The sequence below is a fragment of the Pseudomonas sp. GW822-FHT02E03 genome, assembly GCF_058802325.1.
In genome coordinates this window covers 113,242-222,857 of record NZ_JBXAOA010000001.1, presented here as the reverse complement: position 1 = coordinate 222,857, position 109,616 = coordinate 113,242, and the positions used below count along the sequence as shown (strand labels likewise).

Below are 109,616 nucleotides of genomic sequence, written 5' to 3'. Positions count from 1 at the left end.
TCGTCAAACGTTTTGTAGTGCTTTTTTTCAAGCACTACATCTTTGGTCTAATACGACTAATCAGTCAGTTTTCGGTGGTTTAGTCCAAAGTATCGACTTTCACCCGCAGGGTCATGTCATCCCGGCCCTGAGTCGAGTAACTGTGGGTCTGGCCCTGTTTGTCGGCCTGAGTCTGGCGGTTCACGCCGGCCAGGGTGATCCATTCACCCAGTCGACCCGTGACAGTTGTGTCGGTACTTTGCACATTCACTACATCAGGACGTTCCTGGCTCATCCGGTCACGGTTGGTACTGATTGCCAGATGAACGATGTCGCCGGTAACGCTGGCGGTGACGTAGAAACCTTGAGTGACATTGCGGTATTCGGTCTGGCTGCGCAGGTCGCCATAGGAATCGGTCTGCGTGCTGGTCAACGGTACGCTCTGGCCGACCTGGATCAGTGCCGGTGTGCCTTCGCTGGCCTGAACCTGCTGGATACCGCCGTCACGGCTGTCGGTGCTGCGGTTGATGATGCGAGTCTGGCTCGGCTTTGCACCGTTTACCGAATAACCCTGATCACTCTGGAAGTTATTTTCGTTGGTATCGACGGTGATCAGCAAGCGCTTGGCGGCCACATCGAGTTGGCTGATCAAGGCCTTGAGTTCGTCGATCTTGCGTTGTTCTGCGTTGACGATCAGCTGATTGCCATAGGCGCTGACCTGGCCGTCCTTGCCGATGAAATTCTGCGCCACCGACAGCAGGTCGGCGCTGGTGCGATAGTTCAGGGGCACGATCTCGGTGGCGGCCATGACCGAAAAACTGCAGGTCAGCAGCAGCGTGGTGAGCAGGGTGCGTAGGGACATATCCGTTATCTCCGGCCTTTAAAGTCTTGATATTGCCAGTTTGTCGGCCCGCGGTGGGGCAAGTTGAATCGTAGACAGCAAAACGCCCCGGCATCCGAGGATGGCGGGGCGTGATCGTTCCCACGCTCCGCGTGGGAATGCAGCCTGTGACGCTCCGCGTCACTGCCGCGAGGGGGGCGCGGAGCGTCCCAAGAGGCATTCCCACGCGGAGCGTGGGAACGATCAGTTACAGGGTCTCAGGCGGAGTGACGCACCATGTCCACGTGCGGAATCCCGGCTTCCAGGAATTCCTCACTGACCATGCTGAAGCCCAAGCGCTCATAGAACGCCGTGGCCTGCACTTGTGCGCTCAGCATCTGCTGCTTCAGTCCGCGCTCCTCGGCTTCACCGATCACTGCTTGCATCAGCGCATCGCCGACTTTCAAGCCGCGCCAGTCCTTCAGCACCGATACCCGACCGATGTGACCATCTGGCAGCAGCCGAGCGGTGCCGATCGGGAAGTCGCCTTCAAAGGCCAGGAAGTGGACTGCCGTTGCGTCATCAGCATCCCATTCCAGCTCAGGCGGAACGGATTGCTCGGCGATGAACACCGTCTCACGAATGCGCCGGATCTCGGCGTTATCCTTTTGCCAGTCTGCGACACGAACGTGAATTTTATTCATCAGCAAACCCCAGGCTGCCTTGCTTGACCAACTCACACAACAGGCCGCGGCCGTCTTCGTCGTTCAGCCACTCGCCAAGGTTGTCGACGTGCAGCGCATCGGCGGCGCAGATCATCTTCAGCAGCTCGCGCAGTTTGCCCGGCAGGTAACGGCTCTGGCCGCTGGCGAACAGCAGCAGGTCATCGTCGACTTCAGACCAGGCCAGGCGCGCGCTCGGGTTGCGGATCAGCACCGCGCCTTGTTCGAGGCTGGCGAGCAGGTCGTCTTCTTCGACCTCTTCCGGGCCCACCACCAGCTCCGGGTAACGCGGCTCGGTCATGAACTGGCCGAACCAGGTCAGCAGCAAGCGCTCGTCGCTCATGTGCTCGGCCAGCAGGCTTTTCAGGCGATCAAGGGCGTCGTGCTGGATCTGGTGAGGATCGACCGCCGGCAGGGCGTCGGCGTCGGTGTAACGCTCTTCGTCCGACAGGAACTGGCTGAGGAAATCGGTGAAGTGGGTCAGCACTTCAGAGGCGCTCGGTGCACGGAAACCGACCGAGTAAGTCATGCAGTCGTCAACGGCCACACCGCAGTGAGCCAAACGCGGCGGCAAGTAGAGCATGTCGCCTGGTTCCAGCACCCATTCGTCGGTGGCGTCGAAATCAGCGAGGATGCGCAAGTCGGCGTGTTGCAGCAGCTTGCTCTCGGAATCGCACATCTGGCCGATTTTCCAGTTGCGCTTGCCGTGACCCTGCAGCAGGAACACATCGTAGTTGTCGAAGTGCGGGCCAACACTGCCACCCGGGGCGGCGAAGCTGATCATCACATCATCGACGCGCCAGCTCGGCAGGAAGCGGAAGTTCTCCAGCAGCTCAGCGACTTCCGGCACGAACTGGTCGACCGCTTGAACCAGCAGGGTCCAGTCACGTTCCGGCAGTTTGCTGAATTCGTCTTCGGCAAACGGACCACGGCGCAATTCCCAAGGACGCTCGCCGTTCTCGATCACCAGGCGCGATTCGACTTCTTCTTCCAGCGCAAGGCCGGCCAGTTCGTCGGCGTCGATCGGGCTTTCGAAATCAGGGATCGCCTGACGGATCAGCAGGGGTTTTTTCTGCCAGTAGTCACGCAGGAATTCGCGCGCCGTGATGCCGCCCAGAAGTTGAAGAGGAATGTCAGGATTCATGTGTAACCTATTGAAAAAAAGCACTTTTCAGACGGGAATAAAAACGCCCGGCGCTGCCGGGCGTCTCAAACGGGTAAAGCGGTCGATCAGATGCGTTTGGCTTGCGCTACAGCGTTGCCGATGTAGTTGGCCGGGGTGAGCAGTTTCAGCTCGGCCTTGGCGGCGGCTGGCATGTCCAGGCCGTCGATGAAAGTCTGCAGCGCTTCAGGGCTGATGCCCTTGCCGCGAGTCAGCTCTTTCAGCTTTTCGTACGGGTTTTCGATGTTGTAGCGGCGCATCACGGTCTGGATCGGCTCGGCCAATACTTCCCAGCACGCGTCCAGGTCAGCGGCGATTTTCTGAGCGTTGAGCTCCAGTTTGCTGATGCCTTTGAGGCTGGCTTCGTACGCGATCACGCTGTGGGCGAAGCCGACACCGAGGTTGCGCAGTACGGTGGAGTCGGTCAGGTCACGCTGCCAGCGGGAGATCGGCAGCTTGCTCGCCAGGTGCTGGAACAGTGCGTTGGCGATCCCCAGGTTGCCTTCGGAGTTTTCGAAGTCGATCGGGTTGACCTTGTGCGGCATGGTCGAGGAACCGATTTCGCCAGCGATGGTGCGCTGTTTGAAATAACCCAGGGAGATGTAGCCCCAGATGTCGCGGTCGAAGTCGATCAGGATGGTGTTGAAGCGCGCGATCGCGTCGAACAGCTCGGCGATGTAGTCGTGCGGTTCGATCTGCGTGGTGTACGGGTTGAAGCCCAGGCCCAGCTCGTCTTCGATGAAGGCGCGGGCGTTGGCTTCCCAGTCGATCTCAGGGTAGGCCGACAGGTGAGCGTTGTAGTTGCCGACAGCGCCGTTGATCTTGCCCAGCAGCGGAACGGCGGCGACTTGAGCGATCTGACGCTCCAGACGGTAAACCACGTTCGCCAGCTCTTTGCCCAGGGTGGTCGGCGATGCCGGTTGACCGTGGGTGCGTGACAGCATCGGTACGTCAGCGAAACGGATCGCCAGTTCGCGAATGGCTTCGGCGGTCTGGCGCATCAGTGGCAGCATCACATCATCACGGCCTTCGCGCAGCATCAGAGCGTGGGACAGGTTGTTGATGTCCTCGCTGGTGCAGGCAAAGTGGATGAATTCGCTGACGGCAGCCAGTTCCGGCAGCTTGGCCGCTTGCTCTTTGAGCAGGTACTCAATGGCTTTGACGTCGTGGTTGGTGGTGCGCTCGATCTCTTTGACACGCTCGGCGTGCTCCAGGGAGAAGTTTTCCGCCAGGGTGTTCAGCACCGCGTTGGCTTCGGCGGAGAACGCCGGCACTTCGCTGATGGCAGGGTGAGCGGCCAGGCGCTGGAGCCAGCGCACTTCAACCAGAACGCGAGCACGGATCAGGCCGTATTCGCTGAAAATCGGGCGCAGGGCCTGGGTTTTGCCGGCGTAGCGGCCGTCAACAGGGGAAACCGCAGTGAGCGAAGAGAGCTGCATGGGGTGTTCTCGGACAGTCGGGCAACGAAATGGGGCGCGTATCATACATGAAAAAATCCGCCGGTCCGTTGCCAACTGACCGGCGTATTACGCGTTACTGACTACAAAACGGTATTGCGGGCGCGGTTCAGCTGCTGCGCATCAGCGGATAAAGCTCTTTAAGCAATTTGCGCCGGCTGATCACCAACTGCCAGCGATGACCGCCCAACTGCCGCCACAGGCGCGCCGATCGAATTCCGGCTAGTAACAGCGCGCGGATCTTCGAGGCATTGCTCGGTTGCTGCAGGTTGCGCATGTCACCATGCACTTGAATCCGTTGGCGCAGGGTGCTCAGGGTGTCCTGATACAACGCACCGCAGGCGGCGATCACGTTTTCGTGAGCCGGGCCAAAGTGTTCGACCTGAGACTGAATCTGCGGCAAACGCTTGCCGATCACTTCCAGCATGTCGTCGCGCTTGGCCAGCTGACGCTCCAGGCCGAGCATCGCCAGCGCATAGCGCAGCGGTTCGCGCTGAAGGGTGCTGGGGTCGCGTTCCAGGGCGCCAATCAATGCGCGGTAACCTTCACGCAGATTGATGTCGTCACCACCATAGACTTCCAGCGTGTCCTTGGGGTCGCGAATCAACAGGCTGCCGAGCATGCAGGTCAGCCCGGCTTCATTGGTCTGGCCGGTCTTGGCGATCTTGTCGACCAGTACGGCGGCGAGAAACACACCGCCCAGAGCCGTCAGTTGCTCCTGAGTCGGGCTCATGAGCGCTGACCCTTGCTGGTCCAGGGTTCGGCCACTTCGATCACGCCACCACCGAGGCAGATTTCACCGTCGTAGAACACCACGGATTGGCCTGGGGTGACTGCGCGTTGCGGGTCATCGAAGGTCGCGCGGTAGCCGCTGGCGGTCTTTTCCAGCGTGCAAGGCTGGTCGCTCTGGCGATAACGCACCTTGGCGGTCAGCTTGCGTGGCTCGGTCAAATCGATCGGGTTGACCCAATAGATGTCTGAAGCGAGCAGGGCGCGGGAGAACAGATAAGGGTGATCATTGCCCTGGCCCACGATCAGCTCGTTGTGTTCCAGGTCCTTGATCAGCACATACCACGGCTCGTCACCGGCGTCTTTCAAGCCGCCGATGCCCAGGCCCTGACGCTGGCCGATGGTGTGGTACATCAAGCCGTGGTGACGGCCGATGACTTCGCCTTCGGTGGTCTTGATCTCGCCTGGCTGGGCCGGCAGGTATTGCTTGAGGAAGTCGCTGAAGCGGCGTTCGCCGATAAAGCAGATTCCGGTGGAATCCTTTTTCTTCGCGGTGGCCAGGTCGTGTTTCTCGGCAATCGCGCGCACTTCGGGTTTTTCCAGCTCGCCGACCGGGAACAGGGTCTTGGCGATCTGTTCACCGCCGACGGCGTGCAGGAAGTAGCTCTGGTCCTTGTTCGGATCCAGGCCCTTGAGCAATTCGGTGCGGCCATCGATGTCGCGGCGACGCACGTAGTGGCCGGTGGCGATCAGATCGGCGCCGAGCATCATGGCGTAATCGAGGAACGCCTTGAACTTGATTTCGCGGTTGCAGAGGATGTCCGGGTTCGGCGTGCGACCGGCCTTGTACTCGGCCAGGAAATGTTCGAACACGTTGTCCCAGTATTCGGCGGCGAAGTTGGCGGTATGCAGCTTGATGCCAATCTTGTCGCACACGGCCTGAGCGTCCGCCAGGTCATCCATGGCGGTGCAGTATTCGGTTCCATCGTCTTCTTCCCAGTTCTTCATGAACAGGCCTTCCACCTCATAACCCTGCTCGATCAGCAGGAGAGCGGAAACGGAAGAGTCCACGCCGCCGGACATGCCGACAATGACGCGCTTCTTTTGTGTGTCAGAAGGGGCTGGATCACGCATAGGGATTCAATGAGTGTCTTGAAAAAGGACGCGATTCTAGCAGGCTGAAGCCCGCAAGGCTAAAGAGAAGGGCGGATCAGCTCGAGGCTGAAGTGTTTACCGTCCAGATAATCATCGATACAGCGGATGATCAGCTCACTGCGCCAGTTTGCGCGCTGTTGCAGCAGTTCGTCACGCGTCAGCCATTTTGCGCCGACGATACCGTCATCCAGCTGATAATCCGGGTGGTGTTTGAGCGGTTTTGCGGTGAAGCAGACCCGCTGATAAGTCACGCCGTTGCTCGGGGCGGTGTAGAGATAAATGCCCACCACGCCTGTCGGCTCGACGTCCCAGCCGGTTTCCTCGAGGGTTTCACGCACGGCGGCTTCGATCAGGGTTTCGTCCGGGTCCAGATGGCCGGCGGGCTGGTTGAGCACCGTTTGTCCGTGCTTGAGTTCTTCGACCATCAGGAAGCGACCATTGTCTTCGATGATGGTGGCGACGGTGATGTGGGGTAGCCAGTCCATAAGACTTCCTCAATTTGAATGTTGAAACCCGATCCTGTGGGAGCTGGCTTGCCTGCGATGGCGGTGGGTCAGTCGATATCAATCTTGAATGATAAACCGCCATCGCAGGCAAGCCAGCTCCCACAGGTTCGGGTTCTGACAGATAAATATGTATGAACGCCACAAACACAAACCCCGGCACGAGGCCGGGGTTTGTGATGTTCCCTTACAACCTTAAACCAACGCAGCGATCGCGGCGTTGAAGGTGTTGCTCGGGCGCATGGCCTTGCTGATCAGCTCGGCATTGGCGTGGTAGTAACCGCCGATGTCCACTGGCTTGCCCTGCACGGCGTTGAGCTCGGCAACGATGGTCGCTTCGTTCTCGGTCAGGGTCTTGGCCAGTTCGCCGAACTGCGCTTGCAGTGCAGCGTCTTCGGTCTGGGCGGCCAGGGCTTGAGCCCAGTACAGCGCCAGGTAGAAGTGGCTGCCGCGGTTGTCGATGTTGCCGACTTTGCGCGATGGCGATTTGTTGTTGTCCAGGAACTGGCCGGTGGCCTGATCCAGGGTCTTGGCCAGCACCAGCGCTTTAGGGTTGTTGTAGGTAACACCCAGGTGCTCGAGGGAAGCAGCCAGGGCCAGGAACTCGCCCAGGGAATCCCAGCGCAGGAAGTTTTCTTCCAGCAGCTGTTGAACGTGCTTCGGTGCCGAACCGCCGGCGCCGGTTTCGAACAGGCCACCGCCGTTCATCAGCGGAACGATCGACAGCATCTTGGCGCTGGTGCCCAGTTCCATGATCGGGAACAGGTCGGTCAGGTAGTCGCGCAATACGTTGCCGGTCACCGAGATGGTGTCCTTGCCTTCACGGGTGCGGTCCAGGGTGAACTTCATCGCGTCGACAGGCGACATGATGCGGATGTCCAGGCCAGAAGTATCGTGATCCTTCAGGTACGCCTGAACTTTCTCGATCACTACGCCGTCGTGGGCGCGCATTGGGTCCAGCCAGAAAATCGCCGGAGTTGCGCTTGCACGGGCACGGTTGACGGCCAGTTTGACCCAGTCCTGGATCGGCGCGTCTTTGGTCTGGCACATGCGGAAGATGTCGCCGGCTTCAACCGACTGTTCCAGCAGAGTGCGGCCAGCGCTGTCGGAAACCCGAACTACGCCGTTTGCCTTGATCTGGAAGGTCTTGTCGTGCGAGCCGTACTCTTCGGCTTTTTTCGCCATCAGGCCAACGTTTGGCACGCTGCCCATGGTGGTTGGATCAAAGGCGCCGTTAGCCTTGCAGTCTTCGATCACCGCCTGGTAGATGGTGGCGTAGCAGCGATCCGGGATCACAGCCTTGGTGTCGTGCAACTGACCGTCGGTGCCCCACATTTTGCCGGAGTCACGGATCATTGCCGGCATCGAAGCGTCGACGATGACGTCGCTCGGCACGTGCAGGTTGGTGATGCCTTTGTCGGAGTTGACCATGGCCAACGACGGACGAACGGCGTAGACCGCCTGGATGTCCGCTTCGATCTGCGCTTGCTGCTCGGCAGGCAAGGCCTTGATACGAGCGTACAGGTCGCCGATGCCGTTGTTCAGGTTAAAGCCGATCTGGGCCAGCACGTCAGCGTGCTTGGCCAGTGCGTCTTTATAGAACTCGGCAACGATCTGGCCGAACATGATCGGGTCGGAGACCTTCATCATGGTGGCTTTCAGGTGAACCGACAGCAACACGCCTTTGGCTTTGGCGTCTTCGATCTCGGCCGCGATGAAGCTGCGCAGCGCGTTTTTGCTCATGACTGCGCAATCGAGAATCTCACCGGCTTGTACGGTGGTTTTTTCTTTCAGGACGGTGGTGGTGCCGTCTTGAGCGATCAGTTCGATTTTGACGGCGTCAGCGGCGTCGATCAGGGCGGCTTTTTCGCTGCCGTAGAAATCGCCGGTGCTCATGTGAGCGACGTGGGACTTGGAGTCTTTGGCCCATGCGCCCATTTTGTGCGGGTGCTTGCGCGCGTAGTTCTTGACCGACAGCGGTGCACGACGATCGGAGTTGCCTTCGCGCAGAACCGGGTTCACGGCGCTGCCCTTGATCTTGTCGTAACGCGACTTGGCGAGCTTGTCGGCATCGCTGGTCACGGTTTCCGGGTAGTCCGGCAGTGCGAAGCCCTGGGCTTGCAGCTCTTTGATCGCGGCCTGCAGTTGCGGAACCGAAGCGCTGATGTTCGGCAGCTTGATGATGTTGGCTTCAGGTGTAACGGCCAGGTCGCCCAGTTCGGCGAGGTGGTCGGCTACGGCTTTGTCACCCAATTGCTCGGGGAAGCTGGCCAGAATGCGCCCTGCAAGAGAGATATCGCGGGTTTCAACGGCGATATCAGCCGAGGCGGTGAAAGCCTCTACGATAGGCAACAGTGAATAGGTGGCGAGGGCTGGGGCTTCGTCGGTGAAGGTATAGATGATCTTCGAGCGGGTGGGCATATTCGGATTAACTCTCTCTTCTTTGCTAAAGCGTGCGCAGAAACTCGAGGGGCGCCGGGTAAGCGCGTTCGTTCAAAGTCATCCGTGAACCGAATGTCGAGGTTTCTTCGCGGTGATGTTGGGTGCATCAGTCGAGCGTCAAGCGGGTGGACTGCGGTAACAATCCGGCTTATTCGGGCCCAACGTCGTGTGATAGAGCGGTCGGCCGTCGTGACTCTGTGGTCAGCGGCGGCATTATACATAGGTAGCTGGCAATCTGCCGATGGTTCATATGCAACGTTTTTCGTCCATTGGTCTAAAGGTCGCAGGTGAGTGCGGCGCGTAGAGTCGTTCGCCGTGCTTGAGTTTGGCGCTTTTCCCTTTGCTTTCAGGCTTGTACGTCGCGAACTGTGCAGCTTTGCGGCAGATGGGTGGAACATAGGGTTTGCGCGCCGATTTAACTGGGGTACGCTCGAACGCAGCCAGATGTTCAATCCAAACAATGGAGTACAGCATGGGATACAAGAAGATTCAGGTTCCAGCCGTCGGCGACAAAATCACCGTCAACGCAGACCATTCTCTCAATGTTCCTAACAACCCGATCATCCCCTTCATCGAAGGCGATGGTATTGGCGTTGATATCAGCCCGGTCATGATCAAGGTTGTCGATGCTGCTGTTAAGAAAGCTTACGGCGGCGAGCGCAAAATTTCCTGGATGGAAGTCTACGCCGGGGAGAAAGCGACTCAGGTTTACGATCAGGACACCTGGCTGCCTCAGGAAACCCTGGACGCGGTCAAGGATTATGTAGTTTCCATCAAAGGCCCTCTGACCACCCCGGTCGGCGGTGGCATCCGTTCGCTGAACGTGGCCCTGCGTCAGCAACTCGACCTGTATGTGTGCCTGCGCCCAGTGCGCTGGTTCGAAGGCGTACCGAGCCCGGTCAAGAAGCCAGGCGATGTCGACATGACCATCTTCCGTGAAAACTCGGAAGACATTTATGCCGGTATCGAGTGGAAAGCCGGCTCGCCGGAAGCGACCAAGGTCATCAAGTTCCTTAAAGAAGAAATGGGCGTCACCAAGATCCGTTTCGACGAAAACTGCGGTATCGGCGTCAAGCCGGTGTCCCTGGAAGGCACCAAGCGTCTGGCGCGCAAGGCCCTGCAGTATGTGGTCGACAACGACCGCGACTCGCTGACCATCGTGCACAAAGGCAACATCATGAAGTTCACCGAAGGTGCCTTCAAGGAATGGGCCTACGAAGTGGCCGCTGAAGAATTCGGCGCGACCCTGCTCGACGGCGGTCCGTGGATGCAGTTCAAGAACCCGAAAACCGGCAAGAACGTCATCGTCAAGGACGCCATCGCCGACGCCATGCTCCAGCAGATCCTGCTGCGCCCGGCCGAATACGATGTCATCGCGACCCTGAACCTCAACGGCGACTACCTCTCCGACGCCCTGGCGGCCGAAGTGGGTGGTATCGGTATCGCGCCGGGTGCCAACCTGTCCGACACCGTGGCCATGTTCGAAGCCACCCACGGTACTGCGCCGAAGTACGCCGGCAAGGACCAGGTCAACCCGGGTTCGTTGATCCTGTCCGCTGAGATGATGCTGCGTCACATGGGCTGGACCGAAGCGGCCGACCTGATCATCAAAGGCACCAACGGCGCGATTTCCGCGAAAACCGTGACCTATGACTTCGAACGTCTGATGGAGGGCGCGAAACTGCTGTCGTCTTCCGCGTTTGGTGATGCGTTGATCTCGCACATGTAAACCAGCTGACAAAAAAAACCGCCTTCGGGCGGTTTTTTTTATGACTGGATGACGAGCTGCGTCAGCTCGACACTGTTTCTTGCCGGGTGGCAGGGGTGCTCTGTTCGTTCGAGGGGGTGGCAGCCGCGATCTTTACTGCATGCAGCCCTTTGGGGCCCTGAATGATCTCAAAGCTAACGATTTGTCCGGCCTTGAGGGTCTTGTATCCGTCCATCACAATGGCCGAATAGTGGGCGAAGAAATCGATTTCCTTGCCATCCTCGTCGCGACCTACTGTGGCGTCGGTGTTAATGAAACCGAACCCCTTGGCATTGTTGAACCATTTCACCTTACCGACAGCCATACCCATATCCCTCTGCAACAGACTCCATCACTGGAGTATCATCCAGTTAATCCGCAGTCTAATCTTGCAAATAGATTGACTCCGCGGACCTTTTTTACCCACTGTGGGCTCTATTGTTTGTAACACCGATTTTCCGATAGTCAAGGTGACCGGGCAGTCGGAGTTGAAAACGTTCATAACCGCCCCCACCACTGTATTTGCACAACTGACGAACCTTTCTTTCCATGCATGCAATCAGCCAGATTCGACTAACATTCAATCAGGATCGCCCTGATTTACACGACGACGATTCCGCAGGCATTGCTGTTCAGGAGGCTAAGCCTGCTCTACAGGCGCCACCGATGTACAAGGTGGTTTTGTTCAACGATGACTACACACCGATGGATTTCGTCGTCGAAGTGCTCGAGGTGTTTTTTAACCTGAATCGCGAGCTGGCGACCAAGGTCATGCTGGCCGTCCACACAGAAGGACGGGCAGTATGTGGAGTGTTTACCCGCGACATCGCCGAGACCAAGGCCATGCAGGTCAACCAGTACGCCAGGGAAAGCCAGCATCCGCTACTCTGTGAAATCGAGAAGGACGGTTAATCGCCGACCACTTGGGTATGAGGTGAAGCTATGTTAAACCGCGAGCTCGAAGTCACCCTCAATCTTGCCTTCAAGGAGGCTCGTTCGAAGCGTCATGAATTCATGACCGTCGAACACCTGCTGTTGGCCCTATTGGATAATGAGGCTGCCGCTACCGTTTTGCGTGCCTGCGGCGCAAACCTCGACAAACTCAAGCATGATCTGCAGGAGTTCATCGACTCCACCACGCCATTGATCCCTCTTCATGACGAGGATCGTGAAACCCAGCCAACCCTGGGCTTCCAGCGTGTATTGCAGCGTGCTGTCTTTCACGTACAGAGCTCGGGCAAACGCGAGGTGACTGGTGCTAACGTGCTGGTCGCAATCTTCAGTGAGCAAGAGAGTCAGGCAGTGTTTCTGCTGAAACAGCAGAGCGTTGCGCGCATCGATGTCGTCAACTACATCGCCCATGGCATTTCCAAAGTGCCAGGGCATGGCGATCACTCTGAAGGTGAACAAGATATGCAGGACGACGAGGGCGGTGAGTCTTCTTCTTCAGGCAATCCTCTGGATGCTTATGCCAGCAACCTCAACGAACTCGCGCGCCAGGGGCGTATCGATCCGTTGGTAGGCCGTGAGCTGGAAGTCGAGCGAGTCGCGCAGATCCTCGCGCGTCGTCGCAAAAACAACCCGCTGTTGGTGGGCGAGGCAGGCGTGGGTAAAACCGCGATTGCCGAAGGCCTGGCCAAACGCATTGTCGACAACCAGGTACCGGATCTGCTGGCCAACAGCGTGGTGTATTCCCTCGATCTGGGAGCTTTGCTGGCCGGGACCAAATACCGCGGCGATTTCGAGAAGCGCTTCAAGGCGCTGCTCAATGAGCTGAAAAAACGTCCGCAGGCGATCCTGTTCATCGACGAGATCCACACCATCATTGGTGCGGGCGCTGCGTCCGGTGGCGTCATGGATGCCTCGAACCTGCTCAAGCCATTGCTGTCTTCGGGCGATATTCGCTGCATCGGTTCGACCACGTTCCAGGAATTCCGTGGGATCTTCGAGAAGGACCGTGCCCTGGCTCGGCGCTTCCAGAAGGTCGATGTGTCGGAACCTTCGGTGGAAGACACCATTGGCATTCTGCGTGGCCTGAAAGGCCGTTTTGAAGCGCACCACAACATCGAATACAGCGATGAAGCCCTGCGCGCCGCTGCTGAACTGGCCTCGCGTTACATCAATGACCGGCACATGCCGGACAAGGCCATCGACGTCATCGACGAGGCGGGCGCCTATCAGCGTCTGCAACCGATCGAGAAACGCGTGAAACGTATCGAAGTGCCTCAGGTCGAGGACATCGTTGCGAAAATCGCGCGAATTCCGCCAAAACACGTCACCAGTTCCGACAAAGAGCTGCTGCGTAACCTTGAGCGTGACCTGAAACTCACGGTATTTGGCCAGGATGCGGCGATCGACTCGCTGTCGACTGCGATCAAACTGTCCCGTGCCGGCCTCAAGTCACCTGACAAGCCAGTCGGTTCGTTCCTGTTCGCAGGGCCGACCGGTGTCGGTAAAACCGAAGCCGCGCGGCAACTGGCCAAGGCGTTGGGTGTCGAGCTGGTTCGCTTCGACATGTCCGAGTACATGGAGCGCCACACCGTATCGCGACTGATCGGTGCGCCTCCAGGCTATGTCGGATTCGATCAGGGCGGTCTGCTGACCGAAGCCATCACCAAGCAGCCTCACTGCGTGCTGTTGCTCGATGAAATCGAGAAGGCGCATCCGGAAGTCTTCAACCTGCTGTTGCAGGTCATGGACCACGGGACGCTGACCGATAACAACGGGCGCAAGGCGGACTTCCGTAACGTGATCGTTATCATGACGACCAACGCCGGTGCCGAAACTGCAGCGCGTGCTTCGATCGGTTTCACCTATCAGGACCACTCGTCCGATGCGATGGAAGTGATCAAGAAGAGCTTCACGCCGGAATTCCGTAACCGTCTGGACACCATTATCCAGTTTGGTCGCCTCAGCCATGAGGTCATCAAAAGCGTGGTGGACAAGTTCCTTACCGAACTTCAGGCGCAGCTGGAAGACAAGCGCGTGCAGCTGGAAGTGACGGACGCAGCGCGCGGCTGGCTGGCAGCGAGTGGCTATGACACGGCAATGGGCGCTCGTCCAATGGCGCGTTTGATCCAGGACAAGATCAAGCGTCCGCTGGCCGAAGAGATCCTCTTTGGCGAACTGGCCGACCATGGTGGTGTGGTACACATCGACCTCAAGGACGGCGAGCTGACCTTCGAGTTCGAGACCACGGCTGAAATGGCCTGACGTTAAACCGCAGCAAAGCAAAAAGGCGCCGATTGGCGCCTTTTTGCTGCCTGATCGATTTCAAGCAATAAACACAAAACCCTGTGGGAGCGGGCTTGCCCGCGAAGGCGGCGAAACATTCAGCATCCAGGCAAGCGGACCCACCGCTATCGCGGGCAAGCCCGCTCCCACAGGGTCTGTGCAGCGGCTCGAAATGTGGCAGCTAGTTCACGCACAAACAAAAACGCCCGGCATAGCCGGGCGTTTTGTATTGACTTGATTAGCGAGCGCGGTAGGTGATGCGCCCTTTGCTCAAGTCATAGGGCGTCAGCTCGACGCGCACTTTGTCGCCGGTAAGAATACGGATGTAGTTCTTGCGCATCTTGCCGGAGATATGCGCGGTTACGACGTGCCCATTTTCCAACTCCACACGAAACATGGTGTTGGGCAGGGTGTCGACGACAGTGCCTTCCATTTCGAAGCTGTCTTCTTTCGACATGCAGTAAAGCCCTCGGTGTCCAATGAATGGCCCGGTGCAACTGCGCCAGGCAAAAGCGGCGTGCATTGTGCCCGAAAAATGGGGTTTAAGCCAAGGGGTTAGTGTCCTGTCTCACAAATACGTTCCTCTTTTGGCGAGTGGCTGTTGTCGTCAGGCAAGGAGCGGCAACGCAGCATGATGACAACAGACGCCGTCAAAAAGGAACAGTATTTGCGAGACAGGGCACTAGCTCAGGATGACCCAACGTTGATTAATCAGCAGTTCGATAGGGCGATATTGGGTCTTGTAGCTCATTTTTTTGCAGTTTTTGATCCAGTAGCCGAGATAGACCGCTTCCAGCCCCAGGCGTCGGGCTTCGCCGATTTGCCAGAGAATCGCGTAACGTCCCAGGCTGCGACGCTCCTCGCCGGGCTCGTAGAAGGTGTAGACCGCCGACAAACCGTTGGGCAGCAAGTCAGTGACGGCCACTGCCAGCAGTCGGCCTTCGAGACGGAATTCATAGAAGCGCGAGAACGGCAGGTCGCGCACCAGGAAGGTCGAAAACTGGTCGCGGCTCGGCGGATACATATCGCCGTCGGCATGACGTTGTTCGATGTAGCGCTGATAAAGGTCGAAATACTCTTCGCTGAACTTTGGTCTGGCCGGACGCACCTGTAAGTCGGCATTGCGTTTGACGATGCGTTTCTGCTGACGGTTGGGGGTAAATTGCGCCACAGGAATGCGCGCCGGTACGCACGCATTGCAATGCTGGCAATGGGGCCGGTAGAGATGATCGCCACTGCGACGAAAACCCATTTCCGACAGGTCTGCATAGACATGCACATCCATGGGCTGGCTAGGGTCGAGGAACAGCGTGGTGGCCTGCTCCTCGGGCAGATAACTGCAAGAGTGGGGCTGAGTGGCATAGAACTTCAAACGCGCCAACTCGGTCATGATCAACCCTCGGGATAAGCTTTTGATTAGGGGGCGCTCTCAATTCGTTTCCCCGCATTAAGTGTAAGCCACGCGCGCAAAAGTCGCTCAGCAAACCCAGTTGGCGCGGCCCGGTTGATCCAGGTGTCGTGCAAGGTAGCCAGCAAATTCGCGGCGAGGAATCGCTCGGGCACCCAAACTGTGCAGATGATCGGTAGGCATCTGGCAGTCGATCAGCACAAAACCTGAGTCTTTCAGATGTCGCACCAAGGTGGCGAAGCCATATTTGGAGGCGTTGTCGGCGCGGCTGAACATCGACTCGCCGAAAAACAATTGCCCCATAGCCAGGCCGTAGAGCCCGCCGACCAGCACGCCATCGTCCCAGACCTCCACCGAGTGGGCATAGCCACGCCTGTGCAGTTCGACGTAGGCGTCCTGCATCTCTTGGGTGATCCAGGTGCCGTCAGCGTATTCGCGCGGTGCGGCGCAGGCGCGGATGACCGCGGCAAAATCCCGATCGAAGGTCACTTGATAGCGTTGTTGGCGCAGCAGTTTGTTCAAGCTACGGGAGACATGCAGTTCGTCGGGAAACAGAACCGTGCGCGGATCCGGCGACCACCAGAGAATCGGCTGGCCCTCCGAGAACCACGGAAAGCACCCGTGACGATAGGCTTGAATCAGACGATCGGCGGACAGATCGCCGCCCGCGGCCAGCAGCCCGTTGGGGTCGCGCATGGCTTTTTCCAGCGGCGGGAAGGTCAGGGTGTTGCGTTGTAACCAAGTCAGCATGGCATCCGGGCTTGCAGAAGGGGAGGGCGGTAGCGGGCCGTTGAGCCCGCCTTGAGGAGGTTAACCGTCAAACGGTGGGGATGTCATCGAGATACTTCTCGGCATCCAGCGCGGCCATGCAGCCGGCCCCGGCGGACGTCACCGCCTGGCGGTAAATATGATCGGCCACGTCACCGGCGGCGAACACGCCTGCAATGTCCGTGGCGGTGGCATCACCTTCGCTGCCGCCCTTGATCAGCAGATAACCGTCGCGCATTTTCAGCTGGCCCTGGAACAGGTCGGTATTGGGCTTGTGGCCGATGGCGATGAATACACCGGCCAAAGGCAATTCATTGGTTTCGCCCGTATGGCTGTGGCGCAGGCGGGCACCGGTCACGCCGCTGGCATCGCCCAATACTTCGTCCAGATTCTGGTTCCAGTGCAGGCGGATATTGCCGTTGGCGGCTTTTTCGAAGAGCTTGTCCTGGAGGATCTTCTCCGAGCGCAATTTGTCGCGACGGTGAATCAAATGAACTTCCTTGGCGATGTTCGACAGGTACAGCGCTTCTTCCACGGCCGTGTTACCTCCGCCGACCACCGCGACTACCTGGTTGCGGTAAAAGAAGCCATCGCAGGTGGCGCAGGCCGAAACTCCTTTGCCGGCAAAGGCTTCTTCCGATGGCAGCCCCAGGTATTGGGCCGAAGCGCCCGTGGCGATAATCAGCGCATCGCAGGTGTAGGTGCCGCTGTCGCCGATAAGCTCGAACGGGCGCTGTTGCAACTTGGCCGTATGGATGTGGTCGTAAACGATCTCTGTGTCGAAGCGTTCGGCGTGTTTTTGCATGCGTTCCATCAGTACCGGGCCGGTCAGGCCTTCGACGTCGCCGGGCCAGTTGTCGACTTCGACGGTGGTGGTCAGCTGGCCACCTGCCTGTATGCCGGTGATGACAACGGGTTTGAGGTTGGCGCGAGCGGCATAAACGGCTGCGCTGTAACCGGCGGGCCCGGAACCCAGAATGATCAGGCGGGAATGCTTCGCTTCAGTCATAAAAACACCTCATAAGCCTTTGTCACAAAAGAGAATGCATGCTCAAATTGGACCGCGCGTACTGTGCTGTTGGCTATGCTGCACCCAAGGGTCTCAAGCATGGCATCGGGTGAACAAACCCGTACAATGCTCGCTTGTAACAGTGTTTGTATCAAAAAAGCGGTGCGTGCCGTATTTCGAAAAACCGGGGCGCAGTGTTAAAAGTAGTCCCAGTTGCGCCTGTTAACTTTTTTACCTGCCTGGATTGGGCAGTTTTTATAGTCATTCAACAGATGGACGCGCCATGGGCGCAGGAAAAGAAGCGTTTTGAAGAAATCCACCGCAGCACCTAAAACAGTCGTCCCGCTCTGGCGCCAGCAATTGCACTACCGGCTCAAGGAAGGTGCATTGATCGCCATCGGCGCCTTGTGCCTGTTCCTGATGATGGCTTTGTTGACTTATGGCAAAGACGATCCGGGCTGGAGCCATAACAGCAAGATCGACGATGTGCAGAACTTCGGCGGGCCTGCCGGCTCTTACAGCGCCGACATCCTGTTCATGGTCCTGGGTTACTTCGCCTACATTTTCCCGTTGCTGCTGGCGATCAAGGCGTATCAGATCTTCCGCCAGCGCCATGAGCCGTGGCAGTGGAGCGGCTGGTTGTTCTCCTGGCGCCTGATCGGCCTGGTATTCCTGGTGCTGTCGGGTGCAGCGCTGGCCCACATCCATTTCCATGCGGCGACCGGTCTGCCGGCCGGCGCGGGCGGCGCTTTGGGCGAAAGCCTCGGCGATCTGGCCCGGAACGCGCTGAACATCCAGGGCAGCACGTTGTTGTTCATCGCGCTGTTCCTGTTCGGCCTGACGGTGTTCACCGACCTGTCGTGGTTCAAGGTGATGGACGTCACCGGCAAGATCACCCTTGATCTGTTCGAACTGTTTCAGGGCGCGGCCAATCGCTGGTGGGCGGCCCGTGTCGAACGCAAGCAACTGGTTGCCCAGCTGCGTGAGGTCGATGATCGCGTGCATGACGTGGTCGCGCCGACCGTCACCGACAAACGCGAGCAGGCCAAGGTCAAGGAGCGCCTGATCGAGCGTGAGCAAGCCCTGAGCAAGCACATGTTCGAACGCGAGAAGCAGGTACCGCCGGTGATTGCCCCGGCTCCGCCCAAACCGGCAGCTCCCAGCAAGCGCGTGGAAAAAGAGAAACAGGCGCCGTTGTTCGTCGACAGCGCCGTGGAAGGCACCTTGCCGCCGATTTCGATTCTCGACCCCGCAGAAAAGAAACAACTCAATTATTCGCCCGAATCCCTGGCGGCCGTCGGCCACTTGCTGGAAATCAAGCTCAAGGAATTCGGCGTCGAAGTTTCGGTGGATTCGATTCACCCGGGCCCGGTGATTACCCGTTACGAAATCCAGCCAGCGGCCGGCGTCAAAGTCAGCCGCATCTCCAACCTGGCGAAAGACCTGGCCCGTTCCCTGGCTGTGACCAGCGTGCGTGTCGTGGAAGTGATTCCGGGCAAGACCACGGTCGGTATCGAGATCCCTAACGAAGACCGGCAGATCGTGCGGTTCTCCGAGGTCTTGTCGACCCCCGAGTACGATAACTTCAAGTCCCCGGTCACCCTGGCCCTGGGTCATGATATCGGCGGCAAGCCGGTCATCACCGACCTGGCGAAAATGCCGCACTTGCTGGTGGCCGGTACGACCGGTTCCGGTAAGTCGGTGGGCGTGAACGCGATGATCCTGTCGATTCTGTTCAAGTCTGGCCCGGAAGACGCCAAGCTGATTATGATCGACCCGAAAATGCTTGAGCTGTCGATCTACGAAGGCATTCCGCACCTGCTGTGCCCGGTGGTCACCGACATGAAGGACGCCGCCAACGCCTTGCGCTGGAGCGTCGCCGAGATGGAACGGCGCTACAAGCTGATGGCGAAAATGGGCGTGCGTAACCTGTCGGGCTTCAACGCCAAGGTCAAGGAAGCCCAGGACGCCGGCGAGCCGTTGAGCGATCCGCTGTACAAGCGCGAAAGCATCCACGACGAGGCCCCGTTGCTGCAAAAGTTGCCGACCATCGTCGTGGTCGTGGACGAATTCGCCGACATGATGATGATCGTCGGCAAGAAGGTTGAAGAGCTGATCGCCCGTATTGCCCAGAAGGCCCGTGCGGCGGGTATCCACTTGATTCTTGCGACCCAGCGTCCGTCGGTGGACGTGATCACCGGTCTGATCAAGGCGAACATTCCGACCCGTATGGCGTTCCAGGTATCGAGCAAGATCGATTCGCGGACCATCATCGACCAGGGTGGCGCCGAACAACTGCTGGGCCACGGTGATATGTTGTACATGCCACCGGGCACCAGTCTGCCGATTCGTGTTCACGGCGCGTTCGTGTCCGATGATGAGGTTCACCGGGTGGTTGAAGCCTGGAAACTGCGCGGCGCACCGGAATACAACGACGACATTCTCGCCGGTGTCGAAGAGCCCGGTAGCGGCTTTGAAAACGGCGGCGGTGGCGGTGACGATGATGCCGAAACCGATGCGCTCTACGACGAAGCGGTGCAGTTCGTACTGGAAAGCCGTCGTGCGTCCATCTCCGCGGTTCAGCGCAAGCTGAAAATCGGCTACAACCGCGCGGCGCGCATGATCGAAGCCATGGAAATGGCCGGGGTCGTGACGTCCATGAACACCAACGGTTCGCGTGAAGTCCTGGCCCCTGGCCCGGTGCGCGACTGATCCGGTTTTGAAAGGGGCGGTGTCTTGAGGCGCCGCCCGCACTCCCACGAATGTTTATGAGGACTCCCATGCGTCTTATCCGCATGTTGCTGCTGCCGGTACTGGCTTTGACCACGCTCTCGGCCCACGCCGATGACAAGGACGTGGCGCGTCTGACTCAACTGCTGGAAAAATCCCAGACCCTGACCGCGCGTTTCTCCCAGCTGACTCTTGATGGCAGCGGCACCCAGTTGCAGGAAACCGCCGGTCAAATGTCCTTGCAGCGCCCGGGCCTGTTCTACTGGCACACCGATGCGCCGCAAGAGCAACTGATGGTGTCCGACGGCAAGAAGGTTTCCCTGTGGGACCCGGACCTGGAGCAGGTCACCATCAAGACCCTCGACCAGCGCCTGACACAGACTCCGGCCCTGTTGTTGTCCGGTGACGTGTCCAAGATCAGCCAGAGCTTCGACATCAGCGCCAAGGAAGCTGGCGGCGTGATCGACTTCACCCTGAAGCCGAAAACCAAAGACACCCTGTTCGACAGCCTGCGTCTGTCGTTCCGCAACGGTCTGGTCAATGACATGCAACTGATTGATAGCGTCGGTCAGCGCACTAATATCCTGTTCACCGGCGTGAAGGCCAACGAGCCGATTCCGGCGTCCAAGTTCAAGTTCGACATCCCCAAGGGTGCCGACGTGATCCAGGAATAAAGAGCAGAACATAGAACCTGTGGGAGCGGGCTTGCCCGCGATGGCGGTATTACATTCAATATCAATGTCGACTGATCCGACGCTATCGCGGGCAAGCCCGCTCCCACAGGTATCGCGCTGTTCAATCCTTGACTGATCGGCATCAGGACCCAGTGAGGTTTCATAAGTAGTGATGGACCTGTTTCGCAGCGCCCCGATTGCTCAGCCCTTGGCCGCACGCCTGCGCGCGACCAATCTGGACGAGTACGTCGGTCAGGAACACCTGCTCGCTCGCGGCAAGCCTTTGCGCGAAGCGCTGGAGCAGGGTGCCCTGCATTCGATGATTTTCTGGGGGCCGCCGGGGGTGGGTAAAACCACGTTGGCGCGGCTGCTCGCGGAAGTCTCCGATGCGCACTTCGAAACGGTTTCGGCGGTGCTGGCCGGCGTGAAGGAAATCCGCCAGGCGGTGGAAGTCGCCAAGCAGCAGGCCGGGCAGTACGGTAAACGCACCATCCTGTTCGTCGACGAAGTGCATCGCTTCAACAAGTCCCAGCAGGATGCGTTCCTGCCGTACGTTGAAGACGGCACGCTGATTTTCATCGGCGCGACCACCGAAAACCCCTCATTCGAACTCAATAACGCGCTCTTGTCCCGGGCGCGTGTCTATGTGCTCAAAAGCCTCGACGAAGCGGCCCTGCGCAAACTGGTGCATCGCGCATTGACCGAAGAGCGTGGGTTGGGCAAGCGGCAACTGACCCTCAGCGATGAAGGTTTCCAGATGCTGTTGTCCGCCGCCGATGGCGATGGCCGGCGTCTGCTCAACCTGCTGGAAAACGCCTCGGACCTGGCCGAAGACAACAGCGAAATCGGCGTCGACCTGCTGCAAAGTCTGCTCGGTGACACTCGTCGGCGCTTTGACAAGGGCGGCGAAGCCTTCTACGACCAGATCTCCGCGCTGCATAAGTCGGTGCGCGGTTCCAATCCCGATGGCGCGCTGTACTGGTTCGCGCGGATGATCGACGGCGGTTGTGACCCGCTGTACCTGGCCCGGCGCGTGGTGCGCATGGCCAGCGAAGACATCGGCAACGCCGATCCTCGCGCCCTGAGCCTGTGCCTGGCGGCGTGGGAAGTGCAGGAGCGGCTCGGCAGCCCCGAAGGTGAGTTGGCAGTGGCCCAGGCCATTACGTATCTGGCCTGCGCGCCGAAAAGCAATGCGGTGTACATGGGCTTTAAAGCCGCGATACGCAGCGCCACCGAACACGGTTCGCTCGAAGTGCCGCTGCACTTGCGCAATGCGCCGACCAAGTTGATGAAGCAATTGGGTTATGGCGATGAATACCGTTATGCCCACGATGAACCGGATGCCTACGCCGCTGGCGAAGACTACTTCCCGGACGAGCTCGAACCGCAACGGTTTTATCAGCCCGTGCCCCGCGGCCTGGAACTGAAAATCGGCGAAAAGCTTAATCACCTCGCGCAGCTTGATCGTCTAAGCCCCCGGCAGCGGAGAAAATAGTGATTGCATTGATCGTTGCCGTTTCTGTCGGCGGTGTCGCCGGCACGCTATTGCGCTTCGCCACCGGTAACTGGATCAACGCGAATTGGCCGCGGCACTTCTATACCGCGACGCTGGCCGTTAATATCGTGGGCTGTTTGCTGATCGGCGTTCTATACGGTCTGTTTTTGATTCGCCCGGAGGTACCGTTTGCGGTGCGCGCCGGGTTGATGGTCGGCTTCCTCGGGGGGCTGACGACTTTTTCATCCTTTTCACTGGATACGGTGCGCCTGCTGGAAACCGGGCAAGTGCCGCTGGCCCTGGGCTATGCGGTCATCAGCGTATTCGGCGGGCTGCTCGCCACCTGGGCTGGCCTGTCCTTGACCAAACTTTGATAACGAGAAACCGACATGCTCGATTCCAAACTGTTACGTAGCAACCTTCAGGACGTAGCGGACCGCCTGGCATCCCGTGGCTTTGCCCTGGATGTTGCGCGCATCGAAGCGCTGGAAGAACAGCGCAAGACCGTCCAGACCCGCACCGAAGCTCTGCAGGCTGAACGTAACGCGCGCTCCAAATCCATCGGTCAGGCCAAGCAGCGCGGCGAAGACATCGCGCCGTTGATGGCGGACGTCGAGCGCATGGCGGGTGAGTTGAGCGCCGGTAAAGTCGAGCTGGACGCGATTCAGACCGAGCTGGATTCGATCTTGCTGGGTATTCCGAACCTGCCGCACGAATCGGTGCCGGTCGGCGATGACGAAGAAGGCAACGTTGAAGTGCGCCGCTGGGGCACGCCTAAAGCTTTCGAGTTCCCGGTTCAGGACCATGTGGCCCTGGGCGAGAAGTTCGGCTGGCTGGACTTCGAAACCGCCGCCAAGCTGTCCGGCGCCCGTTTCGCCCTGCTGCGCGGCCCGATCGCCCGTCTGCACCGTGCCCTGGCACAGTTCATGATCAACCTGCACATCAACGAACACGGTTACGAAGAGGCTTACACCCCGTACCTGGTGCAGGCGCCTGCGTTGCAGGGCACCGGTCAGTTGCCGAAGTTCGAAGAAGACCTGTTCAAGATCAGCCGCGAAGGCGAAGCCGATCTGTACCTGATCCCGACCGCTGAAGTGTCGCTGACCAACATCGTCGCTGGCGAAATCGTCGATTCGAAACTGCTGCCGATCAAGTTCGTGGCGCACACGCCGTGCTTCCGCAGCGAGGCCGGTGCATCGGGTCGCGACACTCGCGGCATGATCCGTCAGCACCAGTTCGACAAGGTCGAGATGGTGCAGATCGTTGAACCATCGACCTCGATGCAAGCGCTGGAAAACCTGACGGCCAACGCCGAAAAAGTCCTGCAGCTGCTGGAACTGCCGTATCGCACCCTGGCGCTGTGCACGGGCGACATGGGCTTCAGCGCGGTCAAGACCTACGATCTGGAAGTGTGGATTCCGAGCCAGGACAAATACCGCGAAATCTCGTCGTGCTCCAACTGCGGCGATTTCCAGGCCCGCCGCATGCAAGCGCGTTTCCGCAACCCGGAAACCGGCAAACCTGAGCTGGTTCACACCCTGAACGGTTCCGGCCTGGCGGTTGGTCGTACCCTGGTGGCGGTGCTCGAGAACTACCAGCAGGCCGACGGTTCGATCCGTGTGCCTGAGGTGCTCAAGCCGTACATGGGTGGCCTTGAGGTCATCGGCTAAATGGACTATCTGCCGCTGTTTCATAACCTTCGCGGCAGTCGTGTATTGGTCGTCGGCGGAGGGGAGATTGCCTTGCGCAAATCCCGCCTGCTGGCCGAAGCCGGTGCGCTGCTGCGGGTAGTTGCACCGCAAATCGAACCGCAACTGCGCGAGCTGGTGGTCAGCAGCGGTGGCGAGTGCCTGGTGCGTGGCTACGTCGAGGCGGATCTGGACGGTTGCGGGCTGATCATCGCCGCCACCGACGACGAACCGCTGAACGCGCAAGTCTCCGCCGATGCTCATCGGCGTTGCGTGCCGGTCAACGTGGTGGACGCGCCGGCCCTGTGCAGCGTGATCTTCCCGGCGATCGTCGACCGTTCTCCGCTGATCATTGCGGTGTCCAGCGGCGGTGATGCGCCGGTGCTGGCGCGGTTGATTCGCGCCAAGCTGGAAACCTGGATTCCTTCCACCTACGGGCAACTGGCCGGTCTGGCGGCGCGTTTCCGCAATCAGGTCAAAGGCCTGTTTCCGGATGTGCAACAGCGCCGGGCGTTCTGGGAGGATGTATTCCAGGGCCCGATTGCCGACCGGCAACTGGCCGGGCAGGGCGCCGAGGCCGAGCGCTTGATGCTGGCGAAAATCAATGGTGAAGCGCCTGTCGCTACCGGCGAGGTTTATCTGGTGGGTGCCGGGCCGGGTGACCCCGACCTGTTGACCTTCCGCGCCTTGCGTCTGATGCAGCAAGCTGATGTGGTGCTGTATGACCGTTTGGTGGCGCCGGCGATTCTGGATTTGTGCCGTCGCGATGCCGAGCGGGTCTACGTTGGCAAGCGCCGCGCCGATCACGCCGTGCCTCAGGAACAGATCAACCAGCATCTGGTGGATCTGGCCAAGGCCGGCAAGCGCGTGGTGCGCTTGAAGGGCGGCGATCCGTTTATCTTCGGGCGCGGCGGTGAAGAGATCGAAGAACTGGCCGCTCATGGCATTCCGTTCCAGGTCGTCCCGGGCATTACCGCGGCCAGTGGTTGCGCGGCCTATGCCGGGATTCCGCTGACTCATCGCGATTACGCGCAGTCGGTGCGGTTCGTCACCGGGCACCTCAAGGACGGTTCCACCGATTTGCCGTGGGCAGACCTGGTCGCGCCGGCGCAAACCCTGGTGTTTTACATGGGGCTGGTGGGCCTGCCGATCATCTGCGAGCAGTTGATCAAGCACGGTCGCGCGGCCGATACCCCGGCGGCGTTGATCCAGCAGGGCACCACGGTCAATCAGCGGGTGTTTACCGGCACCCTGGCCGACCTTCCACGGCTGGTGGCGGAGCATGAAGTACATGCGCCGACGCTGGTGATCGTCGGGGAAGTGGTGCAACTGCGCGAGAAACTGGCGTGGTTTGAGGGGGCTCAGGCGCAAGTCTGAGGACCGAGTTGTTCCCTTCGCGAGCAAGCCCGCTCCCACATTAGACCGTGTTCAGCCACAGATTCATGGTCAGACACAGATCAAATGTGGGAGCGGGCTTGCTCGCGAAGAGGCCCTCAAAACCACCCCCATGCTCAGATCAGAACTCAGCTTTACGCCAAACCCCTTTCCCCTTCAACCGCTCCCGATCATGAGCCGCAGTGAAATCCTGCTCAGGCCCTTTCGGCACGATCCCGGTCGGATTGATGGTCTTGTGGCTACCGTAGTAGTGGTTCTTGATGTGGGTGAAATCCACCGTCTCGGCTATCCCCGGCCACTGATAAATCTCCCGTAGCCAGTTCGACAGGTTCGGATAATCGGCAATCCGCCGCAAATTGCATTTGAAGTGGCCGTAATACACAGCATCAAAGCGAATCAGGGTGGTGAATAGCCTGATGTCGGCTTCGGTCAGGTATTCACCCGTCAGGTAACGATTGGCGCCCAGCAATTGCTCCAGCCGATCCAGTTCAGCAAATAACTCATCGAACGCTTCTTCATAAGCCTGCTGCGAGGTGGCAAACCCGGCGCGGTACACGCCGTTGTTCACCGCCGGATAAATCCGCTCGTTCATGGCGTCGATTTCGTTTCGCAAGGGTGCCGGGTAGAAATCCAGGTCATTGCCGGTCAGCTCATTAAAAGCACTGTTGAACATGCGGATGATTTCCGCCGACTCATTGTTGACGATGCGATTCGTCTGTTTGTCCCACAGCACCGGCACCGTGACGCGGCCGGTGTAGTCGGCGGTATCGGTGGTGTAGCGCTGGTGCATGAAATTGAAGTGATCGAGCTTGTCGCCGGTCGAGCCCAGGTTCTTGTCAAAGGTCCAGCCGTTTTCCAGCATCAACCAACTGACCACCGACACGTCGATCAGATTTTCGATGCCTTTGAGTTTGCGCAGGATCAGCGTGCGATGGGCCCACGGGCAGGCGAGGGAGACGTAGAGATGATAGCGACCGGCCTCGGCCGCAAAGCCGCCGACGCCGCTCGGGCCTGGCTTGCCGTCGGCGGTCAGCCAGTGGCGACGCTGCGCCTGTTCGCGCTGGAACGTGCCGTCCTTGCTTTCATACCACTGATCTTGCCAGCGGCCTTCGACTAACAAACCCATGTTCAAAACTCCTCAACCGATAAGCGTTGGAGAGGAGTCTATGCGCATGGGTTCGAACAAAAAGCGCAAAGGTTAGGCAGTTATAATCGGTTAAATCGATCGATCCCGGGCATCCCAGTACTGCTGGGCGGTTTCGAACGCTTGCTCGCGAGTCTGACCGAGGCCGCGCAAGGCCAGGGCCATGGTCGAGATCAACGCCATTTGCGGGTAGCTATCAACCACGTCGCCACGCCACACCGCTTTCAAATGCTCCGGATCGAGGCTGGCCGGTTTGACGTGGCGCTGGGTCGACAGCTGCGGCCATTCTTCATCCCAGCTTTCGCCGCCAGTGGTGCCATACAGGTGACTGTCGGCGTCCGGGTTGATCTCGATTTCACCGCCGTCGCCCTTGATGACGATGGCGGTATCGCCGAGCAAACCGCTGGCATCGCGATGCACGGCCTGATAGCCAGGGTGGAAAATGCTTTGCAGGCCACAGCGAGCGCCCAACGGGTTGAGAATCCGCGCCAGGGAATGGATCGGCGAGCGCAGGCCCAAGGTGTTGCGCAAGTCGATCATCCGCTGAAGTTGCGGGGCCCAGTCCACCAATGGCATAAACGCCAGGCCGCCCTGATCGAGCGCAGCGTCGACCTGCTGCCAGTTGCGGCACAGTGGAATGTTCAGGGTCTCGAGCAGTTGTTCGCTGTACAGCCGACCGGCCGTGTGCGCGCCGCCGCCATGCATGAAGATGCGCACGCCGTTCTGCGCCAGGCACTTGGCCGCCAGCAGGTACCACGGCAAGTGGCGCTTCTTGCCGGCATACGTCGGCCAGTCCAGATCAACCGCCAGCGCTGGCGGACTCAGGCGTTCACGCAAGGCTTCGGTGAACCCGGCCATTTCCTCGGCGCTTTCTTCCTTGTGCCGCAACAGCATCAGGAAGGCGCCGAGCTGGGTGTCCTCGACCTTGTCGTCGAGCAACAGGCCCATGGCTTCGCGGGCTTCTTCGCGAGTCAGGTTGCGGGCACCGCGTTTGCCCTTGCCAAGGATCCGCACGAACTGGGCGAACGGATGCTCGGCGGGCGTTTCGAGGGTCAGTGCTGGATAGTCGGTCATAAGCAATTCGTCGGTTTGGGCAGGCCCGCCAGTTTCGCGGCGAGTTTGGCAGGGGTGCCTTTGAACAGTCGGTTCAGGTGCAGGCTGTTGCCCTTGTCGGGGCCGAGTTTCAATGCGGTGTACTTGATCAGCGGGCGGGTCGCCGGGGACAACTGGAATTCGTCGTAGAAACTGCGCAGCAGTTCGAGGATCTCCCAGTGTTCCGGGCTCAACTCGATGTCTTCGGCGGCGGCTAGGGCGGCGGCTACCTCGGCAGACCAGTCACTCAGTTCGACCAGGAAACCGTCCTTGTCCAGTTCAATGGCGCGGGCGCCGACCGTCAGGGATTTCATAGCCAACTGTTGACCTTGTCGTAGTGAATCGACAGTTCGACGAAAGCCGGGTAATCGATGGCCTTGGCCCAGTCCGGGACTTGCAGAGCCCGCGCTTGAGCATCTTCGGCCAGTACGAACAGTTTCAATTGGCGGGCGTGCAGCGCGCCGAACGGCGCAGTGCCTGGCTGCAAGGCATAGGCCGCGTCGCCACTGAGCAGCAGCGCATCGTCGGCGCCGATCACGCGCAGGCAACTGCTCAGACGCTCGTCGCCGAAAGGGGAATGAGACAACACATGCAAAGTCGACATCAGAGGGTGATCACCTGGTCGTAACGGTCAATAAGGGCGGTGATGTCCTGGGTGGTCAGCACCTGGGCTTCTTCAAGTGACAGGTTTTCGGGATCCAGACCACGGGTCGCAGCGCTTTCGCCGCAGACGAACAGCTCTTCGACGCCGAACATCGGCAAGGCTTGCAGGTTGGCACTCAGGTCTTTCTGTTGCAGGGCTTTGGCGTTCTGTTCATTGGCGAGCTGAAACACGCCGTCATCGAGAAACAGCAAGCCGATCGGCAGATCGAAGGCACCGCCGGCCAGCACGATGTCCAGCGCTTCGCGCGCATTCGGCCCGGACCACGGCGCCTGGCGGCTGATAATCAGCAAGGATTTAGCCATCTCACGTGCCTCCGAAACAGATCAAACGGTCAGCGTCCTGCACTGCGTCATGCAACTGGCCGAGGCCGGACAGTTCCCACGGCGCACCCACCGCTACCGCTTCACGCTGATAACGCTGGGCTTCTTCCTCGTTCAACACCCCACGGCGCAGGGCGGCGGCGATGCAGACCACGCCATCGAGTTGATGCTCAGTGACAAAGTTGCGCCATTGCTTGGGCAAGTCCTGCTCGTCCTGAGGCGTGACCACGCTGGCGGACGCGTTATAGACGCCATCCTGATAGAAAAACAGCCGGACAATCTCATGCCCGCCGGCCAGCGCGGCCTGGGCGAACAGCAGGGCACGGCGCGAGGAGGGCGCATGGGCGGCGGAAAACAGCGCAATGGCGAATTTCATGATGGGCTCGATCAGCGAAACTGCGGCCATGATAAAGCTTTATCGGCGGGGCGGCGAAGGGCGTTTACTCGTAGACCGAGTCGCTGCCTTCGCGAGCAAGCCCGCTCCCACACTGGATTTATGTTGAACACAAAACAGTGGTCCGCCGCAGATCCAGTGTGGGAGCGGGCTTGCTCGCGAAGACGGACTTCCCGGCAACATAAATTCAGGATCTGATCACCTGCTCAGCGCGGCATATACCCCAACTGCCAACGCCGCGGTATCTTCAACGACAGCAACCCCAGCGCCCCGGCCAGCAGCCCGCTGACAAACAGCGCCTTGAGCCCAAGATGATGTTCCAGCAAAGCACCCAGCACCGCGCCGGCAAACATCCCGGCCCACGGGATCAACTGCACCCGCCAGCCATTGCGCCGCTCGCCAAGCATCCACCGCCCCAGCCCACGACCAAACCGCGATAACGCGCCGGTGACGTAGGTCAGCCCGACCGGCAGGCCGTTCACTTCTTCCACGGCGGCATTGAGCATGCCCATGGCGATGATTGCCGCCAGCAGCGCCGGCAATTGCGTCTCATAGGGCCATGCCGCGGCGCCGCAGAGCAAGGTGGCGATGCACAGCAGCAACGGCAACGCCCGACGGCCACCGAAACGGCTGACGACAATGCCCAAGGCGTTGCCGGCGACGAATGTGGCCACGAGGATTACCAGGCGCAGGGTCAGCCCGAGGTCGCCATCGCTGATCGCCACGGCCAGACGGGTGGTGTTACCGCTCATGAAGGACACGAAGTCGCCGCTGGCCATGAAGCCGATGGCATCGGTCATGCCGGCGAGCACCGACAAACTGGCGACCATCGACAGGCCGATGCGCCCTCGCCATTTATGGGTATGCAAATGGCCCGGTGTGGCCCGGGTACTTGAGGGCGAAGGCAGCATCGATGAAGGCTTCCTTGAGCAGCGAGATTATTTGGTTAACCCATATAACTCGCAATACTCCAGCCAGTCCATGCCGGCCATCTCCGCGACTTCCTTGTGCACCTCCAGGCGTTGGGCCTGGTAGTCCTCAGGCGTGGCGGCAGTCAGTTGCAGTGTCAGCTCCCAGGCAAACAAACCCAGGCGCTCAGCCTCGGCTTCGAACGCTTCATGCAAGCGCTCGTCGCGGTACTGCGCCACTGTCACACCCTTGGCCTGGGCCAACAGTGGATTCAGGTTGTCCAGTTCGACGCGCAGCTCAGGACGCTCATCGAGAAACTTTTTCAGCGCCTGCTCGTGTTGCTGTTCGGTTGCCGCCATGGTCACTCCTTAGAAGACTGCTTTTTGCTCGCCTTGGCAGCCGCGGCCAGACACTCCAGAGCAAATTGCTCGGGGTAGGTCATCTGGATCGGCGTGGTTTCGCCTTTAACGGTTCTTTCGCCATCGAGAATGTAACGAATCCGCTTGTCGGTGACGCCAATTCGCTTGGCGATCCAGGAAGGCGTCTGACCGATCTGGCTGATCAGCTTGTCGGCGTATTCAGTGGTCGGTTTGTAGTATTCGGCGTTGGGGGTCATGGCCTTTCCAGAAAAATGCGCCCGGAAAAATGGGCGATGCGGCGTTAATGGCGCGACAGGGTGCGCGAATCGTTGCGCGGTGTCGCGGTATAAATGAAGTAAAGCAGAACGATACGCCGCGCCGCGGTGATACAGTCCGCTTTTTCTTGATGAGCGAACGCAATGCGAATTCTGATGGTGGCGCTGGCCGCAACCTTGCTGGCGGGCTGCGCCGGATCGGCGATGAATGACGCCCGCACCAAAACCCCGTACAAAACCCTGACCTCGGACAAACCGGAAAAAATCGTCGCCCAGTGCGTGCAATTTGCCTGGCAGGACGAAGCGGTGTTTGGCGTCGATGCGGGCGCTTATTTGCAGCCGGGCAAGAAGGGCGGCTCGACGGTGTATACCCGTTCGGCTGAATCTTTCGTAGACGTGACTACCGACGCCTCGGGTACAGCGTTGAGCTACTACGCGCAGCATGACGATTTTGTCGCCAAGCGCCGATTGGCGGCGTTGGCGACCTGCTTGTAAGCAAGATCAAAAGATCGCAGCCTTCGGCTGCTCCTACAGGGTGAACGCAATCCCATGTAGGAGCTGCCGAAGGCTGCGATCTTTTGGGGCACCCCCGAAAATCGAAGGTTAGGTTACAAATCCACCAAACGCTTCTGGAAAAAGAAGCGCTTGTGGCCCGGCGGGTAATCGGCGATGTGCCCTAATTCGCTGTAGCCGTGTTTCTTGTAAAACTCCGGCGCCTGGAAGTCGAAGGTGTCCAGCCAGATCCCCACGCATTCCTTCTCCCGCGCCAGGTCTTCGGCCATCTGCATCAGCTTCGAGCCCATCCCTTGTCCCCGGGCCTGCTCCGGCACCGACAACAACTCAATGAAAAACCACTGGTAAAACACTCGGCCATAAAGCCCGCCGAGAATCTCGTCGCTGTCATTGCGTACCAGCAAAGCAATCTGCTCCGACACCGTGGCTCCGGCCTTTGAGGCGTTATAGGCACGCAGCGGTGTGAGGATCGCGTCGCGTTCTTCCTGGGTGGCATTTTTCGACAATTCGATTCGCAGGGTCATAGGCTACACATCCTTATGGCAGTGAACACCGAGCCTATCCCGGTTGTGGCGATTGTTCTATCCCCCGCAATCGAAGGAACCCCCCGGGCCCCGGGAATGTCTAGCCTGAACAGCATCGTTGTTCAACGCAGCCATTGAGGACAGCCCGTGAACATTTTTGAAGCCTTGCGCGAAAGCCACGACCGTCAGCGCCGCTATGCCGATGCGCTGATTCAAACCCAGGGCGACACCCCGGAACGGGTCGAGGCTTACAAACGGCTCAAATCCGAGCTTCAGGCCCACGAAACCGCTGAAGAACGCCATTTCTACGTGCCGCTGATGGCGTTCGACAACGGCGTGGATCTTAGCCGCCACGCCATCTCCGAGCACCACGAAATGGACGAGATGATGGAAGCGCTGGATGCGACCGAAATGTCCAGTCCATCCTGGTTGGCAACGGCGAAAAAGCTCTCGGAGAAGGTCCATCACCACTTGAAAGAGGAGGAGCAGAAGTTCTTCCAGATGGCCGGCAAGTTACTCGACGAGCAACAGAAAGAAACCCTCGCCGGGCAGTATCAGAAAGAATACAAGGCGCAACTTTCCTGAGGGTGAAGCGCGAAGCTGTTCACTTTGAATCACAGTCGCCAGGCTTTTCTGTTTTCGCCTAACATGGACGCTTTCTGACGAACATAAGGATGGGATTGTCATGTCGAACACAGCCGAGCGGGTCAACATCATCGAGTCCCAGGTGCTGTCCCACGACTGGTATCTGCTGAAGAAAATCACTTTCGATTACTTGCGCAACAACGGCGACTGGCAGCGTCAGACTCGCGAGGTCTACGACCGGGGCAACGGTGCGGCGATTCTGCTGTTCAACCGCGAGAAGAAAACCGTCGTACTGACCCGCCAGTTCAGGCTGCCGGTGTTCGTCAACGGCCATGATGGTTTGCTGATCGAAGTGGCGGCGGGGCTGCTGGAAGGCGTTGCGCCTGAAGAGCGCATTCGCGCTGAGGCCGAGGAGGAAACCGGCTATCGCGTCCACCATGTGCAGAAGGTTTTCGAAGCCTACATGAGCCCCGGCTCGGTGACTGAAAAGCTGCATTTCTTCATCGCCGAGTACGACGCCTCTTCCAAAGTCAGTGATGGCGGCGGGCTGGAGGAAGAAACCGAAGAACTGGAAGTGTTGGAGTGGAAGTTCGACGAGGCGCTGGCGGCGTTCTATCGCGGGGAAATCTGCGATGCCAAGACCATCATGCTGCTGCAGTATGCGGCGATGAAAAACATCTTCGGAGCGGTTTGAGCAGGATTGGATTGGCCTCTGAGTCGAGAGAGCGTTCAAGCACAATGGTCGAGCATTTCGGCACAGTAACCAGCCTTTGCTCTCTCTAAACTCGTGCCTCACGCCAACACTCAGATGAGGTCACGATGAACATCAGAATAATCCTATCCGCATTGTCCATGGGCGTCGTCCTCACGGGACACGCTGCCGAGTTCTCGCTGACGAGCCAGGATATTGCTGAAAACCGCCCGTTGACCAGCCGCGAGGTGTTCCAGGGTTTCGGTTGCGAAGGGGGCAATACTTCGCCCGAGCTTTCCTGGAGCAACGCCCCGGCGGGTACCAAAAGTTATGCGATCACGGTCTACGATCCCGATGCACCGACCGGCAGCGGCTGGTGGCATTGGACGGTGGTCAACTTACCCGCTTCAACCAGCAGTTTGCCAAGAGGGGTCGGCTCGAACCTGCCTGCCGGTGCAGTACAAGGGCGAACCGATTATGGCCAACCGGGATTTGGCGGGGCTTGCCCTCCTGTAGGGGATAAGCCGCATCGCTATCAATTCACCGTATGGGCGTTGAAAGTCGATAAGCTACCCCTCGACAACCAGGCCAGCGGCGCCTTGGTGGGCTATATGCTCAATGCCAACGCCTTGGCCAAAGCGACCATTACTTCAACTTACGGACGTTAAGAACGATGCGCCCTTGTTTCGGCATACAGCACCGGGAAAATATTATCGATGCGTGTGTCATACGGGCGCGACAGCCCCATACATTGCAACGGGTGCCGATATTCGCTACCGCCTTGTGTCGAGTGCGGCAGGGGGAAAAACTGCTGCAATGGGATGACCGGGAAATGCGTGCAGGGCCGCAGCATCTGATTCTGATGCCGGCCGGGCGCGAGCTTGGCATCTCGAATTTTCCCGGCCTTCACGGTCACTACATTGCCGATGTGGTGACCTTTCCCGGTTCGACACTGCGTAACTTCAGCAGCCGATACGGCCAGCAGATCATCAGCCATCGCCATGCCCAGAAGACAGACCTATGTGTCCCTCTGGACAGGCATACCACACAGGCATGGGATCAGTTATTGGCGGCCATCAATGCGGATGCTCCGGATGCATTACGCACCCACTATGGGGAAGCGGTGCTTCTGAGCCTGTGCCTCGGCGGCCAGGCTGGACCGCTGCTGATGGATCGCAACGATCCACTCTGCGAACGGGTGCAGCAACTGGTAATGAGCAGCCCGGAGAGAGACTGGACTGTTGCGCACGTTGCACAACACCTGAACCTGGGGGAGTCGACGTTGCGTCGCCAACTGGCCAATGAAGGAGACAGTTTCAGGAATATCCTGGAAAACGTTCGGCTGGCGACGGCGCTACAATGGTTGCAAACCACGTCTCGCCCCATCGGTGAAATTGCCGGTGCCAGCGGCTATGCCTCGGCCTCACGTTTTGCAGTGCGCTTTCGCTCACACTATGGCTTGTCGCCACGGGAATTACGGGCGACGATTTAGGCAATCCCGAGGAGATTTGTAGGGTCCGCTAGATAAACAAATCATCCATCCTGCCGGCCCCGTGGCACTCGTACCCCTCCAGCGTCAGCAACCGCTCTTTCGCCTCAAGCCCACCGGCAAACCCCGTGAGTTTCCCCGACGCACCGATCACTCGATGACACGGCGCGATAATCGAAATCGGATTCTTGCCATTCGCTGCACCCACCGCGCGAACCGCACTGGGATTGCCGATCTGCCGGGCAATCTCGCTGTAGCTGCGCGTTTCGCCAAACGGAATGGTCAGCAGCGCCTGCCATACCTTCTGCTGAAATTCCGTCCCGGCAAAATCCAGTTCCAGTTCGAAACGGTTGCGCGTGCCAGCGAAGTATTCCTGCAACTGCTGTGCGGTGCGCACCAGGATCGGGTTGTTCGCTGCTTCAGTCATCGGCCCCAGCCTTACCCGACCCGGTTTGTCGTTTTCCCAGAGGATGGCCGCCAGTCGTGCGCCTTTCGCCACCAGTTTCAATTCGCCGACCGGAGACGCCAGGGTGGTGAAGGTGTAGGACATGCCGGCGGACTCCGCAAAAGTGCTGAACAGGGGGCCCAGCATACTGCCTCGTCGGGGAGGCGCAATACGCAATCCCAGCCATACTTGCCTACTGCTCTTGAACCGTTCCCGCTGTTTTTCAACAGAACCTAAAAACAAAAAGAGACCGACTCATGAAGTTCGAACCTTTTACCAAATCGCTCGTGGCAACTGCATTGGCGCTGAGCTGCCTGACCGCCCACGCGGCCTCCGTCGCCCCGGTCGCAGCCGAAAACGGCATGGTTGTCACCGCCCAGCATCTGGCCAGCCACGTCGGCGTCGATGTGCTCAAGAATGGTGGCAACGCCGTCGATGCCGCCGTTGCGGTGGGTTATGCGCTGGCGGTGGTGTACCCCGCGGCGGGCAACCTGGGTGGCGGCGGTTTCATGACGATTCAATTGGCGGACGGGCGCAAGACCTTCCTCGACTTCCGTGAAAAAGCCCCGCTGGCCGCGACCCCCGACATGTACCTCGACAAAGCGGGCAACGTCATCCCGGACCTGAGCACACGCGGCCATCTTGCCGTTGGCGTGCCGGGCACCGTCTCGGGCATGGAACTGGCCCTGAAGAAATACGGTACCAAACCCCGCAAGGAAGTGATCGCCCCTGCGATCAAGCTTGCCGAAGACGGTTTTGTGCTGGAGCAGGGCGATGTCGACTTGCTGGAGTACGCCACCGACGTCTTCAAGAAAGACATGCGCGACTCGGGCTCGATTTTTCTGAGCAATGGCGAGCCGATGCAGGTAGGCCAGAAACTCGTACAAAAAGACTTGAGCAAAACCCTGCGGGAAATTTCCGAGAAGGGTGCCGACGGTTTCTATAAAGGCTGGGTGGCCGATGCCATCGTCACTTCCAGCCAGGCCAACAAGGGCATCATCACCCAGGCTGACCTCGACAAATACCAGACCCGCGAACTGGCGCCGATCGAGTGCGATTACCGTGGCTATCACGTGGTCTCGGCGCCACCGCCAAGCTCCGGTGGTGTGGTGATCTGCGAGATCATGAACATCCTCGACGGCTACCCGATGAAAGACCTGGGCTTCCGCTCGGCTCAGGCGATGCACTACCAGATCGAAGCGATGCGTCACGCGTATGTGGACCGCAACAGCTACCTCGGCGACCCGGACTTCGTGAAAAATCCGATCGCCCATTTGCTGGATAAAAACTACGCGACCAAAATCCGCGAAGTCATCGATCCGCAAAAGGCCGGCGTGTCCCGCGAGATCAAACCCGGCGTAGCGCCCCACGAAGGCAGCAATACCACCCATTACTCGATCGTCGACAAATGGGGCAATGCGGTGTCGGTGACCTACACCCTCAACGACTGGTTCGGCGCCGGCGTCATGGCGAGCAAAACCGGGGTCATCCTCAACGATGAAATGGACGACTTCACCTCGAAAATCGGCGTGCCGAACATGTACGGTCTGGTGCAGGGCGAAGCCAACGCCATCGCCCCCGGCAAGGCGCCGCTGTCGTCCATGAGCCCGACCATCGTCACCAAGGACGGCAAAGTCGTCATGGTCGTTGGCACTCCCGGTGGCAGCCGCATCATCACCGCCACCCTGCTGACCATCCTCAACGTGATCGACTACGGCATGAACATCCAGGAAGCGGTGGATGCGCCGCGTTTCCACCAGCAATGGCTGCCGGAAGAAACCAACCTGGAGAACTTCGCCACCAGCCCGGACACCAAGAAGATGCTCGAAAGCTGGGGGCACAAATTTGCCGGGCCGCAGGACCCCAACCATATCGCAGCTATTCTGGTAGGTGCGCCTTCGCTGGAAGGCAAGCCAGTGGGCAAGAACCGTTTCTATGGCGCGAACGATCCACGGCGTAATACCGGGTTGTCACTCGGTTACTGAAACAGGCGATCACCGGCCACCTGAACTCCCTGGGTGGCCCCGATCCCCGTAGCAGCTGCCGAGCCCGCGAGGCTGCGTTCGGCTGCGAAGCAGTCGTAAAATCGGCAACCGCGTTTATTCAGGTAAGCCAGCATTTGCTGGTTGGCGACCGCTTCGCGCTCGAACGCAGCCTCGCAAGCTCGACAGCTGCTACAGCTCGACAATTGCTACATGAAGAAGGGAGTTGAAATCTGTCTCCGAGCCACCGACTTATCAAGGAAGGAAGCCATGAGCACCGCACTCCTGATCATCGATGTCCAACGCGCGCTGTGCACCGGCGAGTATGAATGCTTCGACATCCAGCGCGTCATCGACACCATCAACGACCTCAGCACCAAAGCCCGAACCGCCAACATCCCGGTCATCCTGATCCAGCACGAAGAAGAGGGCGACCTGCTGCAATACGGTGGCGAAGGCTGGCAACTGGCCGAGGGCCTGAAGACTTCACCCCAAGACCTGCGCGTGCGCAAAACCACCCCGGATTCGTTCTACCAGACCCACTTGCATGAACAGATGCAAGAGCTGGACGCCGACCGCCTGATCATCTGCGGCCTGCAAACCGACTACTGCATCAACGCCACCGTGCGCCAGGCGCATCAATTGGGCTACGACGTCGTGCTGGTGGCCGACGCCCATTCCACCATCGACAACGGCGCGATGAGCGCCGAAGACATCATCGCCGAACACAACAAGGATCTGGCGCACCTGACCGGCTCCGTGGCGCGGATCGACGTGATGCCGGCCGGCGAAATCAAAGTCTGAACACCGCTAGACGAGCGAGCTTGCTCGGTCAGGTGATTCTCGGATGTGATTTTTTCTTTAAGTAAAACGGGCGCCGATCATGGCGCCCGTTTTCGTTCAATCCGTCTGCAACCGCCGCACCACTGCCTGAAAACGCTCCGACGCGACCCAATTCGGATCCGCGTCCTCCACAAGCAGCATGATTCCCAGATAATGTTCCAGATGCAGCGTAATCGTTTGCCCCTCGACTACCAGGTCCCAATAACGCTGATCCAACCCATTGATCTGTGCCGTCCAGGTCCCGCCCAGCCCTTGCTCCAGTTCACTGGCAATGCGATTAAACAGTTCCCGGTCGGATGTCTCCGAGAGATAAATTTCCCGCAGTGGTGGGGACAACGGATGAGTCATGTTTTGCTCCTTGATGACGATCGTGACTTTACGCTTCCTGCGGAGTTTGTGACGAGTGAGCTTGCACGCATTGGAGGGACACGGCGCCCATCGTTTTTGCACACTAAAACGAGCGCGTTGTTGCGCATGTCTCGGCATACTTGCATGCCCAAAGAACGGAATCTGCCCATGCCCCCGACCTTGTTTCGCTTTAACACTCGATGCGCTTTACTGCTGGTGTTGCTCGCATCCGCCGCCGCAACCCACGCCAGTAGCTTCGATTGCACCAGTGCCGCCAGCCCCAGCGAAAAAGCCATTTGCGCCGACCCCAACACTTCGAAGCTGGACCAAAAACTGGCAAAGGTCTGGCGCTCGACGCTGGCAAAAGTCGTCGACCCTAAAGCTTTAAAAGCAGACCAGCGTCAGTGGCTGAAACAACGCAATCGCTGTTCAGACCAAATCGATTGTCTGCGCCAGCAGTACCTGATGCGCATCACCGAGCTCGAACACGCGGCTATTCCGTTTAACTGGGACACCACTTGGCAGCGCATTCCCTGGGGCGTTTCGACGGGAGCCGAGTTGAAGACAACGCGCCGGGACTCGACTCATCTAGGATTCGAAGTCTCTGCCGCGAGCGGCGCCAACTCTGGCAACCTGGACGGCATCGCCAAACTCGACGGCACCCAGGCACATTACACCGAAGGCGCCTGCGCCTTAACCTTCAAAGCCATCAATGGCGTTCTCGACGTCACACAAGACGGTGTCGATGCCGACTGTGGCGCCGGCATGGGTGTGTTTTACGCTGGGCGTTATGTAGCGTCGGAACAGGCTTTGGCTCTGGACTACGATTTGCTCAGTCTGGGTCTTGTGCGTACGCAGCAGGAAGATGACGCGCTGCGGCAATTGCTCAAGGACGATTACCAGACGTTGATGGACAGCAGCAGTTCCAGGTTGATCGGTGACGAGTCGAATGACCTGCCGGGCGCTGAAGTGACTGAAATGTGGGTGCGCGGGCTGGGCAATACCAACGCCGCCATTCTCATGCGCGCAGCAGACGCCCGGTTTTGGCTGGTGCTGCTGGTGTTCGATGAGCAGAACAATTCTCGAGCCCGTTACTACACCAACATGTCGAGCTGGAAAGGGCGTTTACCCGATGCACTGCAACGTTGGTATGACGAGCGAGCGAAAGGACAGATTATGCCGTTGGACCTGATGCCTTAAGCCGCTATGCAATACGGGCTCATTCAGGTTGAAGACTATCGCTCCCAAGACAGCTACCCAGAACTGGACGCAATCACTGCGCCTATGGCATGGTCAAAAAAAATAATACGCCATGCAGCGAACAGGATCAGAGCGATGGAGGAGGGTAATGAGGTCGGCGCCAAGGCGTCGATGGCAACGCTGCAAGCGTTCAATCTTTGCGTATTGCACCTGGGGCGTCTTGCCCGAGATCGGGGTGCATCCCGCTTCATCACCGACGGCCTGCAGGCGTTCAGCCAGCTGGTGCCCTTCGCTTCGGCCTGGTGGGGCGAGATGTCTGCGCCGGGCGTCGATGTTTCGACCAGAAACTGGATGCACGGGCGAATCAATCTGCCCGAGTCGTTTACCGCCGAGTGGCACACGTGTGCGCGCAACGACAAATTCTCCGATGACACCATGAGTCGACCCGGTGAGGTTGTGCGCGACAGCGGCTTCACCGACCCCAATGAAGAAGTGAATGTGTTCGCTCGGCGCCACGACCTCTACTACCTGATGTGCATCAGCTTCGAGTTACCCGAAAGCGGTTTGATGTTCTTCGTCTGTCTCTATCGAGGCATTGATGCCTCGGCTTTCAACGACAGCGAGGCCGATCTGTTTTCGGCCTTCTGCGACCATCTGTTGCAGCTGTGGCGATTCCAGGTGCAGGACATGATCCGATTCGACACGGGCAACGGGGCGTCTGACTTTGGTGTCGCGCGTATGGATGGCAGCTTGCTGTACGTGGGGGCAACGCTATGTGCAGCCATTGAACGTGAGTTACCCGGCTGGAACGGTTCAATGCTTCCCGCGCAGGTGATCGCGCAACTGCCAAAGGCACCCTGCGTCATGCGCCTGGGCCGCTGCGCCCTGACACTGAGCCCTAACGCCGAACACGTTATCCTGTCGCTCGAAGCCCAGTCGCGCGGGGCGATGCTGGCGCCACGGGAGCGAACGGCAGCCATGCTGTTCGCCGCCGGCCATTCCTACAAGGAAATTGCCAAAATCCTGGAGTTGAGCCCTGCGACAGTCCGCACTTATTTGCGCAACTGCTACCTGCAACTGGGGGTGAAGAGCAAGGTGGAACTGGGGTCGGTGCTGCGTTCAGCGACCTCGCTTGCGGATGCGACACGCCGCGATTAAATCCGCCTACAACGCGCGCCCTGTAGGAGCGAGGCTTGCCCGCGAAGGCGTCAGCGAAGACACCTTTATGGCAAAGGCTTATTAAGCCGCCCATCAAGGGCAAAAGGCTCTTGCAACACCAACTCGTACAACCCATTAGCCAGTTGCGGATTCATCAACAAATTCCAGCTATGCGGCGAGACACTGGAAGGGACCAACACAAAAGGGTACACACTTAACAGGTCAGCACCGAACTGTTGCTGGCTGCGACTCGGGGTACCCGGTACCAGCCAATTGGAGTTTGCAATGCTGTCGGGCTGCACCACATAAATCCTGGACGGGTTCAGCACACGGGCCTGCGTAAGACGATGGGGCTTGCAATCCAGCGCATCGAAATCTTTATGCACCGCCACTTCAAGGATGGCCGTAGAGGCATCCAGGGCTGCATAAACCGTGGCCATACCTTTAGGGTTCCAGCGCCCACCCACCTTTTCAGCCCCAATACCCGAGTTCCAGCTGGGGGCATACTCCGCAGGATCCAGGCGCCAGAAGTGAATCTCACTGCTCAAAGGGTCTTTAGCCATCAATAGACCCCGTACTCAATGCGCGTCAGAAAGTCAGTCACCAATTCATACCCGACCGAATTTGAAATCAAGTCGATGGGTACCTCACCATCCAGGCCCCGCGCAGGTTTGACCATCCACTGTTCGGCAAGCTCACGCGAACCCAGCACATCCGTTGCCTTTTCCAAGACCTCCGCATAGTTGAGCGCTCGCGTGCTTTGCTCCGCGGTCAACGCTTCATTGGGCGTTTTCAACCGCCGCGCAAGCGTGCGATCAGAGGCGCCAACGATTTTCGACAGCACGCCGCGTTGCTTATACACCTCGCTGTTTTCGATCATGTCGAGCACCGACTGCAGCGGGAAACCGTTTTTAACGGCCCTGTAAATCTCCATACGATCATCGCTATTTTTTCCAGAAAGCAAGACCGCAACCATTGGGGGCACGCGACTCGAACCCGGCATTGCCATGCCATTACTCAAGACGGTTACGGCAACGTTGGATTCGCGTGGTTTAACCTTTCTTTTTGGGCTGGCATCTTTGACAGCCTCGTCGACTACGACATCTTTTTTCTTGGCGCTCATGGCAGTCTCCGCCGTTTTGTCATCTGGCATGAACTATAGTGCCAAATGGCAGGAAAGACCTAGTCCAACAACGTTTGCCTGCAACACGCCCTTTGTAGGAGCGAGCGGTGCGGCGATCCGACTTGCCCGCGAAGAACGATAACGCGGTGTGCCAGACCTGACGCCTTCGCGGGCAAGCCTCGCTCCTACAGGGGGAGTGGAGCTCACCTTTCTAAGGTGTATTGATTTTATCCAGCACCCGGTTCGCCGTGATCTCCGCCACCATGATGCTGTTTGAAATGCCCAGCAGGGCGTAGCGCGACTCACCCTCCAGATGATCCACCAACTGATGGACCATCACATCGACCGAGGCCAGCGTCTCGACCAAAAAAACCGCCAGGGTTTCGGCTGTGGTCTGTGGGTCCACGGAAAACATAGTGCTGGGTGTACGCGCGGTGGCTTTGATGTCGGCATTCGACGGGAAGTGGAAGTCGAGGGCGCGTTCGGCGGCCTCGTTGAGTTTTTTTGAATCGGGTTCGTATGGGGAGATCGGATCGGCGTCTGGGGGATTGGGTGTGACTTTGAACATAGATGAAAACTCCTTGTTGCAGATTTTAAGGAGCCATCACCCTCGCTACCAAACGAAGAGTGGCGGCCATACGCGGGTTGGTAGACCGGCTGCAACAGGAAACCCGGCGCTCACAATGGAGCCCCACGCATGACCACCATATAAAGCCGAGCCCAAAAAAGAGACCGCATAAGGTGTTGCCATACGGCTGTTACAGGGCGGGCTACCAAACCCGATCACTGTTTTTCAGTGACAGGGAAACGATATAGCCCGCCCCAAAGCCGCACAAGCCGGCGGATTCTGGTGCAGCCGTAGGCAACGGCGCAAGGTTTTGTAGCTTTCAGGAAGTAACTTTCAGGTCTTTTAAACAAGCCTCTTCGGTCTATGTTGATTGTGCCGCCGTCTTCGCGAGCAAGCCCGCTCCCACAGGGGCCGCCGCCCACCAGATCGGATCTCTGTCATTTAATTGCCTCACCCCTCCTCATTTGCAGAGGTCCATCCGACGCTTGCGCCCTATAGGGTAGGGCCTGCATATCAGAGGCTTGCGGCCGTCTGTTCGGGCCACTTCCTGAGCGGGGCCAAGGCGCCGTTTGTTGGACTTGATCCGAAGGCATTGTCACAAGCGTCCACATCCCGAATCGCCCAATAAAAACAAGAGAGTGTTCCGATGCAACTATTCATTCCCAACCTGTTGGCCGCAGCCCTGGCCCTTTCCTCGGCGCAGGCCATGGCCGCCGCTGATCTTGTGTTGTTCAACGGCAAGGTCTTTACCGCCGAACCCGGTCAAGGACTGGTTCAGGCCGTGGCGGTGCAAGACGGCAAGATTCTAAAAGTGGGCAGCAATGCCGAGATCAACGCCCTGGCCGATGCCCAGACGCAACGAATCGATCTGGCGGGCAAAGTACTGATGCCTGGAATGATTGATACCCATAGTCACCCGGTCGTTGCGGCCTTCAACAGCCAGGGGGCCAACCTGCTGGATGAAGTAAAGCCGTTGCCGGAACTCGAGCAATGGGTGATCGAGCAGGATGAAGCGGGGCATGCACGGGCCGGTGACGTGATCAGCATTAGCGGGGTGAGTTCGGCCTATTGGGAGAAAAGCCGCGAACTCGGTCAGCGTTTCAATCAGGGACGCTGGGCGGACCAACCGGTGGTCCTCAGCGGGATTGACGGGCATACCGGCTGGGCCAACAACGCAATGCTCAAGCGCCTGAAGATCGACGCGGCACTGGTAAAAGGTCTGTCGGAACAGGATCGCAGCTTCGTAGGGCACGAAGCGGACTTCACTCCCAATGGCTATTTTGCCGAGTCGCGCTGGGACAAGATACGCAGTCAAATCCCCGCGCCCGGCAACGAGGTCATGCTCAAGGCTGCCCGCGAGGCGGTGAAGGTCAATAACCAGTATGGCGTTACCGCCTGGATGGACGCGGCAGCGAATGCCGGAAGTGGTGATTCGCTGCTCGATTTCCAGGCCACCGAGCAGAGTTACGGTGTTCTACCGCTTTACCGCGAACTGGCAGAGAAGGGCGAGCTCAATGCCCACGTCGCGGCGCTGCTGCTGGCTAACCCCAAAAGTCGGCCGGCCGATCTGGAAGTGCTGGCCAAGGTGATGAAGAAATTCGAGGGCGTGCCCAACCTGAGCTTCCCTGGCATCAAGGTCTTCGCTGATGGCGTCCTGGAGTTTCCAGGGCAGACGGCCGCAGTGATCGTTCCGTTCACCAACAGTCAAAAAAACGGTCAGTTGCTGATCGACCCGGCACACTTTGGTGAATTGGTCGTCGCGGCAGAGAAGCGTGACTGGATTGTGCACACGCATGCGGTCGGCGACCGTGCCGTACGTGAGTCACTCAATGGTGTTGAATACGCGCGCAAACTCAACCCGACACCGATGGCCCACAGCATCACGCACCTGCAACTGGTCAATCCGAAGGAGTTTCCGCGCTTCAAGCAACTCGGCGTGATCGCTTCCATGCAGCTGCTGTGGGCTACCGGCGAGTCTTACACGGTGGAGTTGGTCAAACCGTATATCAGCGCGTTCGCTTACGGTTATCAGTATCCCGCCGGGTCCCTGCATAACGCCGGTGCGGTCATCGCCGGTGGCAGTGACTGGCCGGTGTCCAGCCCCAACCCGTGGAATGCCATCGCTCAGGCCAGCACTCGCAAAGGGCCGCTGGGTGTATTGAATGCCAAAGAAAGCATTGATCGCCAGACCATGTTCTACGCCTACACCCTCAATGCCGCCAAAGCCCTGCGGCTGGAGCAACAGATTGGCTCGCTGGCGCCCGGTAAACAGGCCGACTTGATCATCCTCGACCGCGATGTGTTCAAGGTCAGCGACGACGAGCTGTTCAACACCAAGGTCCTGAAGACTTTCTTCGCTGGCAAGCAGGTTTACGCGCCCGCGTCCTGACGACTACCCGCCGGTAGCACCGAAAAAAATGCTCCTGCTCCTCGCATGGCGAGGGGCAGGGCAACGCCGTGCCCGACATCACCCGCTGATCCATAAAAATAAGAGACTTGTATGAACGTACGCTCAGCATTGACCGTTGCCAGCCTTGTATTGGCTCCCCTGACCAGCCAGGCACTGACGCTTAACGATGACTTCAGCCTGGACATGACCCTGGGCGTTTTCAGTGACTATCGCTCCCGTGGCATTTCGCAGACCCTGGGGGATCCGGCGGTTCAGGCTGGCGCCACGCTGGTGCACAGCAGCGGCTTGTACATCGGCGCCTGGACCTCGAATGTCGATTTCGGCGGCCCATACAAAACCCGGCAGGAACTCGAGTACTACGCGGGCTACTACTGGCAGGCGACCGAGGCAGTCAGTCTGGATCTGGGGTACATCAAGTACGACTATCCAAAGGAAGGCCAATTCAACATGAGTGAGGTCTACGCCGTCCTTGACGTTTATGGCGTGAAACTCGGCGCCAATTACTCAAACGATACGCCGAACTTCTTTGGCGAGGATCAGGACACTCTTTACACCTACCTCAGCTACAAAATCGAATTGCCGGCCGAGATCGGCCTGGACCTGCGCGTGGGTCGCAACGATGTCAAAGACCCGGCTTTCTGGTCCGCCAACGGCGAAAGCCGTGATGCCTACACCGAGTGGGAAGCCAAACTGACCCGTGATTTCGTGGGTGTGACCTGGGGCCTCAGCTACATCGATACCGACCTGTCGAAAAGCGAATGCGCGAGCTGGTACGGCTATGGCGACCTGTGCACTGCCACCGTGGTCGCCAGTGCCAGCAAGGCCTTCTAAGCGTTCAAACCCCTGTCAGTCAGTTAACAGTCAAGCGATCAATTGTGGCGAAGGAGCTTGCTCCCGCTCGACTGCGCAGCAGTCGCAAAATCGGCATTGTTGTCAGGATTTTTGGGCCGCTTCGCCGCCCAACGCGAGCAAGCTCGCTCGCCACAGAACATCCGTACCCGTCTGTCCCTCAGAAGAGAACACCGTAATGACCAAGGTCAGCGATAGTCAGCAGCGAAGTCCCCTGATCGAGACACGTTCGATCGATTACATTCCCGAGGCCGAGCGTCATGGCAGCCTCTACAGCCAGTTCACCCTGTGGCTCGGCGCCAACCTGCAGATCACCGCGATCGTCACCGGCGCTCTGGCCGTGGTGCTGGGTGGCGATGTGTTCTGGTCACTGATTGGTTTGCTGATCGGCCAGTTGCTCGGCGGTGCGGTGGTTGCCTTGCATGCGGCACAAGGACCGAAGCTTGGGTTGCCGCAGATGATCTCCAGTCGCGTGCAGTTCGGCGTCTATGGGGCGGCGATCCCGATTGTGCTGGTGTGCCTGATGTATCTCGGTTTCAGCGCCACCGGCGCGGTGCTGTCGGGGCAGGCCATTGCCCAATTGATCGACGTCAGCGACAGCGCCGGCATCCTGATTTTCGCCTCCTGCATCGCGTTTCTGACGATCTTCGGTTATCGGGTCATCCACTTGGTTGGACGGGTCGCCAGCGTGCTGGGCATCATTGCCTTCGTCTACCTGTTTACCCGGTTGATGACGCTCAACGACATCGGTCTGTTGCTGGAAAATCGCCATTTCGGCTGGAGTACTTTCCTGCTGGCGGTGTCCCTTTCCGCCTCCTGGCAGATCGCGTTTGGCCCTTATGTGGCCGACTACTCACGCTACCTGCCGAGCAAGACTTCGTCCTGGAAGACGTTCACCGCCGTAGGCCTGGGAACGGTGCTGGGCGCCCAGGCGTCCATGGTGCTGGGGGTATTCGCTGCGGCGTTGGCGGGCACGGGTTTTCGCGGGCATGAAGTCGCCACCATCGTTGGATTGGGCAGTACCGGCGTGATCGCTTCCTTGCTGTATTTGAGCGTGGTATTCGGCAAGGTCACGGTGTCGACCCTCAACGCTTATGGCAGCTTCATGTGCGTGGCCACCATCATCAGTGGCTTTCGTCGTGGTTTCGAGATATCCGCCGGTAAACGCATGCTGTTTGTGCTGGCGATTGTCGGGGCGTCCACCGCGCTTGCATTGCTGGGGCAGCACTCGTTTCTCACCACGTTCAAATACTTCATCCTGTTTTTGTTGACCTTCTTCACGCCGTGGAGCGCGATCAACCTGGTGGATTATTACTTCATCAATAAAGAGCGTTATGACATTCCCGCGTTGTCCGACCCGGCGGGGCGTTATGGCCGCTGGAATGTATTGGGGATCAGCGTGTACGTCTTCGGCGTGCTGGTTCAGCTGCCTTTTGTCGACACGCACTTCTATTCCGGACCGATGGTCGCGCAGCTCGGCGGCGTCGATATTTCCTGGATCGTCGGACTGGTGGTGCCGGGCATTCTTTACTACTGGGTGGCCAGGACAACCGGGCTTGCCATGTCGGTCGAAGGCAACTCGAAGGCTTGAAGGCCCCGTCGTTCAAGGGCTGTAGAGTTGGCGCGGCGATAACTCCCTTGTGTTCAGGCGTCTCCTATACTGATCCGCGTTGACAGGTTCAACGCAGATCCTGAATGCCGTTGGAGCAGCCAGCGGCTTCCCTACGACTCAACAGTAAGGAGAACGAACATGGCAATCCGTATTGGCGACGAAGCACCGGACTTTACCGTCGAAAGCACCGAAGGCCCGCTGCATTTCCACGAGTGGATCGGCGACAAGTGGGCGATCCTGTTTTCGCATCCCAAGGACTTCACCCCGGTGTGCACCACTGAGCTTGGCTACATGGCAGGGCTCAAGCCGGAGTTCGATAAACGCAACACCAAGATCGTCGGGCTCAGCGTCGACCCTGTCAGTAATCACCAGACCTGGGCCAAAGACATCGAAGAGACCCAGGGGCATGCCGTCAACTATCCGATGATCGGGGACGAGAATCTGGTGGTGGCGAAGCTCTACGACATGATTCATCCGAATGCCAGTGGCGGCGCACGGACTGCCGTGGACAACGCTACGGTGCGGTCAGTGTTCATCATCGGCCCGGACAAAAAGGTCAAGGCGATGCTGATCTACCCGATGAGTGCCGGGCGCAACTTCGATGAAGTGCTGCGTCTGCTCGATTCTCTGCAGTTGAATGCCAAGCACACCGTCGCCACCCCGGTGAACTGGCGTCCGGGTGAGGACGTGATCATTCCCACATCGGTCTCCGACGAGGACGCCAGGAAGAAATATCCGGATGGCTTCAAAACGCTGAAACCTTATTTGCGCACGGTGGCACAACCGAAGTAATCGATCTGTTGGGAGAGCACAATGCCAGTCAATTAAGCGAAATCCATGTGGGAGCGGCGGTGCGGCGATCCGACTTGTTCGCGAAAGCGGTGTGTCAGGCGACGCCAATGTTGACTGTGCCGCCGCCTTCGCGGGCAAGCCCGCTCCCACAGTGATCGGTGTTGTTCGCAAAATTTGTGTACGTTGCTAATTCATTTGTGGGCAAGACTCGGTGGCGACTGCGCGCTACTCACCCTCAAACGCGAGTTCACTCGGGTCGGCCCCGCACATCTGTGCCAACACTTGAACCACCAGGGCATGATCCTCACGCTGGGGCAGCCCTGAAACGGTGACAGCGCCAATGCACCCCACGCCTTTGACCGATATCGGGAAGCTGCCGCCATGATCGGCGTAATCACGCAGGGGCAACCCCATCAAACCTTCGAGTGAGTCGCCCTGAAGCGCAAAGGACCGGCCTACGCGGTATGAGCTGAGTTCCATCAGTTCCACGACATTGCGCTTGCGTCGTGCCCAGTCGGCATTGCTGGCGGAGGTTCCGGGCATCGAGTAGAAGAACACGGTGTCCCGCGCCAGCCTGACCTCAATCGTGGCGGACACGCCTTGCTCCTCGCAGGCGCTTTTCAAACGGGTGCCCAAGTCCCAGGCCGTCGCTTTGTCGAAGCGCTCAAACTTCAGGGTTTCTTCCTGGAGTGCGATGCGTTGCAGGTCGGTTTTGATGTCCATGATTTCTCCCTCATCCCTTTCGGGCGGTCGTACTGTTACGCACGGTTAATGTGAACGGCAGCACCACATGGCGGTCCGGGATGGGCTTTTTTTCAATGAGGGCGATCAGCATTTCAACGGCCTTTTGGCCAAAGATTTCGGCGGGCTGCGCGATGGTCGTCAACGCTGGATCACAGTAGGCCGCGAACGGAATGTCATCGAAACCGACCAGAGAAATATCTTCGGGTACCCGCAAACCCTGTTGCTTGATGCGCTTCAACGCACCGATCGCCATTTCATCGTTTTCGCAAAAGAATGCGGTCGGACGGTCGGGCAGTTCCAGCAGCATTCCCGCGCCATCAAAACCGGCCTTCAACGTGAAGTCCCCGTGGCAGATCAGTTGTGGATCCGACTCGATACCGGCCTGGTGCAACGCAGCTTGATAACCGGCCACTCGGTCGCGTGTGAGCGGGCTGCTTTTCGGGCCTTTGATCAGGCCGATCCGGCGATGGCCCAGATCGATCAGATGCTCCGTCATGGCTTTGGCCGCCGCCCGGTTGTCGAGGCTGATGGTCGGATGCCGCCCGCCTTGAATCACTTCACAGGCGTTGACCAAGGGCGGTGATTCGCCATTGGGGAAGGGCGATTCAAAAGGGTCGTAGGCGCGCAACTGAATCACGCCGTCGGCCTGGTGGGCGTACGCCAGCGCGGCAAATTCTCGCTCGATTTCCTCGCGGCCCTGGGTGTCGCACAACAGCAGTCGGTATCCGGCCGCCTGCGCCGTCTGTTGGGCACCGCTGATTACCCGGGCGAAAAATGTGTTGGCGATGGCCGGGACCAGAATCACCAGATTGCCGGTTCTGCGCGAACGAAACTGCACAGCCATGAGGTTCGGCCGGTAGCCGGCCTGTTCCACGGCTGCATTGACCTTGTCCCGGGTTTCGGGGAGTACGCGCTCGGGCGACTTCAGCGTTCTGGACACGGTGGCCACCGAGACGCCGGCCAGCCGGGCTACTTCACGGATATTGGACAAGACGACCTCGTTATCGAACCGGCAGATGTAAACGTGGCCGGCGAGCTTACCGCAGTCCGGCCGTGCGCTGAAATGAGCTTCATTTTTAATCCCGGGTTTGACACCTGAAGTAACTGAGCCTAAATTTCCGGCATGATGTAACCGGTTACATCATAGTCAAACCTGAAGCGTTAATCCGCCCCGAACAAGAGAAAATTCGCGATGAGTGTTGCAATGGCAAAAATAAGAATGGGGTTTGTCGGGGGCGGCGAGGGTGCCTTCATCGGCAAAGCCCACCGCCAGGCTGCCGGCCTCGATGGCCGTTTTGAACTGGTGTGCGGTGCATTCAGCCGAGACGCCCGCAACAATCAGGACACCGGCGCCGCGCTGGGATTGTCCGCTTCACGCTGCTACAGCGACTGGCAGCAGATGCTGGACAGCGAACGCGCACTGCCTGCCGATCAGCGCATGGAACTGTTGGTCATCGTCACGCCCAATCACTTACACGCACCGATTGCCAGTCAGGCACTGAGCGCGGGTTTTCATGTGTTCAGCGAAAAGCCCGCGGCACTGAATCTGTCCGAGCTGCTGGCGCTCAAGGCGGTGGTGAAAAGCAGCGACCGCCTCTATGGACTGGCCCACACGTATCTGGGTTACCCGATGGTCTGGCAGGCGCGCAATATGGTGCGTAGCGGCGTGATCGGCGCTGTGCGCAAGGTCATCGTCGAGTACCCGCAAGGCTGGCTGAGCCGGGACGTGGCCGGGCAGGGCAACAAGCAGGCGAGTTGGCGCGATCAGCCCGAGCAGTCCGGGTTGGGCGGCTGCATTGGCGACATTGGCACCCATGCCTTTTCACTGGCCGAATTCGTCGTGGACCAACCCATCGAACAGGTGTGCGCAACCTTGGGTTCGCACATTGCCGGGCGGCAACTGGACGATGACGCGGCGATGCTGTTCAAGATGGCCGCCGGGGCCAGCGGGGTGTTGATCGCCAGCCAGGTCTGCGCCGGCGAAGAGAACCCGTTGAAGATCCGCGTCTATGGCGACAAGGGCGGGCTGGAGTGGCGTCAGGAAGAGCCCGCGAGCCTGATCCATCGCTCCCTCGATCAACCGTTGAGCATCCTTCGTTCCGGTGTCGGCCAGCCCTGGTTGTGCGAGGCCGCCAGCCAGCGCATGCGTTTGCCCGCCGGGCATCCCGAAGGTTATCTCGAGGCCATGGCCAATCTCTATGGTGATTTTGCCTCCGCGATCCGCAGCAAGGTCGAAGGCAACGATGCCCCCGGCGTGCCGGGCATCGACGTCGGGTTGCGTGGCATGGCGTTCATCGAGGCGGTGGTCGCCAATCATCGCGGCGACGCGAAGTGGACCGAACTGGTCTGCAACCCATGAATCCGGAGAACCCTCCCGTGAACCACACCTCCCCAACACCGGCAGGCCTGCGCGGCCCGGGTATTTTTCTCGCGCAGTTCATGTCCGCCGAAGCGCCCTTCGACACGCTCGCCAACATTGCTCAGTGGGCCGCGGCGCAGGGTTACAAAGCCATTCAATTGCCGACCCTGGGCACGCAATACATCGACTTGGCGCGCGCCGCCGACAGTCAGGATTACTGTGACGAATTGAAAGCCGTCTGCGCCCAGGCGGGCGTCGAAATCAGCGAACTGTCGACGCATCTGCAGGGGCAACTGGTGGCGGTGCATCCGGCGTTCGATACGTTGTTCGATGACTTTGCCCCCGCGCATGTGCGCGGTCAGCCTCAGGCACGCACCGAGTGGGCCATCGATCAGTTGAAGCTCGCCGCACGCGCCAGCCAGCGCTTGGGGTTGAAGGCGCACGCGACGTTCTCCGGGGCGCTGCTCTGGCCCTACGTCTACCCGTGGCCGCAACGGCCGAGCGGTCTGGTCGAGCAGGGGTTTGCCGAACTGGCCAAGCGCTGGTTGCCGATCCTCGATTGTTTTGAAGAGGCCGGCGTCGACCTCTGCTACGAGATCCATCCCGGCGAAGACCTGCACGACGGCGCCTCGTTCGAGCGTTTCCTTGAGGCCGTCGATCACCATCCGCGCGCCGCGATCCTCTACGACCCGAGCCATCTGCTGCTTCAGCAAATGGACTATCTGGGCTTCATCGATCGCTACCACGAGCGCATCCGCATGTTTCACGTCAAGGACGCCGAGTTCCGGCCCGACGCTCGTTCGGGTGTCTACGGCGGTTATCAAAGTTGGGTCGATCGGCCGGGCCGCTTCCGTTCCTTGGGCGATGGGCAGATCGATTTCAAATCGATTTTCAGCAAATTGACGCAGTACGATTTTGCCGGCTGGGCGGTTCTGGAATGGGAGTGTTGCCTGAAGGATTCGGAGCAGGGCGCCGCAGAAGGAGCGGCCTTCATCCGGCAGCACATGATCAGCAAAACCCGAAAGGCGTTTGACGATTTCGCCAGCGTGGCGTCCGACGAGCGTTTCAACCGACGGCTATTGGGTTTGCCCGACGCCTGAAGAGTCTGTTTGCCCCTCTCTCCAAAAAAAACAATAAGACGGTGATTGAAATGACCACGATGACTGCGCGATTAAGCGTAATGATGTTCCTGCAGTTCTTTATCTGGGGCGGATGGTTCGTAACCCTCGGCACCTTCCTCTCCAGTAATCTTGGGGCCAGCGGTGGGCAGATCGGCATGGCGTTCTCGACGCAGTCCTGGGGGGCGATCATCGCGCCGTTTGTGATCGGGTTGATTGCCGACCGCTACTTCAATGCCGAGCGCATTCTTGCGGTGTTGCATCTGATCGGCGCGGTGCTGCTGTTGCAACTCTATCGAGCGCCTGACTTCAGTGCGTTTTACCCGTTCGTGCTGGCCTATATGATGATCTACATGCCGACGCTGGCATTGGTGAATTCGGTGGCGTTCCGGCAGATGCGCGACCCGGCCCTGGAGTTCTCGCGGATCAGAGTGTGGGGCACCATCGGCTGGATTGTCGCGGGTGTGGTGATCAGTTTTGTGTTTGCCTGGGATTCGCAACAAGCGATCTCATCCGGTGGTTTGCGCAACACGTTTCTGATGTCAGCCATTGCCTCCTTCGTGCTTGGAATCTACAGCTTCAGCCTGCCGCGTACCGCGCCGCTCAAACCTGAGCCGGGCAGTGTCGGCTTAAAGCAAATGCTGGGGCTGGACGCCTTGGGTTTGTTGAAGGACCGCAGTTACCTGGTGTTCTTCATCGCTTCTATTCTGATCTGCATTCCATTGGCGTTTTATTACCAGAATGCCAATCCGTTTCTGGCGGAAATCGGTGTGACCAATCCAACCGCCAAGATGGCGATCGGGCAAGTCTCGGAAGTGCTGTTCATGTTGCTCCTGCCGCTGTTCATTCAGCGTTTCGGCATCAAGATCGCGCTGCTGGTGGGAATGCTGGCATGGGCGTTGCGCTATCTGCTGTTCGCCTACGGCAACAACGGGGATCTCGCCTTCATGTTGTTCACCGGCATCGCCTTGCACGGCATCTGCTACGACTTCTTCTTTGTTTCGGGGCAGATCTACACCGATGCCAAAGCCTCGGAGCGTTTCAGAAGTTCCGCGCAAGGGTTGATCACCCTCGCGACGTACGGCTTGGGCATGCTGATTGGCTTTTGGGTGGCCGGGGCGGTCACCGATCACTATGCGTCGGCTGACAGCCATGACTGGAAAAGCATCTGGCTGTTCCCGGCAGGGTTCGCGTTGGCGATATTTTTCTGTTTCTCACTGGCCTTCAAAGGGCGGCAAAGCGTGGCAGCGCCGTCGAGTATTTGAATAATGCCCCGAGTCTGAAGCACACCCGTCGGAACCTGTGGGAGCGGGCTTGCCCGCGATGGCGGTGAGTCAGGCGACATCAATGTTGATTGTGCCGCCGCCTTCGCGAGCAAGCCCGCTCCCACAGGGTTTGCGTTTAATAGACTGGCATTTCAGCGGTTATGGAGCGCGCTTCACTCAAGGCGCGCCAAACAGCATCGTCCAATAAACACCTTTATCGCTGCGCGAATCGGCGGCATAGGCTGCGCCGACCTGGGTAAACATCGGGTTCATCAGGTTGGCGCAATGCCCGGGGCTGGCCAGCCAGCTGGCCATCGCCTTGCCCGGTGAGCTTTGCCCGGCGGCGATGTTTTCGCCGATCTGCCGGCCTCGATAGCCGGCGGCTTTGGCCCTGTCTGCCGGCATATCACCGTCAGGATCCCGGTGGGCGAAGTAATTGCCGTAGGCCATCGCCTTGCTGTGGCCTTGCGCGGCGGCGCCCAAAGCGGGATTCCAGGACAGTGGCCGTGCGGCGGCAAAGCGTTGGCGGCCGCACATGCGCGGCCTGGCCCGTGCCGCATTGACCTCGGCCAGCAACGCCTTGCCCGCTGCTCGCGAATCACCGGCACGTCCGTCGAGCACCGGTTGCGCCAGTACCACCTGCCATTCGCTACGGGAGCGAGTGACGCCGATGTCGGCGAACTGAGTATCGAGCAGCGCCCCGCAATAGTCGCTCTCAAGCATGTCAAACGCCTCATCGGCATCTTGCGCGCCGACTACGCGAATGGTGCGCACCGTCACCGCTTGATAGCCGTTGGCTTTCAAGGCGCTCCGCAAACCGCCGCCATAGCCGACCGGCAGCGCCAGGTTAGATTTCAGCGACAGCGGCCGTAACGGCTTGACCGTACGCCCGGCACAGCGATCGGGATCGGCGCGGTAATCGTTGATGACCTCCACCAATTGCCGTTCCCCACTGGCATGGGCGGGGCTGGCGAGTAGCGGGAGCAAAGGCATCAGGCACAGAGAGATAAAGCGACAGCGGCGGACGGTTGGGCGCATGAACGGACAGCTCTGATGAGATGACGACGATAGGGGACAGGAACGAGCAATGACCGTAGGAGCGCTTCGTTGGGTGAGCTTCTTTTACGGCACGGCTAAGACTGCGGGTCTGAAGACTGGTTCACGAGGGGAAGAGACAAATTTGGCACCGCCGCCGTGGGGGCCGATTCAGGCATGCACGGGTCAGTCCGCCGGGGACATCGGGCACGCTGACTGGTACCGTACTGACATCATTCAGGTGGTACAGGGACATGACGAAAACAAGGGGCGGCATGGATTGGGTAAAGCGCTCGGCTCAGCCGTTGAAGATCGAGCGTATCGAAGCCTTTTTTGGTGGCCATGGGTTTACGCCGCATCGCCACGATACGTACGCCATCGGACGAACGCTGTCGGGTGTACAAAGCTTCCAGTACCGCAACACCAAGCGTCACAGCCTGCCCGGGAAAACCATCGTTTTGCATCCAGACGAGGTGCATGACGGTGAAGCCGGTACCGAAGCGGGTTTTCATTATCGGATGATCTACATCGAACCCGCTTTGATTCAGCAAGTATTAGGCGGCAAGCCCTTGCCCTTCATCGAGGGTGGTATATCGAGCGATCCACGGCTTTATGGCGCGACCCAGGTGCTACTGCAAAACCTCGACGCTTGCATCGAGCCCCTGGAAGAAGACGATGCCATTTACGATCTCGCGCAGGCGTTGGATGTGAACTCGGGGCAACGCGGGCGGCGTAAGTCGTTTGATTTCGCAGCGGCCGAACGCGCGCGTGCGCTGATTCATGAGTCGCTGGATCGAGTCATTACCCTGGAGGAGTTAGCGCAGGCCAGTGGTCGAGACCGCTGGAGCCTGAGCCGTGATTTTCGTGCGCTGTACGGTACGAGCCCCTATCGATACATGACTCAACGACGTCTCGATCTGGCAAGAGCACTGATGTTCGGCGGCTACTCGATGGCGGAGGCGGCCGTCTGCGCAGGCTTTTTCGATCAAAGCCACATGACGCGTCAGTTCGTCCAGACCTACGGCGTTTCACCCGGCCGGTGGATGAAGCGGCTGGGCCTTGTTTGAGGATGCTCCTGGGCTACTTGCACAATCATGCAATACGCAGCGTTGAGTCATCTCTAAAGTCAGGGCTCGATATCCTGGCTAATGAGGGCAACTCAAATGCATTCCCAACCCGGCGTGACAACCTGCACCGCGATTAACTTTGCCGAAAAATTTGCTTTGTTCAGCGAGCAATGGGCGCCCAAGGTCATTGCCGAAATGAACGACTACCAGTTCAAGGTGGTGAAAATCGAAGGCGATTTTGTCTGGCATTCCCATGCCGACACCGATGAAACCTTCATCGTCCTTGAAGGCGAGCTTCGCATTGATCTTCGAGAGGGGGCCGTCGTGGTCAGGCAGGGAGAAATGTACGTTGTCCCCAAGGGCGTCGAACACAAGCCTTACGCTGAGCGAGAAGTGAGGATGCTACTGATCGAGCCGCGTGGCGTGCTGAACACCGGCGATCAGGACGGAGAAAGAACCGCAATCAATGACGTCTGGATTTAGACGTCTTGGAAGTTTCTTCATCTCTGGGTGAGCAGGGCGCCTGAGAGCCTGGCGCCAGTTCAGCCGCCTCTATCGGTACATCTGCCAGCGATCGTTCAGGAGCGCAGTGTCATCCTCTGAATCAACCCATTAGCGGCGTTTTCGTTGAAAAGGGTCGATGGTATGTGGCGAAGTGCCTCTCGTCGGGAGACAAAGCAGCAATTTTGCGCTTTTCAGCTATTCTTCCGGCATCGGGATGGTGCCATTACGTACTGGCACACAATGCGCAGGGAAGGGAAGGCAAAATGGATGATGTGCATTGCGTGCAAGTTATCGCGGTAACTGGCGGTAAAGGTGGCGTGGGCAAGACAACGGTGGCGGTTAATCTGTCGCTGGCGCTGGCAAAAATGGGGCGGCGCGTTGTATTGCTGGACGCTGATCTGGGCCTGGCGAATATCGATATTCTGTTGGGACTGACCCCGCGCTACACACTGGCCGATGTCATCGAAGGGCGTTGCGAGCTGTCCGAGGCGCTGTTGCCTGGGCCTGGAGGCATTCGTGTTGCCCCGGCTTCTTCGGGCTTGCAGAGCATGATTCATCTGGAGCCGGCGCAATACCGTGCGCTGATCCAGTCCTTTAGCGACATTGGCGATAAGCTGGATGTGCTGGTGATCGATACAGCCGCCGGTATCGGTGGCTCAGTGGTCAACTTCATCCGCGCGGCGCAGGAAGTGATGGTGGTCGTGTGCGATGAACCCACCTCGATCAGCGGTGCCTACGGGCTGATCAAGCTGCTCAACCTGAACTACGGTCTGCACCGTTTTCGGGTGTTGGTCAACATGACGGGCAGTCCGTCGGAAGGCCGCAATCTGTTTGCCAAGCTGGAAAAGATTACCGACATGTTCCTCGATGTCTCGCTGCAATACGTCGGCGCGATACCCAACGATGAATGTGCGCACAAAGCCGTGCAGAAGGGGCGTGCAGTGCTTGAAGCCTTTCCCCGTTCCAAATGCGCCCAAGCCTTCCAGGCCCTGGCTCACAACGTCGACACCTGGCCATTGCCGACTCATCCAAGAGGGCATGTGGAGTTTTTCGTTGAGCAACTTGTGCAGAATTCTGGCAGGTGAGGTGCAAGGCCTTGTAACGTTGTTCACTTAAGCGCTCATCAGTCATACCTGCCTTTGTGGCGAGCGAGCTTGCTCGCGTTGGGCTGCGCAGCGGCCCCAAAAAATCTGACAACTATTGCCGATTTTTGTGAGTGCTACGCACTCAAGCGGGAGCAAGCTCCCTCGCCACAGGTTTCTCACTGACTCAAAACCAGAATCGAATCACAACTTGTAGCCGATCTGCCGCAACAGATTCTTGCGCCACAGAATGTCTTCATCACCTTCAATGTCTTTGGCACAAAAGCCATCCACCACGCCCAGAATCGCTCGCCCCTGTTCCGTCTCAGCAACAATCACTTCAGTCGGATTGGCCGTTGCACAAAAAATACGGCACACCTCTGGCACCATTTTGACGGTGTTCAATACGTTCAGCGGATAGAAACCGTCGCCCAGGAAAATGATGAAGCTATGGCCCGCGGCAATGGCTTGCGCGTTTTTCTGCGCAAGTTCGATCATGGCGGTATCGGTGCCGGACCATCGCACCAGGCATTTGCCGGAGGCTTCACAAAAGGCCACGCCGAACTGAATACCTGGCACGGCGCTGACCAACGCTTCATGAATATCCTCGACGGACTTGATGAAATGCGTCTGGCCCAAAATGAAGTTCGTCTCTTGCGGCTTGTCGATTTTCAACGTGATGAGTTGCATTGCAAACGCCTCCTTTCACGATGCTGCGGGCCAAGTCTGGCCGTTGATCAAGCCGGGACGGTGTCTTGCCCCGCTGGCGGTGGCTCTGTGTAGACGCGAACATCCCCCAGTCTCCTTATCGTCGACTTGGGCAAGGTCGGCGCATCAAGCAGAATCGAATCAATGCGCTTGCGGATGTCCAAAACGATTGGGCCCAGGATCGCTTCGTCTTTGCCGCTGGCGATTTCGTCCTGAATCTCACGCGATATCGCCCCGAGTTTCTCGGCGGTGTCTTTGTGCCCGGCAGCCCGGGTATCAAAGTTCAGGAAGGTCTGAACCGAACTCAACACCAGGGTCAGGAGTGACAGGACGCCGGCTACGTATTGGAGCCATACGGGCGAGGAGTCACTGATTGAGCCAAAGACGCTGGCGCTGACGATCGCCGACAGCACCACGCAGGGGATACCCAGTTTCCAGCTGAATTTCTCGAAATCCCGGGCACTGATTTCGTGTTCAATCTGCAACCGAACGATCATGCGATTCCATTTGGTCAGTAGCTCGAGCCGGCTCATGGTTGCAGTCCTTGGCAGGGGGATTCAGAGGAATATTAGCTTCTATTTGGCCGCCTGTTAGGGTTCGGAGACAGGATGAAGCTGAGGCGCCAGGCCTTCTTCCTCTCGGAGCTGGCGGCTCATATCGTCGCAGCTTTGCGACCAGGTAGTCAGCCACGGCGACATCTCGGGTGACTGTTCAGCCAATCCCAGCTCCCGGACAAACTCGGCAGGTGCGACCGTGCCTTTGGCCGCGCGGAACAGGCCCCGCATGATGACGACGCCAACTACCCGTCCTTTGCTCACGAAGCGGTGTTCCATAAAGCTCCACTTATCGTCCCAGCCGAGTATGCGGGTATGAATCTCAAACGATTCGAACAGCTTCAGCTCCCGCCGAAACTTGCCCCAGGTATCCCCAACGATCGGCACCGCCCTGTGACGCAGGGCTACGCGGTAGGCTCCGCTGCGCAGGACGAAGTCCATGCGGCCTATGTCGGCCATAGTGAAATAACGGCCATTGGTGACGTGCCGGTTGAGGTCAAGATCGAGCGGCCAGACGCGCATGCGGATGACGGTAGTGGCCAGTCCATCAACCGGCTTGCGCCATGGACGACGAAACAGCATCAGGAACAGTCGAAACCAGAGATTCATAAGGATGCCGAGGGTTGAGTAGATAGGTGCACTTTAGGGCGGGGAATGCGAGCGAGATAGGTGCACAAATGACTTTTTTCATGTGAAAAGCGCAATTGGATCATTCATGCGCCGGGGCAGTATTTCAGCGGCTGCCCGCCAACCAGATATTCCGCTCAGGAATGCCCCCATAAAAATCATGCATTTTCTTTATGGCATTGGATCTCGTAGCGTGTCTGCTCACCCTATGGAGATGTCCTCGTGAATGATTCCCGCCTGCGCCTGTACGTTGATGCTCAATTCACCAGCCCCTATGCCATGTCGGTTTTCGTGGCACTTCGCGAAAAGGGCATCGAATTCGAATTGAGCCCGCTGGACCTCGACGCGTTCGAGAACCAGGCAGAAAACTATGCCAGCCTCTCGCTGACCCAGCGTGTACCGACGCTGGTGCATGGCGATTTTGCCTTGTCTGAATCATCGGCGATCATTGAATACCTGGAAGACGTTTTTCCTCAGGCGCCGGTTTACCCGCAAGAACTGAGGCAGCGCGCGAGGGCACGACAAATCCAGGCGTGGCTGCGCAGTGACCTGCTGCCCATCCGGCAGGAACGTTCCACACTGGTGGTGTTTTATGGCCTCAAATCAGCGCCCTTGTCGCCCGCTGCCGAATCGGCCACGCGCAAGCTGATCGATGCCGCACAAGCGCTACTGGCTGACGGTCGCGAGTATTTGTTCGGGCAATGGTCGATCGCCGATGTGGATCTGGCCTTGATGCTCAACCGCCTGATACTCAACGGCGACGTCGTGCCATCCGCGTTGGTGGAATACGCGCAGCGTCAATGGCAGCGGCCTACGGTGCAGGAGTGGGTCAAACTGCAACGTCCTGCGTTGTAGCGGTGTGACGTCAGGTCAAATGCGCTCAATAAACTGCACGATGACCTGATTGACGACCTCAGGATGCGTAATCGGCCCCATATGACCGAGCCCCTCGAGTTCCACCACTTCAACGTTCGGCAGTGCGCCGGTCAGCAGCCGCGCCACTGCCCGTGAGGATGCAGGCGAATCCTTGCCGACCATGAAAAGCACGGGCAGGTTGAGCGAGCGGAACGCCTGTAATGGCGTCGGCTCGTTCAACAGCGCGTGAGCCCAGCCCTGCACATTGGCCACCGCGGCGGCGATGGAAGGCTTGCGTTGTTCCGGGGTTTGCTCCCAGGCCCCGGCACCCATCCAGTAATCAATGAAGTGCCGGGCCGCTGCGTCCAGGTTACCCGCCTCAACTGCCAGCCCGGCGTTTGCGACGACTTCACGAATGGCATCCGCCTCGTTGGGTGGCGGCGATTCAGCCTCGAGCAGGGCAAACAAGGTGGGCTCATACAAAGCCAGGGCGCGCACCCGGCCGGGGTTCTGCAACGCCGCGATCAACGCCACCGCGCCACCATAAGAATGACCGATCAGAATGAGCGGTTCGCCGGCACGGGCGAGTACCGGTTCGGCGAAGCGAGCTTCTTCACTGAGGGTGACGATTCGATCGGTGGGCCACGCCGGGCTCTTGCCGGCGCCAAACGAATCGAGCGCCAGAACCCGAAACTTTGCGGCCAGGTGATCTTGCAGTCCACGCCATTGCACCGAGTGACTCGCATTGGCGTGAAAGCAGACAACGCCCGGGCCTACGCCAGCGTCCCGATAAAAGGGTTCGACGGGTTTCATTCTGGCTCTCCTGCAACGACGTTAAAGGGACGAAGAGGGTTATAGATTAACTTCAAGGCTTCGGTGTAGCAGCCAGTCATGATGAAATAGCCGCCCGTTTTTGTTGTCAGCAACAGCTGATTTGGAGCACCACATGAAAAACGCCGCCGTCCTTACCTTCGCCTTGATGCTCAATACCGGGTTATTCAGCATGCAAGCCGAAGCGGCGGGGGATGCTGAAGCCGGTCAGAAACTATTTAACCGTATCTGCGGCGGCTGTCATCAAGTAGGGACTTCGGCACGGGGTTCTTTTGGTCCGCAACTCAATGCCATCTTCGGACGTCCTGCGGGAAGCACGACGGACTACCAGTACTCAACCGCGATGAAATCATCAGGCCTCATCTGGACTCGCGAAACACTTACCGCCTACATCGAAGCGCCAAAAGAAGTAGTCCCCGGAACCCGAATGATTTTCTGGGGCCTGAGCGATCCGCAGAAGATCGAAAACCTGTTGGCCTACCTTCAGACATTTCAGCCGCAGTAATCGGTGTCTTATCAACCCGTTTTTGGATACCGCATAAAGTCTGTGTAAGTGATATCAATGAGCCACTTCATCCGTTAAAGTATGCGCCGCCCGAGAGACGGATCCCGGGTATTTCTAATGGAGTGACTCAGTGAATTACCTCAGCAAAGTTGTTGCCGTAGCCCTGTTCGGTCTGGTTCTGGCGGGTTGCACCGGCACCCCGATGAAGACTCAGCAGTACGACAGCAACCAGTACACCGTTGTCGGCCACAGTCAAGCGACCGCCACTGGCCTCCTGCTGTTTGGCCTCATCCCGATCCAGCAGAACAACCGTTTCATTCGCGCTCAGAACGCCGCGATCAAGGCCCGTGGCGGCGACGCGATGATCAACACCCAAGTGCAGGAAAACTGGTTCTGGGCTTGGGCTCTGACCGGTTACACCACCACAATCTCCGGTGATGTGATCAAGCTGAAAACCGCTCAGTAAGCGACAGGCTCTGCCTTTGTGGCGAGCGAGTTTGGGGCGAGCGAGCTTGCTCGCGCCGGGCTGCGTAGCGGCCCCAAAAAATCCGACAGCAACTGCCGATTTTTGTGAGCGCGTTATGCACTCAAGCGGGCGCAAGCTCGCTCGCCACAGGTTTCCCTCTCATTGATCGCACCTCACCCCCAGGCTTTTCCGAGCTCCTCCAGACCCGCGTTTTGCAGTTCCAGCGGGCTCATGACTACTCGGAATTTGCAGTTGGCCTGGAAGTTGAGAAAGAAGGGTTCCGCATAGCCGGGTATTTCGGAAGGGTCTTCTATATCAATCAGAAAAATCCCACTTCGCATTCCATCCTGCTCAGTGAAATAAGCCGACTCCGGCTTAATGGTTTCCAGAACGCGGTTCATGACTTCGCCGACCTTCCCCGACCTGACAAGCGCGTTGAAAGGCTCGTGGGGAAACTCGACCATCAGTAGCATTTTCATTATTCGATACTCTGTTGAGGTGGCGTGCTCCTTACCCGGATCCTTACTCCTGACGATGATGCCGCAAGCCGGGCGTTCAGCCGTGCCAGCGGTGGTGTGTGGTTAAGAATAGCGAAGGGTTCGAGGCTACCGGGGCAGAGTTACGGACGGTCGTTCTTGATGATTCAGTGGCGAGGCCTCGAAGCCGATAATGCCCAACTGTTTCTGGCCAGCGCGGAGCGGCACCTGGGCTTTCGTATAGATGTCATCTCTGGGCATGCTCGAGTACCAGCGCTGACCATCTTTAATGATCCCGTCGAGCACTAAAAACGCATGAAAAAACCCGGCTGATGAGGCCGGGTTTTTTGGTTGAGTGTTGCGATAAAACCACTCATTCATGCCGCACGATTCTGAATCAGACGATCCGAACCACCTTCAGCAACGCGGTTCTCGATCAGACGATCCGAACCACCTTCAGCGACGCGGTTCTCGATCAAACGATCCGAACCACCTTCAGCAACGCGATTCTCGATCAGACGATCCGAACCACCTTCAGCGACGCGGTTCTCGATCAGACGATCCGAACCACCTTCAGCGACGCGGTTTTCGATCAGACGGTCCGAACCACCTTCAGCGACGCGATTCTCGATCAGACGATCCGAACCACCTTCAGCAACGCGGTTCTCGATCAAACGATCCGAACCACCTTCAGCGACGCGGTTCTCGATCAGACGATCCGAACCACCTTCAGCGACGCGACTTTCGATCAGACGATCCGAGCCGCCTTCAGCGACAACCGGGTGAGTAGAAGACGCGGCAAAAGCGTTAACTGCAAAAACCGAGAAAGCGATACTGAGGATGATTTGGCGTTTCATGATGGTGTGCTCCGGGGTGTTATTGGTTGGGTATGGAGCGGATGTTACGCCGAGGATTTTTTATGAGAACTTCATTGACGTGATGGTGACTATCGATGCCAGCAATGGTTGAAACGTAGTGGGCAAGTGGCGCGTCCACACCGAGGCACGCCGGCGCCATGAGCGCCCCCTTGCTTGAGCGGCATTCTCCCCACGCGGTAGCGGTGTGCTCAGGCCTGGCTGATATCCAGCAACCGAGGCTTGGCAATCGCCAGATAATCCTGCGTATCGAGCACCATCGACGCATCCAGCCGACCAGCATTGAAGGCGATTTCGCTGTAGCCGGTGGTCAGGGCCGGATCAACGATCAATTGAATCCGCTCATCGAAGACGAAAGGAGGGATGGCGCCGATCCGGCACCCGGTCAGTTCCATGGCGGTTTCGGCCTTCACCAGTTCGGCTTTTTTCCCGCCGAGGGCCGCACCGACCTTCTTCATGTCGAGCTTCTGGTCTCCTGGCAGAATCACCAGAGCATACGGTTCGGCCTGACCCTTGAGCGAGCAGAGCATGGCCTTCGCACCTTGGCCGGGCTCGGTGCCACGGATTTCGGCGACCCGCGCCGACTGGCCCTCGGCATCGTGCATCAATACCCGGTAAGAGGCTGCGCGGGCATCGAGTAGCGCCACTAGGCGATCGAACATGGGATGCATGTGATTTTCCTCAGGTTTACAGGAACAGGTCGTAGGACAGTTTGCTGATCAGAATCACCAGCAACACCAGGAACAGAGCCCGGACAAAAGGCACGCCTTTATGAACCGCCAGCCAGGTGCCGGTCAGCGCGCCCAGGATGTTGAATGCCGCCATGGGGATTGCGATCAGGTAGAGCACGTTACCCGTCGGGATGAAGAATATCAGCGCCGCTACGTTGGTCGCGATGTTCACCAGCTTGGCCGACGCCGAGGCATGAAGGAAGTCGAAGGCGAAGCAGCGGATAAACAGGAAGATCAGGAAGCTGCCAGTGCCGGGACCGAACAGTCCGTCGTAGAAGCCGATGGCACCGCCGATGACGATCGCCAGCAGTTTTTCCCTGGTACCGATGTGCATGGGTTTGTGCAGGGCGCCGAAGTCCTTTTTCCAGAAGGTGTAGATCGCCATCAGCACGATCAACACCAGCACCGCCGGCCGGATCATCGACTGGGGTACGAACGACACCGTGGCCGCTCCGAAGAAGGCCATGACAAAGGCCGCACAGGCGGCGGGGATCACCAAGCCCCAGTTGATCACCACTTTGCGCACGAAGGACCGGGCCGCGAAGGCGGTGCCGCAGGCTGCCGCGACTTTATTGGTACCGAGCAGCGCCGCCGGTTGTGCCGTGGGCAGCACGTTGAACAGCGCGGGTATCTGGATCAGTCCGCCGCCGCCCACCGCCGCATCGATCAGGCCGGCGGCGAAGGCGAACACGCAAAGGATGACAATATCGACCATGAAATCAGGCTCTGACGATGAAGGAGGGGGCAGCGACTTCTATGTGTTTAAAAGCATCGGCCCAAGTCATGGTCGGTTGCTCATACTCCCGTAAAGCCTCAATTGAGTAGTCGAGAGGTTGGATCAATCGTTCTGCTCCTTAATCAAAGTGAACCAGACCACGCCAACGCCACGGATCGTTGCCATATTTCGGGCAAAGCGCCCATCGGCGCTGCAGCGCATTGCGCGAAGCTCGTGCCCAAACTGCCGCGATAGCAGCTCGACGCTTTGCTGATTGACGAAAATTTTGTTATCGGCGAGTACCAACGCCTTGATTGCAACTCCCGCCTCACGCATGTCGCGAGTCAGGGCATTGAAGGCCGCCAGCTTTGCAGAAAACTCTTCGGTGAGAATGCTCAACGGATCAGACACTTGTGCGCCTACCATGTACAGAGCGGCCCACACATGAATTTGCGGTATTTCCTGTCGGGTCAAAGTCGCTGTTTTTTCCTAGCCATTCACGAACTTCCTCACCGATACCCGCGGCGGATTTCCCGACTATTCCATCCAGCTTCGACATGTCCTGCTCGGCTAATTAAACAGTCCTACGCTGCTTTTTGTGTTTGGCTTTCGCTTGTGCTGCTTTCTGTACGGCGGCAGGGTCATAGTCAATGTCTAGCCCCCCATTTTGGGTTTGGCCGCACTGGCACCATGGGGAGTGACCCCCATGGCGATCTGGATCCCCCGAAAACGCAGGGCTCATATCAGGGTTAATTGGTGTTAAATCTCGGCTTCATCCTTCGTCCGAGCAGGTCTCGGTATAACCGACTTCACCACATCATCAATCACCGCCTTACCCATTGCCGTTAAATAATGCGTGGCCCATGCATGTCGGTCGGTATCTCTTGCGAAAGCTGCGTCTTCTGCAAATGCCTTGGCTAGGAACAGCAGATCAGAAGCCGTTTCCAATGCTTCGTTGACGGGCACGCCGGCGCTGACATGGAACAGCGGGTTTTCTGAGCAGTAAATACAGGGGGTGACGCCGATGGTTTTTGCTTCTGCTTGTTCGGTCATTTTTTGCTCCTGTTGCCTACATCCGTGTGGGTGGAACGGGAAGGTTAACGGAAGGGCCTTTTTTGTGTTGCAATGCCACGTTGTGAAAAGTGCAATGAGGTGGTCAATGGCATTGAATATGTTGGGGGAACTAGAAGCCTTCGCGACGGTGGCTCGCAAGCGCAGTTTCGTCGCGGCGGCACGTACTCTGGGACGCTCCCCCAGCGCGCTGACCCGCGCCGTTCAAGCTCTGGAGGAAAGTGTCGGGGTCAAGTTGTTCAATCGCTCGTCCAATGCCGTGAGCTTGACCGAAGCGGGTGAGCGCTTGATGCCTCACGCTTACAAAATGCTGGATCTGCAACGTGAGGCGGATGAAGACCTGGCCGGCCTCAGCGGCCTGGCCTATGGCTGGATCCGCTTTTCCGCCCCCGAGTTTCTCGGCCACGGGGTATTGCCCCGGTTGATCGCGCAGTACAGCGAGCGTTATCCAGACGTGAACGTCGATGTGATTTTCACTGATGAGCTCATCGACCCGGCCAAGAGCAAGCTGGACTTCTCGATTCGCGGCGCGTTTGCGCAATCCAGTGACCTGATCGGCTATCCGCTCTGGAATTATTCACGCTACCTGTATGCCAGCCCCGGGTATCTGGAGCGGCGCGGGATGCCCGACTCCATCGAGGCGCTGGAGGCGCACTCGCTGATCCTGCATACGGCGCCGCGGATTCTCAAGGAGTGGAATTTTCGCAGCGAGGAGCAGGCCATCAGCTTTCGGGTTCATCCAAAGTTTCGTTTCAGCTCCGGTTCGGCAGTGTTCCAGGCGGCGCTGGCGGGCGTCGGGATCGCCCGCCTGGCGGACTGGATGGCGGAGCCCGAAGTGGAAGCGGGGCGTCTGCTGCGGGTCTGTCCCGAGTACAAACTCACCTCCAGCGGCGGTGAAAGCCCGCAGATGCACGCGGTGTACCCGGCCGGGAATCTGCCGCTGCGGGTGAAGTCGTTGTTGGATGTGATCCGTGGTTTTGGCGACAGCCTTGGTCGAAAGCATGCGGTGACGCTTTAGTCGGCTGGACTGCAAGGCACCTTGAACTGAATGACCGTTTTTGGCCGATTCTGTTGAAAAAGTCGGCCATGGTTTCCATGGTAGAAAAGTACACGCTTGAGATTGAAATCTTTACTTTGAGTAGAGGATTCCGGGCTCAGATTTCGCGTAGCTGTGCGCAAGAAGGCTTTTTTCAGCAGTCAGTATGCGAGCAGTCCGGAAGGACCGACTTTTTCAACAGAATCGACCGAATGCAGACATCAGTAGCTATCGCAAAGGTTAGCGAATCAGAATACCCGGACTGACAGCAAACCAATCGTATGTCTGAAAAGGGTGAGGCCATTGGAATTAAAGTTCAGCCATGTGGATGTTCTCGTCGAAGACCTTGAAGAAGCGTGCAGGTATTACGCCCGAGTCTTCAGCGCCAGGATCTCAAAGACACTTGATTGGCAGCGCGACGGTTTGCATGTGCGCTATGCGATCGTCATGTTTGGAACGGAGCGCCTTATGTTAGTGCAACCGTTTACCGGAAATCTCAAGGCGCTGATGGACTCCAACGGCGAAGGCACGATCTATCGTCACTGCTATTCCACACCAGACATTGAGGCAGCATACGACGAATTGATCGATGCAGGAGTCCAGCCGGAAAATGAGAACGGAAAACCTCTGTCCCGCGATAATCTGCAATCGCCAAGTGGGACACGCATAATTTGGTTACCGAAACGCTTTGGGCATTTTTCTATTGAGCTGCTTGAAGAGAAAGAGCTGGAGGCATTCATCAAGGATGCATTTGCCGAGGAGCCTGCACAAATCTTCTAAACGTCATTTCCATTGCGCGGTAATTTAGTCGTCCGCACAGATAAACGCTGAACCAATGGAGTCTTCCGTGGATAGACGCAACTGGATTGAGCTGTCCCAGGACGCCGATACCGGGGGTGCGCCGCGCATGACCCTGTGGGCGTTGCTCGGCGTGGGCAGTGCCCGGGCTTTTGGTTCGCCGCAGGCATTCAAGCGTATGAACACTGCACTGGCTTGTTTGCTGCTGGTATCGGCCTGGTTAACCGTGCTGGTGTAGGTCGTTGGCTGGGCCGGTCGCTTGAATCAGCTACTGGACCCCACATGGCTTCAAGCGGGCGCATTTATGGATTGGCGCATCCCTGCGCCAAACAACCGGTGTTAGCGCTTGATCAGCGAAATCTTGGTTCCTTCGATGCTGATCCCGGCCATCAACCCCTGCTGGTCGAAAATGAACGCGTAGGCATCGTCCTTCACGGTCGTGCTGGACAGATTCTTCGCCACCCCTTCATCAACCATTACAACGGTGGGTCCTACGCCGACTTCCCAACCCTTGGATTTGCGTATGTAGTCCACGGCTTTGTCGGTCATCAGGAAAACCGCATAGCCATACGACTGGGCACCTGCTTGCAGCCCCCAGGACCCGGTTACGGAGTTGTAATAATTCTCTACTTTCTTGTCCTTCAACAATACGCCTTCGCCATAGCTGCCGCCAAACACAAGGCCCGCCTTGATGATCTTCGGGAAGACAAGAATCGCTTTGGCGTTGTGCGAAATGCTTTCAGCAAATGGTGTGGACTTGTACAGAGTTTGCAACGCTTGCCGAGAGTCGACATCCAGATCCTCGGCGGTTGCCGCGCTAGCAGTGTTCAAGAAGCTGGCCGATGCCAGTGTCGCAAGGACGATCGATAGGAAGAACCGCATTGACTGAGTCATGTTAGTACTCCGATACGGGAGCATTGGATATGAGCAGCAGTCAGCACTTGCCCCTCGGAACAATCCGAGCCTGCTGAAACTATCCGGCGCACCCTAAAATATGTGAGCTACTGACTTCGCCCTTGAATGAGCTCTTTGATCATTGGCGACGTCATCACCTGCTTTGACCTCTGTCTATCAGCCGGGTTCGTCGTCAGAACTGCGATGACCAACTGTAAAAAAAACGGACACCTGACAAGGCGCCCGTTTTTCAATCATCTAAATCGAAAGATCAAACCGATATTCATGCGCTGTCGTTTCTTGCCGGGATAGAGGTTCGATCAAAAAGCCACACCGTTCCAGTACTTTTGCCGAACCAATATTGCCAGCGTATACGTTGGCAACCAGTTGTTTAAGGTTCCAATGCAACTGCGCCTCCTGAATCAAATGCCTCACCGCCAGCGTTGCCAGTCCCCGTCCGCAAGCGCTTTGAGCAATCCGATAGCCAACTTCTGCCGACCGCTCGGACATGTCGATGCCTTTCAGGTTCGCGCGTCCAACAATAGTTCCGCCAGCCTCTTCGAGGACAAATGGGTGCCAGGTTCCGGCGGTAAAACCAGATAAATAAGCCGCGATGTGGTCGGTGACGCCCTGCATCGTGTAAAAAGCAGCATCGCGCGCGTCAATGAAACGCTCAAACCACTCGCGATTGTCCATTTCAAATGCCAACAACGCCTCAGCGTCAGTACTTTGTAGGGTACGAATTCTGACGGGGCTCATAAGGTCGCTTCCCTTTCTGGTAGAACTACTTGGTCGTTGCGCAATGGATCAGTTTTCGGATTGATGAGCCGCCCAGTGTTTCATCTCTTCGGCAATGAAGTGGTTCACCAGGTCGCTGTACATCTTCTCGATGGCATCCGGGCTCAAGCCCTCGGTCTCGGCCCACTCGCGACGTGTCGCCAACATCGCCTTGAAACGCTCCGGAGCACGCACCGAAGTCGCCGAGGTCTTGAACTTCGAGGCAGCCAGCACGTACTGAAAACGCTTTCCCAACAGCTTGATAACGGCGTGATCAAGGGCATCGATTTCGCGTCGGATGTCCTCCATGCCTTCACACTCTGCGGGTTGTAATTGATTGATGACTTCCATGTAAATGACTCCATTTGCTGAAAAAATCGTGGGACTTCGGAAGAGGTATTAGCGGGTTAGGCATTCACTTGAGGGCAGGGTGAGCGAAGCGAACGAGTTGAACCGTCGACGCGTATTTTTGCTGGTTAGAAACGCCATTCCTCAGCGTGAACGACACGACAGAATGGGCCCGCCAGGGTTGCATTGTGATGAGCGACGATATTTTCGGCCTTCAATGCAGGGGTGTCGGTGCAGGTATGAGCATCGGCGATCAGCACTGCATCGAACCCAAGATCTCGTGCGGCGCGGCAGGTGCTGTCGACACAATACTGGGTCTTCATTCCGGCAATAACCACGCCTTGAGATCCACAAGCTTTTAGCTGATCGGCGAGGTCCGTCATGGCGAAAGCGTTGGGTCGGCTTTTTTCGAAGATTACTTCGTCGCCTTGTAGCAGCAGTTCCTGCACCAGTTCTGTCATCGGGCTTCCAGGTTCAATAGGCGAGCCAGGCGGACCTACGTGGCGAGCAAGAAAAATTGGCGCGCCTGCCCTCCGGGCTTTGCTCAACAGACTATTCAAATTGTTTAGCAGCGCTTCGCCAGCCCATGGTTTATCCGGGCCATGAAACAATCCAACCTGCATATCGAGAATTAACAGTGCATACATAGTGCTTTCCTTGCATTTGGGCCAGCGACACAAGGGCAAAAGAAAAGGCCCTGTCCATCGCTGGCGGGCCTTTTGAAGTTCGTGCGTTATTGGCTCACGACACCTCTCACGACCCGCCCTGGGCGGTCGTGGTAGTGGTGGTCGAGGTAATGCGTGGCTGATTCATAAAGTTGACAGTATCTGTACGGTACCCTTGTTGGCAAGAGGGGCGTGACCTGCGTGACGGCTACTTCTTGTATTGATCGTTGAGGTCCGCCTATGGCCCAGAGTGTGTAAAAACGTACGTCGAGGTGATAGGCACCTCTCAAACACCGCCATATTGATACACCGTCGCACTCCAATACTGGCTGCCATTACGTTTTTGCCGAGTCCATCCATCTGCCACCAGTTGTTTGGCGATCATCCGATTCATAAAGCCATGACCGAGCAGCAGAACCGGTCCTTCGCTGGCAAGGGACTGAAGTCGTTGAGCCGCCGTGCTGGCGCGCATCCTCGCAGTGGCGATGGATTCGACGCTGCGTGAGTAACCGCACAACCATAAGACTCGAAGGATAAATGCCCAGGTAAACGGCGATAGCCGTGGCAGTTTCCAGTGACCATAAGGCAGTTGCGCTTCACAGAAAAGTGCGTCGACGAGGGCGGGTTTCAGACCAAGAGCCTGGACGGAAGTCAGCGCACGGGGCGAGTTGCTTGAGACAATCACCGTGGCGGTTGCGGCGAGCTGCATGCTGGCATCCGGGACGGGCTGGCTGGTGATTTCGGACCGGTTGTAGTGTTCGATCCAGTCTTTCATCTCGAGCGCTGACATTTTGTCGGTTGCGACCAACTTTGGTTGGCCGTGCCGCATCAGGATTATTTTCCTGCTCACAGTATGTTTACGTCCTTGTCCTGGTATGCGGTGAATGTGGAGCTCGACGGTAATCTTATCTGCGAAAGTCAGTCGTCGGCCATGACGGATGTGCGTTTTTCCGGCGACGGAGGCGCACTGCGATTTTCAAACCAACCGTGATCGCGGTACCACGCCACGGTGTCAGTGAGTGTCAGCTCCAGCGCCCGGAAACTCAGGCCAAGCTGTTGTTCACTCTTGCTGTGGTTGAAACAGGTGCGGTCCTTCTCTCGTACCAATAGGCGCAACGTGGCCATGCTCAGCAGAATGGGCTTGCCGGTAATACGCGCATAGATCTCCTGCACCGCCGCCAAGGCGTATAGAAAGGGCAGTGGTAGTTGTCGAGCGGGTGTCTTGACGCCAGCTATGCGTCCCAGAACAGGCACCAGCTCACGCATGGTCATATGCCGACCCGCCGCGAGATAGCGCTCACCGCGCCGTCCATGTCTGGCTGCGGCAATCTGCGCCAATGCCACATCGCGGGCATCGACAACAGAGAAGCTGCCGGGGATCAGTCCGGGCAATTTGCCGCGCACGACATCGTTAACCAGTTGTCCGGAGGAGGTCGGGCCAATATCGGCAGGGCCCCACATCCAGCCAGGCAGGACCATGCAGGCATGCATCTCGGGATGGCGTTCCAGGAACGACAAGACGACACGGTCGGCGAGGATCTTGCTACGGTAGTAGTCATCCGCGTCGGCGTCGACCCGCAGGCAAGTTTCATCGATTGACGTGCCGGGTGCACCGTCGAGCACGGCGATGGAAGAGGTATGGATGAAACGTCGGATACCGGCGTTGTAGGCCTGGGCAAGCAGGCGTCGCGTACCCTCCACGTTAATCTTTTCGAGTTCCTTCCAGTGGCTGCCGCCCTTGTAGTTGTCGCGAAAGAACGCGGCGGTGTGAAACACCGTATCGCAGCCTTGCAACGACGTTGCGAACGCGTCGACATCGGCCATGTCCCCAACGACCAGCTCCACACCCTGCAAATGCTTGAACTGTTGTTCACCTTTGGCTCTTGAACGAACCAGGGCTTTGACCGCGCAACCACGAGCGGCCAGTTCACGCACCAGGTTATTGCCCAACAAACCGGTCGCGCCAGTGACGAATGTGCTGTGCATAGTTCAACCCTCACTCTGATCGGCTAACGGCATCAATACCGCACTGTCAAAAAACGCTTCTTCACGTATGGCCAACCCGTCTTTGAAGGTGAAGTGGGCGGCGTAGTACACGGCAATGTGGCGTCCATGGGGTGGAATCACCCGGTCCGGCATCACTAATGGTGTGGTGAAGGTGCCGGTCAGGAAGGCGGTCAGTGCCAAACGATCGTCACTGACGGCAAATGGGCTGAAGGTCAGCTGGGCATCGGGGAAGGCTTCGAGTAATGCGATTTCTCGTTTGCGCATGGATTCGCGACCGGTTTGCATCCCCGTGCCATCGAAGTAGATGAAGTCTTCGGAAACCAGCGCAAGCATCGCCTCCAGATCACGGCGATTAAAGGCGCTGGCGGCTCGTTCCGCATAGTCGTTGGGGCCAGTAGTCATACAGTCCATTCCATTCTTTTCGGGGCGCGTAGATATACCGTTGACGCCTCTGCCGAAAAACAGCGACTGCTGCATAATGGCTTTGCACATTTGCAAATCAGGGAAGATATGAAGCATGGCTTTGCAAGCAAACTGGGACGATCTTCGCCTGCTGTTGGCAGTCTCGCGACGTGGCAGCTTTCTTCAGGCCGGCCAATTGCTGGGGATCGCTGCGTCTACTGTGTCGCGACGGCTGACCCAACTTGAAAGGGCGCTGGGCGAGCCACTCGTGGAGCGGGGCGTTGAAGGATGCTGGTTGACCCCGCGAGGCCAATCCCTCGTGGACGTTGCCCTGGCTGCGGAAGCGGGCCTGAGGCGTCAAACCGTTACGGGCATGTCCGAGCCACACACAGAGTTATCTGGCACTGTCGTGGTCAGCGCAGGGGAGGGGTTCTCGTCTTGCGTGCTGGAGGCAGCGAGTCGCCTCACCTCCGCGCACCCGCGATGCTCGGTGGAGTTGCTGATAACAGCCGACTTTCACAAGATCGTCCGCGGCGCCGCAGACATTGCCGTACGCACAGCTCATCTGGGCGAGCCGTCGCTGATTTATCGCCCCATAGGCAGGCTCGCTTATGGTGTCTTCGCCGATGCAAGTTATCTGAAGCGGTTTCCAGGGGTGACTCCGACCACTGCGGTCAATATTGCCTTGCTTCCTCCGCTGGATATGTTGCCGCAACTGTGTGTGGCAAAGGCCGCGGGTCTGGAACACACGCAGATCAGCGTGAACTCGTTCGCGGCTCAGCTCGAATCGGTGAGGCGAGGTATGGGCGTGGCAGTGCTGCCCCGTATTCTGGCGAAGGATCTGATCGGGGTGTTCCCGCAGATCCAGCTTCCAGATATGGAGGTCTATCTGGTGACCCGGCCGCAGGCATTGAAACAGGCTCACATCAAATGTTTTTTTGTCATCCTGGAGCAGGTGCTGCTTGAAGCCATTTCCATAGAAAGTATCGAAGGTGGACTTAGTGATGGTTGAAGAATTTTCAGGCGTCTTTTACGTGGGTGTTGTGATAGCGCGGCTTGCCGGTCTTTATCCATCGAATCAGATTAAGTGACTCTCGATTTTCCTAAGCACCAGACCTGGATTCATCCCTCTATTTTTAGAGATTCATACGCCATAACTAGCGGCTATAACAATGAGCGCGAGAAAACAGACCAACTGAACGAAAAAGAAGGCAAACCGAACCGCCACGAACGTATTGGTTTGCACATGGGATACATGAACCACAGACTGGCACACGCGAGCGATCAGGACGATTACGGACAAGTAGCTCACAGCAGGGTCGTCGACACCCAGAGTTGAAATCACCCACACAATGGCGCCAAAGACCGGCAGGTTTTCCACACAGTTCGCGTGTGCTCTTATCCCACGCCGATACCAATCCTCGCCTTCGAGCTGATCGCATCGGAAAGAGGCAATCGGAACATTCGAGAACAAGATTCTGACCCAGCGATACACCCCGACAGTTGCCATCAACAGCAGCAAAGTCCAGGTCGCAAATCCAAGCAACATCCACATCGGTATTGTCATGGCTGCCAGCCTCGATAAATCGTTTTCAACACGTCATCCCACAGCCGCGCGGCCGACGCACGGTCGGCCGCTCCCTGTCGATCAATTGCTCATGATTGGCGCCAGCGCGATCTGAATCGTGGACATCTGTGCAGGTGTTGTCATGCGCGTAAGCAGTCGGCCAAAGTGTGGATGCTCCACGCCCGAGATAATGTATTGCCAGCGGTAGGCGCTCAGCACGGAAGCTTTGATTTGCGCTGTCTCATCGACACTGAATGATCTTGAGACATTGCGAATAAAGTAGTCGGCATCGGATGCCGATTGTGCCTGCAGGATTGCATCGACGGCCGCCACCAGCGCAATCAGATCGTTCACTGCCTGGTCGCGCTCGGCTGGCGAGAGTTTCGCGTGCTCCGCCTTCCACTCCAGTTCATCGAGAACGACGTGCCGGCTTTCATCCTTCCAGTGGAATTTGAAAACATCCTTGAACAGTGGGCACAACTCCTCACGCGGGGCGATGCTTTGCGCGTAGTGCGCCTGAACAAACAGCTCGATATGACAGGTCAGCGCCAGCACCGACCAGGTGCTGGCCGCAAGTACCGAGCGCGCCACATCGTTTGGATCGGCAACTTGACGATACCCCGCTGGCAAGTGCGAACTAATCATCGTCTCCATGCGCCGGAACAGCTCCTGGTGCTTGATCTCATCGTTAGAAAAACGCACCAGCGCTTCGAGTGCGAGCTGATCGTCAAAGACATGGGCTCGACCTTGATCGAGCATTTTGGCGCTGATAAAACGCTCGACCAAGCCAAAGATATACGCATAGGTTCGGCCCTGAATCTGACTGAGCAGGCGCGCCTCATCCGCGTCGAGAAAGGTCAGGCGGTCGATCCGCGACAGTCCGTCGGGCAAGAATTTGCGCGAGAAGTCGAAACTCCGATCCTGTAGCAAATCACGATCGATCTGCCATTCCGCTTTCATCGATGATCTGACAAGTTGAGCATAACGGTCGGCGTTGCCCGAATCTGAGCTGGGCATGGTAGCAACGGTGTTCATATCGATCTCCTGCTTGCCTGGTCGAGTTGGAATGGGGCAATTACGGTTAACGTCGGAGCCAATGACCATCGGTGAAGCGTCTGGGGATCGTCTCGATCACGGAGTCCGCGTTGGTGCTAATCTAGGCCTCGCAGTTCAGGCGATGAATGACCAGTGCGCCTGATTACATGCTCTGGACTCCGGAAAGGAGGGCTGGCAATTGTTGGATGCGTTTTCTGATGTGTTGCGGGTGATTCGGCTGTCAGGAGGGGTTTTTCTCGAGGCGGAATTCACTGCGCCCTGGTGCATCAAGGGAAGAATCTCTGCGGACGATTGCAAACCGTTCCTGGCGGCACCTCGACATATCATTGCGTCGCATTTTGTCGCCGCAGGGCATATGCAATTACAAGTCGACGGTGGTGCCGCCATCGACGTGCGGGCAGGCGAACTCGTTCTGCTTCCTCACAATGATGCTCATTCTTTTGGCAGCGATCTAAGCATTGCGCCCATGCCAGCGGGCGAAGTTATTCAGCCGCCGGAAGTCGGCGCTATTTCACGAATCAAGTACGGCGGGGGCGGCGAGGTCACGCAACTATTGTGCGGATTCCTCGGCTCTGAAACCCCCTTCAGTCCGTTGCTTTCATCGCTGCCATCCTTATTGAAACTAGACTTGCGCGCGACGGCTTCGGGAGCCTGGATTGAAAGCTCATTCCGGTTCGCTGTCAGTGAGATTGCGGCGGGGCGCCTCGGCTCGACAACGGTCATCGCCAAGCTCTCCGAATTGCTATTCGTCGAAGCCGTCAGCCAGTACGTCGCGAGCCTCCCCCCTGAGCGGCGCGGGTGGCTGGCGGGTTTGCGAGATCCGCATATCGGGCGCGCACTGGCGCTGCTCCATGCCCGTCCAACCGAGGGCTGGACTGCAGAAGCCCTGGCGCTTGAAGTGGGCATGTCGCGCTCGGTATTCGCGGAGCGATTCACGGCATTGGTCGGACAGCCTCCGATGCAATACCTGACGCTCTGGCGTATGCACGTGGCGGCTCAACAGTTGCGCGAAGGTCGCGGTAATGTTGCGCAAATTGGTTTTGCAGTTGGCTATGAATCCGAAGCCGCGTTCAGTCGCGCATTCAAACGCCAGTTCGGCACATCACCCGGTACTTGGCGTAGACAATCAGCGTGAGAAGGTCTAGTGCGCGGATACAAAAACGGGCGCCACTCACAGGCTGTGTGAAAATGCATGCACCTTTTTGAAGTCTGCGTTGCTACGTAAAATCTGCGAATGCTTGGTTAATCAGCAGACCTGAAATTTCGCTTCGGTTCTGACCGTCAAAACGACTCCAAGACGTTTTCACACAGCCTGGACCGATTGCTGCCTGTCACGAAGGGCTGCAATCGACGACCCAAAGCAGACGAATTCAAGTGCCGTTGTCGATTGATCGCTGATAAGGATTGAGCCTGCTAGCATTGAGTGTCAGAGAGCCTATAAAAGCACTGATGATGCAGATGATTAAAGTAGGAGCGAGCGGTTTGAATCAGCTCCGTGCGTCTTTGAGTCAAGCTGGATTGCCCTACGATGATGTGAGCGATCCCGGGCGGCAGTTCTACCGATTCGACGTGGATGGGAAATTGGTTGCTTATGGAGGGTTAGAGGGTAGTGGCCCCGATCTCCTGCTGCGCTCTATGGTCGTTTGCGAGGAGCATCGTGGAGCGGGACTGGGTACAGCGGTATTGTCGGAACTGGAGCAATACGCGGTCTCCCGAGGCGCAGCCCGACTGCATTTGTTGACCCAAAGCGCTGTTAATTTTTTCACGGCCAACGGGTACGAACTGCTTGATAGGGGTAAAGCGCCTGTCGCAATTACCCAGACAGCTCAGTTCAAGCATTTGTGCCCTTCGTCAGCAAGCTACCTGCGGAAAACTTTAAGCAGATCCCCTCTGCGCTGAGTGAGCCATCGAAACGTTTCTGGGTCATTGCTAGTGTTGGTAGCCGTTTCTGCCGATCAAGAGTAAGCGTCCGGCGAACTCACCTTCCGAACTCCAGCCTTAAGGGCGATGGTGTCCGCGTATTTTTAAGCGGACGCGATCGCCCTTATCGCCAGGATTTCCATGCACCAACGAAGCTCTTATCCGAAACCGTTCAAAGCCCAGGTTGTTCAGGAATGCCTGCAACCTGGCGCATCCATTTCCAGTGTCGCCATCAGCCACGGCATCAATGCCAACGTCATCCGCAAATGGATGCCGCTCTATCGAAATCAGCCCCCAGCGACATCACTACCCGCATTCGTCCCGCTAAAAGCCGCACCTAAACGGCCAGCCGAAGCGTCAGTGATCATCGAGTTGCCCATGGCCGACCAAGTGATCACAGTGAAATGGCCAACCTCAGACCCCGAGGGCTGCGCGCAATTTATCCGGGCTGTCGCTCAATGATCCGCATCGATGCAATGTGGCTGGCCACCGAGCCGATGGACATGCGCGCCGGCACCGAAACGGCATTGGCCCGAGTGATCGCGGTGTTCGGTGCGGCGAAGCCGCACTGCGCTTATCTGTTCGCCAATCGCCGGGCTAACCGGATGAAAGTGTTGGTGCACGACGGCGTGGGCGTCTGGCTTGCCGCGCGGCGACTGAATCAAGGCAAGTTTCACTGGCCCGATATTCGCCATGGTTGCGAGGTCGAACTCGACAGTGAACAACTCCAGGCGTTGGTACTGGGCTTGCCATGGCAGCGAGTCGGCGCAGGTGGTGTGATCAGCATGCTGTAACCGCCGGCCATTTGGCCGGTCTGCTTGTCGTCGTTTCGGGTCTGCTCTGGCACAATCGGCGGCATGACTTTCTCGCCCAACCTAGACCAGATGACCCCGGAACAACTTCGTGCCTTGGCGGCACAGGCGTTGCAGTTGCAGTCCCAGGTTGAGGCGATGAGCCGGAAGATCCAGAACGATGAAACCATCATCGAACAGCTCACGTACGAAATCGCCCTGCTCAAACGCCACAAGTATGCCAAGCGCAGCGAGCAAATCAGCCCGGCGCAAGGCAGCTTGCTGGATGACCTGCTCGATACAGACCTTGAAGCTATCGAGGCAGAGCTAAAACAGCTTCTTCCCGCTTCGTCACAGGCCGAGCCACGGCAATCGCCGAAACGTGCACCCAAGCGGGCGGCTGCGATCATGAGTTTGATTCAGTCGGCGCGCATGAATGGGCATGATCCGTATGCCTATCTCAAAGATGTGCTGACGCGGCTGCCGACGCAGCGGGCCAGTGAGGTCGAGAAGCTGCTACCGCATCGGTGGAATCCCATAGAAGCCACATAAGACCCATGGTTTTCGATTCACAATGATGACTCAAGGGAGTAGTCATAACTATGATTTTGGTTGTTGAAGGTATCAGCGCCAGTGGGAAAACCACTTGGTGCACTAATCATGGTGGGAAACATGTCATTCCTGAACACGGCCGCTTTAACAATGAGCCAGACCGAATAAAAGATCCAGCGGGAGCCGCAGCTTTTTGGGCAGAACGAAATGTGGATCGCTGGCAAGCAGCGCAGGCGATGGAAGGAATTTCCACATGGGCTTTGTGTGACAGTGACCCTCTCAAGCTCCACTACATTTGGAGCCTTTGGCAGATCGGCGAGGCTAGTGAACATGATTGGCGAGTGGAGTTGGAAGCCACAAGAGAAACTGTCGCACAGGGACGAATTGGCTTTGCCGACGGTTACATTATTGGCCGTATTGCCCCTCAACTCGCGCGCGAGCGGGCTAAGGCAGACACCACTCGCCGACGGAGCAAGTTTGAGCTACATGTCCGCCTCCAAGATTCTCTGCTGACCTGGTATTCAGCTATGAATGAAGTGCTTCCCAATCGAGTGCAATTTGGCTTTCCTTCAGAAGTACCAACCTTGAGCCGCACTGATGGAAGATATGGGGTGGCCGCCTTTGATCGAATGATCGCACTGCTCCCTCGACCTAGCCACTCCGGTTAGAAATCGAATTGACGTGAGTATGATGTAAAGGTGTGATCGCCATCCGCTTACGATCAAGAAGGGCAGCTTGCGACTCAAAGTATCTTTTTCCTATTGTGGCGCTTTCAACTTGGTCGGGCGTTTAGGGCGAGGGCTGTAACGTTCTATCTCTCGAATGTACTCGCGCGCTTCGCGAAAATAGTAACGCATCAAATGAATTCGCAGGTTCTGCCTTAGACGCCAATTACCGTATGCACCTGCGCAAAGAAAGAAAAAAAACAATACCACTTGGTTGGAGTTAGATAAAAATATAGCCAGACATATAAGTGCTACGCAGATTAGTTGATCAGGTGTATTAAGCCATCCGCTGTCTGTTCCTCGCGTGCTCAGCATACGAAGCGTCCACCGATAGAAGGCGAAAAAAAGTGCACTCAAGGAAAAGAACACGAACCCTATAATCCAGCTGCCTGATATAGGCGCAAAGCAGAGCTTAACCCCAAAGCCAGCAAAGATAATGCTTGCGATGAATAGCCCAAAGAGAGCGTCCCACTGTTGATCGGCGTGGCGATACAGCTGTCTTTTGATCTCGGCCCGGTGTATTTCATGATAGCGAGGGTTCATAGGCCTGACCTGGGTTATCTAGCCGGGAAACAAAAACTGCGCTTGTTTGCCAAGTGTATGGTAGGTAGCAGCTTTGTCCAGGCTGTGCTCCCTACCTGGGAAGAGGGGAAGGGATGGCCGCTTCTGGCCCAGAGTGTGTAAAAACGCCTTCCCGAACACTTGCTGTTCCGTTGGCCGCTGCTTGCAGAAAGCAGCCATTACTCACGCTCCCCTAATTCGCAAAATAGGAGCGCATCGTTCCCAGTCCCGTAGCGTAGAATTTCCCAAACGCCAGCCCCCACCCGAGACGGAACCTCAATGCAAACCCCCACCACCCAACACCCCCTCTGGCAAACCTACCTCCTGTTCCTCGCCCCCATGGTCCTCTCCAATTTCCTCCAATCCATGTCGGGCACCATCAACAGCATCTACATCGGCCAAATGCTCGGCACCCAATCCCTCGCGGCGGTATCAGGCATGTTCCCCGTGGTGTTCTTCTTCATCGCCCTGGTCATCGGCCTTGGCGCTGGCGCTGGGGTGTTGATCGGCCAAGCCTGGGGCGCTCGGGAGTTGCATTTGGTGAAGGCCATTGCCGGTTCGACGTTGCTGTTGGGGGCGATGATCGGGTTGGTGGCGGCGGTGTTGGGCAGTGTGTTTGCCCGGCCGGCGTTGCAGGGTTTGGGCACGCCGGTGGATGTGCTGGACGATGCGGTGGCGTATGCGCATGTGATGATGTGGATCTTGCCGTCGCTGTTGGTGTTTGTGTTGTTTACGCAGTTGCTGCGTGGGGTGAGCGATACGGTGTCGCCGTTGTTGGCGCTGGTGGTGTCGACGTGTGTCGGGCTGGCGCTGACGCCGGCGTTGATTCTCGGGTGGTTGGGGTTGCCGCCGATGGGGATTCAGAGTGCGGCGTGGGCGGGGTTGGCGGGTAACTTGGCGGCGATGGTGTGGCTGGCGTGGCGGTTGATTCGCAAGGGGCATCCGTTGGCGCCGGATCGGGAGATGTTTGCCTCGATGCGGCTGGACATGGACATCCTCGGCAAGGTGTTGCGCATCGGGCTGCCGACCGGGTTGCAGATGGTGGTGCTGTCGTTGTCGGAGCTGGTGATTCTGGCGCTGGTGAATCAGCACGGTTCTCAGGCGACAGCGGCGTACGGGGCGGTGACGCAGATCGTCAATTACGTGCAGTTCCCGGCGCTGTCGATTGCGATCACGGCGTCGATCCTCGGCGCACAGGCAATCGGGGCCGGGCGCATCGAGCGCATGGGGCCGATTTTGCGCACGGGGCTGTTGATCAACGTGTGCCTGACCGGTGGTTTGGTGGTGTTGGGTTATCTGCTGTCGCACTGGTTGCTGGGGTTGTTCCTCACGGATGATTCCACCCGGGCGATGGCCGAACACCTGTTGCACATCATGCTCTGGAGTCTGCTGGTGTTTGGCTTTCAGGCGATTGTCGGCGGCATCATGCGCGCCAGCGGCACGGTGTTGGTGCCAGTGGTGGTTACGATCGTTTGCGTGGTCGGGGTGCAGTTGCCGGTGGCGTATCTGCTGGATGCGCGCTTTGGGCTGCAAGGTGTGTGGATGGCGTTTCCGGTGGCCTATCTGGGCATGCTGATGTTTCAGACGCTGTATTACAAAATGGTCTGGCAGCATCAGAAGATTGAGCGGTTGGTGTAGGGCCTTCGTTTGAGTGCGGAATTGCACTCCACTTGACCACCTGTTTGCATTCGACCTGACCAATAATTTGCATCGCATCTGACCACCGGTTGCATGGGATTTGACCGTCATGCTTCGTAACCGTGATCGGCAGAGAATTGCGCATTGCAGCCCTTCTCGACAGGCAGCAATCGGCCAGAAGCAGACGTTCGATGTGTTCAGAAACTAGAGGCGACTGGGTAGAAAGCTAGATAGTGGTTAGACTGATGAATCGATCTTTGCCCATTCAGGTATCCGAGCTCATGTCCGACAAGTACGTCACTTTTGCAGACCTCTCAACATCTGAACCTGATGGCGCTTATCGCATCGTGGTGAGGCCGAAAGGCAGTGCAGTAGCTTTAATTGCTCCTCACGCCGGAAAGATCGAGCTTGGAACATCGGAGATATGCAGGAGCGTCGCCGGGGAAGATCTCACGTATTATTTGTTTGAAGGTTGCAAGTCGAGCAGCAATCGACACCTGCATATCACAAGTTCACGCTTTGACGAGCCACAAGGAATCGATGTTGCCCAGTCGGCTCAGTTGGTTGTGACCTTTCATGGCCAAAATGGGAATAAACATTTCGTTAATGTCGGAGGCTTGGCAGACCAGCTTTGTGCGTCACTGATCTGCCATCTTAAAGCTGCAGGTTTCACTGCAAGTCAACATAACGATACGAGTCTTCAAGGGCGCGACAAAAATAACATTTGTAATCGTGGGACCAAAGGGCAAGGCCTTCAGCTAAAAATTTCCCGCGGATTGAGAGATGCGTTGACAACGGATAAGAACGCTATGGCCCGTTTCTCTTCCGCTATTAGGTCTGCGTTAGATGAGCTTTAACAATCAACTCAAAACCGATACGGCTTCTCGACACTGCTGGAGTCCAGTATTAGGTTGATCTATAGCGGTCGGCCGTTACCGTCTGTTCTTGGCCGGCTCTCGCCTGTCGCGCCCGGCAGAGAGCGGCCACTAACTGACGTTCGACATACAACAAAAATCGGCAAAAGCCCAGGTTCACGCCTGTCTACCGGAACCAGGGGCGATTCAACCTTCCTTAACAACTTTGTAAGTTGGAGATGGCTCGATGTGGTTTTCTGGGAGTAAGGATATTCCGTTTTACGAGCTTCATAATTTGAAGCACGTGAAAACAAATGCTGTCTGGCATAAGCCGGTTGTTCCGCATGGGGTTTCTCTGACTGTAGACCCGTTGCTTTTTATCTATGCGTCGACACGAGCTTCCATGTTGGGTAAAAGGATCGGGTTGCGAGGACAATTGGCAGGGCTTGGGCTTGGGAGTGTTGCTCTATGTTATCTGGCACCGCTTATGTCTAGAGGCGTTAAGCTGCCATCAAATAAGGTATTTCTTCACCATAACTTCGATAATACAAAGGATTTCATAGGAACCAGTATTAAGGGCACCATCGGGGCTTCGCTGGCCTATCTGGAGATGCAGCGTTTGGGTTACGCCTGGAGCGGGCATTGGGAGGACTGCGTCTCTGCTGCAGGAACTTCAGCTAATGCGACGCCAGATTTCGTTTTTGCCTCAACAACAGAGGTGTGCCTTGTAGATGCGAAGGGGTCAGCACGGCCATTTCCGGATGTTGGGACGCTGGCGAGGAATGAATGGAAGCGTCAGCTTTACTCAAATAGAAACGAGAAGCTGAAGCTTGGTGGAATGCCAACGGAGGGTCGAATCATTGCTGCTTCGTTAGTTCGCCCTCGTGCAGTTGGCCTAGTCGCCGCATATGGTCGATTTCGTAGTCCGAGCTCCCTTGTCACCGTGCCGGGCGCCTCTGTTAACCCTGACAGCTTGGCGATAAAATCAGTCCAAAAAATAAACTTCACCAACGCATTCTATTTGCTTGGTTTGAACGCGTTAGCAAGCCAATTGATAAATGGCAATGGCAATGGCAATGGCAATGGCGCAGGAGCTCAAAGGCAGCTAGTCTGGGCGCTGGCTCAGGCTGAAGTTATTGATGGACAGGGAGCAGTCTTTAAAGGCCCGAATAGAGTCGTCAACCTAGGTGGTGGCGAAACTTGGATAATGCAGCCATTTTGCCGAGCCGGCATTCTTCGAGAGGCCTTTCTACACCTGGACAGCGAGGAGGCACCTCCTGTATCTAGTGCAGCATTGATTCTTCCCACTAATATGGAAAAGGCTAGAGGTCTTGTGGGTGGGGCTATTCGGTCAGCCGAGCGAATGATTGTTCAAAGCCGTGATGGGGTCGGGGCAATATTCGAGCGTGTGAACATCACCTAGCCTTCTCGCAGTCGCTCTTCAGTGCCATACCCGGCACCGAGTAGTTAGTGTTTCACCAGCGCTCTACGAATTCTCCTCCTCTGTTTATCAATCTACATACCGAATGCTATGGGGGGGGGAATGCGATCAGCCTGGCTGGTCCGCTATTAAGCAAAGCTAAAATGGATCATTACTTGGTTCGGTCGAGTTTCAGACTCTGGTCGGTTTACGCCCGTGCTGACCGGCCGCTTTGGGTCGGATGCGGCACCTTGATGTCAGACAGAAATCGGCCAGAAGCAGCCGGTGGACGGAGCGATAGCAAATGAGTAGCTATGCTTGGTCTACTACCGGAACTGATTGAGCAGATTGTTATCCACCAAGCCCGTGAAGGCGTTATTACCCCACTTGGGGTCAAATTAGAGTCAGGCCCAAAGAGGAGTCCGCCATGACCTTAGTCGATCGCCTCAGGTATATGCGTGTCGTTCTAGTTTTGGCTGGCCTCGCGTGCCTTGCTCTCTACCCACTTATGTTGTTCTGGCCGTCCGGCTGGGTCTGGCACGTCGGTCACTCGGACTACCCGATGATGATCGTTGGCATCTATGCCACACTTGGCGTGTTCTTGATCCTGGCCGCACGTGATCCATTAGCCAATCTGAGCCTGATCTGGTTCACCATGTGGTCTAGCGCCGTACACGGAGCAATCATGGCCGTCCAGACGGTCACCCAGCCGGGGCAAATGGGGCACTTGGCAGATGACGTGCCGGCGCTCTTCATCGTGACGGTTGCCTTGGCCATCTTGACGCCCCGCTCGCAATTGGCCGCTCGGCCCGGGACACACAATCGGGCCTGAGAACAGGCATGAAACGACTTTCATCCCCCGTATGCTCACTTGCAAGGCCAGCGCGTCAACGTTAAGGTCATGCGTCATGACTACGCCACGCATCGAATCGACCACAACCTTCACGACCGCCACGGGCGGGTCGTGGGAGGTTGTGTGAGTTAAAACAACGCATAACCCCGAAGACTCGCCAGTAATGGACCGGGTCTTTTTTTTGCCCCGGATTTATTGGCACAAACGTAAGGAAACGCACATGTATGCACTACTGATTCTCGACATGCAGGTAGGGCTCGTTCACGGCCCGGACAGGCCCTGGGGCCGTGAAGCGCTTCTCGATACATTGAACAGGCTGATCAGAAACGCACGGGAGGCCGGCGCCCCCATCTTTCTCGCCCGCCACCTGGGTCCGACCGGATCCCCTATTGAGCCGGGCAGTCCGCTCACCGAGCTTGTCCCAGAGTTGCAGCTAATGGGTGACGAAGTGATTTTTGAGAAAAATCGTCCCAATACCTTTGTGGCGACCGGGTTGGCCGGTCAGCTACGCGAACGCGGCTGTGAAGGCATCGTCGTGACAGGAATGAAAACTCAATACTGCGTAGACAGTACTTGCCGTGCTGCCCGCGATTTGGGCTTCGATGCCGTACTCATCGCCGATGGACATACCTGCTCTGATACTCCAACGCTTAAAGCAGAGGCCATCATTGCCCACCACAATGCAACCTTGGCGGGGCCATTCTGCCGAGTCGTTCAGGCTGAGGAATGGAGTTTTTAGGACACTCCCCTGATCGACCCAGCCAAGGGTCGATCAGACCGCTTGGGTACCGACGCGACGGCTGATATCTTTCCCGCGCACCAGATCGCGTCCGATCGACGCTGAGCCCATCAAGGAAGATAAAAACAATGAAAATACTATTCATCGCTTCGCTAGGAATTTTATCGCTGACTCAAACTTCACTGGCCTTCGCGGATAGTGCCAATGGAAAAAATCTCTATCTACAGCGATGCAGCATGTGCCACGGAACAGATCTCAAGGCAACAGGACCACTGGCCAATAAAAGCAATCCGCCTACGCCTGATCTGACAACGTCCGCTTTCAAAAAGCGATTGAATGATTATCCGGGCGTGATTGTCTCTTCGATAATACTTCGCCCAAATGGCGACTTGATTCCAAGAACCTTGCGTGAGAATGATGTAAAGCTATCGCCGCACTCATGGAGCGTTAAGGATCTGCGCGATTTGAATCAATACATGAGTGGTGTGATTTCACAAAAACGATGATCTTTAAAGTGCCTGGTCCTGACGCCAGCGCTTGACTCTGTCCCTTGGGGCAACCCCTACCCTGCCTTGTCCATTTCAGGTTCCGCCGTCAGCGGATAAGGCAATCCATGAATACGTTATCGCTGGTCACCGGTGCCAATGGGCATCTGGGCAACACCCTGATCCGGGCACTGCTCGCCCGGGAGCAACAGGTGCGCGCCGGGGTCCGTGACCCGCAGCGAAGCGCAGCCCTGAACGGGCTCGACTGCCAGGTCGTACGCGCCGAACTGCAGGACCCTGACTCCCTGCACCAAGCCCTGCAGGGGGGGGGACGTGCTGTATCAAGTAGCGGCAGTGTTCAAGCACTGGGCGAGGAACCCGCAGGCCGAGATCGTCGACGTCAACGTACAAGGCACGCGCAATGTACTGCGGGCCGCGGCAGAGGCCGGGGTCCGACGCGTGGTCTATGTGAGCTCCGTGGCAGCGGTGGGACACAACGGCCAGCGCCTGGATGAAAACAGCTGGAACAACGACCAGGACAACCCGTACTACCGCTCGAAAATCCTCTCTGAACGCGCGGTCTGGGAAACCGCCCAGGCCTGTGACCTGCCGATGGTCGCGGTGTTGCCCTCGGCAATCATGGGCCCTCATGCCACGCGGCTGACCGACACGATGGGATTTCTTGCCGCCGTGCTGGCGCGCAAGCTGGTGCTGGACCCGAACTTTCATTTCAACTTTGTCGATGTGCGCGACGTGGCCGATGGCCTGATCCGCGCCGCTGAACAAGGCCGTCCCGGCCAGCGCTACCTACTGGTCAATCAGCGGGCCTCATCACTGGCTGAGGTGATCGAGGCGCTCAACACTTTATGCCCCGGCTATCGCCTGCCGCGCCGCGCACCCAAAGCCTTGCTGTTGCTGATCGCCTGGCTGCAGGAACAGCGGGCACGCTACACCGGCCAGCCAGCAGAGCTGCTGCTCAGCCAGGTGCGGATGTTTTATGGAGTGCGCCAGGTCTACTGCATCGACGAGGCCATCAAAGAACTGGGCTACCAGCCGCGCTCGCCGCAGGACGCTCTCAAGCAGGCGTTTGCGCACCTGTTGGCGCGCTGATACCGGGCCCGGCGCCAAGCACTGGCGTGGGGGCGAATTGCTGGTTGATCTGTTGTTGCAACAGAGTCAGTTGCCGCTCCCGATCCTGCAAGGCCAGGATCTGCGCTTGCAGTTCCAGGCGCTTGACATCGATGCCCTGATTGGCCAGCGCCAGGGGAAACGGTGCCCGGTGTTGCTTGGCCGCCAGCAGCTCGCTCATCTCCCCCAGCTTGAACCCCACCGCCTGGGCCGTGCGGATCATCTGCATCAGCGTCAGGTGATGGGCCGTGTACAACCGATAACTGCCACGGCGCTGCGGGCTCAGCAGGCCCATCTGCTCGTACAAACGAATGGCTTTGGCAGTGCACCCCGACAACCTGGCCAGTTCACCTATGTACATGTGACGCTCCTCCCTGATCCAGCTGCGACCTGCAGTTTACTGGCTGTGGCTGGATGTTGTCCTGGTTCACACGGTGTTCATGCGGAGTCGGTCAGGGGCACCGAGACAGGCAGAAAACGGCCAACAGTTGCCGTAGGTAGAAGGCAGCGATCGGTCAGTAACTGACCTCCACGAAGGCCTGATTTGGGATGTCTGTGAAACCAGAGCAACGTTAATCCCTGAGCTCTCAGGCCTGTCATGGGACACAAAAAAGCAGTGCGGGTCAGATAACCTGGTGATAGGCCCCTCAATCAACAGGATTGAGGGGCGATGTCGGTGTTCACACTAACTCACCTTCAACCAAGGCCGGTGATGCAATCCTTCTACGAATCCCCGAGGTGCAAGCAGCGGATTTCTTGCAGCCTGTGGATTTCAATCTGCTTTGAAGCTGCCTGGAAAACCATCACATCGGCATAAATCCGATAGAGATGTCACGGCCACTCCAATGCTCCACTTTCAGCTGAAAGCTGTTCGATCAGCACACCCAGCTTATCGCGCTCGGCATCTAAACCTATAGTTCTCGACTCCCTGAAATCGTTCCATTTTACCGAATAATCTTCAGCGTCTCGCTTGCGCTCGGCAATGACGGCATTCCTTTGGACGTGAAGTGCTGAGATTATGGTCTGCCTATCTTTATCGCTTATTTTCAAAACCTGCTCCCCCTGAAATCTACATTAATGAGCGGACCTTTCGGACCAAAAAAGCAGCCATCACACAAGCATCAAGTCAACCTAACAAACTGATGCTTATAGACTTTATTCGAGCTACTGCTTATTAACAACTCTCCTGAACCTACGAATCGACACCCTTAGATTGCGTTACCATCCATGACAGCAAGTAAGGTAACTGCCGTCCCCTGCCACAGTGAGAGTATTGAGAAGGCTTCAGCGATTGCTGGTAGCCTAGGCAGCCGCCTCTACTGCTCCGAAGAAATAAATCGCCCCAGTTTCATAGACAAATTCGAGCCGCAGTTTCTGACCGTTTTGCGGTACCTCGCCAGGACGTACCGAGAGTTCTGCGTAGTCAGCACCCAAAAATTACCCTCAAACGGCTGCCGCCAATATCAGCTTCACGCCCTGAGGAAGTCAGTCAACCTAAATCGAGGTTCTTCAGGAGCGGTAACCCGTTTCCGTAGCCTTACACCTCGATTGCGAGCCTCTGTTCAATTGCCGTATAGAGATCGACTTCCGTTTCCGGCGTTTTGATCGAAATAATGAGGCTGTATCGAGCTGGGAGGTTGTACCGGTTGAGGTTAGGCCGGGTTCTCCACCATCCCATTCCTGGAAATACCGCCAGCAAGCCGCGGCTTGCCAGATCTGCCGCAGTGCCTTTCCAAATGTCTTGATGGATTGAGCCTTTGTGCCTGAACTGGCCCCCCAGGAGCCAATCGGGATCTTTCGGGGCGGATCCCTCATTGACCTGCTCAGCTGCCGCGTTTACACGACCAACAAAATCGTCTGCCCCTTCCAAGGGCCTCTTAACATCGAACCGTAGACGGTGTGATGGGTAGTGATACTTGGATGCGGAACCACGTGCAGAAGGATTCGGCTCGACAAAATAGGATAGGGTGACCTTCATCTCCACTTCTGTATCCTGCAGGGCCTCAAGCTCATCTTTCGGCCAAGGGACGTTGTGGAGATTCATTTCCCGCGTATCAATCTTGCCCTTGCCTTTCTTATAAGGGTAAATCTGGTCTTCCACCACCAGGGTGAGAGAGTTTCCGGCGCTCCAAAGCGCACGCTCAAGACTCGGCTCACCCCAACCGGCATGTCTAATGAGATTCACGTAATCCGACTTCACAGGACGAGCAGGGAGATATGCTTGGCGCATAGCTTCTGACCATTCAGCCGAGTGAACAATCAGCGCACGGACAGTCTCTGGCCGAAGGGACGGGTACTGAACCAGGATCTGTGCCGCCATGCGGGAACACAGGGCTGACGCTGCACTCGTTGCGTTGAAGGTGCAGAATCGTCTTGGCTCAAATTCGTTCCTAGCGGTTAGCAAATTGAGACTGGCCATTCCCGCTGCTCCATACCGATCCTTTGCAGCATTGCCTCCCTCAAAAACTACGTCCGGCTTCAATGGCCAGGCGCTGTCCCACGTAGCAGACGTTGTCGTGAAGGGACTTAGTCCACCTTCTGGAGCTATCGGCTCGTAAGCGGTTGGTCGAGTGTCTATTTTGCGGGTACAGGCCCCCACGGTCAGCGCGTTCCAAGCTTGGCCCGGATCATGGATCAGGTTGGTGCTCAAGCTAGCGGGATACAGCATCCAGGCGTTGTTATCTCGAATGTTCCCTGCAGATTGAATAAACAACCTCGGGAACTCACCTTCGTTATCAGCATCGGCGGCTAGGCTGTCCAGCTTGGAGGACCAGGAGGAAGGACGACCGCGGTCTCGGTAATCTTCAGCACTAACAGCTGAGTTAAAAATCCTGGAGCGATCGGCATGACTGATTTCTGGTCGTGCCACGCCCTCCGCAAAAAGTGAAGCATGAAGTAATGCGTTCCCCTCATTCGCCCCATGACTCGGCAAGAGCTTCACAGACTCAAGACGGTGATTGATGCTAACTCGCTCTGTTGAAGACAAGCAGTCTGTGAGATCGCCATAGGCTGCAAGAGCTGCCATACCGGTGCCATGATTCTCATCATCATGCTTTCCCCATTGAGGATCGACTGTGTGAGTGTCCTCATCGTCTATCAAAGGGCTGATCAGTGGATGAGCGCGATTAACTCCGGAATCCAGCAAGCAAACCCTCGGCACTCGGCGGTTTACCGGTGGGAAGTCTGTTCTCGTAACCATTTCATCAAGCCACTCGATCTGCTCCTCACCGGCCAAATCATCGAAGCTGTCGGCGGTTTCTTTTGCGCGGCGAAGCTCCGCGACGCAGTTGAGCCCCATTACTGATTGCGAAAATTGACGCTGTGAACCTCTCATCAGCACCACAGTTCGCTCTGGAAAATCGGCCCGCGCCTCGCTGACTTCGCAACCGCTTAGTTCGACGATTTTAGTGAAGTCGTTGATAACAGCCTGTCTCGCTCCGCGCACAGGGAGCCATACTTCCCACCAGAACTCTTCTGATTTGTCCTCCGGCAGTAAATCGGGATCATCTGTCCACAACGCCTCAAGCTCGGCATTGCGTATCGACTCGATCGTATTGACGAGATTGCGGTGATCCCGTGGATTGCCGTTCTTATCCTTCTTCTCCTGCAGATACTCCGTAACGATCTTCTCAAAGTGATCGAGCTTGCCATCGGGAACAAAGACGTTAGCAATAGTCTGTTCCCCCTCCTGGCGAACGCTGAGGAGCTCAATTTTCTTACGCTCATCGCCAAGGCTCTGAAACGCCATCTCCACGTCAGGTTGACCGACAAATTGGATTTGCAAGCCTAAGCCGCTTTCAACATCTATCAACTGTTGAAAGTTCTTTGCTGATTCCGCAGCTGGCTTTAAAGCTTGAAGTTGCTGCTGGAGAGATGCACCGTGCTGTTGCGTGGGCAAATTTGGGATCTGAGGCTTGGTACCGCCCTTTGAGGCATGCGCCGTAAAATCTTTAGGCTCAGAATTTTTTGGCAGTATTAAGTGTGCACGCTTTTGGTTTCGTTTTTCCGGCATGGCTCGCTGCTACGTTGTTTTGCCAATTTCTGGCTGAGCAGTTGGCGATCCATCAATGCCTTGCCCAGCGTCTGTCCTTTGACGCGTTCTTCATCGTGCATAACGGCATCTTTAATAGCGTCATCCACCGCCCGCCGGATCTCGGCATAACTCAATCCAGCAGCCTTTTCACCAATCGACTTGGATGAGAAAGGCTTGGGCGCAAAATGGCCCAGCCGCGAATGAATAAGACTCGATGCTTGTTCAGCAGTCGGTAAGTGATATTCGATGACGTCATCGAAACGACGAAATAATGCATAGTCAAGGATTTCGGGGTGATTAGTCGCAGCAATGATTAGACTGTTTGATTGATCTTCTTCGATCATCATCAAAAAGCTGTTTAGCACCCTGCGGATTTCGCCAACATCGTTTGGCATTCCGCGCTGGGAACCAATTGCGTCGAACTCATCAAAAAAATAGACACCGCGGACTTCAGCAATGGCATCAAAAACCTGCCTAAGTTTCGCCGCGGTTTCACCCATAAACTTGGTAATAAGCGAGTCCAAACGCACGAGGAAAAGCGGCACACCCAGTTCACCAGCGAGAGCTGAAGCAGTCATGGATTTACCTGTACCTGGTGGTCCGACTAGGAGCACCTTCCTGCGAGGCGAGAGCCCATGCTCGCGAAGGCGAGAGAACATACGTTGTTCTTTCAATACTCGTTGCAACTGAGCAGAAGCCGTATCGTCGAGAACCATTTCGACTAAGCGGTCTTTCGGGTAGGTAACACTCAGCAAGCCCGCCATCTCACCGCGTGGCTTGGCAAGGGGAGTCGGGCTATTCCGACGACCTTCGAGGCTAACGCTACTTTTCGCAGCATCGATCATGTCGCGCAGGTCGGTTGCGAGCTTGCCATGCCCCGACTTCGCCTCACGTGCAGCAACCTGCATCGCTACGGAATAGAACTGACTATCATCCCGTTCGATGTGAGATTTCACGAGCGCTTTGAGCTGTTCGGCGCTGGCCATTTCTGTTACCCGATCTCTGCAAAAAAAAAATGCCCAATCCGTGGCTATTGCGACGACGCGGTGCTCAGGATAGGAGGGAATCAATGACTTCGCATCCTGCTAGACAAAGCAAGGATACGTTATGACACCATGGTAGCAGTTAGAGGTTAGAGAGACGACTCTATTCCTATGAGCGGGGTGGAGAGTCAGAGCTCAATGCTGCAGAGGAGCTGCTCTATAGCTCAGCACCCGGAGTCTGCGTTAGGACAGGTTAACAATTTGGGATGGGCTATGCTGATCAGCAGCTCTCATCACTGATCCTAAGGCCTCACATGGAACACCCAAAGCTGCTGGCTCGATTTTGAGATGAAGTCCTATTAGCTGGGCCGGAAACTACCCTACCCAAGAACCTCCCCGATTTCTGGCTTAACGAATTACAGAGCCACCTAGAAGCATACTTCGATAGCTTGGAGGGGGAGGAAGATGACGGAGAGGAGGATATTGACCTTTCTCTTCCCCCTCGCTGCAATAATTCACATCCTGTTCGCAAAAAATGGTGGCGAGGCGATCTCTGAGAGTCTTGAACAGCTCTACGATTACTTCCAAGACTATCGACTTGAACTGGCGCTGGAAGAGATCACTCGGAAAACCCATGTAGTAGCGGAGCCCCCAACGCTTGAGACCATCTTCAACAACCGAGACGTCCTAGTCGAGCGGGGTAGCCTCCTACAGTAGGGGGGATTTGCCGTTTGATGAGATGAATCTCCAATCGAGGTTCGAAGCAACAAGGCCTGCCTTAAACAGCGAAAGAGATCCTAAATACAGCGCTAAGGCTACCTGCTGAGCCGGTGATCGAAGAGTCCTGGAACATCACGCGAGCCGCTCCCGGACTTCAGCAGCCCCTTTCCTCGCCACAGCGGTTACCCACCCTCGTTGGAGCGTCAAGCTGGCCCGGTAATCTCCTGTCAGGCCCTTAGGAGGCGGACCCTTTCCATTGCCCTTTCTCCGAATCACGCACCAAGTGCAGCTCGCTTGGGTAGTCCAAGCCTACCGTCAGAAAGACATCGATAATTAGGCTCATCGGAATGTAGTACAGCCGCTTAGCTCGATTCTGATCGGATGTCAGAAAGACTCCATCGAGGCCATCTGACTCACCAAGTGCCAGCTCAAAAACAAAGGAATGGATCACTTGATTACAGACGAAACCAATATCCCGGGTTTCACTTAACTTGGCCCCCAACTCATAGTTCTTAAAAATGTCGCCGCGATTCAAGTGATCCACTGTCGTGCCCGCCTTGGGCCGATAACAAGTCAATTTCCAGGCAAGAGTTCTGGTGGAATCCGACACGTTCAGGGTTTCAAGGAGCTTACGTACGGCATAGAAACCGATGAATACCTCCCGCTCTACGCGAGCCAAGATATGTGACTCAGCCCCTTCCAAAATCCGCGCCTTCTCCAACCATCGTGCCGCACGAATGAGAGGTTGCTTCCAGTCGCTTGACTCATAAATCATTCGGATCTCCTGAGACTGAATAATTGCATGGACTTGACCACCCATTTGCATTCGACCTGACCAACCATTTTTATCGGATTTGATCACCACGTTTTGTGGTCACGACCGGCAGAAGACGACCTAAAGCGGTCACTAAAGCTAGGCCGCTTCAGTTCTGCTTTAATCCATTTGGGCGAGGCCTAACGCAAGCGCACAATTCATTGGTACCCACTCATGGGCCATTGTTATGGATTCGAAGGGGCATCGGCGGTCACACGTGGATTGTGCAGCGAGTCCAACAGCATCTGGCCACAGGCAAACGATTGGGTGGGGCGGAGGGACTGCTTGGTAGAGCCCTTCAGACAGCGCTAAAGGGCTTTGCTTCCGGTACTTAAACTTCAGGTTTGAGGCCACTTTTCTTAGCAAAAAAAAACCAGCAGCACTTCGATGATCTTCGCCTCAATGGCATTGAAGATCACTTCTTGCCCCTTGCTGGCCAGCTTCAACTTGTGGCGAAGACGAAGGATAACTCCGGTTAGAGCAACACCAGCCAAGCCAGCCAAGCCGACTCCAACCGGGTACATAATCGGGGTCGCAGAAATGATGCCTGCAGACATCAACCAGCCAGTGATGCCAGTAGCGCCTACAGTGGTACCGAAATAGCCGGCGCTACCGATGATCGCTGTCGCTACGCCATAAGCAGACAATGCGCCAACGCCCAAAAGAGCTCCTGATCCGAGCAGCAACGACGAGATAGCGGCGGAGCTCAGATAGGTACCAACAACGTATCCACCCGCGCTGGAGACGATCAGGCCACCAGCGGCATGGGGCACTAGGGAGCCGCCTGCTGCCAGGGCGGAGATGATCGGAATTAATGGGAAAGCCATACTTCGAAGCCTCTACTCTGGTGTCCAGTTATTACCGAATGATAGCAAAAGAATGGCTCTTGCAAATCTATTACAGAGCTATCACCGCGCAGTTGGTGACGTTGTTTGCCCTGTCGAATCTGTGGATGCCACGCCGACATTTGCTGGCAAATGCAGGAGAAGTGCGCCTGTAAAAAGCAGAAGCTTGGGTAGATCCCAGGTTACGCCTTCATCCAGACCATCCCCGGCCGCAACTTCCTGGTCGCGCTGCGGCTCCATGGTGCGTAGGATGCGTTCTACGATCAAACCTGGAAGCCGGACGATGTGGTCAAGGTGAAATGACGTGTTGCGGGTAATGGTATCCAGATGCTGACGGAGTCTAGGCCTTGCCGTTTTGAATACCCTAATCGGATTACTCTAATTTAGGGGAAGGTCCGCTATGGGTCGGATACAGCCCTTCACGACAGGCAGCGATCGGCCCAGAGTGTGTAAAAACGCTTCGTCAAAATTGAAGTGTGCGTGTCTACGTTAAATCTGAAATTTGTTGGCACGTCAGCAGATGTTGATTTCGCGTAGAAGCGCGATTTTCAGTCCGGTTTTGAGTACCTGCCGCGCTCAAAAACGTTTTTACACAGCCTCGGCCAAAAGCAGCCATCCAATGACCTCTATCGAACAGGGCGATTCAGACTGTATCGTCTGTGAGACCTTACAGATTGAGGCCTAGAAGGGGCGCCCGCCCAATTCATCATAGTAGCCATGCTGAAGCAGCCAGAGGGCCGCTCGCAGGGCACCGGCCGCATGGTGAAGAAACCTTGCTGGCATAGCGAGTGGTTGGCGGCAGCACAGATCTCATTGCCGCCGGAGGTCAGGCAGCGATCTGCGCCACCATGGTCCTCTCCGGCCTGCTCGAACTGGCTGATGCGCGAGCGAGAGAGCTGGCGAAAGCATATGACTGTGCCCTGATTGCAGCGAAGATGCATGAGTCTACATATAAAGCATTACGCGTGCAGAGGCTGCCCGGGAATAGATCGTTTGATTATTTTGCCGAGGGCAAGTGATTGTCCAAATGCAAAAGAAGGGCTACGTAGGCGTCATACATCTCTCGGTACTGCTCCTGTTCTATTACATAAGTCTCACCGAGCTTGCCGGTGTTCGTGTTTTTTTGAAAGTCGTCGTCAACAATTCCATAATTATGGATGCATATGTGGCGTACCTGGAAGGCAAGATTTATTTTGCTTAACCGCTCTTCTATTGGTGAAAAGTCGTGACCAGCTGTCTTTAGGGCTTTTATTACATCGTCAAATCTTTGGTAGAAGCCTTTTCCGGAGCCTCTTTTATATTCGAATATTTCGAAGGTTTTCTTGAAAAATAGCTCTATATCTGAGCATAGTGAGATCACGCAAAGTTGGAAGATGCGCTCATAGACATCTCCGATTCCGAAAGACATTCGGTAGTCGAACATTGTCTTGATGTTTTTGTCCCAGTTTAGTTTTTTTGTTGCCTCTTCATTAAAAATAAAAGATTTGTCGTTTTCCTTGGCAGTTATGGCATGCATGAAAATCAAGTTGTTTGTGCGCTCCAGAACTGTAATGTAGTGCCATCGTGTATGCGGATGTTTAAAATCACTGGTCTGCATCTCAAGTCCTTTTATCTACGAATATTACGGGATGGAGGACTTTAGCTGGCGGTTGCAGGGGTTCGCAAGATCATCAGCTTGGAGGCAAAGGTACGGGCACTGCAACGTTGTAACGGTGCGGCAGGGTCGCCAACGTTGTTAGCAAGCAGAAAGGGCATGCTCAGGGTATCGACGAAATCATCAATGCCTTGGTCCTGGGAGATGTCCAACGTGGTGTGAGCAAAGCCCCGGAGATGATGCGAGTCCGAAAACGGACGGTTGAGCATCCCTTCGGGACGCTTAAACAATGGATGGGGGCGACGCATTTCCTGACCCGAATGCTGGCCGGGGTGAATGCGGAGATGAGTTTGAATGTGCTCGCCTAAAACATGAAACGGGTCATGAAAATCATCGGTGCTCACGGTTTGATGAAGGTGCTGTCGGCATAAAAAGGCTGGTTTTGGCCCATCCCACAGGCTGTAAAAACAGCGTTGACGTGTTCCAAGTCGCGACCGATGCGACCCGCAGCATTGACCGTGCGATCGCCCAGCCAACGAACGTCTATGATCCAAGACGATGAAGTCAGAGCGTTTTTACACACTCTGGGCCGGTTTCGGCCGGTCATGGCTACGACGCATCTTGGTCAAGTCCAACGCAAATGCCTGCTCATTTCGAATGCAAGTGAGTGGTCAAGTCCGTGCAATTATCTAAATGGCTAAGCAAAATACTTTTAAACTTTTGCTTGGCCTTGTATTGATCAGCCGCCGTACTATTGAAGAGGCAACGCGTAGCCTAAGAAAACTGCATTACAACCCTTATGCCTTGTACTGATTGTTGCTTCTCCCATATTGCAAGGTTCATCACCAGTGTAAATCTTGACTCCATGGGGGATCGGGTTCTTTGAAAGATACCCAATGCTTTCCGTTGATCCATTTTTATGATTGGAATCTTTACTAACCATTTTGTTGTTTTCCACGTCGTTTCCCGCGAAAACCTCTATGTAGTTAGCAGCAGGAGCGGCGCTTGCGTCGTCGATCGTATAGCCAATCTCTTTTGCCGCACATCCTTTATGCATGCCGTACGTTGTTACCTCGCCGTTATTGCAGGGAGAATTACCAACATAGAGCAGTATTTTCCTGTCTGATGCATTCAATTTATCTGCATCTTTGGCCACTACTCCAAAGGCAATGCTCGAAAACAATAAAATGGATAAAACTGTATTTGCCATTCTGAAACTTGTCATTGCATTTCTCCAATTAAGTAATAAACCAGTCGTCTACCCCAAATATCAGCCAATGCGCTAATTACGATAGTTCAAGATGGAGATATCCGTTGGCCAGCCACTTACACTCCCCATCAGAGCGTTTTAGCCGGCAACGATTCGGAGCAGAAAAATCATCAAGCAATCAAGCCACACCAGCCCTAACCTTTCGCCAGTCAGCCCGTGCTGAACAGACACGATGATGCAGAGACTCGGCGTCTACGCGAGAGACTGCTTTTGGCCGTTTTCTGCCTGTCGCGACGGCCCGCAAACGACCCGAACCAGTCACTGATGAAAACGGAGCAGTCTTCACATCTAATAGCTTGAGGACCATTCACAGCGTGCCTCGAAAGGTCTCAATTTGAATGCTGATGGCGTCCAGTTGAGTATCTATCCGAGGTATTTTTCCCTCCAACAGAATTTCGACTTGTTGATGGGTCAGCTCCATATGAAGGCCGTCAGGCTTACGCTCCATCGTGGCGAGAAGAGCTCGTGCAATTGCGTCCACGACAGGTGCATGTATTAGCGTTACGGCCAAGGCTAACTTCCATAGGCGATTCTTAATTTCGGCAGGGGATAAGTTTTCAGGCGTGGTGACATGATGGATGAGGTGGATAAATTCATGGGACGTAGATCGATCGCTGTCGGCCCCGGTGCCTGTGCCTTCGAAGATTCGGCCAGCCTCTTTTTCGTCGACTTGGCCATCAGAATCTAGGGACTCACCGATGGCCCCAGCCATCAGAGTAATGGTTCGCCGTGTGGCATATTGCTGGACTTCAATCAGAGAATTGCAACGTTCCGTTAAATCATGATCCGATTTACCGTGATAGCGGTCAGTATCCTGATAATGAATCGAGATCCGTTTTCCAGTGAATCCCATCGCTTCAGCGACGGTAAAGTGGGCCGATTCGTGACGAGCAATCTTCAGAAGATGACCCGCATGCTCGGATTCGGTCATGCTGACTCCTTTTCTATCTATTATGTTCTGGAATTCGACTGGAGGTTTTGTACACGTTACGAGCAAAGCGGAGCGTTTTTTCATTAACCAGATCTTCCGCCTCTGACCGTTTTCTACCCGTCGCGACAGGCAGAAAACGGCCCAGAGTGTGTAAAAACGCTTCGCCAAAATAGAAGTGTGCGCGTCTACGTTGAATCTGAAATTTATCGGCACGTCAGCAGATGTGGATTTCGCGTAGAAGCGCAATTTTCAGTCCGGTTTTGAGTACCTGTCGCGCTCAAAAACGTTTTTACACAGCCTCGGCCAAAAGCTGCCGTGGCGGCAGGTAGACTGACACGGTTATCTGCAGTGTGCGAATCTTGAAATGGACAAATCAGTTGAGATACCTATTCCGGTCTCAAGATGCAAGAGCTCTGATCATTTCCAGTGAATACACGTTGTCCATACCAGACCCCCATAAAAGCGGGGACAGCCGCTCATCATCTGTGAAAATTAGATGGGTCGAAGCCAGCTCTATGAGCTTGGAATCGGTTAAGCCGTATTCTGAAAAATACCGATGACTCAAGTCGTTATTAAGGTCGGAATTTATCTCCTTGAATGTACCGAACATAGCTCTAGCTATTTCAAACGCCTTTTCCTGAGCGTAGCTATCTAGGTCTATAAGATTGGAGACTTCTGCAGCAATATATTTTGTAGTGTACCCCTCGCCAAATATCTTTATTGCTTTCAGAAGCAGGTGATAATCATCCACAGAAAATTTCTTTAACCGTTTAGAGCTAGAGATAAACTTTCCATCTTCAACGCTTCCGATAATTAGTAGCAGCAAAAGGTTTGTGTCTATTACGATTTCTCTTTTATAGTTGGGTACCGATTTTTTCCTGGGTTTTGACATTCTTATTCGCCTTTGTACCGCTTAAAGCCTTTAAGCGCGCCGTCTTCTGCGGACACTAAAAATGTCTTAAATTCCTTCCGCTTGGCTAAAACCGAAGCTAGTTCAAAAAGGGGCGTCTTGGCACGAGCTCCAAGCGCGGAATGAGGCGAGCGATCAACGTCGTAGCTAAAGGTGACCTCGTACCTCTTGTTGTCATCTGAAATTACAATCTCCTCAAGGGTTATATTACTTGCTCCGGTAACGAAATTATCGAACTCTTTACGGGCAACCGCTTCAGCTCTTTTGAAGTCAATCATGATGTCCCCTTATTGAACGCTTTTCTATATCATCGAGATATCGACTTGGATGTCGAACCACTATAACCCCAAGCCTCGATGATCGCTATGTCTGGTTAGGCGCTTGAAGTCGTGTTACAGGACGGCCAGACGTGCGTTAATATTTATTCCTCGCACATAACAGATCTGCAGTAGATCTACATCGGAGTGGCATTGGTGAGTCCTCGCGGCCGGATGAGTGTGCAGGACGCCACGCTGTTTTCGCACACATTACGGAGTCATCATCAGCGTGTCCATTGTCCGCTCTTGGCCGTTTCCTGTCTTTGGCCAACGGCAGCTATGGGTCGTTTACTGCCTTTCGTGGCAGGCAGCAATCGGGCCAATAGCAGCCCTTCGGACTTGCCCCGAAAGCCCGGCTGCTGACCGGTCAATGCAGATAACGAAAACTATGCATGTCAGTCGGAGTATCGGCTTTAATGTCGGTGCAGATTCATCTGCTCACGGCGCTGGATTTCTATAATTTGCGAGATGTAATGCACGCTATCGGTGGGTTTCAGGTTCTGAAGCCCTATCTAAATCAAGGAAGACAAACCCATTGAAAACAGCTCTCGGCGTCCTGCTTTTAACCTGTCTGACGACCAGCGCTCTCGCTGACGTCAACTCTGTCGGCTTCCAATCCTCCACCCTGCCGGACCCACACAATGAGCGTCCGCTGGAGATGGTCGTCTGGTATCCCAGTACAACGACCGTCACCCCACAGTTGATCGGCGACGATGTGGTGTTTGTCGGTGCTTCTGCGGTTCGCAACGCGCCACCCTCTGCTGGAGAGCACCCATTGGTGGTGCTCTCCCATGGATTCAGAGGCAATTGGAACAATCAGAACTGGTTGGCGAGTGCATTGGCCCATAAGGGTTACATTGTCGCAGCGGTCAACCACCCCGGCACCACGACCCATGATCGCAGCCCGCAAGCGGCGGCGCAGTTATGGCAGCGGCCCATTGACCTGCATCGGGCCATTGAGGCGGTCACCACTCAACCTGAAAAATTTGGCGTGGTCGCAAAGCGTCAAATTGCTGTAGTGGGCCATTCACTCGGCGGCTGGACTGCAATGGAGATCGCCGGTGCTCGTTTCGACCCGGCCCTGTTTGCCCGTGACTGCAAACTCCATCCGCAGTTATCCAGTTGCACCAATTATCAAAAGATCAACCCTGAGAGTACTCCGGCATTAAAGGCTGGTCTGGCCGGCGATTTGCGCGATCAACGGGTCACCGCTGTGGTTTCTTTGGACCTGGGACTCTCGCGCGGGATGACCGATGAGAGCCTTGCGGCACTGCCGGTGCCGGTGCTAGTTATCGCTGCCGGCGCACCATCGGTGGAACTGCCTGCTCAGTTGGAGTCCGCCAACCTGGCCACACGCCTGCCCCAATCGTCCAGCCGCTATGTCGAGATCAGTGACGCCAGCCATTTCAGCTTCTTGCCGATTTGCAAACCAGGTGCCGTGGCATTGCTCGAAGAGGACATTCCTGGCGATGGCATCATTTGCGGGGATGGCGACAATGCTCGCCCGCGCGAGGTAATCCAACAGCAGGTTACGTCACTGATCACCGAGTTTTTGACGCAGTCCGCGAACAACAAAGTGGAGCTCTAGGATTGCTGGCACTCGGCAACTCAGCAGACCTGAAATTTGCGTAGGAGCGCAATTTTTGTGTCGAATCCAGCCACCTATTACGATCAAAAACGTTTTTACACAGCCTCGGCCAAAAGCAGACATTCAAACGACAGCAATAGGCGAAAATTACCATTAGTGAAAGTGGGCTGTTCGATGAATTAGGTTCCAAGGCAATAGCTACTCTAACCTTACTAAACGAGTAGAACCTCATAAGCCGTAGGCAGCCGGTCAGACTTTCACGCAGAGTGGCGAACTCGGCTGGCATCTCTTGATGGCGGACACCCAAACTGGCGACTGTATTCCCGGCTGAATTGCGATGGGCTTTCGTAGCCCACTCGATAACAGGCACTCGCCACATCCAGCCCTTCACCCAGCAACAGGCGGCGGGCTTCCTGCAGACGCAGTTGTTTCTGATACTGCAGTGGGCTCATCGCGGTCACTGCCTTGAAGCGATGATGCAACGTGGAGCTGCCCAAATTGGCGACCCGGGCAAGTTCTTCGATGCGTAAGGGCTGGGTGTAATGGTTATTCAGCCAGTCGATGGCCCGTGTCACACGTCGTGTTTGCGAATCACCGAGGGCAAGCTCATACAGCCGGCGTCCGTGCACGCCTCGCAGGAGGCGGTAATACAGCTCCCGCAGGGCGAGCGGCGCCAACATGCCGATGTCTTTCGGTGTTTCCAGCAACCGTACCAGCCGAAGCATTGTTTCCAGCAGGGGCACGTCGACCTTCTCAAGGAAAAGGCCAAGCTCCGGCTCGTCCGGGACGCCCGTCGCTGGCGCATCGGCGATGACCTGTGCAATTTCCGTGGCCTCGAAATCAAAGCGGATACACAGGTAGGGCGCCTCCGGGCTGGCCATCAGCACGCGCCCGGAAACCGGAAGTGTCACCGATACCACCAGATAACTCAGGGGGTCGTACAGGTAACGGTCGTCGCCCAGGCCGATTTCTTTTTGTCCTTGCACAATCAGGCAAAGGGCCGGCTTGTGGACGGTATGGATAAGCTCCGAAGGCGCGTCAAAACGAATGACATGCAGCGGCGCTATCGCGGTCTCATAGATCCCGGGCGTGGTAAAGCGTTGTGTCAGCAGGCGAACCAGTTCGTCACGGTAGATGGCCGTGTTTTGCAGGATGAAAGCATCGCTCTGTTCCATTTCAAGGCTCTCACAAGTGTTCATGAGCGTCTGCCCGGGTCTTCCCAGGCAGACGATATTCACCCGACATCATCAAAGTGCTCATTGCCGATAGAGGATCATGCCGGCGTGATACAGCACGTCGTCATGAAAGTGCCCGTCAGCGGTGAAGCCGGTGTCGTCCCAGTACTGGATGTAGTCACCGACTATTTCGTACCGGCCTTGCCAGGCGCTCTTATTTTTACCACGGGCCTCGTCGTAACGCCCAGTGGTCAGAAGCTCGTGACGGATGAATCCATCAGCGGTGACCCACATGCCTGCGTAACGATGATCAGGCGTGGCTTGTTTGGCATTTTTCATCAGCTTTTCTCCTCGATGGCAGGCTTAGCCGATACGACCCAGGGCAGTGCGATTAGAGCCGTTTTCGGCAACGCGAAAACCCGGAGTGCGGTCACTTCCGCCTTCAGTTACGCGCATGCCGGGAGTGCGGTCCGAGCCATCTGCGGCAACGCGGAAACCGGGAGTGCGGTCACTGCCGCCTTCAGTCACGCGCATGCCGGGAGTGCGATCCGCACCGTCTGCAGCCAGGTACAGGCTGGTAGAAGAGAGGTTGACCGCGCAGGCAACCATCGCGCTGATCACCAGTGACAGGGAAAGCCGTTTTGCGTTTTTCATTGTTCAGTCCTCATTGACGTTGTTCATCTGAGTGGCCTGCCTTGGCCGGTGTCTGCGTCCGTTGCGTGTATTCAGATTACGTAGCCGAGCGCAGCGGTGTTAGGACGAAACTGCCGCAGATTTGCCTGATCCTCTCGCGTTTGCCGAGCATGTCCGCCAGCTCCTTCCTGCGGCGACTCACCCGGCCGTGACGGTCATACCGCCGTCTGCCATGACCACCGAACCGACCATGAAGCTGGCACGATCCGAGGCGATGAACGCGACCACTTCGGCGATTTCTTCCGGTTGTGCGGCGCGGCCGATCGGTGCGGCTTCGCCATGTTGGGCGAGAAATGCAGGGCCATCGTCGACCACATGGTTGAGGATGTTGGTCACCACATCTCCCACACCGACGGCATTGACGCGGATGCCGTGGCCAATGACCTCAAGCGCCAGGGTGCGCGTCAGTTGCGCAAGCGCGCCTTTAGAGGCGGTGTAGGCGGCAATGGTGGGGAAGGCGAAGTAGGAGGCGTAGGACGCGATGTTGACGATCGATCCGGATTTGTTGGGCATCATCGCTTTGACCGCTTCGCGGCTATGCAGGAATGCCGCCGTGGCGTTGACCGCCTGAATGCGTTCCCAGTCTTCGCGGGTCATGTCGATGACCAGCTTGTTGATGATGATGCCGGCGTTATTGACCAGAATGTCCAGCCGACCGAATTGCTCGACGGCCAAAGCGACCGCGCGCTCGGCGGCGCCGTCCTGAGTGATGTCGGCCACCAGTGGTACCAGGCCAGGGCGGGCCAGCGCTTGTACTTCAGGGTTTATATCTTCGGCGATGACCTTGGCCCCGCGGGCATGCAGCAGCAGTGCGATGGCTTGGCCAATACCGCTGGCCGCGCCAGTGACCAGAGCGACTTTATCTGCCACTTCGTTTGGGGTGCTGTTCTTGATATCGGTCATGATGTTCTCCAGCGTTGTGATCAAGTAGGGGATAAGCCGTGTCGGCGCCCGCAAGGCGCTTGTCATCGGCGACGGGCCTACTGTCTCGCAGCGAGGCGAAGTCGGCTTTCGTAAGATTGCCCACGCTGTCGGGGTTTTGCGCCGAATATGAGTGAGGACGGTTCGGTGCTCGGTTCAGCAAGCGGGAAAAGCCCGATATCATCGATCCGGTCTCCATGGTGCGGAGTTCGGGCAAGCGTCTGGAGACCTGTCTGGCTTTGCACAGCGGAATATGAAAAGGACGAGTTCATGGCAAATACCGGACGCACGTCCCAGGAACAGATGTCGACATCCTCTCGGGATTTGCGCATCACCGGCGAGTCGATGCGTGAATACCTGCCAGGCCAGCCGCAGGCGTTTCCACCGGGCCTGGAAATCAAGGATATTGTGATTCAGCTGTTTACCCATCGCAGCGTCATTGAGCCCATTCTCGTGCCTGCGGTGGTGGAACCGCTGCTTGTCCTGGTTCTGGCGGGGGCGGCCAGGGTGGAGGAGCGCGTGCCGGGTGGGGAGTGGGAGGCGGCAGAGGTCAGTGCCGGCGATTTTTTCCTCACCAGTTCTGATGAGCCGTATGAAATGCGCTGGCAGACCCATGGAGGCGATACCTTCGAAGTCATGCATCTTTATCTGGGATTACCGCTGATCGAGCAAGCGTCACGGGAGCTGTTGGGTGAGCATGCCAGGGCAGTTCGATTTCGCGATGTTTCCGGGGCACAGGACGGGCGCGTCGCGTTTGTCATGGAGCAGCTGCTCACCGAACTGGTCGTGGAGCGCTCGCCCAGTGCTCTGTTCGTCCGGTCTCTGGCACAGGCGCTGGTCGTACACCTGGTGCGCAGCTATCTCGCCGAAAACCAGCCTGGGCGTCGGGTCAACGCCTTGCAAGCCTACAAGCTGCGCAAAGTCACTGACGCCATGAGTGCGGATCTGGGCGCTGAGTTCAGCCTGGCAAAGCTGGCCAGGCTTGCCGAGCTGAGCGAGTACCACTTCAGCCGCCTGTTCAAGCGTGCGACGGGGCTTTCGCCGTCGCAGTACTTCATTCGCTTGCGCATGGTTCGTGCACGGCACTTGTTGCTGGAGACCCGGCTTAGCGTCATCGACGTCGGGCTGGAGGTCGGCTACTCCAGCCCCAGTCACTTCTCCCAGGTATTTCGTCGCGAGATGGGCGTAACGCCCAGCGAGTTCCGTGGGGCGTAACTGACGTCGCTTCACGCCTTTTGCGAGCGCTTGATGCTCACAGACACGAATAGGCAAAAGTTGCGCAGGTTTCGGCACGCGTCGAGCAGGCCTGTGCCTTTAATCTTTTCGACGTACCCCGCAGCAACGCCCGCGTCTTCAACGGTCGGTGCTGAACTTCAATGCAGACAGCAGGAGCTACGGATATGTCGAACATTCAAAACAAAGTCGTCCTGATTACCGGTGCAAGCAGTGGTATTGGCGAAGCAGCGGCCAGATTGATCGCCGCCAAAGGTGCCCATGTGGTACTCGGCGCCCGCCGTACCGAACGCCTGGACAAACTTGTCAGCGAGATCCACGCCGAAGGTGGCTCAGCAAGTGCCTGCGCACTGGACGTTACGGATCTGCAATCCATGCACGCATTCGTGGCATTCGCCAAGATGCAACATGGCAAGGTCGATGTGATCATCAACAACGCAGGCGTGATGCCCCTGTCTCCTTTGACTTCGTTGAAGGTCAATGAGTGGAACCAGATGCTCGATGTCAACGTCCGCGGAGTGCTGCACGGTATTGCAGCCGTCTTGCCGGACATGGAGGCGCAAGGTTTCGGCCAGGTCATCAATATCTCCTCAATCGGCGGCCTCGCAGTTTCTCCGACAGCCGCGGTGTACTGCGCGACCAAATTTGCGGTCAGGGCTATCTCGGATGGCCTGCGCCAGGAAACGGACAAGATCCGTGTCACCGTGGTGTGCCCGGGCGTTGTCGAGTCTGAACTGGCCGATACGATTTCCGATGAGGTGGCCCGCGAGGAAATGAAGGCTTTCCGGCGGGTGGCGCTCAACGCCGACGCCATTGCGCGAGCGCTCGCCTATGCCATCGAGCAGCCTGACGATGTGGATGTGAGTGAGATTGTGGTTCGTCCGACCGCCAGCCCACACTGAGGAGTCTTGGGCGAAAGGCGTACCTTGGTTCGGAGGCAGTCGTCGATGAGCGTCTGCTCTCGTCCGATTGTTGCACATCAGGAATGACAGCTAATGGCCGGTTTCTGCCTCTGCTGACCGGCAGCTTTGGGCCGTTCTCTGCCGGTCATGGTCACGAAGCGTGATGGTCAATTCCGATGCAAATGACTGGTCAGGTCGAATGCAAATGGGTGGGCAAGTCTGTGCAATTACCCATTTGCGTATCAAGCGCTGCTCTTGAGCCAGGTTTCGAAGCGCGTCGGCCCGATGATGGGGTGTTCTCCCGGCGTGAGCGAATGGTCATCGATGGGCGCGCCGAAGTAGGGAACCGTGTCGTCCGCTTGGGCCTGGCGCGGGTCGTTGGTGTGTTGCAAAAACAGGCGCACGAATTCCACCAGCGGCCAGCGCTCTGGCCCGGCCACTTCCAGGGTCTGATTGCTCGGTCCTTGCACGGCGACCTTCGCCAACGCCATCGCGACATCGACCGCGGCAATCGGTTGTAGCTCGGCGGAGGTCAGGCGGACGGTGTCGCCGTCCTGAGTGCCCGAGTGCGAAATGGCCCCGATGAATTCGAAGAACTGCGTGGCCCGCAATATTGTGTAGGGAATGCCTGAGTCCTTGATGAGTGTTTCCTGGGCCATTTTCGCCCGGAAGTAACCGCTGTCGAGCATGCGCTCGGTGCCCACCACCGACAGGGCGACATGGTGTTTGACGCCGGCGGTTTTCTCGGCGGCGAGCAGGTTTCGCCCGCTGGTTTCGAAGAATTCGAGTACGGCAGCGTCTTCGAAGGAGGGCGAGTTGGCTACGTCGACCACCACGTCGGCGCCTTGCAAGGCGGTTTGCAGTCCTTCGCCGGTGAGGGCGTTGACGCCGGTGCTGGGTGATGCAGCCAGGGTTTCATGCCCCAGGTCTTGCAGGTTTTTGCACAGGTGTCTGCCGATCAGCCCGGTACCGCCAATGACGACGATTTTCATGACGAGTCTCCTGATGCGATGTCAGTCCTGAGTGTCGTATGGGTGGACAGATCGAGGGGCTGACGTTGAATCCTGCAACCATTAAAGACCCGCAATGGAACTGCTTGGTGTTGTCCGATAGGTGGTTCGCTCAGACGACGATCGGGTCAACTTGAAAAAATGCAGAGATGCGCACAAAAAGACCGGAAAAACAGATTGGCGGGAATGTTATATTGCCAGCCTTTGTATCCCGTCATGTTTTGAAACATGACGGTGTGTTTGAGGCGACTCAAACGGCTTTTCAGTATCCAGCAGTAAGATAAATAACGCGCCGAGGATTGGGCGCAAGGCTTCGTTATGCATGGCAGGAGGCGTTACATGCGTTGTGTTCTTTCACTGCTGATCACGCTGGTCTGCGCCCAGGTGGCATGGGCCGAGCCCACGGCCGAGTTGTCGGAACCGGTGGGCGGCTGGCGCTATCACGGCCTGCTGGACCGTAGTGAGAACCCTCGAGTCGCCTATCCCACGCCGCCCATCGACCGGGGCGTGCAGCGCAATCGCACGATGATCGAAGGCCAGCTCAAGGCTCTCGGCACGTTGCGTCCGCCCCATAGCCTGGCGGTCAACGGCAATCCCCTGAATCTATACACCGACGACCAAGGGCGTTTTGCCCGGCCGTATGCGTTCGGCGCCGGCTCCAACAGCGTCGAAGTGCGCAGTTCCGAGGGCAAGTCGCTCAAGCGCGTTCAATTCTACGAAGCCAACAACCTGCGCACGCCGGCACGAATTCGCGTGGTGCTGGGTTGGGACGATCCCAAGGCCGAACTCGACCTGCACATCATTACCCCCGACGGCCAGCATGCGTTCTGGGCTCGCCCGGCAATGAGCAATGGCGGCGGCCTGGACCCGGACGGGGTCGATGGCCCCGGTCCGGAAATGTTCACCATGACCGCGCCGATGCATGGCACTTATCTGGTTTACGTGAACTATTGGGGCAACTTCGGCAGCGGCGGCTATAACTTCGATGAGACCAGCAACCAGAACGAGGTGATCACCTCGCAAATCAATCTGGTGCTCAACGAAAACACCGTCGACGAAAAACGCGAGACCTTCATCGTGCCTTTGCGAGCGATCGGCGACCTGCTGCTGGTCAAGACTTTCAACTATTAAACATCCCGCACCACGGATGAATTGGGTTTGTGAACATGAGTGATAACACTGTTTCCCCGGCCGTTTCCCCAGCCGCCAACACTTCCCGTCGCTGGCCGGCGCTGGTCATCGGGCTGTGCCTGGTGGCCGGTGTGGCGGGCGGGTTGGGGTGGTTCCTGAACAAACCCAAGGCTCCGCCCGCGGAACTGGCCAGTGACAAACTGGGCATGGGCCGGCCGGACGGTCTGCTCGAAACCCACTCCCTGAGCCAGCTGCCAAAGGATCTGCTGGCGGTGCCGTTTCTCAAGGAAACCCTGACCGAAGATTTCGTCTTCTATTACCAAGCCCACGCCGACCGCCTCGGTTTGATCGGCAGTCTGCGGCGGATCATTTACGAGCATGACCTGAAGTTGCAGGACAGCCTGATCGAGCAGCTGTTCGATCAACCGGCGGACGTGGCGCTGTGGCGCGGTGCGGATGGGCGTCTCAAGGATTTCCTGTTGGTGATGGATCGCGGCGGGCTGGCCAAGGTGCTGGAGCCGCTGGCGAAAGTGGCGCTGGATGATACGCAGCTGAGCAAGCTGGCTGAAATCAAGGTCGCCGGCGATGTGGTGCCGCTTTATCAACTCACCTACAACAACAGCAAAGCGCTGCTGTTCGCCTCTCATGGCGATAAATTGGTGGTGCTGTCCAACCCGGCCAAGCTTTATGAAGCCGGCCACGGTCCAGTCGAAGAACCCGGCATGGTCTCGACCGAATCGCTGGAAGCACTGCTCGGCGGCCAGAAACTGTTCCCCGAAGCCTTCGGCCTGCAACCCCGCGCGCCTGAAGTGAAGCAACGCCTCTCGGTCAATTCCAGCGTCCTGGCCATGGGTTACCAGCGCTTCATCCCGAATTTCGCCGGCCTGCGTTTCGACATGGACGACAAGGGCTGGCACAGCTTCCTCGCGATGGACGAACTGGAAAACCAGCCAGACTTCGACTTCAAACCGATCTGGCAGGCCATGCCCATGGGCGCCAGCGCCTGCGTGACCTTGCCGCTGGCCGCCGAACAACAGAAACCGCTGCTGGTGAAACTCGGCGCCGACGACGCCGTGGCCCAAGCCCTGACCGAACACATGGCCGGTGCCGCCGGCCTGTGCTGGTACGCCGATTCGCGGCTGTACACGCCGCTGCTGGTGGCCAGCCTAAATGACGATGACAGTGCCAAACTCGACGGCGACCTGGGCAACCTGTTCGGCTCGATGGTTGGCGCCTACGAAGGCAACGTCGCCGAGCACGCGTTCCCGGTGGTCGAGAAACAGGAAGGCCAGACCCACCAGTGGCAGCGCCAGGTCAGCTCCAACTTCGGCCCCTATAAAGCCAAGGATGCCGAGCAACCGGACGCGATCACCGGCAATGCCTTTATGCGCGTCAGCCTGGCGCGCCACGGTTCGACGCTGCTGTTCTCCCTTGACGACAAACTGGTCGACAAGGCCCTCGGCACCCTCGACAAACGCTTCCCGCCCATGGCTGACGTCGTGCCGAAAGACCTGCTGATGCCGATCTATTTCGGCCCGGACTCCATGGCGCAACTGATGCAACAGGAAACCCTCGACAGCCTGCCGCAAGACATGGAGCCGGTGTTCTACAACGCCGCGCAAACCTACCTGATCCCGAAACTGCGCACCCTCGGCGGCTATGGCAAATATGCCCTGACCTTGCCCAAAGGCAGCGAGCCCGACGGCCACTGGCAGTGGCTGCCGCTGGAGTGGAAAGCCCTGTGACCGCACTTATCCGAGGCCTCGGCCTGCTGGCGTTGTTGCTGGGGACTCGCACCTTTGCCAGCGAAGCCCCGGCGCTCGACCCGCAGCAATCCCAGGTGTTCCGCGCCTGGTTCGTGCGCATCGCCCAAGAGCAACTGACCCAAGGCCCGAGCCCGCGCTGGTATCAGCAGGACTGCGCCGGGCTGGTGCGGTTTGCCGCCAACGAAGCGCTGAAAGTCCATGACGATAAATGGCTGCGCAGCAATGGCTTGTCCAATCGCTACCTGCCGCCCGAACTGCAGCTGAGCGACGCCCAACGCGGCCTCGCCCAGCAATGGCAGCAGGGCGGCGGCAAGGTCGGGCCTTACGTCAACGCGATCAAACTGATTCAGTTCAACAGTCATCTGGTCGGCCGCGATGTGGCCCAGGCCCGACCCGGCGACTTGATGTTTTTCGATCAGGGCGACGACCAGCACCTGATGATCTGGATGGGCCGCTTCATCGCCTATCACACCGGCACTACCACCCCCACTGACAACGGCATGCGCTCTGCAAGCCTGCAACAACTCATGACATGGAAGGACACCCGATGGATACCCGACGCAGCCAACC

Annotated in this window: 120 protein-coding genes and 5 pseudogenes (1 of these 125 running past the window's edge); 58 read left to right on the top strand and 67 right to left on the bottom strand. The window is 57.2% G+C overall.

What is annotated here, in order from left to right:
• Positions 1–79 precede the first annotated feature (79 nt).
• From AC1RQB_RS01130 to AC1RQB_RS01095, 8 genes are all read right to left on the bottom strand, one after another.
• The gene (locus tag AC1RQB_RS01130; protein ID WP_063343108.1) at positions 80–841 is read right to left on the bottom strand and encodes a secretin N-terminal domain-containing protein; all 762 of its coding nucleotides are present in this window, start codon (positions 839–841) and stop codon (positions 80–82) included.
• Between the two features lie 236 nt (positions 842–1,077).
• Positions 1,078–1,503, bottom strand: a complete 426-nt coding sequence (locus AC1RQB_RS01125) for a GNAT family N-acetyltransferase (protein ID WP_007905044.1) — start codon at positions 1,501–1,503, stop codon at positions 1,078–1,080.
• Positions 1,496–2,665 (bottom strand): ribosomal protein uL16 3-hydroxylase, encoded by a 1,170-nt coding sequence (locus AC1RQB_RS01120; RefSeq protein WP_063343109.1) that lies wholly within the window; start codon positions 2,663–2,665, stop codon positions 1,496–1,498. The genes AC1RQB_RS01125 and AC1RQB_RS01120 overlap by 8 nt, the downstream gene beginning before the upstream one ends.
• 86 nt (positions 2,666–2,751) lie before the next feature.
• Positions 2,752–4,122, bottom strand: coding sequence for an adenylosuccinate lyase (gene purB, locus AC1RQB_RS01115; protein ID WP_007905039.1), 1,371 nt, complete (start codon positions 4,120–4,122; stop codon positions 2,752–2,754).
• A gap of 127 nt (positions 4,123–4,249) precedes the next feature.
• Complete coding sequence (hflD, locus tag AC1RQB_RS01110; RefSeq protein WP_063343110.1) at positions 4,250–4,873, bottom strand: high frequency lysogenization protein HflD; 624 nt, start codon at positions 4,871–4,873, stop codon at positions 4,250–4,252.
• Complete coding sequence (gene mnmA / locus AC1RQB_RS01105; RefSeq protein ID WP_007905035.1) at positions 4,870–6,003, bottom strand: tRNA 2-thiouridine(34) synthase MnmA; 1,134 nt, start codon at positions 6,001–6,003, stop codon at positions 4,870–4,872. The genes hflD and mnmA overlap by 4 nt, the downstream gene beginning before the upstream one ends.
• Before the next feature lie 59 nt (positions 6,004–6,062).
• A complete protein-coding gene (locus tag AC1RQB_RS01100) occupies positions 6,063–6,509 on the bottom strand; it encodes an NUDIX hydrolase (protein WP_063343111.1) in 447 nt (148 codons plus the stop codon).
• Positions 6,510–6,722: 213 nt separating this feature from the next.
• Positions 6,723–8,948, bottom strand: a complete 2,226-nt coding sequence (locus AC1RQB_RS01095) for an NADP-dependent isocitrate dehydrogenase (RefSeq protein ID WP_207267355.1) — start codon at positions 8,946–8,948, stop codon at positions 6,723–6,725.
• Positions 8,949–9,441: 493 nt separating this feature from the next.
• Here AC1RQB_RS01095 and icd point away from each other — a divergent pair, with 493 nt between their 5' ends.
• Positions 9,442–10,698: an NADP-dependent isocitrate dehydrogenase gene (gene icd / locus AC1RQB_RS01090; RefSeq protein ID WP_007905029.1), complete on the top strand. Its 1,257-nt coding sequence runs from the start codon at positions 9,442–9,444 to the stop codon at positions 10,696–10,698.
• A gap of 61 nt (positions 10,699–10,759) precedes the next feature.
• Here icd and AC1RQB_RS01085 read toward each other — a convergent pair whose 3' ends face one another.
• Positions 10,760–11,041 carry a cold shock domain-containing protein gene (locus AC1RQB_RS01085; protein ID WP_008068327.1) on the bottom strand — a complete coding sequence of 94 codons (282 nt, stop codon included), beginning with the start codon at positions 11,039–11,041 and terminating at the stop codon, positions 10,760–10,762.
• A gap of 224 nt (positions 11,042–11,265) precedes the next feature.
• Between AC1RQB_RS01085 and clpS the strand changes: the two genes are divergently transcribed.
• The gene (gene clpS, locus AC1RQB_RS01080; protein WP_015094394.1) at positions 11,266–11,628 is read left to right on the top strand and encodes an ATP-dependent Clp protease adapter ClpS; all 363 of its coding nucleotides are present in this window, start codon (positions 11,266–11,268) and stop codon (positions 11,626–11,628) included.
• A gap of 30 nt (positions 11,629–11,658) precedes the next feature.
• A complete protein-coding gene (clpA, locus tag AC1RQB_RS01075; RefSeq protein WP_007905018.1) occupies positions 11,659–13,929 on the top strand; it encodes an ATP-dependent Clp protease ATP-binding subunit ClpA in 2,271 nt (756 codons plus the stop codon).
• Between the two features lie 259 nt (positions 13,930–14,188).
• Here clpA and infA read toward each other — a convergent pair whose 3' ends face one another.
• The 4 genes from infA to trxB form a co-directional block, all read right to left on the bottom strand.
• On the bottom strand, positions 14,189–14,407 hold the full coding sequence (infA, locus tag AC1RQB_RS01070; RefSeq protein ID WP_002553999.1) for a translation initiation factor IF-1: 219 nt from the start codon (positions 14,405–14,407) through the stop codon (positions 14,189–14,191).
• Between the two features lie 225 nt (positions 14,408–14,632).
• Positions 14,633–15,340 (bottom strand): arginyltransferase, encoded by a 708-nt coding sequence (locus AC1RQB_RS01065; protein WP_008068329.1) that lies wholly within the window; start codon positions 15,338–15,340, stop codon positions 14,633–14,635.
• 87 nt (positions 15,341–15,427) lie between these two features.
• Positions 15,428–16,108 (bottom strand): leucyl/phenylalanyl-tRNA--protein transferase, encoded by a 681-nt coding sequence (aat, locus tag AC1RQB_RS01060; RefSeq protein WP_008068331.1) that lies wholly within the window; start codon positions 16,106–16,108, stop codon positions 15,428–15,430.
• A 67-nt stretch (positions 16,109–16,175) separates the two neighbouring features.
• Positions 16,176–17,135 (bottom strand): thioredoxin-disulfide reductase, encoded by a 960-nt coding sequence (gene trxB / locus AC1RQB_RS01055; protein WP_063343112.1) that lies wholly within the window; start codon positions 17,133–17,135, stop codon positions 16,176–16,178.
• A 306-nt stretch (positions 17,136–17,441) separates the two neighbouring features.
• Here trxB and AC1RQB_RS01050 point away from each other — a divergent pair, with 306 nt between their 5' ends.
• The 6 genes from AC1RQB_RS01050 to cysG all read left to right on the top strand — a co-directional run bounded on the left by AC1RQB_RS01050 (position 17,442) and on the right by cysG (position 25,099).
• Positions 17,442–19,847: a DNA translocase FtsK gene (locus AC1RQB_RS01050; protein ID WP_063343113.1), complete on the top strand. Its 2,406-nt coding sequence runs from the start codon at positions 17,442–17,444 to the stop codon at positions 19,845–19,847.
• Between the two features lie 68 nt (positions 19,848–19,915).
• Positions 19,916–20,539 (top strand): outer membrane lipoprotein periplasmic chaperone LolA, encoded by a 624-nt coding sequence (lolA, locus tag AC1RQB_RS01045; RefSeq protein WP_007904916.1) that lies wholly within the window; start codon positions 19,916–19,918, stop codon positions 20,537–20,539.
• Positions 20,540–20,711: 172 nt separating this feature from the next.
• The gene (locus AC1RQB_RS01040; RefSeq protein WP_008068335.1) at positions 20,712–22,034 is read left to right on the top strand and encodes a replication-associated recombination protein A; all 1,323 of its coding nucleotides are present in this window, start codon (positions 20,712–20,714) and stop codon (positions 22,032–22,034) included.
• Positions 22,034–22,408, top strand: a complete 375-nt coding sequence (crcB, locus tag AC1RQB_RS01035; protein ID WP_007904914.1) for a fluoride efflux transporter CrcB — start codon at positions 22,034–22,036, stop codon at positions 22,406–22,408. Before AC1RQB_RS01040 ends, crcB begins: the two co-directional genes overlap by 1 nt.
• Positions 22,409–22,423: 15 nt before the next feature.
• Positions 22,424–23,704, top strand: coding sequence for a serine--tRNA ligase (gene serS / locus AC1RQB_RS01030; RefSeq protein ID WP_007904913.1), 1,281 nt, complete (start codon positions 22,424–22,426; stop codon positions 23,702–23,704).
• Complete coding sequence (gene cysG / locus AC1RQB_RS01025; RefSeq protein WP_063343114.1) at positions 23,705–25,099, top strand: siroheme synthase CysG; 1,395 nt, start codon at positions 23,705–23,707, stop codon at positions 25,097–25,099.
• 139 nt (positions 25,100–25,238) lie between these two features.
• Here the strand turns inward: cysG and AC1RQB_RS01020 are convergent, their stop codons facing one another.
• The 9 genes from AC1RQB_RS01020 to AC1RQB_RS00980 all read right to left on the bottom strand — a co-directional run bounded on the left by AC1RQB_RS01020 (position 25,239) and on the right by AC1RQB_RS00980 (position 30,256).
• Entirely contained in the window at positions 25,239–26,243 is a 1,005-nt protein-coding gene (locus AC1RQB_RS01020; RefSeq protein ID WP_063343115.1) for a glutathione S-transferase family protein, read from the bottom strand.
• 90 nt (positions 26,244–26,333) lie between these two features.
• On the bottom strand, positions 26,334–27,335 hold the full coding sequence (locus tag AC1RQB_RS01015) for a glycosyl transferase family protein (RefSeq protein WP_063343116.1): 1,002 nt from the start codon (positions 27,333–27,335) through the stop codon (positions 26,334–26,336).
• Positions 27,332–27,667: a TusE/DsrC/DsvC family sulfur relay protein gene (locus AC1RQB_RS01010; RefSeq protein ID WP_048396941.1), complete on the bottom strand. Its 336-nt coding sequence runs from the start codon at positions 27,665–27,667 to the stop codon at positions 27,332–27,334. Before AC1RQB_RS01010 ends, AC1RQB_RS01015 begins: the two co-directional genes overlap by 4 nt.
• A complete protein-coding gene (gene tusB / locus AC1RQB_RS01005; RefSeq protein ID WP_008068346.1) occupies positions 27,664–27,957 on the bottom strand; it encodes a sulfurtransferase complex subunit TusB in 294 nt (97 codons plus the stop codon). Before tusB ends, AC1RQB_RS01010 begins: the two co-directional genes overlap by 4 nt.
• Entirely contained in the window at positions 27,957–28,319 is a 363-nt protein-coding gene (gene tusC, locus AC1RQB_RS01000) for a sulfurtransferase complex subunit TusC (RefSeq protein WP_008068348.1), read from the bottom strand. The genes tusB and tusC overlap by 1 nt, the downstream gene beginning before the upstream one ends.
• A 1-nt stretch (position 28,320) precedes the next feature.
• Complete coding sequence (gene tusD, locus AC1RQB_RS00995) at positions 28,321–28,713, bottom strand: sulfurtransferase complex subunit TusD (RefSeq protein ID WP_008068350.1); 393 nt, start codon at positions 28,711–28,713, stop codon at positions 28,321–28,323.
• A 224-nt stretch (positions 28,714–28,937) separates the two neighbouring features.
• Entirely contained in the window at positions 28,938–29,642 is a 705-nt protein-coding gene (locus AC1RQB_RS00990) for a YoaK family protein (RefSeq protein ID WP_063343117.1), read from the bottom strand.
• A gap of 27 nt (positions 29,643–29,669) precedes the next feature.
• Positions 29,670–29,999, bottom strand: coding sequence for a DUF6388 family protein (locus AC1RQB_RS00985; RefSeq protein ID WP_008008547.1), 330 nt, complete (start codon positions 29,997–29,999; stop codon positions 29,670–29,672).
• A 2-nt stretch (positions 30,000–30,001) separates the two neighbouring features.
• A complete protein-coding gene (locus AC1RQB_RS00980; RefSeq protein WP_007904890.1) occupies positions 30,002–30,256 on the bottom strand; it encodes a hypothetical protein in 255 nt (84 codons plus the stop codon).
• A 162-nt stretch (positions 30,257–30,418) separates the two neighbouring features.
• Between AC1RQB_RS00980 and AC1RQB_RS00975 the strand changes: the two genes are divergently transcribed.
• Complete coding sequence (locus tag AC1RQB_RS00975) at positions 30,419–30,769, top strand: hypothetical protein (protein WP_038982576.1); 351 nt, start codon at positions 30,419–30,421, stop codon at positions 30,767–30,769.
• Between the two features lie 113 nt (positions 30,770–30,882).
• Here the strand turns inward: AC1RQB_RS00975 and AC1RQB_RS00970 are convergent, their stop codons facing one another.
• Entirely contained in the window at positions 30,883–31,311 is a 429-nt protein-coding gene (locus AC1RQB_RS00970) for a GNAT family N-acetyltransferase (protein WP_063343118.1), read from the bottom strand.
• Between the two features lie 147 nt (positions 31,312–31,458).
• Between AC1RQB_RS00970 and AC1RQB_RS00965 the strand changes: the two genes are divergently transcribed.
• The 4 genes from AC1RQB_RS00965 to AC1RQB_RS00950 all read left to right on the top strand — a co-directional run bounded on the left by AC1RQB_RS00965 (position 31,459) and on the right by AC1RQB_RS00950 (position 34,079).
• Positions 31,459–31,896: a hemerythrin domain-containing protein gene (locus tag AC1RQB_RS00965; RefSeq protein WP_008068361.1), complete on the top strand. Its 438-nt coding sequence runs from the start codon at positions 31,459–31,461 to the stop codon at positions 31,894–31,896.
• Between the two features lie 100 nt (positions 31,897–31,996).
• Complete coding sequence (locus tag AC1RQB_RS00960; RefSeq protein ID WP_008068363.1) at positions 31,997–32,590, top strand: NUDIX domain-containing protein; 594 nt, start codon at positions 31,997–31,999, stop codon at positions 32,588–32,590.
• Positions 32,591–32,715: 125 nt separating this feature from the next.
• Entirely contained in the window at positions 32,716–33,255 is a 540-nt protein-coding gene (locus tag AC1RQB_RS00955; RefSeq protein WP_207267353.1) for a kinase inhibitor, read from the top strand.
• A gap of 5 nt (positions 33,256–33,260) precedes the next feature.
• The gene (locus AC1RQB_RS00950) at positions 33,261–34,079 is read left to right on the top strand and encodes a helix-turn-helix transcriptional regulator (protein ID WP_063343119.1); all 819 of its coding nucleotides are present in this window, start codon (positions 33,261–33,263) and stop codon (positions 34,077–34,079) included.
• 28 nt (positions 34,080–34,107) lie between these two features.
• Here AC1RQB_RS00950 and AC1RQB_RS00945 read toward each other — a convergent pair whose 3' ends face one another.
• Positions 34,108–34,626, bottom strand: a complete 519-nt coding sequence (locus tag AC1RQB_RS00945) for a methylated-DNA--[protein]-cysteine S-methyltransferase (protein WP_063343937.1) — start codon at positions 34,624–34,626, stop codon at positions 34,108–34,110.
• A gap of 152 nt (positions 34,627–34,778) precedes the next feature.
• Here AC1RQB_RS00945 and ggt point away from each other — a divergent pair, with 152 nt between their 5' ends.
• Positions 34,779–36,506: a gamma-glutamyltransferase gene (gene ggt / locus AC1RQB_RS00940; protein WP_008068370.1), complete on the top strand. Its 1,728-nt coding sequence runs from the start codon at positions 34,779–34,781 to the stop codon at positions 36,504–36,506.
• A gap of 267 nt (positions 36,507–36,773) precedes the next feature.
• Positions 36,774–37,307 carry a cysteine hydrolase family protein gene (locus tag AC1RQB_RS00935; RefSeq protein ID WP_063343121.1) on the top strand — a complete coding sequence of 178 codons (534 nt, stop codon included), beginning with the start codon at positions 36,774–36,776 and terminating at the stop codon, positions 37,305–37,307.
• Positions 37,308–37,403: 96 nt separating this feature from the next.
• Here the strand turns inward: AC1RQB_RS00935 and AC1RQB_RS00930 are convergent, their stop codons facing one another.
• Complete coding sequence (locus AC1RQB_RS00930) at positions 37,404–37,694, bottom strand: DUF3630 family protein (protein WP_063343122.1); 291 nt, start codon at positions 37,692–37,694, stop codon at positions 37,404–37,406.
• Between the two features lie 168 nt (positions 37,695–37,862).
• On the opposite strand from AC1RQB_RS00930, the gene AC1RQB_RS00925 reads away from it, so the two are divergent.
• Complete coding sequence (locus tag AC1RQB_RS00925; RefSeq protein ID WP_063343123.1) at positions 37,863–38,894, top strand: lysozyme inhibitor LprI family protein; 1,032 nt, start codon at positions 37,863–37,865, stop codon at positions 38,892–38,894.
• A gap of 135 nt (positions 38,895–39,029) precedes the next feature.
• Positions 39,030–40,052 carry a helix-turn-helix transcriptional regulator gene (locus AC1RQB_RS00920; protein WP_063343124.1) on the top strand — a complete coding sequence of 341 codons (1,023 nt, stop codon included), beginning with the start codon at positions 39,030–39,032 and terminating at the stop codon, positions 40,050–40,052.
• Positions 40,053–40,117: 65 nt separating this feature from the next.
• On the opposite strand, the gene AC1RQB_RS00915 is transcribed toward AC1RQB_RS00920, so the two are convergent.
• From AC1RQB_RS00915 to AC1RQB_RS00905, 3 genes are all read right to left on the bottom strand, one after another.
• On the bottom strand, positions 40,118–40,615 hold the full coding sequence (locus AC1RQB_RS00915; RefSeq protein ID WP_063343125.1) for an RES family NAD+ phosphorylase: 498 nt from the start codon (positions 40,613–40,615) through the stop codon (positions 40,118–40,120).
• Positions 40,615–41,175 (bottom strand): Xre family toxin-antitoxin system antitoxin, encoded by a 561-nt coding sequence (locus AC1RQB_RS00910; RefSeq protein ID WP_081235301.1) that lies wholly within the window; start codon positions 41,173–41,175, stop codon positions 40,615–40,617. The genes AC1RQB_RS00915 and AC1RQB_RS00910 overlap by 1 nt, the downstream gene beginning before the upstream one ends.
• A gap of 211 nt (positions 41,176–41,386) precedes the next feature.
• Positions 41,387–41,743, bottom strand: coding sequence for a DUF6124 family protein (locus tag AC1RQB_RS00905; RefSeq protein ID WP_063343126.1), 357 nt, complete (start codon positions 41,741–41,743; stop codon positions 41,387–41,389).
• 646 nt (positions 41,744–42,389) lie between these two features.
• Between AC1RQB_RS00905 and AC1RQB_RS00900 the strand changes: the two genes are divergently transcribed.
• The 4 genes from AC1RQB_RS00900 (at position 42,390) to AC1RQB_RS00885 (ending at position 47,406) form a co-directional block, all read left to right on the top strand.
• The gene (locus AC1RQB_RS00900; protein WP_063343127.1) at positions 42,390–44,132 is read left to right on the top strand and encodes an amidohydrolase; all 1,743 of its coding nucleotides are present in this window, start codon (positions 42,390–42,392) and stop codon (positions 44,130–44,132) included.
• A gap of 111 nt (positions 44,133–44,243) precedes the next feature.
• A complete protein-coding gene (locus tag AC1RQB_RS00895; RefSeq protein WP_063343128.1) occupies positions 44,244–44,984 on the top strand; it encodes a TorF family putative porin in 741 nt (246 codons plus the stop codon).
• A 196-nt stretch (positions 44,985–45,180) separates the two neighbouring features.
• Positions 45,181–46,593: a purine-cytosine permease family protein gene (locus AC1RQB_RS00890; protein ID WP_063343129.1), complete on the top strand. Its 1,413-nt coding sequence runs from the start codon at positions 45,181–45,183 to the stop codon at positions 46,591–46,593.
• 159 nt (positions 46,594–46,752) lie between these two features.
• Positions 46,753–47,406 (top strand): peroxiredoxin, encoded by a 654-nt coding sequence (locus tag AC1RQB_RS00885; protein ID WP_007904854.1) that lies wholly within the window; start codon positions 46,753–46,755, stop codon positions 47,404–47,406.
• 225 nt (positions 47,407–47,631) lie between these two features.
• Here AC1RQB_RS00885 and AC1RQB_RS00880 read toward each other — a convergent pair whose 3' ends face one another.
• Complete coding sequence (locus AC1RQB_RS00880; RefSeq protein WP_063343130.1) at positions 47,632–48,129, bottom strand: heme-degrading domain-containing protein; 498 nt, start codon at positions 48,127–48,129, stop codon at positions 47,632–47,634.
• Between the two features lie 10 nt (positions 48,130–48,139).
• Positions 48,140–49,141 carry a LacI family DNA-binding transcriptional regulator gene (locus AC1RQB_RS00875; protein ID WP_063343131.1) on the bottom strand — a complete coding sequence of 334 codons (1,002 nt, stop codon included), beginning with the start codon at positions 49,139–49,141 and terminating at the stop codon, positions 48,140–48,142.
• A gap of 213 nt (positions 49,142–49,354) precedes the next feature.
• Between AC1RQB_RS00875 and AC1RQB_RS00870 the strand changes: the two genes are divergently transcribed.
• Genes AC1RQB_RS00870 through AC1RQB_RS00860 form a run of 3 tightly spaced genes read left to right on the top strand, consistent with a single transcriptional unit; the run spans position 49,355 to position 52,892 of the window.
• Entirely contained in the window at positions 49,355–50,509 is a 1,155-nt protein-coding gene (locus AC1RQB_RS00870; RefSeq protein WP_081235302.1) for a Gfo/Idh/MocA family protein, read from the top strand.
• Positions 50,506–51,609, top strand: coding sequence for a sugar phosphate isomerase/epimerase family protein (locus AC1RQB_RS00865; protein ID WP_063343133.1), 1,104 nt, complete (start codon positions 50,506–50,508; stop codon positions 51,607–51,609). Before AC1RQB_RS00870 ends, AC1RQB_RS00865 begins: the two co-directional genes overlap by 4 nt.
• Positions 51,610–51,659: 50 nt before the next feature.
• On the top strand, positions 51,660–52,892 hold the full coding sequence (locus AC1RQB_RS00860; protein WP_063343134.1) for a nucleoside permease: 1,233 nt from the start codon (positions 51,660–51,662) through the stop codon (positions 52,890–52,892).
• Between the two features lie 177 nt (positions 52,893–53,069).
• On the opposite strand, the gene AC1RQB_RS00855 is transcribed toward AC1RQB_RS00860, so the two are convergent.
• A complete protein-coding gene (locus tag AC1RQB_RS00855; protein WP_063343135.1) occupies positions 53,070–53,930 on the bottom strand; it encodes a CAP domain-containing protein in 861 nt (286 codons plus the stop codon).
• A 251-nt stretch (positions 53,931–54,181) separates the two neighbouring features.
• On the opposite strand from AC1RQB_RS00855, the gene AC1RQB_RS00850 reads away from it, so the two are divergent.
• The 3 genes from AC1RQB_RS00850 to AC1RQB_RS00840 all read left to right on the top strand — a co-directional run bounded on the left by AC1RQB_RS00850 (position 54,182) and on the right by AC1RQB_RS00840 (position 56,583).
• Positions 54,182–54,994 (top strand): AraC family transcriptional regulator, encoded by an 813-nt coding sequence (locus AC1RQB_RS00850; protein ID WP_063343136.1) that lies wholly within the window; start codon positions 54,182–54,184, stop codon positions 54,992–54,994.
• A 96-nt stretch (positions 54,995–55,090) separates the two neighbouring features.
• Entirely contained in the window at positions 55,091–55,477 is a 387-nt protein-coding gene (locus AC1RQB_RS00845) for a cupin domain-containing protein (RefSeq protein WP_063343137.1), read from the top strand.
• A gap of 284 nt (positions 55,478–55,761) precedes the next feature.
• The gene (locus AC1RQB_RS00840) at positions 55,762–56,583 is read left to right on the top strand and encodes a MinD/ParA family protein (RefSeq protein WP_008008512.1); all 822 of its coding nucleotides are present in this window, start codon (positions 55,762–55,764) and stop codon (positions 56,581–56,583) included.
• A gap of 201 nt (positions 56,584–56,784) precedes the next feature.
• Here AC1RQB_RS00840 and AC1RQB_RS00835 read toward each other — a convergent pair whose 3' ends face one another.
• The 3 genes from AC1RQB_RS00835 to AC1RQB_RS00825 are packed head-to-tail and all read right to left on the bottom strand — an operon-like array spanning position 56,785 to position 58,451.
• Complete coding sequence (locus tag AC1RQB_RS00835) at positions 56,785–57,270, bottom strand: adenosine-specific kinase (protein WP_063343138.1); 486 nt, start codon at positions 57,268–57,270, stop codon at positions 56,785–56,787.
• A 47-nt stretch (positions 57,271–57,317) separates the two neighbouring features.
• Positions 57,318–57,821, bottom strand: a complete 504-nt coding sequence (locus tag AC1RQB_RS00830; RefSeq protein ID WP_008075107.1) for an SLATT domain-containing protein — start codon at positions 57,819–57,821, stop codon at positions 57,318–57,320.
• A 57-nt stretch (positions 57,822–57,878) separates the two neighbouring features.
• Positions 57,879–58,451 (bottom strand): thioesterase family protein, encoded by a 573-nt coding sequence (locus AC1RQB_RS00825; protein ID WP_008075105.1) that lies wholly within the window; start codon positions 58,449–58,451, stop codon positions 57,879–57,881.
• Positions 58,452–58,691: 240 nt separating this feature from the next.
• Here AC1RQB_RS00825 and yfcF point away from each other — a divergent pair, with 240 nt between their 5' ends.
• Positions 58,692–59,324 (top strand): glutathione transferase, encoded by a 633-nt coding sequence (yfcF, locus tag AC1RQB_RS00820; protein WP_063343139.1) that lies wholly within the window; start codon positions 58,692–58,694, stop codon positions 59,322–59,324.
• A 15-nt stretch (positions 59,325–59,339) separates the two neighbouring features.
• Here yfcF and AC1RQB_RS00815 read toward each other — a convergent pair whose 3' ends face one another.
• Positions 59,340–60,137: an alpha/beta fold hydrolase gene (locus AC1RQB_RS00815; protein ID WP_063343140.1), complete on the bottom strand. Its 798-nt coding sequence runs from the start codon at positions 60,135–60,137 to the stop codon at positions 59,340–59,342.
• 133 nt (positions 60,138–60,270) lie between these two features.
• Here AC1RQB_RS00815 and AC1RQB_RS00810 point away from each other — a divergent pair, with 133 nt between their 5' ends.
• Both AC1RQB_RS00810 and AC1RQB_RS00805 read left to right on the top strand, forming a co-directional pair.
• Positions 60,271–60,660 (top strand): c-type cytochrome, encoded by a 390-nt coding sequence (locus tag AC1RQB_RS00810; protein ID WP_008075099.1) that lies wholly within the window; start codon positions 60,271–60,273, stop codon positions 60,658–60,660.
• A 130-nt stretch (positions 60,661–60,790) separates the two neighbouring features.
• The gene (locus tag AC1RQB_RS00805) at positions 60,791–61,126 is read left to right on the top strand and encodes a hypothetical protein (protein ID WP_008075098.1); all 336 of its coding nucleotides are present in this window, start codon (positions 60,791–60,793) and stop codon (positions 61,124–61,126) included.
• A 173-nt stretch (positions 61,127–61,299) separates the two neighbouring features.
• On the opposite strand, the gene AC1RQB_RS00800 is transcribed toward AC1RQB_RS00805, so the two are convergent.
• From AC1RQB_RS00800 to AC1RQB_RS00770, 7 genes are all read right to left on the bottom strand, one after another.
• Positions 61,300–61,605: a hypothetical protein gene (locus tag AC1RQB_RS00800; protein ID WP_063343141.1), complete on the bottom strand. Its 306-nt coding sequence runs from the start codon at positions 61,603–61,605 to the stop codon at positions 61,300–61,302.
• 126 nt (positions 61,606–61,731) lie between these two features.
• Positions 61,732–61,983, bottom strand: a complete 252-nt coding sequence (locus AC1RQB_RS00795) for a hypothetical protein (protein ID WP_063343142.1) — start codon at positions 61,981–61,983, stop codon at positions 61,732–61,734.
• Positions 61,980–62,459: a hypothetical protein gene (locus AC1RQB_RS00790; RefSeq protein ID WP_063343143.1), complete on the bottom strand. Its 480-nt coding sequence runs from the start codon at positions 62,457–62,459 to the stop codon at positions 61,980–61,982. The genes AC1RQB_RS00795 and AC1RQB_RS00790 overlap by 4 nt, the downstream gene beginning before the upstream one ends.
• A 209-nt stretch (positions 62,460–62,668) precedes the next feature.
• Positions 62,669–63,148: a YbaK/prolyl-tRNA synthetase associated domain-containing protein gene (locus AC1RQB_RS00785; protein ID WP_008074055.1), complete on the bottom strand. Its 480-nt coding sequence runs from the start codon at positions 63,146–63,148 to the stop codon at positions 62,669–62,671.
• Between the two features lie 16 nt (positions 63,149–63,164).
• Positions 63,165–63,923 (bottom strand): sulfite exporter TauE/SafE family protein, encoded by a 759-nt coding sequence (locus AC1RQB_RS00780; protein ID WP_008074054.1) that lies wholly within the window; start codon positions 63,921–63,923, stop codon positions 63,165–63,167.
• Positions 63,924–64,046: 123 nt separating this feature from the next.
• Positions 64,047–64,334 (bottom strand): hypothetical protein, encoded by a 288-nt coding sequence (locus AC1RQB_RS00775; protein ID WP_241824480.1) that lies wholly within the window; start codon positions 64,332–64,334, stop codon positions 64,047–64,049.
• Between the two features lie 348 nt (positions 64,335–64,682).
• Positions 64,683–64,976 carry a DUF3077 domain-containing protein gene (locus AC1RQB_RS00770; RefSeq protein WP_063343145.1) on the bottom strand — a complete coding sequence of 98 codons (294 nt, stop codon included), beginning with the start codon at positions 64,974–64,976 and terminating at the stop codon, positions 64,683–64,685.
• Positions 64,977–65,082: 106 nt separating this feature from the next.
• On the opposite strand from AC1RQB_RS00770, the gene AC1RQB_RS00765 reads away from it, so the two are divergent.
• The 3 genes and pseudogenes from AC1RQB_RS00765 to AC1RQB_RS00755 form a co-directional block, all read left to right on the top strand.
• Positions 65,083–66,012, top strand: a complete 930-nt coding sequence (locus tag AC1RQB_RS00765; RefSeq protein ID WP_063343146.1) for a LysR family transcriptional regulator — start codon at positions 65,083–65,085, stop codon at positions 66,010–66,012.
• A gap of 321 nt (positions 66,013–66,333) precedes the next feature.
• The gene (locus AC1RQB_RS00760) at positions 66,334–66,810 is read left to right on the top strand and encodes a VOC family protein (RefSeq protein ID WP_063343148.1); all 477 of its coding nucleotides are present in this window, start codon (positions 66,334–66,336) and stop codon (positions 66,808–66,810) included.
• A gap of 121 nt (positions 66,811–66,931) precedes the next feature.
• Positions 66,932–67,066 (top strand): annotated as a pseudogene (locus AC1RQB_RS00755) (LysE family translocator); the annotation flags it as partial.
• Between the two features lie 101 nt (positions 67,067–67,167).
• Here AC1RQB_RS00755 and AC1RQB_RS00750 read toward each other — a convergent pair.
• The 7 genes from AC1RQB_RS00750 to AC1RQB_RS00720 all read right to left on the bottom strand — a co-directional run bounded on the left by AC1RQB_RS00750 (position 67,168) and on the right by AC1RQB_RS00720 (position 71,921).
• The gene (locus AC1RQB_RS00750; protein WP_008074049.1) at positions 67,168–67,722 is read right to left on the bottom strand and encodes a lipid-binding SYLF domain-containing protein; all 555 of its coding nucleotides are present in this window, start codon (positions 67,720–67,722) and stop codon (positions 67,168–67,170) included.
• A gap of 258 nt (positions 67,723–67,980) precedes the next feature.
• A complete protein-coding gene (locus AC1RQB_RS00745) occupies positions 67,981–68,481 on the bottom strand; it encodes a GNAT family N-acetyltransferase (protein WP_063343150.1) in 501 nt (166 codons plus the stop codon).
• A gap of 48 nt (positions 68,482–68,529) precedes the next feature.
• Positions 68,530–68,850 (bottom strand): isochorismate lyase, encoded by a 321-nt coding sequence (locus AC1RQB_RS00740; RefSeq protein WP_063343151.1) that lies wholly within the window; start codon positions 68,848–68,850, stop codon positions 68,530–68,532.
• A gap of 125 nt (positions 68,851–68,975) precedes the next feature.
• Positions 68,976–69,494 (bottom strand): cysteine hydrolase family protein, encoded by a 519-nt coding sequence (locus AC1RQB_RS00735; RefSeq protein WP_063343152.1) that lies wholly within the window; start codon positions 69,492–69,494, stop codon positions 68,976–68,978.
• A 304-nt stretch (positions 69,495–69,798) separates the two neighbouring features.
• Positions 69,799–70,341 carry a histidine phosphatase family protein gene (locus AC1RQB_RS00730; RefSeq protein ID WP_063343153.1) on the bottom strand — a complete coding sequence of 181 codons (543 nt, stop codon included), beginning with the start codon at positions 70,339–70,341 and terminating at the stop codon, positions 69,799–69,801.
• 89 nt (positions 70,342–70,430) lie between these two features.
• Complete coding sequence (locus AC1RQB_RS00725) at positions 70,431–71,498, bottom strand: SDR family oxidoreductase (RefSeq protein ID WP_063343154.1); 1,068 nt, start codon at positions 71,496–71,498, stop codon at positions 70,431–70,433.
• Between the two features lie 3 nt (positions 71,499–71,501).
• A complete protein-coding gene (locus tag AC1RQB_RS00720) occupies positions 71,502–71,921 on the bottom strand; it encodes an ester cyclase (RefSeq protein ID WP_063343155.1) in 420 nt (139 codons plus the stop codon).
• A 115-nt stretch (positions 71,922–72,036) separates the two neighbouring features.
• Here AC1RQB_RS00720 and AC1RQB_RS00715 point away from each other — a divergent pair, with 115 nt between their 5' ends.
• Both AC1RQB_RS00715 and AC1RQB_RS00710 read left to right on the top strand, forming a co-directional pair.
• Positions 72,037–72,933 (top strand): LysR family transcriptional regulator, encoded by an 897-nt coding sequence (locus AC1RQB_RS00715; protein ID WP_063343156.1) that lies wholly within the window; start codon positions 72,037–72,039, stop codon positions 72,931–72,933.
• A pseudogene (locus AC1RQB_RS00710) lies at positions 72,920–73,012 on the top strand (two pore domain potassium channel family protein); the annotation flags it as partial. The gene AC1RQB_RS00715 and the pseudogene AC1RQB_RS00710, both read left to right, overlap by 14 nt.
• 53 nt (positions 73,013–73,065) lie before the next feature.
• Here AC1RQB_RS00710 and AC1RQB_RS00705 read toward each other — a convergent pair.
• Together AC1RQB_RS00705 and AC1RQB_RS00700 are read right to left on the bottom strand one after the other, a co-directional pair.
• Positions 73,066–73,488, bottom strand: a complete 423-nt coding sequence (locus tag AC1RQB_RS00705; protein ID WP_063343157.1) for an MAPEG family protein — start codon at positions 73,486–73,488, stop codon at positions 73,066–73,068.
• 81 nt (positions 73,489–73,569) lie between these two features.
• Positions 73,570–74,523, bottom strand: coding sequence for a diiron oxygenase (locus tag AC1RQB_RS00700; protein ID WP_063343158.1), 954 nt, complete (start codon positions 74,521–74,523; stop codon positions 73,570–73,572).
• Positions 74,524–74,722: 199 nt separating this feature from the next.
• On the opposite strand from AC1RQB_RS00700, the gene AC1RQB_RS00695 reads away from it, so the two are divergent.
• The 13 genes and pseudogenes from AC1RQB_RS00695 (at position 74,723) to AC1RQB_RS00635 (ending at position 86,192) form a co-directional block, all read left to right on the top strand.
• Entirely contained in the window at positions 74,723–75,679 is a 957-nt protein-coding gene (locus AC1RQB_RS00695) for an AraC family transcriptional regulator (protein ID WP_063343159.1), read from the top strand.
• Between the two features lie 314 nt (positions 75,680–75,993).
• Positions 75,994–76,443, top strand: coding sequence for an arsenic resistance N-acetyltransferase ArsN2 (gene arsN2 / locus AC1RQB_RS00690; RefSeq protein WP_238543592.1), 450 nt, complete (start codon positions 75,994–75,996; stop codon positions 76,441–76,443).
• A gap of 162 nt (positions 76,444–76,605) precedes the next feature.
• Positions 76,606–76,926: an IS66-like element accessory protein TnpA gene (gene tnpA / locus AC1RQB_RS00685; RefSeq protein ID WP_063343160.1), complete on the top strand. Its 321-nt coding sequence runs from the start codon at positions 76,606–76,608 to the stop codon at positions 76,924–76,926.
• Positions 76,923–77,258 (top strand): IS66 family insertion sequence element accessory protein TnpB, encoded by a 336-nt coding sequence (gene tnpB / locus AC1RQB_RS00680; RefSeq protein ID WP_063343161.1) that lies wholly within the window; start codon positions 76,923–76,925, stop codon positions 77,256–77,258. Before tnpA ends, tnpB begins: the two co-directional genes overlap by 4 nt.
• A 63-nt stretch (positions 77,259–77,321) precedes the next feature.
• Complete coding sequence (locus AC1RQB_RS00675; protein WP_081235303.1) at positions 77,322–77,807, top strand: transposase domain-containing protein; 486 nt, start codon at positions 77,322–77,324, stop codon at positions 77,805–77,807.
• A gap of 50 nt (positions 77,808–77,857) precedes the next feature.
• Positions 77,858–78,475, top strand: a complete 618-nt coding sequence (locus AC1RQB_RS00670) for a hypothetical protein (RefSeq protein WP_081235304.1) — start codon at positions 77,858–77,860, stop codon at positions 78,473–78,475.
• Between the two features lie 897 nt (positions 78,476–79,372).
• Positions 79,373–80,731, top strand: coding sequence for an MATE family efflux transporter (locus tag AC1RQB_RS00665; protein WP_063343164.1), 1,359 nt, complete (start codon positions 79,373–79,375; stop codon positions 80,729–80,731).
• A gap of 281 nt (positions 80,732–81,012) precedes the next feature.
• Positions 81,013–81,588 (top strand): poly-gamma-glutamate hydrolase family protein, encoded by a 576-nt coding sequence (locus AC1RQB_RS00660; RefSeq protein WP_081235305.1) that lies wholly within the window; start codon positions 81,013–81,015, stop codon positions 81,586–81,588.
• Positions 81,589–81,832: 244 nt separating this feature from the next.
• Entirely contained in the window at positions 81,833–83,008 is a 1,176-nt protein-coding gene (locus AC1RQB_RS00655) for a hypothetical protein (protein ID WP_063343165.1), read from the top strand.
• Between the two features lie 424 nt (positions 83,009–83,432).
• On the top strand, positions 83,433–83,837 hold the full coding sequence (locus AC1RQB_RS00650; RefSeq protein ID WP_063343166.1) for a DUF6632 domain-containing protein: 405 nt from the start codon (positions 83,433–83,435) through the stop codon (positions 83,835–83,837).
• Positions 83,838–84,078: 241 nt separating this feature from the next.
• The gene (locus tag AC1RQB_RS00645) at positions 84,079–84,597 is read left to right on the top strand and encodes a cysteine hydrolase family protein (protein ID WP_063343167.1); all 519 of its coding nucleotides are present in this window, start codon (positions 84,079–84,081) and stop codon (positions 84,595–84,597) included.
• A gap of 128 nt (positions 84,598–84,725) precedes the next feature.
• On the top strand, positions 84,726–85,103 hold the full coding sequence (locus AC1RQB_RS00640) for a c-type cytochrome (protein ID WP_081235306.1): 378 nt from the start codon (positions 84,726–84,728) through the stop codon (positions 85,101–85,103).
• Between the two features lie 107 nt (positions 85,104–85,210).
• Positions 85,211–86,192 (top strand): annotated as a pseudogene (locus AC1RQB_RS00635) (NAD-dependent epimerase/dehydratase family protein).
• On the opposite strand, the gene AC1RQB_RS00630 reads toward AC1RQB_RS00635, so the two are convergent.
• The 6 genes from AC1RQB_RS00630 to AC1RQB_RS00605 all read right to left on the bottom strand — a co-directional run bounded on the left by AC1RQB_RS00630 (position 86,158) and on the right by AC1RQB_RS00605 (position 93,587).
• Complete coding sequence (locus tag AC1RQB_RS00630; protein WP_063343168.1) at positions 86,158–86,571, bottom strand: MerR family transcriptional regulator; 414 nt, start codon at positions 86,569–86,571, stop codon at positions 86,158–86,160. The pseudogene AC1RQB_RS00635 and the gene AC1RQB_RS00630 overlap by 35 nt on opposite strands.
• 470 nt (positions 86,572–87,041) lie before the next feature.
• The gene (locus AC1RQB_RS00625) at positions 87,042–87,260 is read right to left on the bottom strand and encodes a hypothetical protein (RefSeq protein WP_063343169.1); all 219 of its coding nucleotides are present in this window, start codon (positions 87,258–87,260) and stop codon (positions 87,042–87,044) included.
• Positions 87,261–87,747: 487 nt separating this feature from the next.
• Positions 87,748–90,222, bottom strand: coding sequence for a S8 family peptidase (locus AC1RQB_RS00620; RefSeq protein ID WP_063343170.1), 2,475 nt, complete (start codon positions 90,220–90,222; stop codon positions 87,748–87,750).
• Positions 90,186–91,229, bottom strand: coding sequence for an AAA family ATPase (locus tag AC1RQB_RS00615; RefSeq protein ID WP_063343938.1), 1,044 nt, complete (start codon positions 91,227–91,229; stop codon positions 90,186–90,188). The genes AC1RQB_RS00620 and AC1RQB_RS00615 overlap by 37 nt, the downstream gene beginning before the upstream one ends.
• A 952-nt stretch (positions 91,230–92,181) precedes the next feature.
• On the bottom strand, positions 92,182–92,721 hold the full coding sequence (locus AC1RQB_RS00610) for a hypothetical protein (RefSeq protein WP_063343171.1): 540 nt from the start codon (positions 92,719–92,721) through the stop codon (positions 92,182–92,184).
• 398 nt (positions 92,722–93,119) lie between these two features.
• Positions 93,120–93,587 carry a hypothetical protein gene (locus AC1RQB_RS00605; RefSeq protein ID WP_063343172.1) on the bottom strand — a complete coding sequence of 156 codons (468 nt, stop codon included), beginning with the start codon at positions 93,585–93,587 and terminating at the stop codon, positions 93,120–93,122.
• Between the two features lie 735 nt (positions 93,588–94,322).
• Here AC1RQB_RS00605 and AC1RQB_RS00600 point away from each other — a divergent pair.
• Positions 94,323–94,463, top strand: a pseudogene (locus tag AC1RQB_RS00600) (hypothetical protein); the annotation flags it as partial.
• Positions 94,418–94,624: a DUF2514 family protein gene (locus AC1RQB_RS00595; protein ID WP_492571973.1), complete on the top strand. Its 207-nt coding sequence runs from the start codon at positions 94,418–94,420 to the stop codon at positions 94,622–94,624. The pseudogene AC1RQB_RS00600 and the gene AC1RQB_RS00595, both read left to right, overlap by 46 nt.
• On the opposite strand, the gene AC1RQB_RS00590 is transcribed toward AC1RQB_RS00595, so the two are convergent.
• The gene (locus tag AC1RQB_RS00590; RefSeq protein ID WP_063343174.1) at positions 94,603–95,202 is read right to left on the bottom strand and encodes a hypothetical protein; all 600 of its coding nucleotides are present in this window, start codon (positions 95,200–95,202) and stop codon (positions 94,603–94,605) included. The genes AC1RQB_RS00595 and AC1RQB_RS00590 overlap by 22 nt on opposite strands.
• 221 nt (positions 95,203–95,423) lie before the next feature.
• Here AC1RQB_RS00590 and AC1RQB_RS00585 point away from each other — a divergent pair.
• Positions 95,424–95,630: pseudogene (locus AC1RQB_RS00585) on the top strand (IS5/IS1182 family transposase); the annotation flags it as partial.
• Between the two features lie 320 nt (positions 95,631–95,950).
• On the opposite strand, the gene AC1RQB_RS00580 reads toward AC1RQB_RS00585, so the two are convergent.
• The 4 genes from AC1RQB_RS00580 to AC1RQB_RS00565 all read right to left on the bottom strand — a co-directional run bounded on the left by AC1RQB_RS00580 (position 95,951) and on the right by AC1RQB_RS00565 (position 98,588).
• Positions 95,951–96,424, bottom strand: a complete 474-nt coding sequence (locus AC1RQB_RS00580) for a hypothetical protein (RefSeq protein WP_063343176.1) — start codon at positions 96,422–96,424, stop codon at positions 95,951–95,953.
• A gap of 352 nt (positions 96,425–96,776) precedes the next feature.
• Positions 96,777–97,400, bottom strand: a complete 624-nt coding sequence (locus AC1RQB_RS00575) for a hypothetical protein (protein ID WP_063343177.1) — start codon at positions 97,398–97,400, stop codon at positions 96,777–96,779.
• A gap of 397 nt (positions 97,401–97,797) precedes the next feature.
• On the bottom strand, positions 97,798–98,292 hold the full coding sequence (locus AC1RQB_RS00570) for a PIN domain-containing protein (RefSeq protein WP_063343178.1): 495 nt from the start codon (positions 98,290–98,292) through the stop codon (positions 97,798–97,800).
• Between the two features lie 2 nt (positions 98,293–98,294).
• Positions 98,295–98,588: a hypothetical protein gene (locus AC1RQB_RS00565; RefSeq protein WP_063343179.1), complete on the bottom strand. Its 294-nt coding sequence runs from the start codon at positions 98,586–98,588 to the stop codon at positions 98,295–98,297.
• 574 nt (positions 98,589–99,162) lie between these two features.
• Here AC1RQB_RS00565 and AC1RQB_RS00560 point away from each other — a divergent pair.
• Positions 99,163–100,215 (top strand): alpha/beta hydrolase family protein, encoded by a 1,053-nt coding sequence (locus AC1RQB_RS00560; protein WP_063343180.1) that lies wholly within the window; start codon positions 99,163–99,165, stop codon positions 100,213–100,215.
• Between the two features lie 257 nt (positions 100,216–100,472).
• On the opposite strand, the gene AC1RQB_RS00555 is transcribed toward AC1RQB_RS00560, so the two are convergent.
• From AC1RQB_RS00555 to AC1RQB_RS00540, 4 genes are all read right to left on the bottom strand, one after another.
• Complete coding sequence (locus tag AC1RQB_RS00555; RefSeq protein ID WP_063343181.1) at positions 100,473–101,390, bottom strand: AraC family transcriptional regulator; 918 nt, start codon at positions 101,388–101,390, stop codon at positions 100,473–100,475.
• 81 nt (positions 101,391–101,471) lie between these two features.
• Complete coding sequence (locus tag AC1RQB_RS00550) at positions 101,472–101,729, bottom strand: Atu4866 domain-containing protein (protein ID WP_008074006.1); 258 nt, start codon at positions 101,727–101,729, stop codon at positions 101,472–101,474.
• A 24-nt stretch (positions 101,730–101,753) separates the two neighbouring features.
• Entirely contained in the window at positions 101,754–102,044 is a 291-nt protein-coding gene (locus AC1RQB_RS00545; RefSeq protein ID WP_063343182.1) for a hypothetical protein, read from the bottom strand.
• Between the two features lie 177 nt (positions 102,045–102,221).
• The gene (locus AC1RQB_RS00540) at positions 102,222–102,986 is read right to left on the bottom strand and encodes an SDR family NAD(P)-dependent oxidoreductase (RefSeq protein ID WP_008074002.1); all 765 of its coding nucleotides are present in this window, start codon (positions 102,984–102,986) and stop codon (positions 102,222–102,224) included.
• 288 nt (positions 102,987–103,274) lie between these two features.
• Between AC1RQB_RS00540 and AC1RQB_RS00535 the strand changes: the two genes are divergently transcribed.
• A complete protein-coding gene (locus AC1RQB_RS00535) occupies positions 103,275–104,219 on the top strand; it encodes a helix-turn-helix domain-containing protein (protein ID WP_207267349.1) in 945 nt (314 codons plus the stop codon).
• A 185-nt stretch (positions 104,220–104,404) separates the two neighbouring features.
• Positions 104,405–105,139, top strand: a complete 735-nt coding sequence (locus tag AC1RQB_RS00530; protein WP_063343183.1) for an SDR family oxidoreductase — start codon at positions 104,405–104,407, stop codon at positions 105,137–105,139.
• Positions 105,140–105,381: 242 nt separating this feature from the next.
• Here the strand turns inward: AC1RQB_RS00530 and AC1RQB_RS00525 are convergent, their stop codons facing one another.
• Positions 105,382–106,131 (bottom strand): SDR family oxidoreductase, encoded by a 750-nt coding sequence (locus AC1RQB_RS00525; protein ID WP_063343184.1) that lies wholly within the window; start codon positions 106,129–106,131, stop codon positions 105,382–105,384.
• A 357-nt stretch (positions 106,132–106,488) separates the two neighbouring features.
• Between AC1RQB_RS00525 and AC1RQB_RS00520 the strand changes: the two genes are divergently transcribed.
• The 3 genes in view from AC1RQB_RS00520 to AC1RQB_RS00510 are tightly spaced (at most 35 nt apart) and all read left to right on the top strand, a layout consistent with a single transcriptional unit that may run on beyond the window.
• Positions 106,489–107,280, top strand: a complete 792-nt coding sequence (locus tag AC1RQB_RS00520) for a YfaP family protein (RefSeq protein WP_008008415.1) — start codon at positions 106,489–106,491, stop codon at positions 107,278–107,280.
• Between the two features lie 35 nt (positions 107,281–107,315).
• Entirely contained in the window at positions 107,316–109,025 is a 1,710-nt protein-coding gene (locus AC1RQB_RS00515) for a DUF2138 domain-containing protein (protein WP_492571606.1), read from the top strand.
• Positions 109,022–109,616, top strand: partial view of a DUF1175 domain-containing protein gene (locus AC1RQB_RS00510; RefSeq protein ID WP_008008411.1) — the 5' portion only. The gene runs 44 nt beyond the window's last position; the window shows 595 of its 639 coding nt (coding positions 1–595); its start codon is at positions 109,022–109,024; its stop codon lies off the right edge, out of view. The genes AC1RQB_RS00515 and AC1RQB_RS00510 overlap by 4 nt, the downstream gene beginning before the upstream one ends.

Excerpts from the sequence above, each read along its gene's own strand:
- AC1RQB_RS01095 (WP_207267355.1), bottom strand. The coding sequence starts at position 8,948 with ATGCCCACCCGCTCGAAGATCATCTATACCTTCACCGACGAAGCCCCA.
- AC1RQB_RS01085 (WP_008068327.1), bottom strand. The coding sequence starts at position 11,041 with ATGGCTGTCGGTAAGGTGAAATGGTTCAACAATGCCAAGGGGTTCGGT.
- AC1RQB_RS00955 (WP_207267353.1), top strand. The coding sequence starts at position 32,716 with ATGAACATCAGAATAATCCTATCCGCATTGTCCATGGGCGTCGTCCTC.
- AC1RQB_RS00905 (WP_063343126.1), bottom strand. The coding sequence starts at position 41,743 with ATGTTCAAAGTCACACCCAATCCCCCAGACGCCGATCCGATCTCCCCA.
- AC1RQB_RS00640 (WP_081235306.1), top strand. The coding sequence starts at position 84,726 with ATGAAAATACTATTCATCGCTTCGCTAGGAATTTTATCGCTGACTCAA.
- AC1RQB_RS00705 (WP_063343157.1), bottom strand. The coding sequence starts at position 73,488 with ATGACAATACCGATGTGGATGTTGCTTGGATTTGCGACCTGGACTTTG.
- AC1RQB_RS00835 (WP_063343138.1), bottom strand. The coding sequence starts at position 57,270 with ATGCAACTCATCACGTTGAAAATCGACAAGCCGCAAGAGACGAACTTC.
- AC1RQB_RS00825 (WP_008075105.1), bottom strand. The coding sequence starts at position 58,451 with ATGAATCTCTGGTTTCGACTGTTCCTGATGCTGTTTCGTCGTCCATGG.
- purB (WP_007905039.1), bottom strand. The coding sequence starts at position 4,122 with ATGCAGCTCTCTTCGCTCACTGCGGTTTCCCCTGTTGACGGCCGCTAC.
- AC1RQB_RS00610 (WP_063343171.1), bottom strand. The coding sequence starts at position 92,721 with ATGATTTATGAGTCAAGCGACTGGAAGCAACCTCTCATTCGTGCGGCA.
- tnpA (WP_063343160.1), top strand. The coding sequence starts at position 76,606 with ATGCACCAACGAAGCTCTTATCCGAAACCGTTCAAAGCCCAGGTTGTT.
- AC1RQB_RS00840 (WP_008008512.1), top strand. The coding sequence starts at position 55,762 with ATGGATGATGTGCATTGCGTGCAAGTTATCGCGGTAACTGGCGGTAAA.
- AC1RQB_RS00945 (WP_063343937.1), bottom strand. The coding sequence starts at position 34,626 with ATGTCCTACACCTTCACCACCCTGGCGTCTCCGGTCGGCGAATTGAAA.
- AC1RQB_RS01125 (WP_007905044.1), bottom strand. The coding sequence starts at position 1,503 with ATGAATAAAATTCACGTTCGTGTCGCAGACTGGCAAAAGGATAACGCC.
- AC1RQB_RS00800 (WP_063343141.1), bottom strand. The coding sequence starts at position 61,605 with ATGAAAATGCTACTGATGGTCGAGTTTCCCCACGAGCCTTTCAACGCG.
- tusC (WP_008068348.1), bottom strand. The coding sequence starts at position 28,319 with ATGGCTAAATCCTTGCTGATTATCAGCCGCCAGGCGCCGTGGTCCGGG.
- mnmA (WP_007905035.1), bottom strand. The coding sequence starts at position 6,003 with ATGCGTGATCCAGCCCCTTCTGACACACAAAAGAAGCGCGTCATTGTC.
- arsN2 (WP_238543592.1), top strand. The coding sequence starts at position 75,994 with ATGATGCAGATGATTAAAGTAGGAGCGAGCGGTTTGAATCAGCTCCGT.
- AC1RQB_RS00565 (WP_063343179.1), bottom strand. The coding sequence starts at position 98,588 with ATGATTGACTTCAAAAGAGCTGAAGCGGTTGCCCGTAAAGAGTTCGAT.
- AC1RQB_RS00535 (WP_207267349.1), top strand. The coding sequence starts at position 103,275 with ATGGCAAATACCGGACGCACGTCCCAGGAACAGATGTCGACATCCTCT.
- AC1RQB_RS01020 (WP_063343115.1), bottom strand. The coding sequence starts at position 26,243 with ATGGGTTTGTTAGTCGAAGGCCGCTGGCAAGATCAGTGGTATGAAAGC.
- AC1RQB_RS00650 (WP_063343166.1), top strand. The coding sequence starts at position 83,433 with ATGACCTTAGTCGATCGCCTCAGGTATATGCGTGTCGTTCTAGTTTTG.
- AC1RQB_RS00720 (WP_063343155.1), bottom strand. The coding sequence starts at position 71,921 with ATGACTACTGGCCCCAACGACTATGCGGAACGAGCCGCCAGCGCCTTT.
- AC1RQB_RS00915 (WP_063343125.1), bottom strand. The coding sequence starts at position 40,615 with ATGGCTAAAGACCCTTTGAGCAGTGAGATTCACTTCTGGCGCCTGGAT.
- clpS (WP_015094394.1), top strand. The coding sequence starts at position 11,266 with ATGCATGCAATCAGCCAGATTCGACTAACATTCAATCAGGATCGCCCT.
- AC1RQB_RS00620 (WP_063343170.1), bottom strand. The coding sequence starts at position 90,222 with ATGCCGGAAAAACGAAACCAAAAGCGTGCACACTTAATACTGCCAAAA.
- AC1RQB_RS00700 (WP_063343158.1), bottom strand. The coding sequence starts at position 74,523 with ATGAACACCGTTGCTACCATGCCCAGCTCAGATTCGGGCAACGCCGAC.
- AC1RQB_RS00745 (WP_063343150.1), bottom strand. The coding sequence starts at position 68,481 with ATGAGCCCCGTCAGAATTCGTACCCTACAAAGTACTGACGCTGAGGCG.
- AC1RQB_RS00550 (WP_008074006.1), bottom strand. The coding sequence starts at position 101,729 with ATGAAAAATGCCAAACAAGCCACGCCTGATCATCGTTACGCAGGCATG.
- AC1RQB_RS00855 (WP_063343135.1), bottom strand. The coding sequence starts at position 53,930 with ATGCGCCCAACCGTCCGCCGCTGTCGCTTTATCTCTCTGTGCCTGATG.
- tnpB (WP_063343161.1), top strand. The coding sequence starts at position 76,923 with ATGATCCGCATCGATGCAATGTGGCTGGCCACCGAGCCGATGGACATG.
- AC1RQB_RS01130 (WP_063343108.1), bottom strand. The coding sequence starts at position 841 with ATGTCCCTACGCACCCTGCTCACCACGCTGCTGCTGACCTGCAGTTTT.
- AC1RQB_RS00990 (WP_063343117.1), bottom strand. The coding sequence starts at position 29,642 with ATGCTGCCTTCGCCCTCAAGTACCCGGGCCACACCGGGCCATTTGCAT.
- AC1RQB_RS00580 (WP_063343176.1), bottom strand. The coding sequence starts at position 96,424 with ATGACAAGTTTCAGAATGGCAAATACAGTTTTATCCATTTTATTGTTT.
- AC1RQB_RS00725 (WP_063343154.1), bottom strand. The coding sequence starts at position 71,498 with ATGCACAGCACATTCGTCACTGGCGCGACCGGTTTGTTGGGCAATAAC.
- AC1RQB_RS00570 (WP_063343178.1), bottom strand. The coding sequence starts at position 98,292 with ATGTCAAAACCCAGGAAAAAATCGGTACCCAACTATAAAAGAGAAATC.
- AC1RQB_RS00975 (WP_038982576.1), top strand. The coding sequence starts at position 30,419 with ATGCGAATTCTGATGGTGGCGCTGGCCGCAACCTTGCTGGCGGGCTGC.
- AC1RQB_RS00605 (WP_063343172.1), bottom strand. The coding sequence starts at position 93,587 with ATGGCTTTCCCATTAATTCCGATCATCTCCGCCCTGGCAGCAGGCGGC.
- AC1RQB_RS00525 (WP_063343184.1), bottom strand. The coding sequence starts at position 106,131 with ATGAAAATCGTCGTCATTGGCGGTACCGGGCTGATCGGCAGACACCTG.
- AC1RQB_RS01120 (WP_063343109.1), bottom strand. The coding sequence starts at position 2,665 with ATGAATCCTGACATTCCTCTTCAACTTCTGGGCGGCATCACGGCGCGC.
- AC1RQB_RS00850 (WP_063343136.1), top strand. The coding sequence starts at position 54,182 with ATGACGAAAACAAGGGGCGGCATGGATTGGGTAAAGCGCTCGGCTCAG.
- AC1RQB_RS00730 (WP_063343153.1), bottom strand. The coding sequence starts at position 70,341 with ATGCGGCACGGCCAACCAAAGTTGGTCGCAACCGACAAAATGTCAGCG.
- AC1RQB_RS00765 (WP_063343146.1), top strand. The coding sequence starts at position 65,083 with ATGGCATTGAATATGTTGGGGGAACTAGAAGCCTTCGCGACGGTGGCT.
- AC1RQB_RS00645 (WP_063343167.1), top strand. The coding sequence starts at position 84,079 with ATGTATGCACTACTGATTCTCGACATGCAGGTAGGGCTCGTTCACGGC.
- AC1RQB_RS00545 (WP_063343182.1), bottom strand. The coding sequence starts at position 102,044 with ATGAAAAACGCAAAACGGCTTTCCCTGTCACTGGTGATCAGCGCGATG.
- tusD (WP_008068350.1), bottom strand. The coding sequence starts at position 28,713 with ATGAAATTCGCCATTGCGCTGTTTTCCGCCGCCCATGCGCCCTCCTCG.
- AC1RQB_RS00795 (WP_063343142.1), bottom strand. The coding sequence starts at position 61,983 with ATGAATGAGTGGTTTTATCGCAACACTCAACCAAAAAACCCGGCCTCA.
- lolA (WP_007904916.1), top strand. The coding sequence starts at position 19,916 with ATGCGTCTTATCCGCATGTTGCTGCTGCCGGTACTGGCTTTGACCACG.
- AC1RQB_RS00715 (WP_063343156.1), top strand. The coding sequence starts at position 72,037 with ATGGCTTTGCAAGCAAACTGGGACGATCTTCGCCTGCTGTTGGCAGTC.
- AC1RQB_RS00910 (WP_081235301.1), bottom strand. The coding sequence starts at position 41,175 with ATGAGCGCCAAGAAAAAAGATGTCGTAGTCGACGAGGCTGTCAAAGAT.
- AC1RQB_RS00735 (WP_063343152.1), bottom strand. The coding sequence starts at position 69,494 with ATGTATGCACTGTTAATTCTCGATATGCAGGTTGGATTGTTTCATGGC.
- AC1RQB_RS00675 (WP_081235303.1), top strand. The coding sequence starts at position 77,322 with ATGACTTTCTCGCCCAACCTAGACCAGATGACCCCGGAACAACTTCGT.
- AC1RQB_RS00815 (WP_063343140.1), bottom strand. The coding sequence starts at position 60,137 with ATGAAACCCGTCGAACCCTTTTATCGGGACGCTGGCGTAGGCCCGGGC.
- AC1RQB_RS00790 (WP_063343143.1), bottom strand. The coding sequence starts at position 62,459 with ATGAAACGCCAAATCATCCTCAGTATCGCTTTCTCGGTTTTTGCAGTT.
- AC1RQB_RS00810 (WP_008075099.1), top strand. The coding sequence starts at position 60,271 with ATGAAAAACGCCGCCGTCCTTACCTTCGCCTTGATGCTCAATACCGGG.
- AC1RQB_RS00860 (WP_063343134.1), top strand. The coding sequence starts at position 51,660 with ATGACCACGATGACTGCGCGATTAAGCGTAATGATGTTCCTGCAGTTC.
- clpA (WP_007905018.1), top strand. The coding sequence starts at position 11,659 with ATGTTAAACCGCGAGCTCGAAGTCACCCTCAATCTTGCCTTCAAGGAG.
- infA (WP_002553999.1), bottom strand. The coding sequence starts at position 14,407 with ATGTCGAAAGAAGACAGCTTCGAAATGGAAGGCACTGTCGTCGACACC.
- AC1RQB_RS00670 (WP_081235304.1), top strand. The coding sequence starts at position 77,858 with ATGATTTTGGTTGTTGAAGGTATCAGCGCCAGTGGGAAAACCACTTGG.
- icd (WP_007905029.1), top strand. The coding sequence starts at position 9,442 with ATGGGATACAAGAAGATTCAGGTTCCAGCCGTCGGCGACAAAATCACC.
- AC1RQB_RS00960 (WP_008068363.1), top strand. The coding sequence starts at position 31,997 with ATGTCGAACACAGCCGAGCGGGTCAACATCATCGAGTCCCAGGTGCTG.
- AC1RQB_RS00830 (WP_008075107.1), bottom strand. The coding sequence starts at position 57,821 with ATGAGCCGGCTCGAGCTACTGACCAAATGGAATCGCATGATCGTTCGG.
- AC1RQB_RS00870 (WP_081235302.1), top strand. The coding sequence starts at position 49,355 with ATGGCAAAAATAAGAATGGGGTTTGTCGGGGGCGGCGAGGGTGCCTTC.
- AC1RQB_RS00615 (WP_063343938.1), bottom strand. The coding sequence starts at position 91,229 with ATGGCCAGCGCCGAACAGCTCAAAGCGCTCGTGAAATCTCACATCGAA.
- AC1RQB_RS00785 (WP_008074055.1), bottom strand. The coding sequence starts at position 63,148 with ATGCATCCCATGTTCGATCGCCTAGTGGCGCTACTCGATGCCCGCGCA.
- AC1RQB_RS00985 (WP_008008547.1), bottom strand. The coding sequence starts at position 29,999 with ATGGCGGCAACCGAACAGCAACACGAGCAGGCGCTGAAAAAGTTTCTC.
- AC1RQB_RS01040 (WP_008068335.1), top strand. The coding sequence starts at position 20,712 with ATGGACCTGTTTCGCAGCGCCCCGATTGCTCAGCCCTTGGCCGCACGC.
- AC1RQB_RS00740 (WP_063343151.1), bottom strand. The coding sequence starts at position 68,850 with ATGGAAGTCATCAATCAATTACAACCCGCAGAGTGTGAAGGCATGGAG.
- AC1RQB_RS00920 (WP_063343124.1), top strand. The coding sequence starts at position 39,030 with ATGGAGGAGGGTAATGAGGTCGGCGCCAAGGCGTCGATGGCAACGCTG.
- aat (WP_008068331.1), bottom strand. The coding sequence starts at position 16,108 with ATGCTGACTTGGTTACAACGCAACACCCTGACCTTCCCGCCGCTGGAA.
- AC1RQB_RS00770 (WP_063343145.1), bottom strand. The coding sequence starts at position 64,976 with ATGACCGAACAAGCAGAAGCAAAAACCATCGGCGTCACCCCCTGTATT.
- tusB (WP_008068346.1), bottom strand. The coding sequence starts at position 27,957 with ATGTCGACTTTGCATGTGTTGTCTCATTCCCCTTTCGGCGACGAGCGT.
- AC1RQB_RS00935 (WP_063343121.1), top strand. The coding sequence starts at position 36,774 with ATGAGCACCGCACTCCTGATCATCGATGTCCAACGCGCGCTGTGCACC.
- hflD (WP_063343110.1), bottom strand. The coding sequence starts at position 4,873 with ATGAGCCCGACTCAGGAGCAACTGACGGCTCTGGGCGGTGTGTTTCTC.
- AC1RQB_RS00780 (WP_008074054.1), bottom strand. The coding sequence starts at position 63,923 with ATGGTCGATATTGTCATCCTTTGCGTGTTCGCCTTCGCCGCCGGCCTG.
- AC1RQB_RS00655 (WP_063343165.1), top strand. The coding sequence starts at position 81,833 with ATGTGGTTTTCTGGGAGTAAGGATATTCCGTTTTACGAGCTTCATAAT.
- AC1RQB_RS00555 (WP_063343181.1), bottom strand. The coding sequence starts at position 101,390 with ATGGAACAGAGCGATGCTTTCATCCTGCAAAACACGGCCATCTACCGT.
- serS (WP_007904913.1), top strand. The coding sequence starts at position 22,424 with ATGCTCGATTCCAAACTGTTACGTAGCAACCTTCAGGACGTAGCGGAC.
- cysG (WP_063343114.1), top strand. The coding sequence starts at position 23,705 with ATGGACTATCTGCCGCTGTTTCATAACCTTCGCGGCAGTCGTGTATTG.
- AC1RQB_RS00665 (WP_063343164.1), top strand. The coding sequence starts at position 79,373 with ATGCAAACCCCCACCACCCAACACCCCCTCTGGCAAACCTACCTCCTG.
- AC1RQB_RS01100 (WP_063343111.1), bottom strand. The coding sequence starts at position 6,509 with ATGGACTGGCTACCCCACATCACCGTCGCCACCATCATCGAAGACAAT.
- AC1RQB_RS00590 (WP_063343174.1), bottom strand. The coding sequence starts at position 95,202 with ATGCAGACCAGTGATTTTAAACATCCGCATACACGATGGCACTACATT.
- AC1RQB_RS00660 (WP_081235305.1), top strand. The coding sequence starts at position 81,013 with ATGTCCGACAAGTACGTCACTTTTGCAGACCTCTCAACATCTGAACCT.
- AC1RQB_RS01015 (WP_063343116.1), bottom strand. The coding sequence starts at position 27,335 with ATGACCGACTATCCAGCACTGACCCTCGAAACGCCCGCCGAGCATCCG.
- AC1RQB_RS01010 (WP_048396941.1), bottom strand. The coding sequence starts at position 27,667 with ATGAAATCCCTGACGGTCGGCGCCCGCGCCATTGAACTGGACAAGGAC.
- AC1RQB_RS00865 (WP_063343133.1), top strand. The coding sequence starts at position 50,506 with ATGAATCCGGAGAACCCTCCCGTGAACCACACCTCCCCAACACCGGCA.
- AC1RQB_RS00630 (WP_063343168.1), bottom strand. The coding sequence starts at position 86,571 with ATGTACATAGGTGAACTGGCCAGGTTGTCGGGGTGCACTGCCAAAGCC.
- AC1RQB_RS00930 (WP_063343122.1), bottom strand. The coding sequence starts at position 37,694 with ATGACTCATCCGTTGTCCCCACCACTGCGGGAAATTTATCTCTCGGAG.
- AC1RQB_RS00515 (WP_492571606.1), top strand. The coding sequence starts at position 107,316 with ATGAGTGATAACACTGTTTCCCCGGCCGTTTCCCCAGCCGCCAACACT.
- AC1RQB_RS00885 (WP_007904854.1), top strand. The coding sequence starts at position 46,753 with ATGGCAATCCGTATTGGCGACGAAGCACCGGACTTTACCGTCGAAAGC.
- AC1RQB_RS00980 (WP_007904890.1), bottom strand. The coding sequence starts at position 30,256 with ATGACCCCCAACGCCGAATACTACAAACCGACCACTGAATACGCCGAC.
- AC1RQB_RS00880 (WP_063343130.1), bottom strand. The coding sequence starts at position 48,129 with ATGGACATCAAAACCGACCTGCAACGCATCGCACTCCAGGAAGAAACC.
- AC1RQB_RS00750 (WP_008074049.1), bottom strand. The coding sequence starts at position 67,722 with ATGACTCAGTCAATGCGGTTCTTCCTATCGATCGTCCTTGCGACACTG.
- AC1RQB_RS00890 (WP_063343129.1), top strand. The coding sequence starts at position 45,181 with ATGACCAAGGTCAGCGATAGTCAGCAGCGAAGTCCCCTGATCGAGACA.
- AC1RQB_RS00895 (WP_063343128.1), top strand. The coding sequence starts at position 44,244 with ATGAACGTACGCTCAGCATTGACCGTTGCCAGCCTTGTATTGGCTCCC.
- AC1RQB_RS00845 (WP_063343137.1), top strand. The coding sequence starts at position 55,091 with ATGCATTCCCAACCCGGCGTGACAACCTGCACCGCGATTAACTTTGCC.
- AC1RQB_RS00925 (WP_063343123.1), top strand. The coding sequence starts at position 37,863 with ATGCCCCCGACCTTGTTTCGCTTTAACACTCGATGCGCTTTACTGCTG.
- AC1RQB_RS00575 (WP_063343177.1), bottom strand. The coding sequence starts at position 97,400 with ATGACCGAATCCGAGCATGCGGGTCATCTTCTGAAGATTGCTCGTCAC.
- AC1RQB_RS00530 (WP_063343183.1), top strand. The coding sequence starts at position 104,405 with ATGTCGAACATTCAAAACAAAGTCGTCCTGATTACCGGTGCAAGCAGT.
- AC1RQB_RS00900 (WP_063343127.1), top strand. The coding sequence starts at position 42,390 with ATGCAACTATTCATTCCCAACCTGTTGGCCGCAGCCCTGGCCCTTTCC.
- ggt (WP_008068370.1), top strand. The coding sequence starts at position 34,779 with ATGAAGTTCGAACCTTTTACCAAATCGCTCGTGGCAACTGCATTGGCG.
- AC1RQB_RS00520 (WP_008008415.1), top strand. The coding sequence starts at position 106,489 with ATGCGTTGTGTTCTTTCACTGCTGATCACGCTGGTCTGCGCCCAGGTG.
- AC1RQB_RS00970 (WP_063343118.1), bottom strand. The coding sequence starts at position 31,311 with ATGACCCTGCGAATCGAATTGTCGAAAAATGCCACCCAGGAAGAACGC.
- trxB (WP_063343112.1), bottom strand. The coding sequence starts at position 17,135 with ATGACTGAAGCGAAGCATTCCCGCCTGATCATTCTGGGTTCCGGGCCC.
- AC1RQB_RS00950 (WP_063343119.1), top strand. The coding sequence starts at position 33,261 with ATGCGCCCTTGTTTCGGCATACAGCACCGGGAAAATATTATCGATGCG.
- AC1RQB_RS01065 (WP_008068329.1), bottom strand. The coding sequence starts at position 15,340 with ATGACCGAGTTGGCGCGTTTGAAGTTCTATGCCACTCAGCCCCACTCT.
- AC1RQB_RS00540 (WP_008074002.1), bottom strand. The coding sequence starts at position 102,986 with ATGACCGATATCAAGAACAGCACCCCAAACGAAGTGGCAGATAAAGTC.